The organism is Arthrobacter sp. P1_D12, from assembly GCF_056406175.1.
Genome location: NZ_JBFUAR010000027.1, coordinates 1 through 107,609, shown reverse-complemented (window position 1 = coordinate 107,609; position 107,609 = coordinate 1). Strand labels below are relative to the sequence as shown.

The window sequence follows — 107,609 nt, the reverse complement described above, 5'->3', positions numbered from 1 at the left end:
GCCCAGGCCCCGGCAGCCCCCGCCGCCCAGGCCCCGGCCGCTCCGTCGACGGGCGTCAAGCCCGGCGCGCGTCCGGCCCCTAAGGCTGAAACCCCGGCTGCTCCGGCACGCCAGGGTGGTTCTGCACCGCGTCCGGGCGGTCCCCGTCCCGGCAACAACCCGTTCGCCACGTCCCAGGGCATGCCCCGCGGCCGCGGCGGCGACAACGAACGCCCCTCGCGTCCGGGCAACAACCCGTTCGCTCCTTCCCAGGGCATGCCCCGTCCGGGCGGAAGCCGCACCGAGGGTGAACGCCCCGGTGGTCCGCGCCCCGCAGCAGGCGCAGGCGGCCCCCGTCCGGGTGGTCCCCGTCCGGCAGCAGGCGCAGGCGGCCCCCGCCCCGGCGCCCCGCGTCCGGCCGGCGCTCCCGGCGCCGGTCGTCCGGCAGGAGCCGGCGGCAACCGCCCGACTCCCGGCATGATGCCTAACCGCACCGAACGTCCCGCACCCGCTGGTGCCGGCCGTCCCGGCGGCGGAGGCCGTGGTCCGGGCCGTCCGGGTGGCGCTCCGGGTACCGGTGCTCCCGGTGCCGGTGGCGGCGCTCCGGCCGGTGGTGGCTTTGGTAAGGGCGGTCGCGGTCGCGGCGGCACCCAGGGTGCCTTCGGTAAGGGCGGCGCAGGCCGTGGCAAGCAGCGCAAGTCGAAGCGTGCCAAGCGTCAGGAACTGGAGCAGATGAGTGCTCCGTCGCTGGGTGGCGTGAGCGTACCCCGCGGCGACGGCAACACCGTAGTCCGGCTTCGCCGTGGCTCGTCCATCACGGACTTTGCCGACAAGATCGAGGCAAACCCGGCAGCACTGGTGACGGTCCTCTTCCACCTCGGCGAAATGGCCACCGCCACGCAGTCGCTGGATGAAGAGACCTTCGCCCTGCTCGGCGAGGAGCTTGGCTACAAGCTCCAGGTTGTGTCCCCGGAGGACGAGGAGCGCGAGCTGCTCTCCACCTTCGACATCGACTTCGACGCCGAACTGGAAGCCGAAGGCGATGAAGACCTCGAGGCACGTCCTCCGGTTGTCACCGTCATGGGTCACGTTGACCACGGTAAGACCCGACTGCTCGATGCCATCCGCAAGTCCGACGTTATGGCGGGCGAGCACGGCGGTATCACGCAGCACATCGGTGCCTACCAGGTCACCCACGCCCACGAAGGCATCGATCGCAAGATCACCTTCATCGATACTCCGGGCCACGAGGCGTTCACCGCCATGCGTGCCCGTGGTGCGAAGGTTACCGACATCGCCATCCTGGTGGTCGCAGCGGACGACGGCGTCATGCCGCAGACCGTTGAAGCCCTCAACCACGCCCAGGCGGCCAACGTGCCGATCGTCGTGGCCGTGAACAAGATCGACAAGGAAGGCGCCAACCCGGACAAGGTCCGCGGCCAGCTGACCGAGTACGGCCTGGTTCCGGAAGAATACGGTGGCGACACCATGTTCGTGGAGGTCTCTGCCCGCCAGAACCTGAACATCGACGAGCTCCTCGGCGCCGTTCTGCTCACCGCAGACGCCGCTCTGGACATGCGCGCCAACCCGAACAAGGACGCCCGCGGTATCGCGATTGAAGCCAACCTGGACAAGGGCCGCGGTTCCGTGGCCACCGTCCTGGTTCAGTCCGGTACCCTGCACGTCGGCGACACCATCGTGGCAGGCACGGCCCACGGCCGCGTCCGTGCGATGTTCGACGACGACGGCAGCGCCCTGACCGAGGCCGGCCCGTCCCGCCCTGTGCAGGTGCTGGGTCTGTCCAACGTCCCGCGCGCCGGTGACACCTTCTTCGTGACCGCTGACGAGCGTACCGCCCGCCAGATCGCCGAGAAGCGTGAAGCTGCCGACCGCAACGCCGCCCTGGCCAAGCGCCGCAAGCGCATCAGCCTGGAAGACTTCGACCAGGCCGTCGCCGATGGCAAGATCGACACCCTCAACCTCATCCTCAAGGGTGACGTGTCCGGTGCCGTGGAAGCCCTCGAAGACGCGCTGCTCAAGATCGACGTCGGCGAGGGTGTCCAGCTCCGCGTCATCCACCGCGGTGTCGGTGCGATCACGCAGAACGACGTCAACCTGGCAACGGTCGACAGCGCCGTCATCATCGGCTTCAACGTCAAGCCCGCCGAGCGTGTTGCCGAACTGGCAGACCGCGAAGGCGTGGACATGCGCTTCTACTCCGTCATCTACGCAGCAATCGATGACATCGAGGCAGCCCTCAAGGGCATGCTCAAGCCGGAGTACGAAGAGGTCCAGCTTGGCACCGCCGAGGTCCGCGAAGTGTTCCGTTCCTCCAAGTTCGGCAACATTGCAGGCTCGATCGTCCGCTCCGGTGTTATCCGGCGCAACGCCAAGGCCCGCATCAGCCGCGACGGCAAGATCATCGGTGACAACCTCACCGTTGAGACGCTCAAGCGCTTCAAGGACGACGCAACCGAGGTCCGCACGGACTTCGAGTGTGGTATCGGTCTTGGCTCGTTCAACGACATCACCGAAGGTGACATCATCGAGACCTTCGAGATGCGCGAGAAGCCGCGCGTCTAGGTTGGTTTAGCAGTACAGGTGCGGGGCCGTTGGATTTTCCGGCGGCCCTGCACTTTTCCGCCGTAGAGGGGGCCCCGCCCCTACGCTGGGTGGCCGACGTCTTACGACGTCAGCCCCCCAGCTCCGGCAGGCCCGATGCCACTCCCGGGCCCCCTCCACGGCTCCAAAGGGCCGCCGGAAGAATCCAACGGGAGTCCGTCGTAGACTCGCCTTAGGCGCGTGGCATGAAAACCCAACTGGTGTACGGCAGCCATTACAGCGCCGTCGTACATCCAAATTTTTAGGAGTGGAAATGGCTGATCCCGCACGGGCTGCCAAGTTGGCGCAGCGGATTAAGGTTGTCGTTGCTGAGGCGCTGGGCCGGAGGGTGAAGGATCCCCGCCTGGAAGGCGTCACCGTGACCGACTCTCGGGTGACCAACGACCTGCAGCACGCAACTGTTTACTACACCGTGTTCGGTGACGAGGTGGCCCAGGCCGATGCCGCCAAGGGGCTTGAGAAGGCCAAGGGCGTGCTGCGGCAGGAAGTCGGGCGGAACATCACCGTGCGGCTGACTCCGACGCTCGAGTTCGTGGCTGACCAGATCCCTGTCAACGCCTCGAACCTTGAGGAGCTGCTCCGGGCGGCGAAGAAGCGGGACGCCGAGGTGGCCGCGCTTGCCGAAAGTGCAAAGCACGCCGGCGACGCCGATCCTTACAAGAGTGACACTCCGCAGGACGTGGAGCTCGACGAGGACGACTTTGACGAAGAGGACTTGGACCTCATTGACAACGACGCAATCGATGAGGACCGCAACAAGTAGAAATGCCTTCCACAGCAGGGGCCGGAACCGGTAACGGATCCGGCCCCTGCTGTTCCGGGTCTTGGTGCTGCTAGGTGCCAGAGGCGCTATTTTGCGATGCGTGCTTGAGGCTCAGGACCGCGACTTGGCCGTTGGGGGGTGTTGTCGAGGGGCCCTCAGTCGGAAGGGCGTTGACGGTGGCGTACAGCGTGGAACCTTGAAGGGCGACGTCGGCCGTGAGCCCAGCGCTCAACAGCGTGCTCTGCCGGCCGGAGTCCCCGTCGATCTTGAGGACTCCCATACCAAACAGGGACGCGACGAACACGTCGCCGTCGTTATCCACCGCCAAGCCGGTGGGGGACAGGATCTTGTCCGCGAACACCTTCACGTGACCGTTGTCCGGATCCACCTTGAAGACGGCGCCCCTGGCCCCAAAGGACGGGTCCTCGGGTCCTCCCGGCAACGACGTGACGTAGAGCCAGCCGTCCGGCCCAACCCCAACATCGGTGGGTACCGGCTCGAAGTCGTAGCTCCGCCCGACCACGCAGGCCGGCAGGTGGTTGGCGGCTGCGGCTTCGGCCGTAATCGTGAACGGCCGAGGCGGCAGTACAGCGACGGTCCGTGTCTTCCCGCTCTCTATATCAACGGACACCACGCTGTTTGCGCCCGCATCCGCCACATAGAGGGTGTGGCCGGAGACGGTAATCCCGTATGGATGGGAATCCACTTCACCGTTGTAGGCCGCCGGCATCTCGGGCGGCAGCAGCGCTGCGCACCCGTTCGGCAGGTTGCGGAAGCCGTAGTGGACTTCTCCGTCGGCGTTATGCCCAGCTTCCAGTGCGGCGAAGTCGCCGTAGGTGCGTTGCCGACCGTCGCCATCGATGGTGTGAACATGACCGGCGAGCGGACGTTGGTCCTCGGGCCCAGCGCCCTGGCTCTCGAGGAAGTAGGTTGTCGATCCGCGCTGGGCATTTCCGGCGACGTCCCAAGCAGGATTCGAGTAGAGGACGCTCTTGGTACCGTGAGCGTCGATCCGGGTCAGCCGGCCCGCGAATTCTTCGCTGACCGTGACGGTTTTGTCATGGCCGGCGCTGACATGAAGCGGGGCCACCAGTCCGCCCGCCAAAGTGGCCGGTGGCTGTCCGTTCGGGGTGGCGGCCGCAGCCGTGAGGGTGGAAAGGAACACCGCGGCGATAGCAGCCGCGGATGGAAATGTCATTAGTTTTCTCATGGTGTGCTCCCGTGGCCGTGATGAAGTATCCACAGTTCGAGACCGATGAGACCGTTTGAAGATCGGGGAAGCACAGCCGGAAACCCACGCCTGCTTCCCAAGCGGATTGTATTCCGGTGGGCCGGCGAAGTCGACAGTTCCCGCGGACGCTCATTTCTCCTGGCTTGTCTCCTGTCCGCGGCGTCGGTGACCTTCGACTCTATGCCCGTCCAAGTGCAGGCGAGTCCCATGGACCCATGAGTGCGTGTATGCGGGAAGGCACCGGCGTGCCGTGGAATCCAGCCTGACTAAGTGCCCGCACTGCGGGAAGACCAACCGGATTCCTGCGGCGGCTGCCGGGCACCCGCGCTGCGGCAATTGTGGCCAGGATCTTCCGTGGATAGTGGCGGCGGGTGACGCAGATTTTCCGGTTGTGGCGGAGCAGTCTTCGGTTCCGGTTCTCGTCGATTTCTGGGCGGCCTGGTGCGGGCCGTGCCGGATGGTCAGCCCGGTGCTGGACAAGCTGGCGGTGGAGCGGGCCGGTAAGGTCAAGCTCGTGAAGGTCGACGTCGACACCTCCCCGGGGCTGTCCCGCCGGTTCGATATCCAGGCCATTCCCACGTTGCTTGTCATCAAGAACGGCACTGTGGCGGCCCGCCAGGCTGGAGCGCCGCCGGCCGCGGCCCTCCGCAGTTGGCTCGACGCCGCACTGTCCGCCTAGCGGCGTCTTGAGCGTCCTCGGGCTCCCAGCCCGCCGCCCAGCACGGGAGATCCCATGCCCAGGAGATAGCCGAAGTCGTACCAGTTTCCCGCACGGGCGGAGTTGTAGAACGGGAATTCACTCCAGAAGCCGAAGACATGGGCGATCAGGACGATCCATGCCGTCAGCCCATTCCAGAAACCCCACAACAGGTCTTGCCACCACACGATGTACTCCCTCGGCCGGAAATCGGCGGCGCCCTGCCGGGCCAGCCCGCCGCCAGTACACCGGGCAGGCCTGGAATCGCCGTGAGTTCAGGCTAGGGCGCCAGCTTCGCCGGCGATAGGGCCGGTTGACCCGTCGGTGCCCGCCGGCTCGCGCGCAGGGATGCGGCCGAGGCCCTCCACAAGATCGGCCTGGCTGCCGCAGAGCGCGATCCGGATCCAGCCCTCGCCGATCGAGCCGAACGCCGTGCCGGGGGCGAAGGCCACCCCGGAGTCCGCCAGGAAGCGGCGCGTCCATGACCGGACATCCCCGCCACTGGCATGCGAGACGTCCGCCCACAAATAGAACGCGCCTTGGGCCGCGAGGTAGGGGATGCCGTGGGTGCGCAGCACCGCCGAGGCCGCGTCGCGGTTGGCCCGGTAGTGGGCATGGGCGTGGCTGACGTAGTCCTGCGGACCGGTCAGCGCTGCCAGCGCGGCGTACTGCGACGGCGAGGCCACGCACGACACGATCGACTCCATGACGTTGTTCATCTTCTGTTCCAGCCCCGGCGGGCAGATCAGCGCACCGATCCGCAGTCCCGTCAGCCCGTAGGTTTTGGAGAGCGTGAGCGAGGTGAAAACGCGTGCTTCGCCTGGGGCGTCGCTGTCGAAGCGGGCCGGGCTGACGTGCGGGACATCGTAGGTGAACGCCTCGTAGCATTCGTCCGAGATGACCCACAGATCGTGCCGCCTCGCCAGCTCCACGAGCCGGCGGGTCAGATCCTCGCCCAGGACAGCACCGAGCGGGTTGGACGGGGAATTCAGTATCAGCACCTTGGTGCGGGGCGTGATGAGCGCCTCGATGTCCTCGATCCGCGGCTGGAAATCGTGCTCCGGGTACAGCGGGTAGCGGACCGGAACGGCGTGCAGCAGGCTGGACGTCATCGCGAAGGTGGGGTAGCCGGGATTGGGGATGAGGATCTCATCCCCGGGGGAGAGCAACAGGCTCATGGCGAAATGCAGGCCCTGCTGGGCGCCGTCGACCACGTAGACGCGCTCCGCGCCGACCGGCGTCGCATTGTGTTCACGGAAGCGGGCGGCGAAGGCCTCCCGCAACGCGGGGATCCCGGCGTTCGGTGTGTAGTTGGTCTCGTCCCGGTCCAGGCACGCCATGCCGGCTTCGAGGACATGGCGGGGGACTGCGAAGCCCGGCTCCCCGATACTCAGCACGATCGCACCGGGCGTTCCCCAGGCGGCTTCGGTGATCTCGCGGATCTGGTTGATCGGGACGTCGCGGACATGTGCGGCAAGCTCGGGCATGTCTGCCATCCTAACGCCCGGCGTCCGCGGTGGCGGCGGGACGGTGGGCGTCGGGGCAGGGCTGGCCCGCATATACTGGGAGGCGTGCTTTCTGGACTGGTGATAGTAGACAAGCCGCAAGGTTGGACCAGCCACGATGTGGTTGGACGGATGCGGCGGATTGCCGGTACCCGAAAGGTTGGCCACGCCGGGACACTGGATCCGATGGCCACCGGCGTTCTGGTGGTGGGCATCAACAAGGCCACCCGGCTGCTGACTTACATCGTGGGCACGTCCAAGACCTACACGGCCACCATCAGGCTCGGTGAATCCACCGTGACGGACGACGCGGAAGGCGAGGTCACCGCCACCCGCAGCGCCGCCGGGGTCACCGAAGACGCCGTCCGCGCCGGCGTCGCGGCACTGACCGGGGAAATCGAGCAGGTTCCCAGCAGCGTCAGTGCCATCAAGGTCAACGGCGAACGCGCCTACGCCCGGGTCCGGTCCGGTGAAGAGGTCAAGCTCGCAGCCCGGCCTGTAACGATCCACCGCTTTGAGATCCACGAGACCCGTCCCGTCCACGACGGCGAGGCCCTCGACGTCGACGTCACCGTGGAGTGCTCCTCCGGTACCTACATCCGTGCCCTGGCCCGCGACCTCGGCGATGCTCTCGGCGTCGGCGGCCACCTGACTGCACTGCGGAGGACTCAAGTGGGTCCATACACCCTTGATCAGGCGCACACCCTCGAACAATTGGCCGAGACGCTGGATGTCCTGGAAATCTCGGACGCCGCACGGGCACTCATGCCGAACCGCGAACTCAGCGAGGCGGAAACCACCGAGATTTCCTTCGGCCGCAGAATCGGAGCCGGAGCAACCGCAGGCACGCCCGAGGCAGCGACCGCGGACAAACCGGCAGCGGCGTTCGCGCCGGATGGTTCCCTCGTGGCCCTCCTGGCCGATGCGGGAAGCTACGCCAAACCTGTGCTCGTCTTCGCGCCGGATAATGAAAAGCCCGGCAACGGCAAGCCGGCCACAGACAAGCAGCCAACAGATAAGCAGCCCACAGAAAAGCTGGCCGGCCAGTAGTGGACGCGTATTTCTACATCATTCTGGTGGTTGGCCTGCTCTCCAGCATCATCTGCGTCGTCGCGGGCCTCCTGAAGAAGGCGCCCAACGACACGACGATACTGTCGGTGGCCGCCGTCGAACTTGCCCTCCTGGTCTATCTGGGGGGTTCGATTGTCCGGGTGGCCAGCGGCGAGCGGATCGCGGGGGAGTCTTGGGAGTTCTGGGGCTATCTGGCGACGGCGCTGATCCTCCCGATCGGGGCCGTTTACTGGTCCATCCTGGAGCGGACCCGCTGGAGCAACTTTGTCCTGGCCGCCGTCGGCGTCACCGCCCTGGTGATGGCGGCGCGCATGAACCAGATCTGGTATTGAGATGGAAGAGGCAGAAAACGTGAGCGCAAACTCCCCGCACGACGGCACCGGAAACCCGGCGGCGCCGGCGTCCCGGACCCCTGGGCCGGCGGACGCTGGATCCGCCGACACTGCGCCGGCGACGACCGATACCCGCAACACCGGGCCGGGACGGCTGTTGATTGCTGTCTATGCCATCTTCGCGATTTCGGCGACGGCCCGGGCCGGCTACCAGATTCTCACGAAGTTTTCCGAGGCGCCGCTGGCCTACCTGCTGTCCGCGTTCGCCGCTGCCGTCTACGTCGTGGCCACGGTGTCGCTGGCGAAGCCGGGGCGCACCGCGTTCAAGGTCTCGGTGGCGGCAGTCATGGTGGAGCTTGTGGGCGTCCTGGTGGTGGGAGCACTCAGCGTGTTCGACTCGGTGAACTTCCCGCATGAGACAGTGTGGTCCCTGTTTGGCCGCGGCTACGGATTCATCCCGCTCCTGCTGCCGATCCTGGGACTCATCTGGCTGTACCGCCGACGGCCCGCGCCGCGGGACCACTAACTCCGGCTGACTACAAGCGGCCGGCGATGCGCCGGGCCTCCGTGAGCCTGCTGCGCAGCCCCGGCCAGGCCGCGGCGAAGCCCGGGTGCAGTTCCTTGCCGCCGACGCCGTCGATCCCCACCCACTGCAGTTCGATACTTTCCGCATCACTGATCGCGGCCTCGAACGGCTGCAGTGCAAGGGCCACCACGGTGGTGTAAGACCAGTAGCCGACGTCGAACACTGACGTAAACAGGACCTGGAGATTCCCCGGAGGCACGGCCGCTTCCTCGTGTGCTTCCCGCAACGCGCCGTGGATGGCTTCTTCCCCTTGGTGCAGGGCGCCGCCGGGGAGCCCCCAGGTGCCGCCCTGATGGCTCCACAAGGCGCGGTGCTGGAGGAGGACCCCCTTGGCGGGGTCGTGAACCAGGAGCCCGGCGGAACCGAACCGACCCCAGAACCGCCCCCGGTCGCCATCGACCCAGGCATCGCCAGGATCGCGTGGGCCCAACGGGCGGCGCGGATCGCCCGGCAGCAGTGGTGCGAACGGTGATTCCCCGACTTGGGGAGCGGCTGTGCTGTCCATCCCTACAGCTTGCCACGCACGGGTCCGTAGGAGGGCGGGGGTCGTACGCAGTGTTACGTGCCCAGACGTGCCCTATGGGCTCCAGGTGCTCTGAGGTGTGCTGCCGGGAGTCACCCACTATGAGTCGCGCGCCGGCAGAATGGCTTCCGTTATTTCTGTCGTACCCCTCTGGCAGGGTTTAGTTATGGAAGCCATTGGAGAGTTCATCCCGGACCGGGCCCCGTGGGCCGGCCCGGCTGTGTCCTCCCGGCATCCCCGCCTGGCCGCCGCGGGTGCGGCGGTGGACGCGGCGCTGGCGGCGCTGCGGGCTTCGAGCCCGACTGCGGATGTCGACGCCGCCTGGTTTGGCTTGCGGGAGGCCGCGGACTTTGCCGGCCACGTCGAGGACCTGTCCCGCACGGTCGAATACTTCCAGCTCGTTGCCGTGGCCGCGGTAGAGCGGACGCGCCAACAAGCCGCGTTCACCGCGCCGGCCGCACACGGCTGGGGTGAGGAAGCGTCCCAGGCGGGCTGGCTCACGGGCTGGAAACAGGAATCCGACGGCGGGACGGATGCAGGGGCCGGCGGGGGAGCTGATGCCGTTTCCGACGCCGGGGCTCACGGCGTACCTGTCGGCGGGACGCAGGCCGGGGCCGGAACTGGCCCCCGCGGTGACTTTGCCGGGCAAATGGGGATGTCCGCTGCAGCGGATGACGGCTACCGGAACGCCACAGATTTTTTGCGGGCGCGGCTGCGGATCAGCGCCGCCGAGGCAAAGCGCCGGCTGACGCTGGCCGCCGAGCTGCTGCCCCGCGCCGGCAGCGGCGGCCATACCGGGCCACCGGTCCGGGAGGAGCTCGCCGCCGCCGTCGCGTCCGGCGAGGTCGCGTCCCGGGCCGCAACCCTCGTCACGCTCGCCCTGGACCGGGTCCGGCACAGCTGCCTCCCCGAGGCCGCCGCCACCATGGAACATGCCCTGACAGTGACGGCCATCGAAAACGACGCCGACTTCCTGGCTCGGATCGCCCGCCGGTGGACCGAGGCGCTGGACCAGGACGGCGCCGAGCCCTCCGAGGAACTGCTCCGCCGGATCCAGGGCGCCTTTCTCCGCAAACCCCGGCACGGCCTGCAGCACCTGGAAATCTTCGCGACCGCGGACCAGTTCGAGCACCTGATCACCGTGATGAACACCGCCACCAACCCTCGCACCGGCGAGGGCACCGCCACCGGCAACACGGCGCAAGCCGGACCGGGCGACGGGTCAGCGGCGTCGGATGCGCCCGGCCCGTCTGACGAGCCCGCCACGGCCGAAAAGGACGCCGCACTGCTGTCCCTGGACCTCCGCTCCCGGCCGCAACGGCTGCTCGACGGCCTGGTCGGCGCGTGCAAAGCAGCCCTCGCCACCGGAGGGCTGCCCGCCGCAGGCGGACTTCGGCCCCAGATCATGGCCACCATCGACTACCGCGACCTGCTCACCCGGCTCGGGACGACCGGCTCCGAAAACGGGGCCACGGGATCTCTGGCGTTCACCGGTCCCGTCACCGCGTTCACGGTGCGCAAAATGGCCTGCGACGCGGACATCATCCCGGTCGTCCTCGGCGGCGAGGGCCAGATCCTGGACATCGGCCGCGCCTCCCGCGTCTTCCCGCCCCACATCCGCAAGGCCATCACGGCCCGGGACCGGGGCTGCGCCTTCCCGCAATGCACGATCCCGGCCCCCTGGTGCGAGGCCCACCACATCACCTACTGGTCCCGCGGCGGAACCACCGGAACCGGCAACGGCACCATGCTCTGCTCCCATCACCACCACGTGATCCACAAGGAACACTGGAGCATCCAGATACGGACCGGGATCCCCTGGTTCATCCCGCCACCCCACCTCGACCCCGCCCGGACGCCCCGCCGGAACACCTACTTCCGCCTGGAGTGACCCCTCGCCTGGACTGAAGCTCGCCTCGACTGACCCGGTGGGACCCCCGAAACCGGCGCCCCTCCGTCGCCGGGCTCCCTGCACCGGGCCGAAAGTCCCAAGCATGCGCGCCCGGGCGGGCCTAGGGTGGAGGCATGGACCAGCGCAGTCTGATGCTGCGGGCAGTGAAGACGCTCCACACCCTTGCCTGGCTCGTGATCGAGGCCTGTATGGCCTACGTCCTGTACGCCGGCATCACGGGCCGCAATGACCGGAAAACGAGGGCCGCCGCCGTCGTGGTTGCCAGCGAATCGCTGATTTTTGCGGGCACCGGCTTCCAGTGCCCGCTGACCGTCGTCGCGAAAAATCTTGGCGACGGCTCGGGCTCCGTCACGGACATCTACCTCCCGCGGTGGTTAGCGAATATCCTGCCCGGGCTGCACGTCCCCCTCATCCTCGTCGCCGTGCTGCTGCATTGGCGGAATTGGCGGAAACAGACGGTGCGCGACAGCGAGCGGCGGCTTTTGCTCGGACGCTAGCGCGCACCCGCCTCACACCTTCGCCCTGCCGCCGATTAACCGTGGTCCCTCCGGCGGGGCCTTTACGGGGCTGCCCCGGGAGCCCGGCGGACCGTCCGGAAGTTGCCCGGATTGCGGGTAATCTTAGAGAGTTCCGGAGCCGGCACGGTCGCTCCGGAGCAGTTCATGGCAGGCAGCAAAAGGCGAGGTTGATGGTCCACATCTGGAACGATCTGTCCGAGGTCCCGGCGGACTTTGGTCCTTCGGTTGTCACGTTCGGCAATTTCGACGGCGTGCACCGCGGCCACCAGCAGGTGCTGTCGCAGCTCATCCGTACCGCCCGGTTGAATCACGCACGCGCCGTCGCCATCACCTTCGACCCGCACCCCGCGCAGGTACACCGTCCGGAATCGGCTCCCGAACTGATCATGGGGCTGGAGGACAAGCTCGTGGCCCTCGGAGAGCTCGGCCTCGACGCCGTGCTGGTGATGAAGTACTCGATGGAGCTCGCCAGCCTCACTCCCGAGGAATTCGTCGCGACAGTGCTGGTCGACAGCCTCAAGGCCAGCCACGTGGTGATCGGCCACGACGCCCGGTTTGGCCGCGGCAATTCCGGCGACCTCGCCACCATGCAGGAACTGGGCAAGAAGCTCGGGTTCGAGGTGCTGGTCATCAGCGAATTCGGCTCAGAGGGCTTTCCCATCCACGACGACGACGGCACGGACCGCCGCTGTTCGTCCACGTGGGTGCGCGAGGCCCTGCGCGCGGGCGACGTCGCCACCGCCGCTGCCGTGCTCGGCAGGCCGCACCGGATGCGCGGCGAGGTAGTACACGGTGCCGCACGTGGCCGCGACCTCGGGTTCCCCACCGCGAACCTCTCCTCGACGGTCACCGGGTACATCCCCGCGGACGGCATCTACGCCGGCTGGCTCGTGGACCAGGCAGGCACGCGCTGGCCCGCCGCCATCTCCGTGGGCTCGAACCCGACATTCGACGGCGTGAGCCGTCAGGTCGAGGCCCACGTGATCGACCGCCCGGAAGAGTCTCCCGACGACTTCGATCTGTACGACCAGACAGTTGTGGTGGAATTTGTCGCCAGGCTCCGCGGCATGGTGGCGTACCGTGGGGCTGGAGCTTTGGTGGAGCAGATGCGCCTGGACGTCGTCCAGGCCCACGACCTCCTGTTCGCCCACTAAAAACCCGGCCGGATCGGCGTCGGCCCCCGCGCTGACAATGTTCTGATTCACTGGAGCCGCGCTGATTCACAGCCACTTGGCAAGGAAGGCAAGACACGTGACCATCGAGAAAAACACGAGGGAACTGGACCAGGACATTGTCCGGGACTTCAGCGCGCGGATGAGCTACGCGTCCTACCTGCAGTTGCCCACCTTGCTCAGCGCCCAGCAGCCGGTCAGCACCCCGGAACACCACGACGAGATGCTGTTCATCATCCAGCACCAGACCACGGAGCTGTGGCTGAAGCTGGTATTGCACGAGCTTCGCAGCGCCGCCGCGTGGCTGCGGTCGGACGACCTCGGGTCCGCCCTGAAAGCGATTGCCCGCGTCAAGCACATTCAGAAGACGCTCACCGAGCAATGGTCCGTCCTGGCCACCCTGACGCCCACCGAGTACTCCCAGTTCCGCGGCTTCCTCGGCAACTCGTCCGGATTCCAGTCCAGCCAGTACCGTGCGGTGGAGTTCCTCCTCGGCAACAAGAACGCCAAGATGCTTCCGGTGTTCGAATCGGACCCCGAGGCCCACGAGATGCTGCGCGAACTGCTCGAAGCCCCCAGCATCTATGACGATTTCCTCGCCTATCTCAAGCGCCAGGGCTTTGACGTCCCTGCCTCCCTGCTGGAGCGCGACGTCACCAAGGCCCACGAGTTCTGCCCCGAACTGGTCCCGGTGTTCAAGTACATCTACGAGAACGCCGCCGACAACTGGGGCGCATACGAGGCCTGCGAGGAACTTGTGGACCTTGAGGACAACTTCCAGCTGTGGCGCTTCCGCCACCTGCGCACCGTCCAACGGACCATCGGCATGAAGGCCGGCACCGGCGGATCCAGCGGCGCCGCGTTCCTGCAGAAGGCCCTCGAACTGACCTTCTTCCCCGAGCTCTTCGCCGTGCGGACGGAGATCGGCCAGTGAGCATCTCCGCCAACACCGAAGCGACGGACAGCCTGTGGAGGCGCGCCCTCGAGCTCGACGCCGCGGATCCGCTGGCCGGCTACCGCGACCACTTCGTCGGCACGGACACGGACCTGTCCTACCTTGACGGCAACTCCCTGGGCCGTCCACTCAAGCGGACCGTCACCGACATCAGCAGCTTCATCCAGGACAGCTGGGGCGGCCGCCTGATCCGGGGGTGGGACGAGGAATGGCTCGAACTGCCCCAGAAGATCGGCGACCAGCTCGGCCGCGCCGTACTCGGCGCGGCGCCGGGGCAGACGATCATTGCCGATTCCACCACCGTGGTGCTGTACAAGCTCATCCGCGCCGCGCTGGCAGCCGTCACCGATCCGGCCCGGACCGAGATCGTCCTGGACACCGATAATTTCCCCACCGACCGCTACCTGGTGGAGGGAATCGCCCGTGAAGAAGGCCTGAGCCTGCGCTGGATCCACGCCGATCCCGCCTCCGGCGTCACCGTCGAGCAGGTGCGGGACGCCACCGGGCCGGCCACCGCCGTCGTGGTCCTGAGCCAGATCGCCTACCGCTCCGGCTTCCTCGCGGACCTGCCGGGCATCACCGCGGCAATCCACGACGCCGGCGCACTGGTGGTGTGGGACCTGTGCCACTCCGCCGGGTCTGTAGAGATCGCTTTGKACGACGCCGACGTCGACTTCGCGGCAGGCTGCACCTACAAATATCTGAACGGGGGACCGGGCTCGCCCGCGTTCGCCTACATCAACGCACGGCACCTGGCCGGGCTGCAGCAGCCCATCTGGGGCTGGATGGGGCGCAAGGACGCGTTCGAGATGGGTCCCGGCTACGAGGCCGCCCCCGGCATCCGCGGCTTCCTCAGCGGCACTCCGGCGATCTTCGGGATGCTCGCCATGCGCGGCACCCTGGACCTGATCGAGGAAGCGGGGATGGCTGCGCTCCGGGAGAAGTCGCGGCTGCTGACCGCTTATGCCCTCGAACTTTACGACGCGTGGCTGGCGCCGGCCGGCGTGCAGCTGTCCACCCCGCGGGCGGCGGAACTGCGCGGCAGCCACGTGACGATCGACCACCCGGCCTTCCGTGAAATGACCGCCACATTGTGGGACCAGGACGTGATTCCCGATTTCCGCGCCCCGCAGGGCCTCCGGATCGGGCTCTCGCCGCTCAGCACATCCTTCGCGGAGCTTTACCGGGGCGTCGCCGCCATTCGCGAACTGCTCTCAGCCCAGGAAAGTGGAAACCCGCAACCGCCGCAGGCAGCTGGCGCGCCGCCAGAGTCGGCGGCCGCGCCCGGCGGTTTCGACAAGACCGCGGACGTGCCACTAAACTGAACGTTGGATCCGGCTGCAGTCCGTGGCGGCTGGCTCCTGTTGTGTACGGAATACCCGGCTTCGGCGGGGGATTCCGGGACGGCACCCCCGGCAGTGAATTACTGATTCGGGCCTCACGGCACATCTCTAGGAGTTATTGTGGCACTTGAAGCCGCTGTAAAGCAGTCCATCATCAAGGATTTCGCAACGTCCGAGGGCGACACCGGTTCGCCGGAGGTCCAGGTTGCAGTCCTGACTCAGCGGATCAAGGATCTCACTGAGCACATGAAGGAGCACAAGCACGATTACCACACCCAGCGCGGTCTGCTGGCCATGGTTGGTCGTCGCAAGCGCATGCTCACCTACCTCAAGAATACTGACATCACCCGCTACCGTAAGCTCATCGAGCGCCTCGGCCTGCGTCGCTAGTCAGCTTTAAGGGGCGGCCCCTTCCGGACCGGAAAGGGCCGCCTTCTTCAGGAAAAAACTAAACAGGAGGATCAACCGCATCACGCATTCGCGGTCCTCGGTAGTGATCCCCGGGAACGGCCTCAAGGAATGAGGCCCGGCCCGTGGGTCTCGATCGATGACCGGGTGCAGTGCAGGCCAGTAGACAGATGCTGGACTGGGTTGATGCGGCTGGGCTCCGTGAACCAAGAAACGGAGGTGACTCTCTATGGAGGGTCCCGAAATCCAGTTCTCAGAAGCAATCATTGACAATGGCCGCTTCGGCAAGCGTGTAATCCGCTTTGAAACCGGCCGCCTTGCCAAGCAGGCAGCCGGCGCAGCGATGGTCTACATCGATGAAGAGACCGCGCTGCTGTCCGCAACCACCGCCGGCAAGCACCCGCGTGAAGGTTTCGACTTCTTCCCGCTGACCGTCGACGTCGAAGAGCGTATGTACGCCGCCGGCCGCATCCCGGGCTCGTTCTTCCGCCGCGAAGGCCGTCCCTCCACGGAAGCCATCCTGGCCTGCCGCCTCATGGACCGCCCGCTGCGCCCCGCGTTCGTCAAGGGCCTGCGCAACGAAGTCCAGATCGTCGTCACCGTGCTGTCCATCAACCCGGACGAGCTCTACGACGTCGTCGCGATCAACGCGTCCTCGATGTCCACCCAGCTTTCCGGCCTGCCCTTCTCCGGCCCGATCGGCGGCGTCCGCGTTGCCCTCGTTGCGGACGAGAACGGCTCGCAGTGGGTTGCGTTCCCGAAGCACTCCCAGCTCGAGAACGCCGTCTTCAACATGGTCGTCGCCGGCCGCATCGCCGGTGACGACGTCGCCATCATGATGGTTGAAGCCGAAGCCACCGACAACTCCTGGAACCTCATCAAGGAACAGGGCGCCACCGCCCCGACCGAAGAGGTTGTCTCCGAGGGCCTCGAGGCTGCCAAGCCGTTCATCAAGGCCCTTTGCGAAGCACAGTCCGACCTGGCAGCCCGCGCCGCCAAGCCGACCGTCGAGTTCCCGGTCTTCCTGGACTACCAGGACGACGTCTACGCCGCCGTGGAGTCCGCTGCCGCCGAGAAGCTGGCCGCTGTCTTCCAGATCGCCGACAAGCAGGAACGCGACACCGCGTCCGACGAGCTCAAGGACGAGGTCACCTCTTCCCTGGCCGGCCAGTTCGAAGGCCGCGAGAAGGAACTGTCCGCAGCCTTCCGCTCCGTCACCAAGCAGGTTGTGCGCCAGCGCATCCTCAAGGACCAGATCCGCATCGACGGCCGTGGCCTGACGGACATCCGCCAGCTCACCGCCGAGGTTGAGGTTCTGCCCCGCGTCCACGGCTCGGCCATCTTCGAACGCGGCGAGACCCAGATCATGGGTGTCACCACGCTGAACATGCTCAAGATGGAACAGCAGATCGACTCGCTGTCTCCCGTGACGCGCAAGCGCTACATGCACAACTACAACTTCCCGCCGTACTCCACCGGAGAGACCGGCCGCGTCGGTTCCCCGAAGCGCCGCGAAATCGGCCACGGTGCCCTCGCAGAGCGCGCCATCATGCCGGTGCTGCCGTCCCGCGAGGAATTCCCCTACGCCATCCGCCAGGTGTCTGAGGCTCTCAGCTCCAACGGTTCGACGTCGATGGGTTCCGTCTGCGCCTCCACGCTGTCCCTGCTGAACGCAGGCGTGCCGCTGAAGGCTGCTGTTGCCGGTATCGCCATGGGCCTGGTCTCCGACCAGGTCGACGGCCAGACCCGTTACGCCGCCCTGACCGACATCCTCGGCGCCGAAGATGCCTTCGGTGACATGGACTTCAAGGTTGCCGGTACCTCCGAGTTCGTCACGGCCATCCAGCTGGACACGAAGCTCGACGGCATCCCGGCCTCGGTCCTGGCCGCCGCCCTGAAGCAGGCCCGCGAAGCCCGCCTGCACATCCTGGACGTCCTGAACTCCGCGATCGACACCCCGGACGAGCTCTCCGAGTTCGCGCCGCGCGTCATCGCGGTCAAGATCCCGGTTGACAAGATCGGCGAGGTCATCGGCCCGAAGGGCAAGATGATCAACCAGATCCAGGAAGACACCGGAGCCGACATCTCGATCGAGGACGACGGAACTGTCTACATCGGCGCCACCAACGGCCCGTCTGCCGACGCAGCACGGTCCGCGATCAACGCCATCGCCAACCCGCAGATCCCGGAAATCGGTGAGCGCTACCTGGGCACGGTCGTCAAGACCACCACCTTCGGCGCCTTCGTTTCCCTGACCCCGGGCAAGGACGGCCTCCTGCACATCTCCGAGCTGCGCAAGATCGCCGGCGGCAAGCGCGTGGACAACGTCGACGACGTCGTCTCCGTGGGCCAGAAGATCCAGGTGGAAATCACCAAGATCGACGATCGCGGAAAGCTGTCCCTCTCGCGGTGGATCAACCACCGGCCCCGCTGCTGTTAAAGGTAGGATGGCAGGCAGATTTGGCATGTGTTCAATGAAAGGCCTTGATGACTGTCGTCCCCCTGCCGCTAGAGCAGAACCAGCACGCTGACACCCTGATCCACGGCGCCGACGGCGGCTCCGAGGTGCGACGCTCGGTCCTGCCCGGCGGCGTCCGCGTCCTCACCGAAGCGATGCCCGGCCAGCGCTCTGCCACGATCGGTTTCTGGGTCGGCGTCGGCTCCCGCGACGAGGCTCCCGGCCAGCACGGCTCCACGCACTTCCTGGAGCACCTGCTCTTCAAGGGCACCAAGCGCCGCACCGCGCTGGAGATCGCCTCGGCCTTCGACGAGGTCGGCGGGGAATCCAATGCGGCCACCGCGAAGGAGAGCACCTGCTACTTCGCCCGCGTGCTGGACACGGACCTTCCCATGGCGATCGACGTCATCGCGGACATGATCACCGGTGCGGTCCTGGACCCGCAGGAGATGGAGCAGGAGCGGGACGTCATCCTCGAGGAAATCGCCATGGACAGCGACGATCCCACCGACGTCGCGCACGAGAACTTCGTGGCCGCCGTGCTGGGAACGCACCCGCTGGGCCGCCCCATCGGCGGCACGCCGGCAGCCATCCGGGCCGTGGCGCGCGACTCGGTGTGGGACCACTACCGCCGCTACTACCGTCCCGACGAGCTCGTGGTCACCGCGGCCGGCGGCCTGGACCACGACGTCGTCTGCGGGCTCGTGGTGGATGCCCTGCACTCCGCCGGCTGGAACCTTGAGGCCGCGGCCGCCCCCGTGCAGCGCCGCTCCACCGAACGTGCATCGATCACCGGCACGGCCGGCCTGCATGTGGTCAAGAGGCAGGTGGAGCAGGCCAACATCATTATGGGTTGCCCGTCGCTGGTCGCCACCGACGGCCGCCGCTTTGTGATGAGTGTGCTCAACGCCGTCCTCGGCGGCGGCATGTCCTCCCGCCTCTTCCAGGAGGTCCGGGAAAAGCGCGGACTTGTCTACTCGACCTACTCTTTCGCCTCCTCCTACGCCGATGCCGGCTATTTCGGCATGTACGCCGGATGCACCCCGTCGAAGGTCCGGCAGGTCATTGATCTGCTGGGCGCCGAACTGGACAAGCTGGCTGCCGACGGCATCTCAGACGAGGAGCTCCGCAAGGCGGAGGGACAGCTGTGCGGCGGAATCGTGCTGGCGCTGGAGGACACCGGTTCCCGGATGTCCCGGCTGGGCCGCGCGGAACTGGTGTCCGGCGAGTACCAGGACATCGATGAGACCCTCCGCCAGATCAAGGCCGTCACAGCAGCGGAGGTCCAGGAGCTCGCCCGTGAGCTCGCGGCAGCCCCGCGGACCGTCACGGTGGTTGGCCCGTTCGAGGAAAGCGAGACGTTCGGGCTCCTGGCCTAGACATTCCAACTGGCGCGGCGCCATGATGGTGGCGGGGTCACTCGGGAGGAACTCCGTATGGGAGAAACTGTGGACCGGCCGCTGCCAGGCAATGCATGCGAGGCGCTTGAGGCTTTCCTGGGCCATTGGACGGGGACCACGCACTGGGAGGCAACCGCGTGGGGTCCGGCGCGCACCGCGGACACCGAGATTATCTTTTCCCGGGCAGCCGCCGGGCTTGCGGTCACCCAGAGCTACCGGCACACGGATGCGGACGGGACCCGGTCCGAGGGCCACGGTGTCTTCACGACGGACCCGGACCATCCCGAGGCCTTCTGGTACCACGTCAACAGCTTGGGGTTGCCGCCCGAGGGACCCGCGCGCGCCAGCATGGAAGGCGGCACCTTGACCGTGGAACGCCGGAGTGACCGCGGCACCGCACGGCACACCTTCCGGGTGGACGACGGTGAACTGACTCACGCCGCCGGTCTCCGCCTGGGCAAGGCGAGCGATTTCACGCCCTTCATGACCACCGTGTGCCGTCGCGTCGCTGAGGGCGCCTCCGTCCCGGTGTGAGGTCTTAGGAGGCGGCTTCGAGGATCCGGGTCTTTGGAGCCCCTTGTAGGGCCGGGGCGGCGTCGGCGGAGTTCCAGACCTTCGCCTGAAGATTGGCCAACAAGGCTTCCGCCTGCTCGCGTTGGTCGAAGTCCAACTCGACCACCACATAGTGCGGGTCGTCCACCGGGCGGCTGATCCGGTACGCAGTGACACCAGACGCCGCCCGGTTCACCGGATCACGGTCGAAGGCGGTCTTCCACATGCCAAAATCCTTGATCCTGTGCTCAATCTGCAGTGTGAACATGGCGCTCTCCTGATTGTTTTGTCGCCTGCCGCGGGTAGTCCACACTCTAGGACCGGTCCGGTCCACGCGGTAGCCCAGGAATCCGGGCCCAGCTGTGCTGTGCCTAGCCGCCGGCGAACGGCGGCAGCACGTCGACGACGTCGGCCGGCTGGAGCGCCGCGGCATGGTCCCGCACGGCAACTTCGTTGAGCAGGAAGCTGGAGCGGGACAGGATGCGGGCCAGCGGCGGCGTACCGGCCGGCGGTTCGGGGCGCTCGACGGCGAGGATCGCCTCGAGCAGCGAGGCGAGGGTGTCGCCGTCGGCGAGGTCGTAGCGTTCTTCATCCACGCCGGCGGCAGCGCGTGCGGCAGCGAAGTAGCGTACATTCACGAAAAAAATCAGCCTCCGATGGCGCTCATGCTGCGGTCCGGCTGGACGAAGTCGGGCGCGTCGAGGCCCACATGGTCCATGCCGTGGGCCTTGGGCTTGATCCACATGGCATCCTGCCAGCGTTCGGCGAGCTGTTCGTCGCTGGCGCCCTCGCGCAGCAGCCCCAGCAGGTCCACTTCCTCGCGCGAGAACAGGCAGCTCATGATCTTGCCCTCGGCGGTGATGCGCGTCCGGCGGCAGTCCGAGCAAAACGGCTCCGTGACGGAGGCGATGATGCCCACAGTGCCGAGCAGAGGGCCGGTGGCGCGGTCGGTGCCGGGAACCCGGGCCCGGACTTCGAACCGTTCCGCCGGGGCGCCGTCGCGGTCCCGCGGGTCGGAACTGAGCACGTAGTCGACCGAGAGCAGTTCGCGGATCTCCGCGGCGGTGATCATGTTCCGCCGGGTCCAGCCGTGGTCCGCGTCGAGCGGCATCTGTTCGATGAAGCGCAGTTCATAGCCGCGGTCCAGTGCCCAGGCCAGGAGGGCCGGCGACTCGGCGTCGTTGATCCCGCGCATGAGTACAGCATTGAGCTTTACCGGGCCCAGGCCTGCGGCCCAGGCGGCGTCGACGCCGGCGAGGACCCTGTCCAGGAAGGGCCGGCGGGTCAGCTTGGTAAAGGTTTCTTCATGCAGGGAGTCGAGCGAGACGTTGATTCTGGTCAGTCCCGCGGCTTTGAGTCCGGCGGCCTTCTTGTCCAGGCCGACGGCGTTGGTGGTCATCGAGATTGGCAGGTCGGGGTGGGCCTGGCGGAGCGCGGCGATGATCTGCAGCAGGTCCGCCCGCACCAGGGGCTCGCCGCCGGTCAGCCGCAATTCGCGCACGCCGAGCATATCGACGCCGATTCGCACGATCCGGACGATTTCCTCCGCGGACATCACCGCCTGTTTGGACAGCCATTCCAAGCCCTCGGCCGGCATGCAATAGGTGCAACGCAGATTGCACTTGTCCGTCAGTGAGAGGCGCATGTCGGTGGCACGGCGGCCGTAGCGATCCACGAGCCCGGCAGGCAGGCCCTCCGGACGCCCGGACAGCGCGGCTGCAGCAGGCATTCCCGCTCCGGGACTGCCTGCCGCGCGGGGCTGGGGCATACCCAGTTGAACTGTCATAGAGTCAGGCTACGCCACCTCGCTGCCCACGTCACAGCCGCATGACGGCACGGATATTACAGATTCGGGAACGATGTCCCGCGGGGGTCCGGAGCTCTGCCCGGACCGTGGCGGCGAACCTATGCTGGAAGCGTGAACAAGACCCAGCCGGCCCCGGACGCAACGGAGTACCGGCGCATCCTTCTCGTCGAGGACGAACCGACCATCGCCGGAGTGGTCCGGGACTACCTCGTTCAGGCGGGATACCAGGTGGTCCTCGCCGCCGACGGGTTCACAGCCCTGCGCCTTGCGGCCGAACGCCGCCCGGACCTCGTCCTGCTGGACCGGATGCTGCCGGGCCTGGACGGTGTGGAAGTCTGCCGCCGGCTCCGTGCCGCACACAGTGTCCCGGTCATCATGCTCACCGCCCTCGGAACGGAAGACGACCGGATCCTCGGCCTGGAAGCCGGCGCGGACGACTACGTCACCAAGCCATTCTCGCCCCGCGAGCTGGTACTGCGGGTCCGGTCGGTCCTGCGCAGGAGCATTCCCGAGTTCAGCCCGGAGCCCTCCGTCGAAGTAGGCGGTTTCGACCTCAACCCGGCCGCCCGCACCGTCTCACGCCACGGCACGCCCCTGGCGCTGACGGCCCGGGAGTTCGACCTGCTGGCCTTCATGCTCCGCCGTCCCCGGCAGGTCTTCAGCCGCGAGGAACTCATGAAGGCGGTCTGGGGCTGGGACTACGGGGACCTGTCCACTGTCACGGTGCACGTGCGGAGGCTGCGGGAGAAGATCGAGGACGACCCCACCCGCCCCTCCGTCCTGAAAACGGTCTGGGGCGTGGGGTACCGGCTGGACCCCAGCGACGAGGAGGAGTCCGCCGATGCAGACCTCTGAACTCCTGACCATCATCGGCTGGGCCGTTGCTTGGGGAGCCTTGATCGGGGCCGCGTCGCTGCTCATCCTGAAATCCCTGCGCCGGGCCTCGTTCGCAGTCCAGATCTGTGTGGTGGTGCTCGCTGCCGTGGCGGTCCTGACGGCCGGAATGGTCAGCGCCTTCAACGCCATGTTCATCTCGGCCCGGGACCTCGAAGTGATGTGGTACGTCCTGGCCGTGGCTTCCGCCGTGGCTGTTTCGATCGCGCTCGTGCTCGGATCGAGGGTTTCGCGGAACGCCAAGGCGCTGGTCGAGGCTGCCCGGAGCATCGGCCGCGGCGAGAGCCCCGGGATCCAGTCCCCGGTGATGAGCCACGAACTTGCCGCCCTCGCCGCCGAGCTCGAATCCAGCAGCCGGATGCTGGAGGCCTCCCGGCAACGGGAGGCCGCCGTCGAAAACGCCCGCCGCGAACTGGTCAGCTGGATCTCCCACGACCTGCGGACGCCGCTGGCGAGCATGCGCGCCATGACCGAGGCCCTGGAAGACGGAATGGCCGCGGATGTTCCCGGCTATTACCGCAAACTCATCGCGCAGACCGACCTCATGGCCGGCATGGTCAACGACCTCCTGGAATTGTCGAAGATCCATGCCGGAACGATGCGGCTCAAGGCCGAGCCGTTGGACCTGTACGACCTCGCCAGCGACGCCATTGCCGACCTCGCCGCGCTGGCGGAGCAGCACGGCATTACGCTCGACGGCGGCGGCCAACGGGAAAGCCTGGCCCTCGCCGACGGCCCCTCGATGGGACGTGCCATCCGGAACGTCGTGCTCAACGCGATCGTCCACAGCAGACCCGGCTCCAGGGTCACCGTGGAAGTCGGCCGGAACGGTGACCGGGCCGTCGTCGCGGTCACCGACGGCTGCGGCGGAATCCCGGAAGCGGACCTCCCGCATGTGTTCGAAACCGGCTGGCAGAAGGACCCGGCGCGGCGGCAGGCCGGCCGTTGGGCCGCCCCGGACGACGGACTGGACGGTATGGCCCCTGATGGCGCGGCCCGGGGCGACGGCTTCCGGGTGCCCGGGCCGGATGAGCCGGCGGGCGTCATGCGCTACAGCGGCGCCGGCCTTGGCCTGAGCATCGTCGCCGGAATCGTCAGCGCCCATCAAGGCACCGTCACCGTGGAGAACGTCGACGGCGGATGCCGGTTCTCGCTGCTGCTCCCCGGCCAGGGAGCAGCCGGCCAGGAGCCGGGTGGCAGCCACGGCACTTCTGCCGGGGAGCCTGCTGCCGGGGGAGCATCAGCCCCGGCAGCAGCAGCCCAGGGCACACGCAACAGGATTCCGCGCGACGCGGTAGAGGAAAAACTCCGGACGGGACGGGCACAGTGAGCAGCGGCGTCGGATTTGACGGGCAGGGGAAGGAAACCGGCGGCACACTCGCCGGCAGGGAACAGCAGCATACGGAACCGGGAGTCCGGCAGCGGCAGTCCCGGGACCTGTGGGCCGCCGGGGCCGGACTGGTGGCCGTGGGGACGGCGGTGGTCCTCGGTGAACTCACGGCCAGCCTGGTGAGCCCCACGGTGTCTCCGGTGACGGCCGTCGGCCGGGCCGTGATCGACACCGTCCCGCCTGGCGTCAAGGAGTGGGCCATTTCCTTGTTCGGCACGGCGGATAAGGTGGCGCTGCTGGGCGGCATGGCACTGGTCATCGCCGCGCTCGCGGCGCTCTCCGGAGTCCTCGAAGTGCGGCGCCGTTTCGCCGGGGTGATTCTCATCGCGGTGTTCGGCGCGGTAGGGCTCGTGGCCGTGCTGAGCCGGGCGGACCTGACCGCCAACGCCATCCCCGTCCCGGTGCTGGTGGCACTGGTGGGGATCGCGCTGTTGCGGTGGCTCATCCGGAAACTGTTGGAGTGGCAACCCGATGCCGGCCGGCGGCCGGCGGTGGCGTCCGGCCCGGCGGAAACACCACCGGTTGAGCCGGCCCCGCAGGAAGCCCCCGCCGTGGCGCCTGCAGATGCTACAGCCAACGACGCCGGGCCCGCCCGGCGCCGGTTCCTGCTGGCGCTGGGCGGGACAGCCGCGGTTGCCGCCGTCGCCGGTGTGCTCGCCTCCACCCTCAGGGGAGCTGCCGCCGTCGTCAGCGACGTGCGCAGCAAGCTGGTCCTCCCGGTGCCCGCCGCTCCCGCGCCGCCCATCCCGGCCGGCGCCGAGATCCGGCTGGACGGGCTGGGCCCGCTCGTGACGCCGAACAGAGATTTCTACCGGATCGACACCGCCCTGCGCGTCCCGCTGGTGGACCCTGCGGAATGGACGCTGAAAGTCACGGGCCTGGTGGAACGGGAGATCGAGCTCGACTACGCCACCCTCCTGGCCAAACCCCTGACGGAACGGCACGTGACCATCGCCTGCGTCTCCAACGAGGTCGGCGGGGACCTGATCGGCAACGCCCGCTGGCTCGGCTGGCCGGTGCGCGAACTGCTCGCCATGGCCGGCCCCAAGCCCGGGGCGGACATGGTGCTCTCCCGCAGCACGGACGGCTGGACGGCAGGGACCCCGCTGGAGGCCCTCACGGACAACCGCGACGCGCTGCTGGCCGTCGCCATGAACGGGGAACCGCTCCCGCTCGAACATGGATTCCCCGTCCGGATGATCGTGCCCGGGCTGTACGGCTACGTCTCCGCCACGAAGTGGGTCACCGAACTCAAAGTGACCCGGTACGCGGACGACGTCGCCTACTGGACGCCCCGCGGCTGGAGCGAGCGCGGGCCCATCAAGACATCGTCCCGCATTGACGTGCCTCGCGACGGGGCCAACGTGAAGGGCGGGACGGTTGTCTTCGGCGGCGTCGCGTGGGCCCAGCACACGGGCATCGGCAAGGTGGAGCTGCGGGTCAACCGCGGCGACTGGCATCAGGCCGAGCTGGCCCCCGGCATCTCCAAGGACACCTGGTACCAGTGGAAGCTGGCCCTGCCGCTGGAGCCGGGACAGTATGAGGTCCAGGTCCGGGCCACAGCCCTCGACGGCGTGCCGCAGGCCGAGGAATCCGCCCCGGTCGCGCCGAACGGAGCCACGGGTTACCACACGGTTAGAGTTGACGTGAAGTCCTAGCGAGCCGAGCAGAGGTCAGGAAACGCATGCACCGCACCGAGACAAGGCATGTCAGCGTTCAAGCGCACCGGGACAAGGTGCGGGCCCTGCTGGCCCCCCTGCGCGCCGAGGGGCGGGTGGAACGGCTCCCGCTGCTCGAAGCCCTGGGCCGGGGGATCGCCGCCGACATCCTGGCGCCGCTGGACCTTCCCCCCTTCGCCAACTCGCAGATGGACGGCTTCGCGGTCCGCAGCGCCGACGTGCCCGACGGCGGCAGGGAACTGCGCGTCGTCGCGCCCGTCCCGGCCGGTGCCGCACCGGCGGAACTGGCCGCCGGCACGGCCGCCCCGATCATGACCGGCGCGATGATGCCGGCCGGGGCCGACGCCGTCGTTCCCATCGAGCAGGCCGTGCCCGATTCCTTCCCGGTGCCGGGGGAGCCCGCCACGGTCCACCTGCCGGCCGCCGCCGCCGGAACGTTCGTGCGCGACGCCGGCAGCGACATCCGCTCCGGCGAGCTCGCCCTCGGCGCGGGGACCTTCCTCGGCCCCGGTCAGCTGGGACTGCTGGCGGCGATGGGCTACACGGAGGTGCCCGTCCATCCCTCCCTCCGGGTCCTCTTGGTCACCACCGGCGACGAGGTGGTGGAACCGGGCAGCCCGCTGGGACCGGGCAAGATCTTCGACTCCAACGGCACGCTGCTCGAGTCCTCCATGCGCCAGGCCGGGCTCCAGGTCACACGGACCGGCGTCTCCACGGACCAGCCGGATGAGCTCGCCGCGTTGCTGCGCCGGCATGCCCCCGCCGTGGACCTGATCGTCACCACCGGCGGCGTCAGCAAAGGTGCCTACGAGGTGGTCCGGCAGGCAATGGCCGGACACGACGTCGAATTCGGCGCCGTGGCGATGCAGCCCGGCGGCCCGCAGGGGATCGGCAGCTTCGACGGCGTCCCTGTGCTGGGGTTCCCGGGTAATCCGGTGAGCTGCCTCGTGTCCTTTGAAATGTTCCTGCGCCCGGTCCTCACAGAACTGTTCGGCGCCCCGGCCCCCCGGCCCGCCGTCCGCGCGCGCCTCGCCGAACCGCTGACATCCCCGGCGGGCAAGCACCAGGTGCGCCGCGGCACACTGGCTCCGGACGGCACGGTCAGGCTGGAGGGCGGCGCGGGATCCCACCTGGTCCATGCCCTGGCCCGTTCCAACGCCCTGGTCCACGTGCCGGAGGGAACAGCGGCGCTCGCAGCGGGCGACGAAGTGGAAGTATGGATCCTGTGAACGATGTAGAAAACCCCGAAGCGGATGCCACACCAGCAGACAACGGCGGAGCGGACAACGGCGAAGTGGACAACGGAGCAGTGGGCAACACCCGCCTGACCCATCTCCGCCACGACGGCACGGCCCAGATGGTGGATGTGTCCAACAAGGCGCAGTCCACCCGGGAAGCCACGGCCACCGCGACCGTCCGCAGCACGGCCGAGGTCCTGTCCCTCCTCGGCGGCGGTGAGCTCCCGAAGGGCGACGCCCTGGCCGTGGCCCGCATCGCCGGGATCATGGCGGCCAAGAAGACGCCGGACCTGATCCCGCTGTGCCACCCGCTGCCGATCGCCAAGGTCACCATCGATTTTGAGCTCGACACCGACGCCGTGACAATCTTCGCCACGGTCAAGACCCGCGGCGTCACCGGGGTCGAGATGGAAGCCCTGACTGCGGCGACGGTCGCGGCACTGAGCGTGTACGACATGATCAAGGCCGTGGACAAGCACGCGGTCCTGACCGATATCAAGGTGCTCGCCAAAAGCGGCGGCAAGAGCGGGGACTGGACCCTATGAACATGCCCGAACCCCACCGCCACGGCGAAGCCACGGGCCGCAAGGCCGGTGTCGTGATCGCCTCCACACGGGCGGCCTCCGGTGTCTATGAGGACCTCACGGGTCCTGTGATCATCGATTGGCTCACCGAGCACGGCTTCGAGCCGTTCCCCGCCATGGTGGTGCCGGACGGGGCGCCGGTCGGGGCCGCGCTGAGGGCCCTGCTGAGCCAGCAGCCGGCCGTCATCATCACCAGCGGCGGCACCGGGCTGAGCCCCACGGACGCAACGCCAGAACAGACGCTGCCCCTGCTGGATCGGGAAATCCCGGGCATCATGGAGGGCATCCGGACCGCCGGAACGGCCAAGACTCCGATGGCCATGCTCAGCCGGGGACACGCGGGCGCAGCTGGACAGACGTTCATCGTGAACCTGCCCGGATCCCCGAAAGGCGTGATGGACGGCCTGGCCGTGCTGGATCCCATTCTTGGACACCTTTGCGACCAACTGGAAGGCAGCCATGGGCACTGATACCGGATTTGAAATCGTGCATGCCGTGCTGAGCGCCGAACCCATCTCGGTGGAGCAGGCCATCGCGGCGGTGGAGTCGGACACGGCAGGAGCGGTGGTCAGCTTCAGCGGCGTCGTCCGCAACCACGACGGCGGCAAGCAGGTCTCCCGGCTCAGCTACAGCGCCCACCCGACGGCGCACCAGGTGATGGCCGACGTCGTCGCCGGGCTTGTGACGGAGCACTCGGTCCCGGCCGGGGATGCCGTGCCCGGCGGATCTCCGGAGGATGCCGCCGGTGGCGCCGGCGCCACCCGGGACCGGCGGCAGCCGGTGCGGATCTGGGCGGCCCACAGGATCGGCATGCTGGAGATCGGCGATCCGGCCCTGGTGTGCGCCGTCTCGGCGGCCCACCGCGGCCAGGCCTTCGCCGTATGTGCAGAACTCGTCGACCGGATCAAGGCCCAGGTGCCGATCTGGAAGGAACAGTTTTTCGCCGACGGCACTGTGGAGTGGGTCGGCGCCGGAGAGTAGAGGCAGTGGTGACCGGAAGCCGGCTCCGGATCAGGAGGAAAGAACCCTGCGCCGGACCACCGCCCGGTCGACCCCCAGTTCCTTGAGCAGCACGGCTGCCGGATCGTGTTCCTCGCGGTCCAGCAGCGACAGCAGCAGATTCGCGGTGGTGATCTGTCGTGACTTCTGGTCCGTGGCGTACCGAAGCATGCCTTCCATTACCGACCGGGCGCCCGAACTGAAGGGCGGCTTCTTCCCCCGGCCGGGCATGGGGACGCGCTCAAAGCCGTGGGCAGCTATACCGATTGACGCGAGTGCCGTGCGGTCAAGCCTCGCCGCCGCGGCCCGAGCCTGATCGAGCGTGACACCCAGAAGGCCGGCGGGACCAGGATCGTGGAGCGCCCCCAGCAGCAGATGATCCGTGCCCAGCCGCTTGTCGCCGCTGCAGCGGGCCTCGTCCATGGCGAAGCCAATGATTTTTCGGGTGTCGTCGGCAAATCGTTCAAACATGGCTTGATCTCACTCTCGGTATTTTGCGTGGACGGACTGCCGCGAGACGCCCAGGGCGTCACCGATCTGCTCCCAGGTCCATCCCTGCTGTCGGGCAGCTCTGACCTGCGCTGCCTCGACCTGTTCTGCCAGGCGATGGAGGGCGCCGACCGCCCGCAGACCGACGGCGGGGTCGAGTGAATGAATATGCGCGGACAGGTCGTCAGTCTCCATGCCTGTCAGTTTAGATTGACAGGCGCCGGGCGTCAATCCAGCCTGACAGGCCTGGGTCGGCGTGTGACCCATCGAGCCGGCGGGCCCGGGCCCCCGCGGACCGTTGCTCACGCCGCGTGGCGGGCAGGCTGTCGCCCCCGACGGCGGCCCTGTAACCAAGCGCCGCCGGTTCCGGAACGCAGCGGCCCCGGCGGTAGGGTTGATGGCATGACCGAACAACTCTCCGTCGCCGTGCTGGGCGCCAGCGGGCGCATGGGCGCAGAGGCCGTGAAGGCCATCGACGCCGCCGCGGACCTGACGCTCGTCGCGGCCCTTGGCCGCAACGACCCCCTCGACTCCCTTGTCAGCTCCGGCGCGCAGATCGTGGTGGACCTGACCGTCCCCGAAAGCACCGAGGCGAACGTTCGCTTCGCCGTCGAGCACGGCATGCACGCCGTGGTCGGCACCACCGGCTGGGATGCCGGCCGGCTCGCGGGCCTGGAAGAACTCCTCGCCAACCGGCCCGGCGTCGGCGTCCTGATCGCCCCGAACTTCGCCCTCGGCTCCGTCCTGGCCTCCGCCTTCGCCGCCAAGGCGTCCAAGTACTTCGAATCCGTTGAAATTATTGAGCTGCACCACCCGGACAAGGTCGATGCGCCCTCCGGCACGGCCGTGCGCACGGCACAGCTGATCTCGGCCGAGCGCTCCGAGGCTGGCGTGCCGTCCAGCCCGGACGCCACCACTTCGGAACTCGCCGGTGCCCGCGGCACCGACGTCGACGGCATCCGGGTCCACAGTGTCCGGCTGGCCGGTCTTGTCGCGCACCAGGAAGTCCTGCTGGGCGGGCCGGGGGAGCAGCTGACCATCCGCCACGACTCCTTTGACCGTGCGTCCTTCATGCCCGGGGTGCTGCTGGGGATCCGCAGCGTCGCCGCTCACCCCGGTCTCACCGTGGGACTCGACGGCTACCTGGACCTGGGACTCTGAGCCCGATGTCCGCTGCCTTGACTGCCCTGAAAGCGAACCGCACCAAGATCTGGGTGGGGGCCGTCACCCTGCTGCTCGTGTTTTACCTGGTGGTGTCCCTTCAACGTTCCGTGCTCCTGATGTCCGATCCCAGCCTCGTGGCGAAGGCGATCGGCGTCGCCTACCTGGTGCTGCCGGTCATCGGGGCCTGGGCCCTGATCCGGGAACTGCTGTTTGGTGCCCGCACTGAGCGGTTGGCAAAGATCCTCGAAGCCGAGGGAGGCCTGCCGGAGGACACGCTGCCGCGCACGCCCGCCGGCCGGATCATCCGCGAAGCCGCAGACGCCGAATTTGAGAAGTACCGCGCCGAGGCCGAAGCCGCCCCCGAGGACTGGCGTTCCTGGTTCCGGCTCAGCTGTGCGTACGATGCTGCCGGAGACCGCAAGCGCGCCCGCGCTTCAATGCGCGACGCCGTGCGGATGTTCCGCGCCGGGGCGCAGAAGAACTAGCCGGACGCTGTGCGGAAGGCCTGTGGGCCGTGCCGGACCTGGCGGCAGGCCGGTGGGCCCGTGCTCGGCGGACGGCCTGTGGACCGCGCCGGGCCCGGCGGCGGAACTTAGCGCCGGACCTTAGCGCACGCGTCGAGGCCGGCGGACTTGAGCCGGCCGGTGGCGGCCGGCCTGGCTGGCCGCATGGGTCGCCCATTCCAGCGGCCCGCGCCACGCCATGGCCGCGAAGACTCCGCCGGCCACCAGCACCCCGACAGCCTGCGCGAAGTACACACCCTCCACGGTCCAGCCCGGCATCAAGGGCTGGTCGTGCAGGGCGGCCATGATGCACAGGTGAGCCGTGTAGAGGCTCAACGTCATGGCCCCGGCTCCGCGCAGCGGCAGCAGCAGATCCAGTTCCAGCCAGTCGCCCAGCCGGCCCAGCAGCAGGCACAGGCCGATCACGGCGGCAGCGGCCCCCGAGGTGTGCAACAGATCCAGCGTGGCGCCGGAGTGCGGTGCACTCGTGGCCAGCCACCACACTGAGCCTGACTGGTCGATGCCGGCCAGGTTGACCTGCAGCAGGCTCTCCAGCGGGTAGGCGGGATCGCCGATGTGCGCCTGAAGGGCCTGCCTGCCACCCCAGTCTTCCAACATGAGCGTCCCCAGCCATTTGGACATGACGGCCACCACCGTGCCGGCAGCAACGAGCAGGAACGGCACGGCCGCTTTCCACAGCGCCATCCGGCCGATCACCAGCCCTACGAGGAGATAAGCGATCCACTGCAGGACAGGGTAGTAGCCCGTGAGGAAGAGGTCGCCCAGTAGCCTTGCCGGCGTGGCCAGATCCTCCCAGCTTGGGTTGTGCCCCAGCCGCAGGGGCGGATCGGCGGACAGCAGCCACGGCCGCAGGAGGTAGGCCAGGGCGGGGGCAGCCAGTATCCCGAGGGCCGCGAGTGCGGCCAGGCGTTTCAGCCCAAGCCCGATAAAGGGCAGCACGCACAGGAACAGCAGGGCGTAGTGGACCAGAATTATCGCGATGTTGACTTCCAGCCCGCCCAGGGAGAGCCCGACGGCACCGATCACGAGCGCCCGCAAGGCGATGCCTCTGCGGGCCGCCCGCAGTTCGGCGCCCTCGAGCGGCTGCTGTTTCCCCGTGGACAAGGCGAGTCCGACTCCGGCCAGCACGGCGAACAGCGCGGCTGCCCGTCCGGAAAACGCCAGGCCGATCCAGGTGGGCGTCAGCTGCTGGTCCGGCTCAAAGGTCGCCAGCACGTGGGTGGCCATCATGGCCAGCAGGGCGAGGCCGCGCGCGGCGTCGATACCGGCCAGCCGGACGCCGGGGGGAGTGCCCCGGACGGTCCGGGAAGCCGTAGTCATTCCGCGCGCCGTCATCATCTGATCGTCTCACGATCGGTCCGGTGACCGTCTCATCTTCGGCCTGCCCGCAGCCCCGATCCTTCTCCGGGCAGCCCTTGAATTCGAATATATGTTCGAATACGATGGGCGCATGAACGACGCCCCAGAGCCAGCCTTCCTGAAGCCCGAATTCACCGGCCGGGATTCCACAAGCCGACATTTTCCGGGCCCGGATCCGTCGGGCCCGCAATGGACCAGCGCGACGCCTGGTGGAAGAACAAAGCGTGGCGAGCCGGCGGCCGGCGTCCTCAAAGCCATGAGCCCGGGCGTGGTGGACTTCCTCTTCCGGCGCTTGGTCGCCGGGGAGCCGGCCGAGGACGTCCAGTGGGGGAAGGAGGGGGCGGCGCTGGCCGCGGTACCGCCGGGAGCTGAGCTGGCGCGGCGGCTGGCCGAGACGGACCTCGATGCCCTCACTCCAACCGAATTGTTCGACTACGTGCGGGCGGCCCAACGTCTGGCCGCCTGGGCGGAGGCCCTTCGCGAAACCGCCGTCGGGCGCTACTGCTCGGCACCTTCGGCTCCCTCCGGAGAAAGAGGGAGTGCATAGGATGGCAGGGTGACCACTGGCTCAATCACCGCGCTGACGCTGTCCGCCGTCCAATACCAGGCCCTGGATGGTGGCGTTGCCGCCAACGTGCCCGAGCACATCCGGCTGATCGAAGACGCCGAGTCGCATGGAGCCCGGCTTGTCATCTTTCCCGAACTCTCGCTGACGGGGTACCGGCTGGACCTGCTGGACGGACCCGGGGAGTGGCTGAGCGCGGCTGACCGGCGGCTGGACGGCATCCGGGAAATCTGCCGGCGCACCGGAATGACCGCCGTGGTCGGTGCAGCGTTCAAAGACGCGGACGGGACGCCGCGGCTGGCCGCCCTCGCGGTCCATCCAACAGGCTCCATCGAGGCCAGCTTCAAAACGCACCTGCACGGACCGGAGCGGGATCTCTTCGTGGCCGGCAGGAATCCCGCGGTCCTGGAGATCGACGGCTGGAAGGTCGCCCTGGCGATCTGCTTCGACGCAGCCCGCCCGGGCCATGCGGAATGGGCCGCGGACGCCGGGGCGGACATCTATGCCGTCTCGGCCCTCTACACGGCCGGCGAAGACCACCGGCTGGCACTGCATCTCGGCGCCCGGGCCATGGACAACCGGATGTTCTCCGTCCTGGCGAACCTGGCGGGCGCCACGCCGCTCGGCCCTTCGTGTGGCCTGAGCGGGTTCTGGGGTCCTGACGGGCTCCCGCTCCGGCAGGCGGCCGGCACCGGCACCGAGGTGCTGACCGCGAGTCTCCAATACAGTGTGCTGGCGCGGTTTCGGCGGCCCTGAGTCCGGCCGGGCCGCCGAAACGTGACGCACGGCCGCCGAGTTTGACGTTCGTCACACCGCCGCCATTGTCCTAACATGCCGCAGACAAGGTAACGTTTTTCATATGGCTGACTCTGATATTCGCTCTTACACGTTCGGGACCCTCGTGACTGCCATGGTCACGCCTTTCACATCGGACGGTGAGGTCGACTACCTGCAGTCGGCGGAACTGGCGAGCAAGCTCGTCGACGACGGCAATGACGCCCTCGTGATCTCCGGCACCACGGGGGAGACCTCCACGCTCGAGGACGACGAAAAAGAGAAGCTCTTCCGCGTCATCGTCGAGGCCGTGGGCGACCGCGCCAAGGTCATCGCCGGGACCGGGACCAACCACACCTCGCACTCAATCGAGATGGCCAAGCGCGCCGCCAAGGCCGGAGCGCACGGCCAGCTGATCGTCACGCCGTATTACAACAAGCCCAGCCAGGCCGGTATCCAGGCGCACGTCGAGGCCGTGGCCGACGCCGCCGACCTCCCCGTCATGGTCTACGACATCCCCGGCCGCGCTGGCGTGCCCATCCTGCCCGAGACCATGATCCGGCTCGCCGACCACCCCAGGATCGTCGCCCTCAAGGATGCCAAGGCCGACTTCAACGCCGTCACGCGCGTCCTGGCGAACACCGATCTTGATGTCTACTCCGGCGACGACGGCCTCACGCTGCCGTGGATGGCCGCCGGCGCCGTCGGGCTGGTCAGCGTCTCCGCGCACGTCGCGACGCGGCAATTCCGTGCGCTGATCGATGCCGCACTTGCAGGCGATTTTGCTACCGCCCGCACCCTACATTTCGAACTGGACCCCGTGGTCCGCGCAGTGATGACCCACATTCAGGGTGCTGTCGCTGCCAAGCAGGTTCTTAAGTGGCAGGGAGTCCTGCCCAACTCGGTTGTCCGTTTGCCCCTCGTGGAGCCGGGCGAGGCCGAGATCGCAACCATCCGCGAGGATTTGGCGGAAGCGGGGATGGTCTTTTCCTGATCGGGAGCCAATCCTGACGGTTAAGAACCAGCCCGGCTTCAGCCTGGAAAGTAGTGCACTATGACCCAAACCGCCCTTCCCGGCCTTGTCACGCCGCCCCGCCTCCCGAAGAACACCCTGCGGATCGTACCGCTCGGCGGAATCGGGGAAATCGGTCGAAACATGACCGTTTTCGAGATCGATGGCAAGCTCCTCATCGTTGACTGCGGCGTCCTCTTCCCCGAAGAGACCCAGCCCGGCGTCGACCTCATCCTGCCGGACTTCTCCTACATCGAGAACCGTCTCCAGGACATCGTCGCGGTAGTCCTGACCCACGGTCACGAAGACCACATCGGCGCCGTCCCCTACCTCCTGCGCCTGCGCGCCGACATCCCCATCGTCGGTTCACAGCTGACACTGGCCCTCATCGAGGCCAAGCTGCAGGAACACCGGATCAAGCCGAACACGAAGATCGTCGTCGAGGGCCAGGTCGAGAAGTACGGGCCCTTCGAATGCGAGTTCATCGCCGTCAACCACTCCATCCCGGACGCCCTGGCCGTGTTCCTCCGCACCTCGGGCGGCACCGTCCTGCACACCGGTGACTTCAAGATGGACCAGCTGCCGCTGGATGGCCGCATCACCGACCTCCGGCACTTCGCCAAGCTGGGCGAAGAAGGCGTGGACCTGTTCATGTCGGATTCGACCAACGCCGACGTCCCGGGGTTCACCACCGCCGAGAAGGAAATCGGACCCACCCTGGACCGGCTGTTCGGGCAGGCCTCCAAGCGCATCATCGTCGCCTCCTTCTCCTCGCACGTGCACCGCGTCCAGCAGGTTCTCGATGCCGCCGCCAACCACAACCGCAAGGTTGCCTTCGTGGGCCGCTCCATGGTCCGGAACATGGCCATCGCCGCGAAACTGGGCTACCTGGAGGTCCCGGCCGGGATCCTGGTCGACATCAAGAACATCGACAACCTGCCGGACAACCGGGTTGTGCTGATGTCCACCGGCTCCCAGGGCGAGCCCATGGCCGCCCTGTCCCGCATGGCCAACGGCGACCACCGCGTCGTCGTCGGCGAGGGCGACACCGTCATCCTTGCGTCCAGCCTGATCCCGGGCAACGAAAATGCCGTCTTCCGCATCATCAACGGACTGCTGAAGCTCGGCGCCGACGTCATCCACAAGGGCAACGCCAAGGTGCACGTCTCCGGCCACGCTGCCGCCGGCGAACTGCTGTACTGCTACAACATCCTTGAGCCGCTCAACGCCATGCCGGTGCACGGCGAAACCCGCCACCTCATCGCCAACGGCAAGATCGCCCTCGAATCCGGCGTGCCGGAGGAAAGCATCCTGCTCGCGGACAACGGCAGCGTGATCGACCTGCGCGACCACCAGGCCGACATCGTCGGCCAGGTCGAGGTCGGCTTCGTCTACGTCGACGGCTCCAGCGTCGGCGAGGTCACCGAAGCAGACCTCAAGGACCGCCAGACCCTCGGCGATGAGGGCTTCATCTCCATCATCACGGTCATCCACCGTGCCACCGGCAAGGTGGTGTCCGGGCCGGAAATCCACGCCCGCGGCGTGGCGGAGGATGATTCCGTCTTCGACGAGATCATCCCCAAGATCAATGAGGCCCTCGAAGAAGCCGTGCTGAACCGCACGGACCACACGACGCACCAGCTGCAGCAGGTCGTCCGCCGGGTCGTCGGCACGTGGGTCAACCGCAAGCTCCGCCGCAAGCCCATGATCATCCCGGTGGTCCTTGAGGCGTAAGCCTCAGGTGGTTCACCGGGCGTAAGCCTCAGGTGGTTCACCGGGCGTGAGCCCTTCACACCGCCCGGCGCATGCCTGGTCAACGGCCTTCCCCGCCAACCCGCMGCCTCAGMGCCGCGGGAGGCGGGGGAGGCCGTTCCCGTTGGTGGTGGCGGCAACATGATCCCGGGCGCCCGGAAATTCGGGGTTTTCGGCCCGGCATCCGGTACCGTGGCGGGTATGGCGACTCGTACTTCTTCCGCGCCTAGAGGAAACTCAAGCGGCAAATCAGGCAGTTCTCCCGGCCGGGGGTCCCGTCCCGCCGCATCCAAATCCGCCCGGCCGCGGGGAGCCGCAGGTGGCACCGCAGGTAGAACCACAGCCACCGCGCGGACCCGGCAGTTGGCCGTTGTTGAGCCGCACCAGCCCTGGGTGGTGAGGCTGCTGGCCGGTGCCTGGCTGGGCATCGCCCACGTGATCGGCGCCGGCATCCGGCGGGTCGGCCACGACGTCAGCGACCTCGCCCCCGAGGACCGCCGCGACGGCGCCGCCCTGTTCAACCTGGCCCTGGGAGTCTTCGTTGCCACCTTCGCGTGGTGGGGGTTCCAGGGCTGGCTCCCTGACCTCGTGTTTGCGATCGTCAACGGCACGTTCGGCTGGATGGCCCTGCTGCTTCCGCTCATGCTGTTCGTGTGCGCCTTCCGGCTGTTCCGCCAGCCCGACGACGGCCGCGGCAACAACCGGGTCGGCATCGGCTTCCTGATCATGACGTTCGCCGGTTCCGGGCTGGCGCACATCATTGGCGGCCAGCCGACCGTCGCCGACGGTTTCGATGGCCTGCGCCGGGCCGGCGGCATGCTCGGCTACCTCGCCGCCGCCCCGCTGGCCGCCGTGCACACCGCCGTCCCCGTCGCGGTCTACGGCCTGCTGGCCTTCACCTCCCTGCTGATCGTCACCGCCACGCCCTTCGGCGCGATCCCTGGCCGCCTGCGCGACGCCTACGAGCACCTGATGGGCATCGACTTGCAAGACGACGACGGCGGCGACCGCCACGACCGCAGCTACCTGTACGAGAACGACGCACCGGCCCCGCCCAGGAAGAAGCGCAAGCGCCTCTTCGGCAAGGACCACGACGACGAGTCCGGCCTGGAAGGCTACGTCGGCGACGAGGCCTTCGAACGCGCCCTCATCGCAGATGAGGAAGCAGCGGACGCACCTCCGGCCAAGGGCACGAGGGGCAAGGCGCGCTCTGGCGTCGCGGCCGACGCCGCGCCCGACGTCGCGCCCGGCGTCCGCCGTCCCACCCAGGCCGAGATCGCCGTCGAAAAGATCAAAGCCGCCCAGGGGCTCGGCACGGCAGGATCCGCCGGCGCTGCGGCGGAGTCCGGCGGCGACGCCACCGAGGCCATCCCGCTGGTCACTCCGGGGATGGTGGCCGCGGGATCGCTCAATGCCGCCGCTGCGGCCGCAAAGGTCCCCTCCAACCCGGTCGCGCCCGCACCGCTGCCCACCCCGATTCCGCAGCGCACCGAGCAGCTTTCCCTGGCCGGCGACGTCACCTACACCCTGCCGGCGTCGGACGTGCTGACACCCGGTTCCATCCCCAAGGAACGCACCGAGGCCAACGACGCGATTGTCGCCTCGCTCACCGAGACCCTCAACCAGTTCAACGTGGAGGCGCAGGTCACCGGCTTCAGCCGCGGCCCCACAGTGACCCGCTACGAAATCGAACTGTCCCCGGGCACCAAGGTGGAACGGGTCACCGCCCTGTCCAAGAACATCTCCTATGCCGTGGCCAGCTCGGATGTGCGCATCCTGAGCCCCATCCCGGGCAAGTCGGCCATCGGCATCGAAATCCCCAACACGGACCGCGAAACCGTGTCCCTGGGCGACGTGCTCCGCAGCCAGAACGCCCGCCGCACCGACCATCCCATGGTCATGGGGGTCGGCAAGGACGTCGAGGGCGGCTACGTCGTGGCCAACCTGGCCAAGATGCCGCACCTGCTCGTGGCCGGCGCCACCGGTGCCGGCAAGTCCTCGTTCGTGAACTCGATGATCACCTCGATCCTGATGCGGGCAACCCCGGACGAGGTCCGGATGGTCATGGTGGACCCCAAGCGCGTGGAACTCACGGCCTACGAGGGGGTCCCGCACCTCATCACCCCGATCATCACCAACCCGAAGAAGGCGGCCGAGGCCCTGCAGTGGGTGGTCCGGGAAATGGATGCCCGCTATGACGACCTCGCCAATTACGGCTTCAAGCACATCGATGACTTCAACAAGGCTGTCCGGGCCGGCAAGGTCCACCCGCCGGTGGATTCCAAGCGCGTCATCAAGCCGTACCCGTACCTGCTGGTCATCGTGGACGAACTCGCCGACCTCATGATGGTGGCCCCGCGCGACGTCGAAGACTCGATTGTCCGCATCACGCAGCTGGCCCGTGCGGCCGGCATCCACCTGGTCCTGGCCACCCAGCGCCCGTCGGTCGACGTCGTGACCGGCCTGATCAAGGCCAACGTGCCCTCCCGCATGGCCTTCGCCACCTCCTCTGTCACCGACTCCCGGGTGGTCCTGGACCAGCCGGGCGCCGAGAAACTCATCGGCCAGGGCGATGCCTTGTTCCTGCCAATGGGGGCCTCCAAGGCCATGCGTGTCCAGGGTGCCTGGGTCACCGAGTCCGAGATCCACAAGGTCGTCGAGCACGTCAAGGGCCAACTCAAGGCCGTTTACCGCGATGACGTCGCGCCCGAGGCGCAGAAGAAGCAGATCGATGACGACATCGGGGACGATCTCGAGGTCCTGCTCCAGGCAACCGAGCTCGTGGTCACCACACAGTTCGGCTCCACCTCGATGCTCCAGCGCAAGCTCCGCGTCGGCTTCGCGAAGGCCGGCCGTCTCATGGACCTGCTTGAGTCCAGGGGAGTGGTGGGGCCCTCCGAAGGTTCCAAGGCGCGCGACGTGCTGGTCAAGCCCGATGACCTCGCCGCCGTGCTGGCCGCGATGAAGGGGCAGGACGGTCCGGTGTCCGCCGACTCGCAGACCGCGGCGCTGAGCGATAACGCCAACGCGAACATCGCCCAGGGCGGTTACGCCGAGGACCTCGTGGCGGCGGATCTGGAGAACCGCACCCAGGCGATCGACTACCATGACGGCGCCGACGGCGGTTCCGGCGACGAGGACGGCTCAGAGGACGCCTGGTCGCTCACCGGCCGGTAGCGCAGAAGGTAGCCTAGGAAGGTGAATAGCGCCGAAGCCAACGCCGGATCCGCCTCGCGGATCTGGAACCTGCCGAATGTCCTCACGATGCTGCGGATAGTGCTGGTGCCGTTCTTCGTCTGGTTCCTGCTCCTCGACGCGCCGGGGCTGCAGGCCCAGAACGGCGTCTGGCGCTGGGCGGCCGCCTTCGTTTTCGCGGTCGCCATCTACACGGACAAGCTCGACGGCGACATCGCCCGGTCCCGCGGCCTCGTCACCGATTTTGGCAAGATTGCGGACCCGATCGCCGACAAGCTCCTGATCGGTTCCGCGCTGGTCATGCTCTCGTTGCTCCAGGAACTGCCCTGGTGGGTCACCATCCTGATCCTGGTCCGGGAGTGGGGCATCACCGCGCTGCGCTTCTTCGTCATCCGCTACGGCGTTATCCCGGCCTCGCGCGGCGGAAAGCTCAAGACGGTGGTGCAGACCGCGGCCATCTTCCTCTACGTCCTTCCGCTGGCGTCCCTTGCCCCGTGGCTGGGCGTCGTGGCGTTCATCGTGATGATGGCCGCCCTGGCCATCACCCTATGGACGGGCGGCGAATACGTCATTGAGGCGCTCAAGCTGCGGTCCGCCGGCATCAAGGCAGAGAAACAACGTTCAAGGGAGAACAAGCCATGAACCAGCCGGACCCCGTTCTTCACCCCAACCTGCACCCCAATCTGCACCGCCTGGCGGAGCAGGCCGTCACCGGCGCCCTCGGCCGCGGCCTGACCGCCGCCACTGCCGAATCGCTCACCGCCGGCATGGTCACCGCCGTGCTGGCCGACACGCCCGGCGCCTCCGGGATGCTGCAGGGCGGCGTGGTGTCCTACGCCAACAGGGTCAAGTCCGACGTCCTTGGCGTCCCCGCTGAGCTGCTCGACGCCGTCGGCTCCGTGGACGGCCAGGTAGCCGCAGCCATGGCCGACGGGGCGCGCCGCATCTGCGGCGCCGATATCGGCGTTTCCACCACCGGCGTTGCCGGTCCCGAACCGCACGACGGCAAAGCGGTGGGCACGGTCTTTGTCGGCATCGCCACGGCGGAAGGATCGACGTCGTACCCCTATTCCTTTGACGGCAGCCGTGCCGAGATCCGCGCACTTGCGTGCGGCGCCGCGTTGGAGCGTCTGCTGGAGGCCCTATCTTCCGAAGGCTACCGGGCGTAAAGTTGCCGGGAACAAAAGTTGATTCCGAATAGTTGTTACATTGTGTCGCTTCCAAATGAGGGAGGCGCCTAGGATGAAAACATCAGCAGAGTCCGCCCCCACCGGCGGACTCGACAGTACGAGGAGCAAGGCGATACAGATGGTAAAGCAGCCCGTATCCGTAAACGGCGTTGTCCGCTGGAAGGATGTGGGCCTCGCCGATCAGGCCAAGAGCGAACAGAAGGAGCGCAAGATGGTTGTACTACGTCACGAAATCGGTGATGTCCTGCGCGATGTCCGCCAGCGCCAGGGCCGTACGCTCCGCGAAGTCTCGCACAGTGCCCGCGTTTCCCTGGGCTACCTGAGCGAAGTGGAACGCGGCCAGAAGGAAGCCTCCTCGGAGTTGCTCTCCTCGATCTGCTCGGCCCTCGATGTTCCGCTTTCGAGCATGCTCCGCGAAGTCAGCGACCGCGTCGCGGTCGCCGAGGGCGTCGCGGTTCCGGACACCGTTCCCCAGGAGTTCGCGCAGCGCTATGGCCGCGACCTCGACCGGGAACTGAACTCCGATCTCTCCGACGAGCTGGCCAAGGGCCTCCTTTCCGGAGCGCGCTAGCTCGCCCACTCACCTAAGACCTAAGACACAAAAGAGGACCTCCGGCCCAGGCCGGAGGTCCTTTGACGTGTTTCGGTGACCAGGGTTCCCGGTGGGGGAGTCAGGCGTGCTCGTCCCGGGGGAAACCGTCGCGCTCGTAGGTGGCATTGAGCTTGGCCATGTACATGGCCAAAGCCTGCAGATCCTCGGCCGGCCATTCCGCCAGGCGTTCCCGGAACACCTCACGCCGTGCGTCCTGGACCTGGTGCATCCTTTCCTCGCCTTCGGACGTCAAACGGATGGCCTGCGCCCGGCCGTCCAGCGGGTCCGCCTCCTTCGACACCAGCCCGAGGCCCTCGAGGAAGGCGATCTGCCGGCTCACCGAAGGCTTGCCGACGCCGATGCAGGATGCGAGGTCGGTCAGCCTGATGGGACCCTGCTTGCGGATCACGCTGAGCAGCCCGTAAGCGGCGGGTTCCATGTCCGGGTGGACCTGGCGCGAGAGCTGGTGGGAAATCGACCGGCCCCGGCGCCAGAGCAGACTCAGCTGGTTCTCGACGGCGTCCAGGGCGGCGTCCGCGCCGGCGGTATCGGGAGCGGGATCTCCCGCGGACTCAGTTGGGTTGCTCATGGCAACCATTCTAGAGTCCCCGGCCGTGAGAGACTTTACTCGTGCGAATCAGTGACTTTTGGCGGCTTATGGACGACGAGTTCGGCGCGGGATACTCCCGCGTCCTGAGCAATTCGCTGGTCTTGGCTGGGGTCGGAGGCCGCACCGCGGACCAGGCCCTCAGCGCCGGCATTCCGCCGCGCCAGGTGTGGCTTGCCCTGTGCGACGTCCAGGACGTTCCGCCGGAACGCCGCCTGGGCCGCGACGTCAAACCCCGTGACACCACCGGGCCCCGCTGACGCCTGCTGACGCCCGCGCCGTCGCGCTGACGCCGGCTGAGCACCGCTGACGCCTGACACGCCGCCCGCTTGTTCGAATATCTGTTCGGATAGCGATATGCTTTTTTTCAGACCGTTTTCCACATAAGTGGTTCTCCCGACAACTTTGTCGGAGGGTGCCAGTAGCGTCAGTGATGACAGACAAAGGCCTCCACGGCCACTCCACAGCGAGAAAGTATTAGAGGTGTGAATCATGGCCGCAGCCCCGGATCGCCAGAAGGCGCTCGACGCAGCGCTTGCCCAGATTGACAAGCAGTTCGGCAAAGGCTCGGTCATGCGCCTCGGCGATGAAGTCCGTGCACCCATCGAAGTCATCCCGACCGGGTCCATCGCACTGGACGTCGCCCTGGGAATTGGCGGCCTGCCCCGCGGCCGCGTCGTGGAAATCTACGGTCCGGAATCATCCGGTAAGACCACGGTCGCGCTGCACGCGGTTGCCAATGCCCAGCGCCAGGGCGGCATTGCCGCCTTCATCGACGCCGAGCACGCCCTCGATCCGGAATATGCCGCCAAGCTGGGCGTCGACACCGACGCGCTCCTGGTCTCCCAGCCGGACACCGGCGAGCAGGCGCTGGAAATCATGGACATGCTTATCGGGTCCGGCTCCCTTGACGTCATAGTCATCGACTCCGTGGCCGCCCTCGTTCCCCGCGCGGAAATCGAAGGCGACATGGGCGACAGCCACGTGGGCCTGCAGGCCCGCCTGATGAGCCAGGCCCTACGTAAAATCACCGGCCGCCTGAGCCAGACGAAGACCACGGCCATCTTCATCAACCAGCTGCGTGAAAAGATCGGTGTCTTCTTCGGCTCCCCGGAAACCACCACCGGTGGTAAGGCGCTGAAGTTCTACGCCTCCATCCGCATCGACGTCCGCCGCATCCAGACCCTGAAAGAGGGCGCCGATTCCGTCGGCAACCGCACCAAGGCCAAAATCGTCAAGAACAAGATGGCCCCGCCCTTCAAGATCGCCGAGTTCGACATCATCTACGGCCAGGGCATTTCCCGTGAGGGCGGCATCATCGACATGGGTGTCGAGCACGGCCTGATCAAAAAGTCGGGCTCCTGGTTCACCTACGATGGCGACCAGCTGGGCCAGGGCATGGAGAACTCCCGCCGCTTCCTGCGCGACAACCCGGAGCTGGCGGCCGAACTGGAGCGCCTGATCAAGGAAAAGCTCGGCGTTGGCGTCAAGGCCCCGGCTGAGACCGAGGAATCTCCGAAGCTGAAGGCCGTTGACGGCTTCTAACAGCCGGCGGCGCAAAGGGGCAGGATTTCCATCACGGAATCCTGCCCCCGGCTTTGCCGGCCCGGATCAGCCGGCGGACCGCACCGATGGCGCGGATTCGCCGGCCGGGCAGGACCGGGACGCGGACCCCGCGGCGGTGGCGCGTGCCATCGTGCTGCGGCAGCTGACGAATTCGCCCAAGAGCCGGCTGCAGCTCTCGCGCAAGCTGGCCGAGCGCAACGTCCCTGAGGACGTCGCGGAGGCCGTGCTGGACCGCTTCGAGGAAGTGCGGCTGGTTGACGACGCCGAGTTCGCCGACATGTGGGTCCGCAGCAGGTCCCAGACGCGCAAGCTCGCCAAAGGGGCCTTGCGGCGCGAACTTGCGGACAAGGGCATCGACCCGGAGATCGCTGCCGGTGCACTGGACCAGCTCAGCGACGCCGACGAGGAAACGGCCGCCCGGGAGCTCGTGGAGCGCAAGCTGCGGGGATTCACCGGCGGCGAAGACCGGGCCGAACGCGACAAAGTTACGCGCCGCCTCGCGTCAATGCTGGCCCGCAAGGGATACCAGCCGTCGCTCGCCTTCCGGGTGGTGGGTGAGGTGCTCGATGCCGCCGCCGGCCCAGCGGGGGACGGGGATTAGGACCGCCGGGCCGGGGTCTGCGCCGGCCCAGCCGCTGCCCACCACCCTTACCCGTTACCCTTAACAGGTGAGTTTTACCATTCCCTCCCCAACGGCCGGCACGACTTCTCCGACAGCGCCACCGGCGGTGCAGCCAGCAGGGCCCCAGACATTCGCTGCGGACCCCGTTTCCGCACCGGAAAGTCCCGCCCCGGCCCAGCCCCGCACCTACCAGGTGCGCACTTTCGGCTGCCAGATGAACGTGCACGATTCCGAGCGGATGGCCGGCATGCTGGAAGCCGCAGGCTACGTCCCCTCCGCCGGCGAGCTGGCCGACGTCGTGGTCTTCAACACCTGCGCGGTCCGGGAAAACGCCGACAACAAGCTGTACGGCAACCTCGGCATCCTCGCCCCGGTCAAGGCAGCCAACCCGGGCATGCAGATCGCCGTCGGCGGCTGTCTCGCGCAAAAAGACCGCGAGACCATCCTCAAGAAAGCCCCGTGGGTGGATGCCGTGTTCGGCACCCACAATGTCGGTGCCCTGCCGGCGCTGCTGGACCGGGCCCGCCACAACAATGAGGCCCAGCTGGAGATCCTCGAATCGCTGGACGTCTTTCCCTCCACCCTCCCCACCAAGCGGGACTCCGTCTACTCGGGCTGGGTATCGATCTCGGTGGGCTGCAACAACACCTGCACCTTCTGCATCGTCCCGGCCCTGCGGGGCAAGGAAAAGGACCGCCGCCCCGGCGAGATCCTGGCCGAAATCCAGGCGCTCGTGGACGACGGTGCCATCGAGGTAACCCTGCTGGGCCAGAACGTGAACTCCTACGGCGTCGAATTCGGCGACCGGCAGGCGTTCTCCAAGCTCCTGCGTGCCTGCGGAGACATTCCGGGCCTGGAGCGGGTCCGGTTCACCAGCCCGCACCCGGCCGCCTTCACCGACGACGTCATCGACGCCATGGCCGAGACCCCCAACGTCATGCCGCAGCTGCACATGCCCCTGCAGTCCGGCTCGGACAAGGTCCTCAAGGACATGAAGCGGTCCTACCGCTCGACCAAGTTCCTCGGCATCCTGGACAAGGTCCGCGAGAAAATCCCGCACGCCGCCATCTCCACGGACATCATCGTCGGGTTCCCCGGCGAGACCGAGGAGGACTTCCAGGCCACCCTCGACGTCGTGGAGAAATCCCGGTTCGCCACCGCCTTCACCTTCCAGTACTCCAAGCGGCCCGGCACGCCCGCCGCGGACCTGCCGGACCAGCTGCCCAAGGCCGTGGTCCAGGAGCGCTTCGAACGCCTCACTGCCCTGCAGGACCGGATTGCCGCCGAGGAAAACGCCCGGCAGCTTGGCCGCCGCGTCGAGGTCATGGTGACGGCCCAGTCGGGCCGTAAGGCTGGGGAAACCCACCGCCTCTCCGGCCGGTCCCAAGACCAGCGGCTGGTGCACTTCTCCGTGCCCGCCGGAGCCGAAGTGCCCCGGCCCGGCGATCTGGTGACTGTCACCATCACGGAGGCGGCGGCGTTCCACCTCGTCTCCGACCCCGCCTCGGCCGAGGACTACAGCCTGCGCCGGTCCCGTGCCGGCGATGCCTGGGACCGGTCGCAGGCAGATTCGTGCGGCGCAGGCCCAGCAGGCAAAACCAGCCCGGCGGGGAAGACCAGCGCGTCGGGCACCTCCGGCGTGTCGCTGGGCATGCCCAGCCTCCCGGCCCGCGGCCGTTAGCGCCGTGCGCGGCCCGCAGGGCGCTCCCGGCAACGCAGCAGTCCAGAACCCAGCAGCCCGGGCCACAGCGGTCGAGGACACAGCCCAGGCCACGGCGGTCGAGGCCACAGCCCAGGCCGCTGCCCAGCAGGACGCTGCCCAAAATTCGGCGGCGCAGGGGGCACAGCCGGCTGCTCCGCCGGTGATCGCCGTCGTCGGGCCGACGGGATCCGGCAAATCAGACCTGGCCGTCTCCCTCGCCCTCGAACTCGAGGGGGAAGTCGTCAACGCCGACTCGATGCAGTTCTACCGCGGCATGGATATCGGCACCGCCAAGATCACCGAGGCGGAGCGCCGCGGTGTGCCGCATCACCTGCTGGACATTCTGGACGTGACCGAGGAAGCGAGCGTCTCGGACTTCCAGCAGCAGGCCCGGGCGTTAATCGCCGACATCCACGGCCGGGGTAAGCGGGCCATTCTGGCCGGCGGCTCCGGACTCTACGTCCGCGCCGCCCTCGACGTCCTGGAATTCCCCGGCACGGATCCGAACATCCGCGGCCGGCTCGAGGCGGAACTGGCTACCGCGGGAGCCGCGCCCCTTCGGCAACGGCTCGAGGCAGTGGACCCCGTCTCCGCGGGCAGGCTCGGCGATGAGCGCAGGATCATCCGCGCCCTGGAAGTCTTCGAGCTCACCGGGCGGCCATTCAGCTCCTTCATGCCGGCCCGCCAATACTTCCAGCCTGCCATCCAGATCGGACTCGAGGTGGACCGGGAACTGCTCCGGCAGCGCCTGGCCGACCGGGTCCATGCCATGGTGGACCGGGGGCTCCTGGACGAGGTCCGCCGGCTGGACGCAGCAGGGCTCCGCAGCGGCCGGACCGCGCCGCGGGCCCTCGGCTACGCCCAGTTCCTCCGGGTGCTCGACGGTGCCTCCAGCGTGGAGCAGGCCGCGGACGAAACCATCGTCGCCACCCGGCAGTTCGCGCGCCGCCAGCTGACCTGGTTCCGTGCGGATCCCCGGGTCACCTGGCTGGGCTGGCACGATCCTGACCTCGTGGCCAAGGCCGCCGGCCTCTGCCGGGCGACGCCGGTTCTGCCTCCGGCGTAGCGCTTGGGTCACGGTGCCGGAGCGGTCGGGGCGGAACGGTAACCTTGGAGCATGGACGAATCCCAAGCCGTAGCCGCTGACCGTACTGCCGGCGATACCGCCCCGCTGAGCGGTCTGAAGTTTTCCAAAGGCCACGGAACGGGCAACGACTTTGTCCTGATCGCAGACCTCAACGGCGCGCTCGAGTTGAGCCCGGAGCACGTCGCGGCGCTCTGTGACCGGCACCGTGGCATCGGCGGCGACGGCCTGATCCGGGCCGTGCCCTCCCGGCTCCTGCCCGAGGGGCAGCAATTGCTGACCGCGCACCCCGATGCCGAGTGGTTCATGGACTACCGCAACGGCGACGGCTCGCTCTCTGAGATGTGCGGGAACGGAGTCCGCGTCTTTGTGCACTTCCTCATCGCCGAAGGCCTCGTGGACCTGCCGGCCGGCGAATCGCTCGTCATTGGAACCCGGGGCGGTGCCAAGACGATCGTCCGGACGGCTGCGGGCTACGCCGTGGACATGGGCCCCTGGGAGTTCATTTTCCCGGGCGAGGCGACCGCGCGGGCCATGGACTCGCTGGTCAGCGCCGACGGGCTCGAAGTCGCGCGGCCCGCCCTCTCCGTCAGCATGGGCAACCCGCACACCGTCGTGGCCCTGGCCGAAACAGCCGAACTGGAGGCCACGCAGCTGTTCACTGCCCCCCGGGTGGACCCGACGCCGCCGCACGGCACCAACGTCGAATTCGTTGTGCCCTCCGAACCACTGGTGCACGACGGTACCGGCACCATCACCATGCGGGTCCACGAGCGCGGAGTGGGGGAGACCCAGTCATGCGGCACGGGCGCCTGCGCCGCCGCCGTCGCGATTCGCCATTGGGCCGGGCAGGGCGCGCCGGACGCGTGGAACGTCCACGTCCCCGGCGGCGTCGTCGGCGTGAAATTCTTCCTGGGCCCGGAGGGGCACGAACACGTCGAACTCAGCGGCCCGGCCGTGATCGTGGCTAGCGGGACGCTTTCCTGATTCGAAGGATCCGGAACGACTTCGACGTGCTCTCCCGGGTCACGCTGAAGCTGGCGTCGAGCTCCGCCGAGAGCCAGCGCTGCAGCGAGTCGGAGCCGAGGTTCTTCTGGACCACGAGCCAGGCCGATCCGCCCGGCGCCAGCCTGGGAATCCACAGGCGCAGGAGGGCATGAAGTTCATCCTTGCCGATCCTGATCGGGGGGTTGGACCAGATGGTGTCAAAGCGCAGGTCGGGGTCCACGGCGCCCGGCGTGCTGGCGGATACGTTGTGCAGCCCCAGCAGCCCGGCGTTTTCATTGGTCAGGGTCACGCAGCGTTCGTTCACGTCCACCGCGTAGACCTGGGCGTGCGGTGCCCGCAGGGCCATGGTCAGGGCGATCGGTCCCCAGCCGCAACCGATATCCAGAAGGTTGCCCTGCGGCGACGGCGCCGGGACGTCGGCCAGCAGTACGGCCGTTCCCTTGTCGATCCCGTCCGGGCTGAAGATCCCCGAGGACGTCTGCAGCCGGCGCGTCTCACCGGCAAGATCCACGGTGAGCGGCTTGCGGGTAAATGGCCCGGCCGGCTGGGCGCTGAAATAGTGTGCAGACTCCATAATGGGCCAGATTAGTTCGCGGCCAGCCCGTATGGGAAACCGGGTGGCAGCGCCGGCGTCTGCTACGCTACAAAACATGATCCTGATCTCCAAGTAGCCGGCACGGGTCCCGTCCCGTCCTTGTCAGGGACGCCGGGGACCCCGAAGCGACGCAGGTAAACGCCTTCCGCTGAGTGCGCCATCGCAGGGGTGAGTTTTCTCACCCGCGGGCGCCCGCACCACTTGGAATCCAGCCATTTCCCAGGCACGGAGTTTTGCTAGCACTGTGCTGGCGCTGTACTCCCGGGCCCGGCGTGGCGGAGGCACCCACCTCACCGTGTTTTGCACCGGCACGGCACCGCCCAGACAGCCAGTGTCCCCGTAGCCAGGCGCCTTAGCCGCCTCTACCGTCACCCAGCCACCGCTCTGCACAGAGCCAGCCCCGCCCCGGCGCCGTTGCCGCGGGCATTCCAGGAGGCCCCCATGACCACCCGCCGTCAGCCCAGCGCGAATACCGCCCCACAGAGCAACAATCGGCACTATTCTGAAAGAGCCGAACCTTTAAAGGAGACCATGACCAGCCACCCCAACACCGGACCCGATTCAGCAGCCCAGGACATGAGCCCTGAAGAGATTCAAGCTGTAATCGACCGGATCCTTTCCAAGGACACCCCCGCCCCAGGCCGCGGCGGCGGCGCCGGCACCAGCCATGGCACCGCCGCCGGTGCTGGTACCAGCAGCCCGACGTCGGTGCTCGGCAAGGCGCAGGCCATCTCCCGCCTGGACGAGGTGTACACCAACTTCGACGGCGACCAGCAGGACCTTGAGGAACGGCACGCACTGCGCCGCAAGGCCGGCCTGTCCACCGAGCTCGAAGACGTCACCGAGGTCGAATACCGGCAGTTGCGCCTTGAGCGCGTCGTCCTGGCCGGCCTCTGGACCGAGGGCACCCTCGCGGACGCCGAGAACTCCCTGCGCGAACTTGCCGCCCTCGCTGAGACGGCCGGCTCCGAGGTCCTCGACGGGCTCGTCCAGCGGCGCGCCAAGCCCGATCCCGGGACTTTCCTCGGCTCCGGCAAGGCACAGGAGCTGAAAGCCATCGTGATGTCCACCGGCGCCGACACCGTCGTCGTCGACGCCGAACTGGCCCCCTCCCAGCGGCGCGGGCTCGAGGACATCGTCAAGGTCAAGGTCATTGACCGTACAGCGCTGATCCTGGACATCTTCGCCCAGCACGCCAAGAGCCGTGAAGGCAAGGCCCAGGTGGAGCTCGCCCAGCTCGAATACCTGCTCCCGCGCCTGCGCGGCTGGGGCGAATCGATGTCCCGCCAGGCCGGTGGCCAGGTGGGCGGCGCCGGTGCCGGCATGGGCTCGCGTGGTCCCGGTGAAACCAAGATCGAACTGGACCGCCGTCGGATCCGCACCCGGATGGCCAAGCTGCGGCGCGAAATCGCCGCCATGAAGCCTGCCCGGGAAACGAAGCGCGCCAACCGCCGTCGTAATGCCGTGCCCTCTGTCGCGATCGCCGGCTACACCAACGCCGGGAAGTCCTCGCTGCTGAACCGGCTGACCGACGCGGGGGTGCTGGTGGAAAACGCCCTGTTCGCCACCCTGGACCCCACCGTCCGCAAGGCCGAAACCGCTGACGGGCTGGGATACACCCTGGCCGACACCGTGGGCTTTGTCCGTTCCCTGCCCACCCAGCTCGTGGAGGCATTCCGCTCCACGCTGGAAGAGGTCGCCGACTCTGACCTGATCCTGCATGTCGTGGACGTCTCGCACCCGGATCCGGAGGGCCAGATCGCCGCTGTCCGGACGGTCTTCAGCGAAGTCGACGCGCGCAAGGTTCCGGAAATCATTGTCCTGAACAAGGCCGACGCCGCTGACCCGTTCGTGGTCGAACGGCTCAAGCAGCGCGAGCCACGCCACGTGGTGGTCTCGGCCCGCACCGGCGAAGGCATTCCGGAACTGCTCAAGGCCATCAGCGACGGCATTCCGCGGCCCAGCGTGAAGCTTGAACTGCTCATCCCGTACAACCGCGGGGATCTGATCAGCAAGCTCCACGAGAGCGACGCCGAGATCCTCAGCCTCGACCACGAGGAAACCGGGACCCGTGCCGTGGTGATGGTGCGTGAAGGACTCGCCGCCGAACTGGATCCCTTCATTAGCAATGACTGAGGCTGCGGTGACCAGGACCGACGCCGATCCAGCCGACGCCGAACCAGCCGACGCCGAACCAGCTGATGCTGGGCCGGCCGAAACTGACACCGGCGCCGGCGCCGGTTCAGGTGCCGGCGCGGCCGGCGAGGAGTTTGTTGTTAAGCTGCTCGACCGTGCCGTGTCCGGCATGGGCGGGCAGAGCCGCGATGGCCAGCACGAAATGGCCCGGCAGGTGGCGCGCGCGATAGACAGCGGCGATCACCTGCTGGTCCAGGCCGGCACCGGCACCGGCAAGTCGCTGGCCTACCTGATTCCGCTGATCGCGCATTCGCTGACCAGCAACAAACCCACCCTGGTCTCCACCGCCACCCTGGCGCTGCAGACGCAGATTGTGGGCCGGGACCTGCCCAGGCTGCTCAAGACCATCACGCCCGCCCTGGAGCGGCCCGTCAAGGTCGCCCTGGTCAAGGGCCGTTCCAACTACGTCTGCCGGCACAAACTCGAGGGCGGCTTCCCGTCCGAAGAACCTTCCGAGGGACAGCTGTTTTCCCTGGGCGAGGACACCAGCGTGCCGCATTTCGCCGCCGCACTTGGCGGGCCGTCCTCCCAGCTGGGCAAGGAAGTCGTCCGCCTGCGCGAATGGGCCGAGGAGACCACCACGGGGGACCGCGACGAGCTCATGCCAGGCGTCACGGACCGGGCCTGGCGCCAGGTCTCGGTCACCTCCATGGAGTGCCTCGGCGCGCAGAAATGCCCGCTCGCGGCCGAATGCTTCAGCGAACTGGCACGGCAGAACGCCGCCGATGCCGACGTCGTGGTCACCAACCACGCCATGCTCGCCGTCAGTGCCTTCGAAGGCCTGGCGGTGCTGCCCGAGTACGACGTCGTCGTGGTGGATGAAGCACACGAACTTCAGGACCGCGTCACGGGCGCGGTCTCGGGCCAGCTCTCCGTGGCGATGGTGCACGCCGCCGCGTCCGGGGCCCGGAAGCACACGGGCATCACCGTGGATGCACTGAACAATGCCGCTGCCCACCTGGAGCTCGCCATCGACGGCGTCCCCAGCGGGCTGATGCCCAACGGCCTGAACAGCGGGCAGCTGGACTGCATCGACCAGCTGCGCGACGCATGCCGCGCCGCCCTGTCCGATTCCAAGGGGGACAGCTCCGTGTCGGCGGACGGCGGACGGCAGCTGGCCCGCTCGCGCCTCATGGTCATCCTGGAGCTCTGTGAACGCCTCCTGGCCGCGCGCGAAAACCGCGAAGTCGTGTGGTTCTCCCGCAACAGCAGCTTCGATCCGGCGCAGGGCTACTCGCAGCCGGACGAGAGCGCGCCGGCGTTGATCAATGTTGCCCCGCTGAGCGTCGCAGGGCGGTTGCGCGAGGGCCTGTTCGCAGACCACACCGTCATCCTGACCTCGGCCACACTGGCCATCGGCGCCGCCTTCGAACCCGCCGCCGGCGGCCTGGGCCTGGTTGGCAACGGCGCACCGAGCTGGACCGGCGTCGACGTCGGCTCCCCGTTCGACTACCCGAAGCAGGGCATTCTCTACGTCGCCCGGCACCTGCCCAAACCCGGCCGCGGAACGTCCCCCGAGGCCCTGGACGAACTCGAGAAGCTGATCCGCGCCTCCGGCGGAGGCGCCCTGTGCCTGTTCTCCTCGCGGCGCGCCGCAGAGGAAGCAGCCGAGTCCATGCGGCCCCGGCTGGGCCTCAGCATCCTGTGCCAGGGGGAGTCGACCATGACGGCGCTCGTGCGGCAGTTTGCCGACGAACCTGACACGTGTTTGTTCGGCACCATGTCCCTCTGGCAGGGCGTCGACGTCCCTGGCGTGTCCTGCCGGCTGGTGGTCATCGACCGGATTCCCTTCCCGCGGCCGGACGACCCGCTGATGACGGCACGTTCGCGGGCCGTGGCCCAGGCCGGCGGCAATGGCTTCATGGCCGTCTCGGCCACGCACGCCGCCATCCGCCTCGCGCAGGGCGCCGGACGGCTGATCCGCTCGACCTCGGATAAGGGCGTGGTGGCAGTGCTGGATTCGCGGCTCTCTACGGAGCGTTACGGCGGCTTCCTGCGCGCCGCGCTGCCGCCGTTCTGGCCCACCACCGATTCATCGATAGCCATGGCAGCCCTGAAGCGCCTGGCGAAAGACTCCGCAAAAGCCTAAGTCCCAAACCGGGGCCGCCACCCTGCGCCGGAAATCCGCCGCGGGGTGGCCGCTCCGAACTGGCGGCATGGCCCGGGACGGCTAAGGGGAGCGCAGTTTAGAGTGAGCGCAGTACCGAGACGACCTTGCCCATGATGACGGCGTGGTCGCCCAGGATGGGCTCGTACTGGGTGTTTTGCGGCAACAGCCACGTGTGGCCGTCCCGCTGGCGGAAGGTCTTGACCGTGGCTTCGTCGTCCAGCAGGGCGGCAACGATGTCGCCGTTCACGGCATCGCCCTGGCGGCGGACAACCACCCAATCGCCGTCGCAGATGGCGGCGTCGATCATCGAGTCGCCGGCCACTTTGAGCATGAAGAGTTCGCCATGGCCCACGAGCTGGCGGGGCAGCGGCATGACGTCCTCCACCACCTGGTCCGCGAGGATCGGCCCGCCGGCGGCGATGCGTCCGACGAACGGCACCATTGCCGTGTCGGTGGCGCTGGCCAGCTCAGTCACTGACAGGCCGCCGACGGCCCGCAGGCCGCTTGACTTCTCGACACCGGAAATCGGTGTGGTCCCCTCGTCCAGGGTCAGCGGCATGAGCACTTCCATGGCCCGCGGGCGCTTCGGATCACGCCGCAGGTAGCCGAGCTTTTCGAGCTGGGAGAGCTGGTGGGTCACGCTCGAGAGGCTGGCGAGACCGACGGTGTCGCCGATTTCGCGCATGGACGGCGGATAGCCCTTGTCCGTGACGGACCGCTGGATGGTCTCCAGGATTTTCTTTTGCCGGACGGTGAGGCTCTTGGGGGCCCGGGCGGGCTGCGGGCTCCGTGGGGTGGCCCTGCCGCCGGTGGCTTGTGCTGCCATGTTCGCCAACGCCTTTCCGTTCCGCCCGGCTGCCGTGGCTGCTGTCACCGGGAACTTCCGGCCTGAAATGTCAGACCCTGCTGATCAACTACGAATGAATTCCCACGGGTAGTTCGAAAGTGGGAGTTCGAAAGTGGTTGTCCTGTCCCTCAAAAATAGGCCAGCCGCAGACCTTTTTCAAACATTTGTTCTAGCGAGTCTCGACATCGTTCGTTAGTAAGTGCTAAAACAGAACTAGCAAGATTCGAATATGTGTTCGATTCCGACGAACTGGGTTCGCAAGCGATGTTCGGTTCTATGTTCGAAGGTTCGGCCGGTTGGCGGCGAGTACGTGAGTACGCCGGGCGGCAACTTATGGTCCAGGAGGGCTCAGTTCATGTCAGTTTCAAGCGCGTTTGACGGCACTAACATTCAGGACGTCACGACCCGCCACCGCGGTGTTGGTCCAGGTGGCGCAGCGGCTCGCCGCAACATCGGACACGGCAGCCTCGGACACGGCAGTCGCGACCAAGGCGGCATGGGCCAGGGTGGTTCCCTTCACGGCAACGTGTACCCGCTCAACGCCAGGCGCCGCAAGGAGCCGCCGCGGTTTCCGGCGGCCGGACCAAGCAGCCGCCGCTGCGGCTCACCCGGCGCGGACGCTTCGTCTTCTTCGGTGTCCCGCTGATCCTGCTGGCGGCGTTCATCCTGTCGTTCAGCGGATTCCTCAACGCTCCCGCGAAAGCGGCAGATTCCGCAGACCAGCTCTCGGTGACGCCGACCGTATCCGTCACAGTCCAACCGGGGGAGTCCCTCTGGGCCATTGCCGGGTCGGTGGCTCCGGAGCGCGATCCCCGCGACGTCGTGGCCGACATCGTGGAGCTGAACAATCTGGACGCCGCGCGTGTGATGCCGGGCCAGCAACTGTTCGTCCCGTCCAAGTAACCACCCCCGGGTGCCGTCGCGGGCGTCACAGTTTCAGCGCCCGTCCCGCTACCACTTAAACTGGTCACGTGACTGACCAGCTTGAGCGCCTCAACCGACTGCCCCTCCGAACCAATCTGCGTGGCCTGCGTCCGTATGGCGCGCCGCAGCTGGACGTCCCCATCCTGCTCAACGTCAACGAGAACACCCATGGGGTCCCGGCCGATGTCCGCGCAGCGATCACCGAGGCCGTGAGTGCCGCCGCTGCCGGGCTGAACCGCTATCCGGACCGTGAATTCACCGAATTGCGCGAAGCCCTCGCCGAATACCTTGGCCACGGGCTGGACGCGGAGAACATCTGGGCCGCGAATGGTTCCAACGAAGTCCTTCAGCAGATCCTCCAGGCCTTCGGCGGCCCCGGCCGGACGGCCCTCGGGTTCCCTCCCACGTATTCGATGTACCCGCTGCTGGCCTCCGGCACGGATACGGAATACGTCGTCGGGGCCCGCGCGTCAGACTATGGGCTCAGCGCGGACTCGGCGGCACAGCAAGTCCGCGAGCTTCAGCCCAACGTTGTCTTCCTCTGTTCCCCGAACAACCCGACCGGCACGGGGCTGGGCCTCGATGTGGTCGAGGCCGTCTATGACGCCGGCGAGGCCAGCCAGACCATCGTGATCGTCGACGAGGCCTACCACGAGTTCGCCCACGACGGCACGCCCAGTGCCCTCACCCTGCTCCCTGGCCGGGAGCGGCTCATCGTCTCGCGCACCATGAGCAAGGCCTTCGCCCTCGCGGGTGCGCGGCTCGGCTACATGGCCGCGGCACCGGAGGTCGCTGACGCCCTGCGCCTGGTCCGTCTCCCGTACCACCTTTCCGCCATCACCCAGGCTGCGGCCCTGGCTGCCCTGCACCACCGGGAGGCGCTCATGGCGGACGTCGAGGACATCAAGCGCCAGCGCGACCGGATCGTGTCGGAACTGACGCGGTTGGGCTTGACCCCGGCCGCGTCCGATTCCAACTACGTGTTCTTTGGCGGCCTCGAGAACCCCCATGAGGTTTGGCAGCAGATGCTGGACGCCGGTGTCCTCATCCGCGACGTCGGTATTCCGGGGCACCTGCGCGTCACCGCGGGCACTGAGACAGAAACCACAGCCTTCCTGGAGGCACTTGAACTTATCCTGGCCGGCTCCGCAAAGCCGCAGGCCTAGACTTGGTGGGGAGCCCGATCGTCCCCGCCAGATTGCCCAACACCCTGCCTTCTTCCAAAGGACACATCTACATGAGCACCACCGGATCCACCACCGCCGAGGGCCGGACCGCACGCATGGAACGGACCACCAGCGAGTCCTCGGTCCTGGTCGAGATCAACCTGGACGGCACCGGCGTTTCAGACATCAGCACGTCGGTCCCGTTCTACGACCACATGCTGACAGCCCTCAGCAAGCACTCCCTGATCGACAYGACGGTCAAGGCCACCGGCGACACCCACATCGATGTCCACCACACTGTCGAGGACGTGGCCATCACTTTCGGCGAGGTTCTGCGGACCGCGCTGGGCAACAAAGCCGGGATCCGCCGTTTTGGCGAGGCGACCGTTCCCCTCGACGAGGCCCTCGCGCAAGCTGTCGTGGACGTCTCCGGCCGCCCCTACCTGGTCCACGCCGGCGAGCCGGCAGGCCAGGAATACCACCTGATCGGCGGCCACTTTACGGGCTCCCTGACCCGTCACGTCTTCGAGGCGATCACCCTTCACGCCGGGATCTGCCTGCACATGAACGTCACCGCCGGGCGCGACCCCCATCACATCGTCGAGGCCCAGTTCAAGGCCTTTGCCCGCGCCCTGCGCGCCGCCGTCGAGCCGGATCCCCGCGTCGAGGGCATCCCGTCGACAAAGGGTGCTTTGTGACCGGCCCGCTGCTCCGCGACGGGGCCATCATCGACCCCGCTGCCGCGACCAAGCCGGTCTCCCCGGAGGGAAAGCCCACCGTTACGGTGCTGGACTACGGCTCCGGGAATGTCCGGTCCGCCGTCCGCGCGCTGGAGCGGGCCGGCGCCGAAGTCATCCTCAGCTCCAAGGCTGAGGATGTCCTCAATGCCGACGGCCTCGTCGTCCCCGGTGTCGGCGCCTTCGAAACCGTCATGCGCGAACTCAAGGCCGTTGACGCCATCCGGATGATCGGCCGCCGTGTCGCCGGAGGCCGTCCCGTGCTGGCCATCTGCGTCGGGCTCCAAGTGCTGTTCGAGGCCGGCGTCGAACACGGCACCGAAGCCGAGGGCATGGGGGAGTGGCCCGGCAAGGTGGAACTGTTGCCTGCCGACGTCGTGCCCCACATGGGCTGGAACACCGTCGCCGTCCCCGAAGGGTCCAGGCTCTTCGCCGGGGTTGAGGACGAGCGGTTCTACTTCGTGCACTCCTACGGTGTCCAGAAGTGGGACTTCGACGTCATCCAGCCGCGGATGGCCGCGCCGCTGGTGACCTGGTCCGACCACGGTGCCCCGTTCATCGCGGCCGTGGAAAACGGCCCGCTGTGTGCCACCCAGTTCCACCCGGAGAAGTCCGGCGACGCCGGCGCCCGGCTGCTGCGCAACTGGGTCCAGGGCCTGCGCCCCGCAGCCCCGGAAGGGACCTAGATGTGGTCTCTGGTGCTCATGGGCGTGGCCGGCCTGCTGGTTGGCGGCGGGATCTCCTTCCGCCAGCAGAAAAGTCCGCTCTGGGTGCAGATCGTTTTCTACATCCTCGCCGGCATGTCACTGCTGGCCGCCTACCTCCTGACCCTGCCGGCGTCCTGACCGCCCCCTCCCCACCACCATCCCCAAGCTGAGGACTCCACGATGACCACCGAAACCCCGCTGCCCGTACTCGAGCTCCTGCCCGCCGTCGACGTCGTCAACGGACAGGCCGTCCGGCTCGTACAGGGCGAAGCCGGCAGCGAGACGAGCTACGGCACCCCGCTGGAGGCCGCCCTCAACTGGCAGCAGCAGGGGGCTGAGTGGGTGCATCTGGTCGACCTGGACGCCGCGTTTGGTCGCGGTTCCAACGCCGAGCTCCTGCGCGAGGTCGTCGGCCGGCTCGATATCAAGGTGGAGCTCTCCGGCGGCCTGCGCGACGACGAATCCCTGGAGAAGGCCCTCGACCTCGGCGTCGCCCGCGTCAACCTGGGCACGGCGGCACTGGAGAACCCGGAATGGACGGCCCGGGTGATCGATCGCTTCGGCGACAAGATTGCCGTCGGCCTGGATGTCCGCGGCACCACCCTCGCCGGCCGGGGCTGGACCAAGGAAGGCGGGGACCTCTGGGACGTGCTCGGCCGCCTCGAGGACGCCGGCTGCGCCCGGTACGTCGTGACCGATGTGACCAAGGACGGCACGCTCCAGGGCCCCAACGTCGAACTCCTGCGCCAGATGGTCGAGAAAACGGGCAAGCCGGTGGTCGCCTCCGGCGGCATTTCCAGCCTCGAGGATCTGAAGGTCCTGCGCTCCCTGGTGCCGCTCGGAGTCGAAGGCGCCATCGTCGGCAAGGCCCTCTACAACGGCAACTTCACCCTGCCCGAGGCCCTCGACGTCGCCGGCCGCCGCTAGCGGCGAAGGTGCCCATGACGCACACCCACGACACCCACGACCCCAATAACCCCCACGAGACAGTGCAGCAAGGGACCGGGGCGGGTCCCGTCCGGCATCTGCCCGGGCACATCGCGGCGGCCCKCGCCGGCGCCGGCGGGGCCACCGACTCCGCCGGCCAACCCTGGGCAGGGCGCAGCCTGTCCGGCGATGACGCCAAGATCCACAATTTCGACAACGACGACGGCACCGCCGACGCCGGCTATCTGGCGGCTTTGTCCGACCTCGCAGCGGGCACTGGCGACGAAGCGGCCGTGGTGGCCGCGCTGGCCACCGCCCGGGTGTTCGTGCCAATCCTCGCCCAGCTCGCCGAAGAGGGCGAGGCCGCGCCCGGCCCCAACGGGGACCCGCTGCACGATGACAAACTGCTTGGGGACAAACAGGCCGACATGGCCCTGGTGACGCTCAAGGCGCCGGACGGGCGGACGGCCATGCCGGTGTTCACCTCGGCGGCGTCACTGACGGCGTGGCACCCGGAGGCCAGGCCGGTCGCCGTGTACGCGGCCCGGGCCGCCTTGTCAGCGGTCGCGGAAGGCGCGGAGCTGCTCGTGCTCGATCCCGGCTCGGAAGTGACGTTCGTGGTCCGCCGGCCGGCAGTCTGGGCCCTCGCCCAACAGCAGCCATGGACGCCGTCATACGCCGATCCCGATCTCGCGGGTGCACTCGGGGAAGGCGCGGTTGGCTTTCCGGCGGTCCGCCGTGTTGAAATTCATCCGGGGGGTGGAGTTGCCTCGGCCACGGCCGATGGCAGGCGGCTCCCCGGTGGGGGAGCCGGCCCGGAACTCCGTGTGGTCCTCTATCTTGAAGACGGTCTCGACGCCGCCGGCGTGCAGTCGATCGTCGCCGGCCTCAATAACGCCTGGGCCCGGAATGAAATCTTTGCCGAGCGGGTTGATTCGATCGAGGTCAAGCTGCAGCGCGCAGCACCATAGCTGACGGCCCAACGGGGGGACCTCCCGGTGCTGCCGTGGGCAGTACCAGAAGGATATAGTCCGTGAATTTCGCGCTTTACCGTCAGCTGCTGGCCATCCGGCCCATCAGGCGCCTCCTGTTGGTCGGCATGATCGCCCGCATACCGCACTCGGCGGCCGGCGTCCTGCTGACCCTGCACATCGTCCTGTCCCTCGGCCAGGGCTACGCCGCCGCCGGAGCGGCCGCCGCCGTGATGACGATCGGTATCGCCGTCGGCGCGCCCTGGCGCGGACGCCGGGTCGACACCGTGGGGCTGCGAAAGGCGCTGATTCCGTCTGTGGTCTCCGAGGCCGTGATCTGGTCGATCGTGCCGCACGTGTCCTACGAAGCCCTGTTGCCCCTGGTCTTCATCGGGGGCCTGCTGACCCTGCCTATCTTCAGCGTGGTGCGGCAGTCGCTGGGCGTGCTGGCCCCCGGGGAACAGCGGCGGACGGCCTTTGCGCTCGACGCCATCGCCACCGAGCTGGTCTTCATGATCGGCCCGGCCGTCGGAGCCGTCGTCGCCACCAGCGGCCAGTCCGTCCTGGGCCTGACAGTCGTGGGAGTGGCCACATCCGTCTCCGGGCTGTTCCTGATGTGGTTCAACCCGCCCACCCGGAGTGCTTCCCCGGACGCCGGGCTTGAGGCGCAGGAGCTGGAGTGCGCGGAAGCCGCAGTGGTCGCCGCCGCGCCGGCCCATCTGCAGGAGGCCGCAGCCGAACTGGCACCCCTGGCGGCCGCCGCCGAGGAGCGCCGCCGGCGGGGCTCCGGCCTGCGCCACCGGGTCATCCACAACTTCAGCTGGTTCACCGCCGCCGTAGCCGCCGTGTTTGCCGTCGGCGCCGGTGCCGGCATGGTCCTCAGCGGCACCGACGTCGGCATCGTCGCGGCGCTCCAGACCGGCGGCCACCAGGCCGAAATCGGCATCGTGTTCCTCTTCTGGTGCGCGGCCTCGGTGGTGGGCGGCGTCCTCTACGGCGCCATGCACCGGGCCGTTTCCCCGATCCTCCTGTTGCTGGGGATGTCAGCGCTGACGGTCCCGATGGCCTTCGCGACCGACGTCTGGACGCTCAGCCTGCTCGCGTTGCTGCCGGGTCTGCTGTGCGCGCCGGTGTTGTCCGCGGCCTCGGAAAAGGTGGCCGAACTGGTGGATGAAAGCCGGCGCGGCGAGGCGATGGGCTGGTACGGGTCATCGCTCACCGGCGGAGTGGCCCTGGGCGCGCCGCTTGCCGGGCTGTTCATTGACCTCATCGGCCCGTCGGCCGGCTTCGTCTCAGTGGGGTTGGCGGGCGTGACCCTCTGCCTGGTGGGGCTGGCCCTGCAACAGGTCCGGCGCAGCCGTCTGGCCCGCGTCTGAACGCTGGCGGCCCCCACTGCGCCGACCCGGGCACGCGCCCGGGCCGTGCGGACGGAAAATCGTGCGGACGGAAAATCGTGCGAACGGAAAATAACGACGCCGGCGGGCGGACCTGGGTGGTCCGCACGCCGGCGTTGTCCTGACTGACTAGTGCTTAGTTGACGGGGCCGGTGTACTTCTCGCCCGGGCCCTTGCCCGGAGCGTCCGGGATGATCGATTCTTCGCGGAAGGCCAGCTGGAGCGAGCGGAGTCCGTCGCGCAACGGTCCAGCGTGCTGTGAGCCGATTTCGGGCGCCGCCGCGGTCACCAGACCGGCGAGGGCGGTGATCAGCTTGCGGGCCTCGTCCAGGTCCTTGAGTTCCTGGGCATTTTCCTCGGCGGCGAGGCCGAGCTTTACCGCGGCGGCGCTCATCAGGTGCACGGCGGCCGTGGTGATGACCTCGATCGAGGGGACTTCCGAGATGTCGCGGATCTGCTGCGAGACGTCCGCCTGGGCGGCCGCGGGCTCGAAGACGTGGGAATTACTATCTGAAGTGCTCATGCTGGTAAGCTTGTCACAGACCGACTAAATGTCGTTATTCTCAAGCTTTTATAGAATGCAGTGTTCTGACTGGCAGTGCTTGTCACTGAAGTTGGCGCCCGGCGACGCATACGTGCGTTGAACGGGTGTCTTTCTGTAGAGTTGGCTTTAGTTTGCAAGCGGAGTTCTCTCCCACCCGCGTCAGCCGCGAAACTTCCTTCGGGAAGCCCCTCCTGTCCAGGAGTCAAGGTTGCCGGGTACCTGGTCGGGCACTACCTCGGACTCCGGTCTGCAGGAAGTGCATGTTGCCCCATTGAGGGCGGCAGTTCCGATCTCGAGGCCTTCGATTGCTCCGGCAATTGGGGGCCTTCTCTTTTTGCCGGTGGAATACCCCTCACGAACACAGGAGCTTTAACATTAGCGAGCCAAGAATCAATGAGCGTATCCGCGTCCCCGAGGTGCGGCTGGTCGGCCCTGCAGGCGAACAAGTAGGAATTGTCCGTATTGAGGATGCCCTGCGTTTGGCTGCCGAGTCCGATCTTGATCTCGTTGAAGTTGCACCGCAGGCGAAGCCTCCGGTGTGCAAGCTGATGGACTTCGGCAAGTACAAGTACGAAGCCGCTGTCAAGGCACGCGAGGCCCGGAAGAACCAGACCAACACGGTCCTGAAGGAAATCCGTTTCCGCCTGAAGATCGACACCCACGACTACGAAACGAAGCGCGGCCACGCGCTCCGCTTCCTCGGTGCCGGTGACAAGGTCAAGGCCATGATCCAGTTCCGCGGCCGCGAGCAGCAGCGCCCCGAGATGGGCATCCGCCTGCTCCAGCGCTTCGCCGACGACGTCGCCGAAGTTGGTGTGGTGGAGTCCAGCCCGCGCATCGATGGCCGCAACATGGTCATGGTGGTTGGCCCGCTGAAGAACAAGGCCGAAGCCAAGGCGGAGGCCCGCCGCGCAACGCAGCGCGCAGAAGCCAAGGCTGAGAACGAAGCCAAGGCTTCGGGACGCGTCGATGTCTCCGGTGGCAACGCCCCGTTGACCCAGACGCTGTCGGACCTCCTGCCGGAAGGCTACGTCGTATCGCCGGAGGCACCCGCAGCGGAGGCCCCCGTCGAAGAAGCCAAGGTTGAAGAGGCCAAGGTTGAAGAAGCCAAGGTTGAAGAAGCCAAGGTTGAAGAAGCCAAGGTTGAAGCGGCTCCGGTCGAAGAGACCAAGGCCGACGAGGCCCCCGCCCAGGACGCGCCGGCGGAAGCCGCTCCGAAGGCAGCCGAGGAGCCTGCAGCAGCGAAGGCTCCGGCGGCTCCGAAGGCGGCCGAGAAGCCGGCAGCAGCGAAGGCTCCCGCGGCTCCGAAGGCCGCTGAGAAGCCGGCAGCAGCCAAGGCTCCCGCGGCTCCGAAGGCCGCTCCGGCCCCGGCGGCAGCGAAGGCCCCCGAGGAAATGGCAGCCGCTCCGGCAGCAGCACCGAAGCCGGTTGCTGCTCCGAAGCCGGTACCCAGGCCCGCAGCGCCGAAGCCCGCCGCACGGCCGGCCGCCCCCCGGGCAGCCGCCAAGCCTGGCACCAAGAAGACCAACTAGTTCACGGCTGCCGGATAGCAATGTCCGGCAGCAGGCAACCAGCACGCCGCCCGCAGGGGTGGCTGCACGAAAGAGCTGCAGACTTTTCTGCGGATACGTAAGGAGATCGGTTCCCATGCCGAAGATGAAGACCCACAGCGGTGCTAAGAAGCGCTTCAAGCTGACCGGTACCGGCAAGCTGCGCCGCCAGCAGGCCAACCGCCGCCACTACCTCGAGCACAAGTCCTCCCGGCTGACCCGTCGCCTTGCCGGCGACAAGATCGTCTTCAAGGGCGACGCCAAGGTCATCCGGAAGATGCTCGGCATCTAAGTTCCAAGTTCTCTGACTGTTCGCCACCTGGCAGCAGTCAACTACCAAAAAGGCTTCTCAGGCCAGCCGGACCGTTCCGGCAGTAGACGCTTGGGATCAGAAATTTTCTAAGGAGTACGCACGTGGCACGTGTGAAGAGGGCGGTTAACGCCCACAAGAAGCGCCGGGTTATCCTCGAACGCGCAAAGGGTTACCGCGGACAGCGTTCACGCCTGTACCGCAAGGCAAAAGAGCAGCTGCTGCACTCGTTTGTGTACAGCTATGGTGACCGCAAGAAGAAGAAGGGCGACTTCCGCCGTCTTTGGATCCAGCGTATCAACGCTGCATCCCGCGCCAACGGCCTGACCTACAACCGCCTGATCCAGGGCCTGAAGGCCGCTGAGGTCGAGGTTGACCGCCGTATGCTGGCCGAGCTGGCCGTTTCCGACGCCAACGCCTTCGCCGCGCTGGTCAAGGTCGCCAAGGACTCGCTGCCTGCCGACACGTCCGCTCCGGCCGTTCAGGCTGAGGCTGCTCCGGCTCCCAAGGCTGCCAAGAAGGCTCCCGCGAAGAAGCCCGCTGCCAAGAAGGCCGCCGACGAGGCTGCAAAGTAGTTCCTCCCGCAGTTGAAAGACTGCCTCGTTCAAGAGCCGGCCGGAATAGCCACTAAGGTTCTTATATGAACGAAACCGGGCGCCCGCAAGACTTTCCACTCTCCAACCCCCGAGCTGATCGGATGAGGAAGGTGGCACAGCTTGCCGGGCGCCCGGCCCGTTTAAAGCGTCGCGAGTTCCTGGCCGAAGGCCCGCAGGCGGTCCGAGAGGCCTTGGTCCTGCACCGGAAGAAGATCGCCGCGGGGGAGCCCGGCATCGTCTATGAGGTGTACGCCACCGAGGCCTGCCTGGACCGCCACCCGGAGCTGGAGCAGCTGGCCGAGGGAACCCACGCGCACCTCGCAACCGACGAAGTGATCGCTGCGATGGCGGACACCGTCACCCCACAGGGCATCGTCGCCGTCTGCGGCTTCCTGGACGTCAGCCTTGAGCACGTGCTCGACGCCGGCCCGCGGCTGATTGCCGTGTTGTGCCAGGTCCGCGACCCCGGCAACGCCGGCACCGTGTTGCGGGCGGCCGACGCCGCCGGCGCCGACGCCGTCATCCTGACCGGCTCGAGCGTGGATATCTACAACCCCAAGGCCGTGCGGTCGACGGCGGGTTCCCTGTTCCATCTGCCCGTCGTCCTCGGCGCGGAGGTCGAGGAAGTCGTGGCCCGCTGCCGTGAGCGTGGCGTCGGCGTGCTGGCCGCGGACGGCAAGGGACAACTGGACCTGGACCGTCTCCAGGACGAGAACGCCGCCCGCCGCCTGGGGGCCTCCGGCGCCGAATCGGTGTACGCGTTGGAACAGCCGACCGCCTGGCTCTTCGGCAACGAGGCCCAAGGCCTGTCCGAGGACGAGATCGCGCTGGCCGACCACCGGGTGGCCGTGCCGGTGTACGGGGAAGCGGAAAGCCTGAATCTCGGCACCGCAGCCACCGTCTGCCTGCCGCCCAGCAGGAAACCAGCGGGTACGGCAGGAATTCCTGTCCGAAAAAAGCAGACCAAACGAACGGCGGGSCCCACCKAATGGTGAGCCCCGCCGTCGTACTGTCACTGCCGCCCCCACACAAAGTGTGCGGCCAGTGCCTTGAAGAATTAGGTGGTGGTCTTGTTGCGCCCCGTGATGGCGCCGTAGATGAGCGCGGCCGCGAGGCCACCGACGATGGCCAGGAGCCAGGAACCGAGATTCCAGAATTCCATCTTGCCGCCGCCGAACAGCAGGTCCCCGATCCAGCCGCCAACAATTGCGCCGACGACGCCGAGCACGAGGCTGGTAACCCAGCCGCCACCGACCCTGCCGGGCAAGAGTGCCTTGACGATTGCACCCACTATGAGTCCGAGAATGATCCAGCCAAGAAAGCCCATGTCTCCTCCTACATATTTTTCGGCATCCAAATTGTGAATACCGAATATGGCTTCAAGCTAACATAGGGCGGATTGCTTGTCAGCAGGAGACTACCCAATCGTTACGTGGCAGCGTTGGTCCCCGCCGCGGTTCGGCGCCGGCCCGGAAACCGGTACGGTATTCCTTGTGGGCGCTGGGTTCTTCCGGTGTTCGCATACACCCCGGAAGAACCCCATAAGGAGAAGCTCACGTGGCTGCAAATGGCGGTACCAAGGCGATTCTCGCGGCGCTGGCCGCAAACCTGACCATCGCCGTTTTGAAGTTCGTCGCCTACTTTCTGACGCTGTCCTCGTCCATGCTGGCCGAGGCGATTCACTCCCTCGCAGACTCCGGCAACCAGCTGCTGCTCCTGCTCGGCGGCAAACGCGCAAAGCGGGAAGCCAGCCCCGAGCACCCCTTCGGCTACGGCCGCGAGCGTTACATCTACGCCTTCATCGTTTCGATTGTGCTTTTCAGCGTCGGCGGCCTGTTCGCACTATACGAGGCCTGGGGAAAAATCCAGCACCCGCACGCCATCGAAGGGGACTTCTGGTGGGTGCCGCTGGCCGTCCTGATCGGCGCGATCATTGCCGAGTCCTTCTCGTTCCGGACAGCGATCATCGAATCCAACCCGCTCCGCGGGAAGCAAAGCTGGGTTAAATTCATCCGCAACGCCAAGCAGCCTGAACTCCCGGTCATCCTGCTCGAGGATTTCGGTGCCCTCGTGGGCCTGATGTTCGCGCTCTTCGGCGTGGGCCTGACGCTCCTGACCGGGAACGGCATCTGGGACGCCCTCGGCACCGCGATGATCGGTCTGCTGCTCGTGTCGATCGCCGTGGTCCTGGCCATGGAAACCAAGTCGCTGCTGCTGGGCGAGTCGGCCACCCGCGATGACGTCGCCAAGATCCGCAGCGCGATCGAGGCTGGCGGCACCAGCATCATTCACCTCAAGACCATGCACCTTGGCCCTGAGGAGCTCTTGGTGGCGGCCAAGATCAGCATAGGCCGCTCGGACTCGGGCCAGGACATAGCGAAGGCGATTGATGACGCGGAGGTCCGGGTCCGCGAAGCCGTCCCGATTGCCCGGGTCATCTACCTGGAACCGGACGTGCAGCGCGTCAGCGCCCCCTGAGCCGCCCGGCCCCTAGGGAGAACGGAAGCCACTAGGGATAACGGCAGCCGCCAGATGGAACGGCGGCCCCTCAACAAAACAGCAGTCCGGTCCAGTGCTTCACTGGACCGGACTGCTGTTCTTTTTGGAGCATTTGCGCGCTGGTACCTCGGTCTCGGCCTCTGCCTCTTCCTCTGCCGTTGCCGTGGCTGTTCTGCCGGGGTACCTCTGCCGCGGCTGTTGCGCCGCGGCGGCGGGGTGGCTAGGAGGCCAGCGGCCGCCGGCGTTCTACGGCGCCGCTGAAGGCGGCGACCCCGAGCCCCAGCACGGCCAGGACGGCGCCCACGAGCGCGGGGGCGACGTAGCCCCAGCCCCAGGCGATCACCAGGCCGCCCAGGAAGGCACCGAGGGCGTTGGCGACGTTGAGCGCAGCATGGTTCAGCGAGGAGGCCAGCGACGGTGCATCCGGGGACGCATCGAGCAGCCTCGTCTGCAGGGCGGGAACGAGCATGGACCCGGCGGCGCCAACGACGAACACCATGACGAGCGCGGACCAGGCCCAGTGGACGCCCACGGCATAAACCACGAGTGCCACCGCCGTTCCGGGCAGCACCCAGTAAATCGTGCCCATGACGGACTTGTCGGCGATCCGGCCGCCAACGATGTTGCCCACCACCATGCCCACGCCGTACAGCGCCACGACCAGCGGCAGCCAGGCCGCCGGGAGGCCGGCGACGGAGGTCATGGTGTGCGAAATGTAGGTGTAGGTCGCGAAGAACCCTCCGAAGCCGACGATGCCGACCAGGATGGCAAGCCACACCTGCAGCCGCTTGAGCGCGCCGAGCTCCCTGCGGAAACTGGCATCGGCGTGCGGTTTCTGGAACGGGACAAACTTCCACAGCATGAAGAGCGTAATGATGCCGATCAGGCCCACCAGCAGGAACAGCAGCCGCCACCCGTAGCTCTGGCCCAGCCAGGTGGCGAAGGGGACGCCAATGACGTTGGATACCGTCAGTCCGGCCATGACCATCGAAATGGCCCAACCCCGCTTGGTCGGCGCCACCAGGGAGGCGGCAATCACGGCCGCGACCCCGAAGAAGGCGCCGTGGGGGAGTCCCGCGGCGAACCGGGACACCAGCATGGAGCCGTAGTCCGGGGCGAGGAAGGAACTGAGGTTGGCGACGCTGAAGAAGAGCATGAGCCCGAGGGCCAGATACTTCCGCGGGAGTTTGGCCCCGACCGCGGCCAGCACCGGCGCGCCGATCACGACGCCGAGGGCGTAGGCCGAAATCAGGTGACCTGCCTCGGGCGTGCTGATGTTCAGGCCCTGTTCGATCTCCTTGAGCAGGCCCATCATGGTGAATTCCGTGGTGCCGATGCCAAAGCCGCCCATCGCGAGAGCAATGATTGCCAGGGCAACGTGACGGGTGCCGGTCTTGGTCGGCGCCGGGGCGTGTGTGGTGGTTGTCATTCGTCTTTTCGGAGAGATTTTCCGGGAGAGACCGGACGGATCGGACAGATAAATATGCTTTTAAGAACCGGGAGGGGGCGCCGAATATTCCGGAAGGTGTCGTGGCGGCCGCCTCCACCATTGTCCCCTACCTGAGCCGGCCCCCGGCCCTGTCCCCGGGCGCCGGACCCTGCGCCCGCCTTAGACTTGAGGGCGTGACTGGACTCATAGGCGTCGTTGGCGGCGCAGTAGTGGACTCCCTGGCCGACCCGGGCATGCTCCTTGTGGCCCGGCGCACGGCGCCGCCGCAGTTTGCCGGAATGTGGGAGTTCCCGGGCGGAAAAGTCGAAGCAGGCGAGGCCGCCGAGGACGCCCTGCACCGCGAGCTCCGGGAAGAACTGGGCGTGCTGGTGCGGCTCGGGGCGGAACTGCCCGCGGAAACCGCCGCGGGCTGGCCGCTCAACGCGAAGGCGGCGATGAGGGTCTGGTTCGCGGAGCTCGCGCAGGGACAACCCCGGCCGCTGGAGGACCATGACGAATTGCGCTGGCTCGACCTCCGCAATCCGGCAGGGGTCCTGGACCTGCCGTGGATCCCGGCGGACCTCCCCATCGTCGAGGCCCTCCTGGCGGCTGTGCAGGCCACCGGGCCGCGCGGAGTGGAAGCGGGCCTGGGCCGCTGACCGGACTCGCCGCCGCGCTTCGGGAACCCGCCTCTCGCCAAACCGTCAGGCATGTGCCTACTCTGATCCCAACCGAGAGGAGTGGCCCGTGCAGGTCGGTGTCGGACGAGAGCAGCGAGCCGGAGAACGTCGCGTCGCGGCCACACCGGAGACGGCCCGGCAGCTGACAGCGCTCGGGCTCCATCTCCTGGTCGAGAGCGGTGCCGGCACCGAAGCAGGCTTCGCCGACGCCGCCTTCAAGGAGGCCGGCGCGACGGTGATCTCCGAGCTCCCGTTCGAGGCCCTGGACGTCCTGCTGCATGTCCGCCCGCTCACCCCGGCGGCCGCGGCCCGGCTGCGGCCCGGCACCGTCACCATCGGGCTGGCATCGCCGTCCTCGGAACTGCCGACCGTCCGGACACTCGCCGCGGCCGGGATCACCTCGTTCGCCCTGGAATTGCTTCCGCGGATCTCCCGGGCGCAGTCCATGGATGCGCTCAGCTCCCAGTCCCTGGTCACGGGCTACCGCGCCGTGCTGGAAGCCGCCGTCCGCTACCCGCGGTTCTTCCCGCTCTACATGACCGCCGCCGGTACCATCCCGCCGGCGAGGGTGCTGGTCCTTGGCGCCGGCGTCGCCGGGCTGCAGGCGATCGGCACCGCGAAGCGGCTCGGCGCCCGGGTCTCGGCCAACGACATCCGGGCGGCCTCCGCCGAGGAAGTCGCCTCGATGGGTGGCACTTTCATCAACCTGGACATCGATGCGGCGGCAGACGGAGCCGGAGGCTACGCCCGTGCCCTCGGCGAGGACCGGGCGCAACGCCAGCGCAGCCTCCTGGCCCCGCATGTCGCGGCGGCGGACGTCCTGATCACGACGGCCGCCATCCCCGGCCGGGCCGCTCCCTTGCTGGTGACCACCGCCATGGTGGCCGGCATGCGGGCAGGGTCTGTCGTCGTCGACCTCGCCGCGGAGTCCGGAGGCAACGTCGAAGGCGTGATCGCCGGCCAGGACGTGCAGGTGCCGGTCGACGGCGGATCGGTCACGCTCGTGGGTTTGCAGGACGCGGCATCCGCCATGCCCTCGGACGCGTCCCGGCTTTTCGCCCGGAACGTCAGCAACTTCCTCGCGCTCATGACCGACTGCGGCTCGGTGGCCCCGGACTTCGACGACGACGTGGTCGCCGGAACGTGCCTGACCCACGGCGGCACGGTGCGGCACGCCCCCACCGCAGAAGCATTGGAAAGGGAGGCGTGATGGGCCCCGTCGTATTGCTGACCGTGGTGGTGCTCGCGGTGTTCGTTGGCTTCGAAGTCGTCTCCAAGGTCACCAGCAAACTGCACACGCCGCTCATGTCCGGCGCCAACGCCATCCACGGCATCATCCTGGTCGGCGCCATCATCGTGGCCGGACAGGCAAGTGACCCGTGGGTCCTCGGCATCGCGCTCCTGGCCGTCGTCCTGGCCACCGTCAACCTGGTGGGCGGCTTTGTGGTCACGGACCGGATGCTGGAGATGTTCAGCGCCCACAAGCGGACACGCATCCCCGCCTCAAGCGGCGCCGCCAAGGCTGGCGGAGCCGCGGGCGAAGGACACCCCGGCGAGGGGAGCTCCGCCGACGCGGCGGGGGAGTCCAAATGAGCCTCCTGAGCCCCGAATGGACAGCCCTGCTCTACCTTGTGGCCGCCGTCTGCTTCATCCTGGCGCTCAAGGGCCTCAGCTCGCCACGAACGGCCCGCCGCGGCAACACCATCGGCGCGGCCGGGGCACTCCTCGCCGTCGTCACCGTCTTCCTCTCCGCGCGGCTGGAGAATGTTCCGCTCATCCTCGCGGCCATCGCCGTGGGCTCCGCGATTGCCTTCCCCGTGGCACGGCGGGTGCAGATGACCCAGATGCCCCAACTCGTGGCGCTCTTCAACGGCGTCGGGGGCGGGGCCGCGGCGCTCGTCGCCGTGCTGGAACTTGGCCACCAGGAAGATCCCTGGGTCCGCCTGGCCGTGGTCTTCACCATGCTGGTGGGGGCGGTGTCCTTCGCCGGCTCCGCGGTGACCGTGGGCAAGCTGCAGGAGCTCATCAGCACCCGTCCGCTGCTGTTTCCCGGGATGCCCTGGGTGATGGGGGCCGTCCTGCTGGGGGCGGTCATCTCAGGAGCTCTGGTGGTCCTGACCGGGTCGCCGGGCTGGTCGCTCGCATTGCTGGGCCTGGGCCTCGCCGCCGGGCTGCTCCTGGTGCTGCCCGTGGGCGGGGCGGACGTGCCGATCGTGATCTCCCTGCTGAATGCGTTCACGGGGCTGGCGGTGGCAGCGTCCGGCGTGGTCCTGGGCAATGTCCTGCTGCTGGTCGCCGGGACGCTCGTGGGCGCGAGCGGCACCATCCTGACCAAGGCCATGGCCTCGGCCATGGGGCGCGGAGTCGGCGGAATCATGTTCGGGGCGTTCAAGGGCGGCTCGACGGCGGGTTCCACCGCCCTGAGCGACCGGCCAGTGCGTTCCTCGTCCCCGGAGGACATTGCCGTCCAGCTCGGCTACGCCCAGCGGGTGGTGATCGTTCCCGGTTATGGGCTCGCCGTGGCCCAGGGCCAGCACACTGTGGCGGAGCTTGCCACGGCCCTGGTCGCGCGCGGCGTGGACGTCGTGTTCGCCATCCATCCCGTGGCGGGACGCATGCCGGGCCACATGAACGTGCTGCTGGCCGAGGCCAACGTGCCGTACGAGTCACTGCGGGAGCTCGCGGAAGTCAACCCCGAATTCGCGACCACGGACATCGTTCTGGTAGTCGGGGCCAACGACGTCGTCAACCCGGCGGCCAAGTCCTCGCCGGGTTCGCCGATTTACGGGATGCCGATCCTGGAAGTGGTGCAGGCCCAGCAGGTCGTGTTCCTGAAGCGGTCCATGCGCCCGGGGTTTGCCGGCATCGAGAATGAGCTCCTGCACGATCCCAAGACCACCCTCCTGTTCGGCGACGCCAAGGATTCGCTGGCGAGGGTGCTCGGCGCGGTCAAGGCGCTCTAGGCATCCTGGCATCCTGCGCCCGGCGGATCAGGGCGCTTTCCGCTCTGGCGCCCCTGCTGCGCAGGGGACCCATGGCTCCGTGTGCTTGAGGTGGAGCGGACTTCAAAACAGTGTGGGCTGGGCGGCGTCGGAACGGACAGCGCCGGCGTGGCGTGGGCTTGCGTGCCCCGCGGTGTCCGGGATGCTCCCGGCCGGGTACTGGGCTTCTTCCTCCCGGGCGTTGTCATGGTCGCTGCCCCCGTCAAGGTCCCGGTGGCTGAAGCCCTGCGAGCCGGAGAAGCCGTGCAGGTCCTTGAAGTACCGGACCCGTCCTGCCAGCCACGCGCGGTATTCCTTCGATGCGTACGACCCGCTGCCGTACAGGCGGCGGTACTTGCCCGCCAGGTGCGGATGTTCCCGGGCGATCCACTGCATGAACCATTCACGGGTGCCCGGCTTCAGGTACAGCGCACCGGCCGTGACCCCTGTGGCGCCGGCCGCCGCGAGGGCCCCGAAGAGGGAATCGAGGGCCTCATCACTGTCGGAGAGCCACGGCAGGATGGGCATGGCCATGACGCCGCAGGGCAGGCCCGCTTCCCGCAGACGGGAGATGAGCTTCAGCCGGGCCCGCGGCCCAGGCGTGCCAGGCTCCACGGCCTCGGACAGCTGCTCGTTGGTCATGGCCAGCGAGATGCCCACCCCGACCGGCACTTGCGCCGCCGCATGCTTGAGGAGCGGGATGTCCCGGGCCAGGAGCGTGCCCTTGGTGAGGATGGACAGGGGAGTGCCGGAATCGGCCAGGGCACCAATGATGCCGGGCATGAGCTGGTAGCGGCCCTCGGCGCGCTGGTAGGGGTCGGTGTTTGTGCCAAGGGCCACGTGCTCGTGCCGCCAGGACGGCTTGGCCAGTTCCTTGCGCAGGACTTCGGCGGCGTTGATCTTGACCACCACTTGGCTGTCAAAGTCCAGGCCGGCGTCGAAGTCAAGGTAGGTGTGGCTCTTCCGGGCAAAGCAGTAGACGCACGCATGGCTGCAGCCGCGGTAGGGGTTGATGGTCCAGTCGAACGGCATCCGGGAACCGGCGACCACCTTGTTGAGCACCGATTTGGCGGTGACCTCATGGAAGGTGATCCCGGCAAATTCCGGGGTGGAGACCGTCCGCACGAGTCCGGCCAGCGGCAGCAGGGCAGCCGTGGGCGAAGCGGCGGAAACGGCGGCCGGGGAATCGCCGCGCTCAAGTGCTTGTGCGTCCCATCTCATGCCTACATTCGAATATATGTTCGACTGAATGTCAAGGATGCTGACGGGTGAGGCGGCGGCCGGCTGCAGCATGGGGCGGCCTGTGCAGCTGCGGGGATCGGGGCTTACGAAGCCAGCCGCTCACGGGCGTTGTGATCAGGGCCGGTCGGTTCAGTGGCGCGTTTGGTCTGGTTGACCTCGGCCCACACCGCATCGAGGGAGAGTCCGAGGACGCCGGCGATAGCGGCGATAGTCGGGAAGGCGGGGGTCGCTACGCGGCCCGTCTCGATCTTCCGGAGGGTCTCCGGTGAGACGCGTGCATCGAGTGCGATGTCGAGCATCGAGCGTTCCCCCCTGGCGCGGCGCAACAGGGCGCCGAGGCGCTGTCCGCGCTCGATCTCTGCGAATGTGAGGGGCAACCTGACCATGGCTTCGATTATACCGGGATAATATGACCGGTATAGTTATTGGACACGTGAGAAAGGCGCCGCATGATCGAAATCCTGAATCCCACCGAACTTGCCCGGGCCAAAGAAACAGGCGCCCTTGTAGCTGACATCCTGCAGACGCTGAAGAACCGCAGCACGGTCGGCGCGAACCTCCTGGACCTCGACCGATGGGCGCAGGCCATGATCGCCGAGGCTGGTGCGCAGTCCTGTTACGTCGACTACGAGCCGTCCTTCGGCCGCGGGCCGTTCGGACACTACATCTGCACGGCCGTCAACGACGCCGTGCTCCACGGACTCCCACGCGACTACACACTGGCCGACGGCGACCTGCTCACCCTCGACCTCGCCGTCTCCAAGCGAGGCGCCGCCGCAGACTCCGCCATCAGCTTCATCGTGGGCGACTCAAAGCCCCCGGAAAGCGTCGCGATGATTAACGCGACCGAGCGCGCGCTGGGCGCAGGGATAGCCGCTGCCCGGCCCGGAGCCAGGATCGGCGACATCTCCCATGCCATCGGCTCAGTCCTTGGCGAGGCGGGGTACCCGATCAACACCGAGTTCGGGGGCCATGGCATCGGATCGACCATGCACCAGGACCCGCACATTCCCAACACCGGACGGCCAGGCCGTGGCTACAAGCTGCGCCCCGGGCTGCTGCTCGCACTGGAGCCATGGGTCATGGCCAACACCGCTGAACTCATCACCGACGCCGACGGGTGGACGCTCCGAAGCGCGACCGGCTGCCGGACAGCACACAGTGAGCACACGATCGCCATCACCAACGACGGGGCCGAAATCCTCACCCTGCCGACGCGGACACACGCGTGAGGCCGGAGCGCCACCTGCCCTGGCGGCCAACGTGGACGGAGCCGGGTTGAGGGTGCCGCGGGGGTGCCGCCTTGCCGGGGCAGTGGAAGGGCGTTGCTAGGCTGGGGCGATGATTCTCCTGACCGGGTTCGAGCCATTTGGCGGCGATACGGCCAATCCGTCGTGGGCAGCGGCCCGTTCGGCGGCACGGCTGCTCCAATCCGAAGGGCTGGATGTCCAGGCGGTGGAATTGCCGTGCGTCTTCGGCGAGTCGGCCAAGGTGCTGGCGGAGGCCCTCGAGCGTTTCACGCCGGAGCTTGTGCTGTGCGCCGGCCAGGCCGGCGGGAGGGCGCGCATCTCGCTGGAACGGGTGGCCATCAATTGTGACGACGCCCGGATTCCGGACAATGCCGGCAATCAGCCCGTGGACGAACCCGTGGTCCCGGGCGGACCGGCAGCCTATTTCACGTCGCTGCCGGTCAAGGCGGCGCTCGCGGCGTTGAGCGCAGAGCAGATCCCGGCCGAAGTGTCCCAGAGTGCCGGGACCTATGTCTGCAACCATGTCTTCTACGCGCTCATGCACGCCCTGCGGCTACGTCCGGGCACCAGGGGAGGCTTTGTCCACGTCCCCTACGAGGACACGCAGCTTCCGGCCGGGAGCAGTGCCCCCTCGCTGCCGGCCGCCCACATGGCGGCGGCGCTCGCCGTCGTCGTGCGCACTGCGCTGGCGACGACGGCGGATCTAAAGCTCCCTGCCGGCGCAACCCACTAACCCCAGCCGGTCATCCGGCGCCCGAGCCGGTGGCGGCCGCCGTCGGCGACGCGAAACAACTGCTCCCGCAATTACTGGACAATCAGTCGAGCAGTTCCCAGACGACGCCGATGGTGGCGGTGACCCCCGACTCGCCGGCCTCGACGGTGAGTGAGGCCACCGCCACTTCCCGCTGCATCTTCGCCACGGGGATCGGCGCCTGGAAACCGGTGTGCTGGGTGAGGGACAGGACCCTGCCCAGCCCGGTTCCCGCGAGGGCGGCATAGTGCTCGGCGGTGGTGCGGGCGTCCTGCCAGGCGGCCTCCCGGGCCCGGGCTTCCACGGCCGAGGAGTCGGCGAAGCCGAGGGTCAGCCCGTTCAGCCGGACGGCGTCGCCGCCGGCAGCAACCGCCGCGGCAAGGACCTGCGAGGACGCGGACAGCTCGCGGATCCTGACGGTGAGCGTGCTGGAGGCCAGATAGCCGGTCACGGTCTGGCCCCGGCCATCCTGCCAGTTCAGCTCGGCCCGGACGTTCAGCCCGGAAGTGGACAAATCCGCGCTGTCCACGCCGCGCTGCCGGAGCTCCGACGTGATGGCGGCCGACCGTGTTCCGGCCTCGCTGTAGGCCTCGGCCACGCTCTCGCGGCGGCATTCAACGCCGATCGACACGGTCAGCAGGTCCGGCACCGCCTCGGCGCTGCCGGTTCCTGCAACGGAGATGCTTCGGGGGCTGTCTGTCATGTCAGGCCTCGTAACGTTCAGGGGCGGTCACGCCCAATCTGCGGTGCGTGCGTGGTCTGGTCCCGGGCAGGCCGGGCCGGGGGTAGCCGCCTGCTTCCAGGCCGGCATGGCGCTCGAAGATGTTGGCGCTGCCCGGGTTGCCCGTGCGCCAGAGGGACCAGCCGGCGGCTATGAAGTACAGCGGAAGGAAGGGCAGCCCGAGGCACCAGGCGTATTGGGTGCTGTGGCGCTCCTCGTGGCCCAGCAGCACCGGATTGGCGCGGGCGGATTCCGGTCCGGCGCGGAAGAGGATCACGTTGCCCACGGTGAAGGCCGCAGCAAACGGCAACCGCCAGCGGTAGCGGCCCGCGATCAGCAATCCGCGCGGACCGGAGCTGACGGTTGTCCGCGCACAGGCTGCCAGCAGCAGGCCCAGCAGGGTGGAGCCGTTGAGCAGGTTGGCGATCTGGCGGAGCCGTTGTCCGGGCGTCATGAGGCCATGGTAACCGGGGGTGTGCCCGGCAGTCAGGGGTCCGCCGGGATGTCCCGTGCCCTTGGAATCCCGGCGTGGGCGTGCCCAGGCGCAGCAGGCACCGCTGCGTCACGTGCGGGGCGGCCGTGCCATGCCGCCGACGGCCGTCTACTAGACTGGGGACAGTGACCACAAGCCTTGCCGAGAACCTGCGCCGCGCCCTGTGCCGGCGCACGCTGTTGGCATGATCCGACTCGTAGCTAAGAACAGTAGATGACTGAAACTTTGCCGGACGCAGCCGTCCCGAATCCTCTGGATGAAGCCGCCATTACCGCCGCCGTAGACCAGGCCGTTGCCGCCATCGCCGCCGCCGCGACCCTCGATGAACTCAAGGCCGTGCGCCTCGCCCACACGGGCGAGAAGTCCGCCCTGAGCCTCGCCAACCGTGAGATCGGCGCGCTGCCCAAGGACCAGAAGGCCGCCGCCGGCAAGCTCATGGGCGCCTCGAGGGGACGGGTCAACAAGGCGCTCGCGGACCGCACGGTCGCGCTCGAGGCCGAGAACGACGCGCGGATCCTCGTCGAAGAGACCGTGGATGTCACGGCAGCGCCGCGCCGGCGCACGGCCGGTGCACGCCACCCGCTGTCCACGCTGCAGGACCGCGTGGCGGACATCTTTGTCGGCATGGCTTGGGAAATTGCCGAAGGGCCCGAGGTCGAGTCCGAATGGTTTAACTTCGATGCCCTGAACTTCAAGCCGGACCACCCCGCCCGCGACATGCAGGACACGTTCTTCGTCGAGCCGCCCGAGGCCCACCTGCTCATGCGCACGCACACCTCGCCGGTGCAGGTCCGCTCCATGCTGGAACGGGAGCTGCCCATCTATGTGCTGTGCCCGGGCAAGGTGTTCCGCACGGACGAGCTCGACGCGACGCACACCCCCGTGTTCCACCAGTTCGAAGGCCTGGCCATCGACAAGAACCTGAGCATGGCGGACCTTCGCGGCACGCTGGAGCACTTCGCACGCCAGATGTTTGGTGCGGAAGCCCAGATCCGGCTGCGCCCGAACTATTTCCCGTTCACCGAGCCGTCCGCGGAGCTGGACATCTGGCACCCGGGCGCCAAGGGCGGCCCCAGCTGGATCGAGTGGGGCGGCTGCGGCATGGTCAACGCCAACGTCCTGCGCGCGGCCGGGATCGACCCGGACATCTATTCAGGCTTTGCCTTCGGCATGGGCATCGAACGCACCCTCATGTTCCGCAACGAGGTTGGCGACATGCGCGACATGATTGAAGGCGACGTACGTTTCAGCGAGCACTTCGGGATGGAGATCTAACAGTGCGTATCCCACTTTCCTGGCTGCGCGAATTCGCGCAGGTACCGGCCGAAGCATCGGCCGAAGACGTCATGGCCGAACTCGTCAAGGTCGGCTTTGAAGAAGAAGCCGTCCACCGACCCACGGACACCCTTCGTGGGCCGATCGTCGTGGGCCAGGTCCTGAGCATCGTCAAGGAGCCCCAGACCAACGGCAAGACCATCAACTGGTGCCAGGTCCGGGTTGTCCCCGAGGGCCGCGAGCAGACCCTCACGGGCGAGGGCATCGACCCCTCCGGCGTGCAGGGCATCATCTGCGGCGCCCACAACTTCGTCGAGGGTGACAAAGTGGTGGTCACCCTCCCGGGCGCAGTGCTGCCGGGCGACTTCCACATCTCCGCGCGCAAGACCTACGGGCACCTCTCCGCCGGCATGATCGCCTCCGTCCGTGAGCTTGGCATCGGCGAGGACCACGACGGCATCCTGGTGCTGTCCCGGATCGGCCTCGACCCGGAACTGGGCACCGACGCGATGGAACTGCTGGGCCTCTATGACCAGGCGGCCGAGATCAATGTGACGCCGGACCGCGGATACGCGTTTTCCATCCGCGGCGCAGCCCGTGAATACGCGCACGCCACCGGCACCGTGTTCACGGACCCGGTCTCCAAGGTCCAGGTTCCGCAGTCGCTCTCCGGCGGCTACGGCGTCAAGCTCAACGACGACGCCCCCATCTACGGCAAGCCCGGCTGCGACCGTTTCGTGGCCCGCACCGTGCGCGGTGTGGATGCCACCCGGCCCACCCCGCTGTGGATGACCTCCCGTCTCCGGCTCGCCGGCATCCGGTCCATCTCCCTGCCGGTGGACATCTCCAACTACGTCATGCTCGAGCTCGGGCAGCCGAACCACTGCTATGACCTGGACAAGCTGGCCGGCGACATCGTGGTCCGGCGGGCCACGGCGGGGGAGAAGATCACCACCCTGGACGACAAGGAGCGCACGCTCGACGTCGAGGATCTGCTGATCACGGACGAATCCGGGCCCATCGGAATCGCCGGTGTCATGGGAGGCGCCCACACCGAAGTCTCGGACACCACCACGAACGTCCTGGTCGAGGCCGCGCACTTCGACGAGGTCTCGATTGCCCGCGCGCGCCGCCGGCACAAGCTGCCGTCCGAGGCGTCCAAGCGCTTTGAACGCGGCGTGGACTGGCAGGTGGCCGACGTGGCCGCCCAGCGTGTGGTGGACCTGCTGGTCGAACTCGCCGGAGGAACGGCCGACGAGGCCGGGACCGACGTCGGGACCGCGCCGGACGCCGTAACCATCGAACTGCCGGCAGAGTACGCGGCAGCCCGGATCGGGATCGACTTCACCGAGGAACAGATCCTGACCTCGCTCGAGGACCTCGGCGCCGTCGTTGCCAGGACCGGTAACGGCTACACGGTGACCGCCCCGAGCTGGCGCCAGGACCTCGAGACGAAGGATGACCTCACCGAGGAAATCGCCCGGCTGGTCGGCTATGACAAGATCCCGGCGACCCTGCCGGTGGCGCCCCCGGGCCGTGGCCTGACCCGCGTCCAGCAGCAGCGCCGCCGCCTGATCCAGGCCCTCGCCGACGCCGGACTCACCGAGGTGCTGGCGTATCCGTTCGTCTCGAAGGCCGCCAATGACACCTTTGGCGTCCCCGCCGAGGGTGCGGCGCGCAAGGCCCTCAAGCTGGCCAACCCGATCAGCGAGGAGCACGGCTTCCTGCGGACCTCCGTCCTTCCGGGCCTGATCGAGGTGGCCAAGCGCAACCACTCCCGCGGTTTCCGCGACCTCGCCCTCTTCGAGGCCGGGCTCGTGTTCCTGCCGGGCGAGAAGCTTGGCACCTCCGCGATTCCGCCGCTTGGCGTCAAGCCCGGCGACGACGTGCTCGATGCCCTGTACGACGGCGTTCCGGACCAGCCGCTGCACCTGGGCGCCGTGCTCACGGGGCACGACTCTCCCGCTGCCCCGGGCCACGCCCCGCGGGCCTGGGACTGGGCGGACGCGGTGGACATCGCCCGGATCGCCGGCGACGTGCTCGGCGTCGAGCTCCTGGTCACGCAGGGCCGGCATCAGGCCTTCCACCCGGGCCGGGCGGCGCAGCTTGAACTGCGCACCGGCGAAGTGGTGGGCTACGCCGGCGAGCTGCACCCGAAGCTGCTGGTGGCGCACGACATGCCGGCCCGTTCCGTGGCGCTGGAACTGAACGCCGACGCCCTTTTCGAGGCCGCCGCCGACGTGATCGTGGCCCGGCACATCTCGACGTACCCGGTGGCCACGCAGGACGTGGCCCTGGTGGTGGCGCAGGATGTCCCGGCGGGGGAGGTGCTGGCTGCGCTGCGTGAAGGCGCCGGCGAACTGCTCGAGGACGTCGCGTTGTTCGACGTTTACGCGGGCAAGGGCATCGAGGAAGGCAAGAAGTCGTTGGCGTTCAGCCTGCGCTTCCGCGCCGACGACCGCACCCTGACGGCGGACGAGGCCTCGGCAGCCCGTGAAGGTGCCGTGGCCGCCGCCCACGAACGATTCGGAGCGGTGCAGCGCTGAGGACTGCGCTGCTCACAGCGCAGACGTTTCTGAAAGGGGCGGGTCATGGCATCACACCTTGTTGTGCGTGCCTGCCCGCCCTTTCGCGTTCCCGGCGACCCCGGTGTTCCCAGGGACCTGGGGGCGACCGAGGACGCGGCACCAGCCCTATATCCGGAACCGGAGCTGGAACGCGACTCCCGCTCCCTGCTGGACAGGGCCGAGCTCGTCCGGGCCCGGGCCATGACCCCGCGGACCCGGGAGGCCTTCCTGTACGGGCGGCTCGCGCAGCGCCGGTTCGCCGCCGGCCTGCTCGGCGTTCCGGCGTCGGACCTCACCGCCTGGTACAGCTGTCCTCGGTGCGGCACCGGCACGGACATCTCACACGGCCGGCCCGGCTACCTGCTCCGCGGCCAGGCTGCGCCGCTGCTGCTGAGCCTGTCCCGTACGGCCGGCTGGACGCTTCTGGCCGGGGTCGTGGACCCGGACCCGGGCGAGCAGCTGGGCATCGACGTCGAGGATCCGGCCCGGGCGGACTTCGACGGGTTCGACGACGTCGTGTTGACCCCGGCGGAACAACGGCACCTCGCCGGGCTGGCCGGCATCGCGCTGCTGCAGGGCAGGGCACGCCTGTGGGCGCGCAAGGAGGCCTGGCTCAAAATGCTGGGCACCGGGCTGCAGACGGCCCCGGACACCCTGGACGTGCTGGCGCCGGCAGTGAACGGCCGCGCAGGGCTCCGGGACCTGCCGCCGGCAGAGACAGGACTGCCCGCTGATCTCGTGGCCGCCGTCGCCCTGGCGGTCCTTCCCTAGCCGGAGCTCCGGCCCCTGATCAGATCTTGGGCGGCGTTGCCTGCGGGAGCGGCGGCAGGGCGTCGGCGAACAGCCAGGGGTGCAAAAGGGCCTCTGCGTCCAGGCCCGTCGTGTGGGCGGCCGCGACGATGAAGTCGGCGGTGGTCACGGTGCCGTGCCGGAAGCGGTCCGTCCAGTCGTGCAGCAGGGCGAAGAACGCCAGGTCGCCGCAGCGTACCCGCAGGGCGTGCAGGGCCAGGGCGCCGCGTTTGTAGACCCGGTCGTCAAACATCAGTTCGGGGCCGGGGTCGCCCACCATCAGGTCCTGCGGGGCAGCGGCGAGCTTGCGCCAGGCGGCCCGCGCGCGCCGCGCCCCGGCCCCCGCCCCCGACATGATGCCGGCCTCTTCAGACCAGATCCATTCCGCGTAGCAGGCAAAGCCCTCGTGCAGCCAGATGTCCTTCCAGGTCGCAGTGGTCAGGGAGTTCCCGAACCACTGGTGGGCGAGTTCGTGGGCGATCATCCGCTGTGATTCCCAGTCCTGCCGCAGATGGTTGGGCCCCAGGATGGACAGTGTCTGCGCTTCCAGCGGGATTTCCAGGACGTCGTCGGTGACCACCACCGTGTACTCCGGGAACGGGTACGGCCCAAAGCAGTTCGTGAAGGTCCGCATCATGTCGGGCTGGCGGGCCAGGGCGGCCCGGGCGCCCGCCTGCAGCGACGCCGGCACGGCCACATACTGCGGAACGTGCCCTGAGGGCCGGTCGGCATTGAGCGTCAGGAGCTCGTAGCGGCCGATCTGGACCGTGGCCAGGTACGTGGCCATGGGTTCGGCCTGCTCAAAGACCCACGTCACGCGGCTGGCCCTGCTGGTGCGGGAAAGCAGCACCCCGTTGCACACGGCCCGGTAGTTCGCGTCGGTGGTCACGGTGATGAGGTAAGTCGCTTTGTCCCGCGGGTGGTCATTGCACGGAAACCAGGAGGCTGCCCCGTTGGGCTGCCCGGCGACCAGCACCCCATCGGAGAGCTCTTCCCAGCCCACTTCGCCCCACACGCCGCGGCGCGGCGCGGGGTGCCCCTCATAGCGGATGTCCAGCGTGAAGGCCTCGGTGGCGAGCAGCGGGTGGTCGGGGTAGACAACGAGCTGCTCGGCCCGCTGCGTGAACCGGCGTACCCTGCGCCCGTTGAGCTGGATCTTCGTGGCCCGCAAGCCGGCCAGGTCCAGGACGATCGCCGACGTCGGGAGCTGCGTGATGGCGTGCAGGACGGCGTGCCCGGCAAGGCGGTTGCTGCTGACCCGGTAGTCCAGATCGAGTTCATACCGGGCGACGCGGTAGGCATTGGTCCCGTGGCCGGGCATATAGGGGTCCGGGGCGCCGGCTTCCGGGCTCGTGGCCCGGCTGATTTCGCGGCTGATTTCCCCGCTGATGTCCCCGCGGGCGGCGGCGCCGCTGCTGCTTGGTGCGCTGGTGCTCAATGGACGGACCTTCGGTTGTGGTGCTGGTGGACGTGCGCAGGCGCCGGGCCTAACGGGGCCCGGCGGGCGGTGCCGGCCCGTCCCAGGGGCTGACCGGATTGCCCATCCAGTACGTCCCGGCAGGGACGGTTTCGCCCCGCATGACGAGGGACGCCGGCCCCACCGTGCCGCCGCTGCCGATCCTGGCCTGCGGCAGGATGACGCCGTGCGGGCCCATGGTGGCTCCGTCATCGAGCGTAACAGTGTCGATGCTCATGACACGGTCATGGAACAGATGGGTCTGGACCACGCACCCGCGGTTGACGGTCGAATTCCTGCCGAGGGTGACGAGGTCCGCCTCCGGCAGCCAGTAGCTTTCGCACCAGGTCCCGGCACCGATTTTCGCGCCGAGTGCCCGCAGCCACCACACCAGCGCCGGTGTCCCCGTGGCGGCGCGCGCGAACCACGGGGCGCTGACCATCTCAATGAACGTGTCCACCACCTCGTTCCGCCAAATGAAGGAGCTCCACAGCGGGTGCTCGCCGGGGCGGATGCGGCCCACCAGCAGCCACTTGGCCACGACGGCACTGCCCGCGGCCGTGGCCCCGGCGAGCAGGATCACCACCCCGCTCAGGAGAGCGGCGATTCCGTAGTTGAACAGGGCCGCCATCGCGTCGAACGCGAGCATGACACCGACGGCGATGACGACCGTCAGCATGACCGGGACGAACCGGCACAGCTCCCACAGGGCGCGCGCGACCTTCAGCTTCCGGGGCGGCTGGTAGGTCCGCGTGTCGTCCGAGGCGATGGCGGTGCGCCGCAGCCGCACCGGCGGGCTGCCGAGCCACGAGGTGCCGGACTTCGCCTTGGCCGGCGTCGCGGACAACACCGCCACGAGGGAGTTCTTGGGCACGCTGCGCCCGGCCGCCGTCATGCCCGAGTTGCCCAGGAAAGACCGCTTGCCGATCTTGGCCGGGGCTATGTGCATCCAGCCGCCGTCGAGTTCGTAGGACGCCACCATCGTGTCGTCGGCCAGGAACGCGCCTTCGCCCACGGTGGTCATGCGCGGGATCAGCAGCACTGTCGAGGCCTCCACGTTGCGGCCGACCTTCGCACCGAGAAGCCGCAGCCAGACCGGCGTAAAGAGGCTGGCGTAGATCGGGAACAGCAGATCCCGGGCCAGATCCAGTACGCGCTCGGTCGCCCAGACCTGCCACCCGATCCGGCTCCGGACCCGGTAGTAGCCTTCGGCGAGGCCGACGCTGAGGAGCCTCGTCGTGGCCAGGATCAGCAGCAGGTTGGTCAGGAACCATGCCAGCGCCGCCAGCGGGATCGAGAGCGCTATGCCGGGCAGGGCCGCGGGCAGGGAGGAGCTGCCCTGGATGAACGCGAAGATCACCAAGCCCGCGACGGCGGCGGAGACGTAGGGGATGAGCGCCAGCATGGCGGAGGCGGCGGCGAAACCGGCGAACCACAACCGGCCCATCAGCCGGTGCTCGTCCGGGGAGTCCGGCCACGAGTGCCGGGCCTTGCCACGGCGCTCGGCCGGCGACCCGGCCACGAGCTGGCCCGCCTTGACCTTGCCGATCACAGCGGAACCCGGCTCCACCTGCGCCCCGGCACCCACCGTGGCTCCCGGCATCAGCGTGCTGCGGGCCCCCACGCTTGCGCCGGGGCCAATCCGGATGGCACCGATGTGGACACGGTCGCCGTCGATCCACCAGCCGGACAGATCGACTTCGGGCTCGATATTGGACCCTGTGCCGAGGGTCAGCAGCCCGGTGACGGGCGGCAGCGAGTGCAGCTGAACGTTCTCGCCGATCTTCGCCCCGAGCGCTTTCGCGTAGTAGGGCACCCAGGGCGCGCTGGCGAGGCTGATGGCGCCGGCGAGGTCCTGGATCTGTTCCGCGAGCCAGAGCCGGAGGTGCACCCGCCCGGACCGGGGATAGGTGCCAGGCACCACGTTGCGCAGCAGGATGCGGGCCGCGGCAACAGAGAGCAGCATCCGCCCGGCGGGACTGACGAAGATCAGCCAGGAAGCTCCCACCCACCACCATGAGATCGTTGGCGCGGCGCTGAATCCGGCGAAGGCGGCCAGCAGGTTGTTGGCTGCCATCAGGTAGGTCAGCCAGCGCATGCCGACCAGGATGTGCAAGGGAACGCCCAGGAGCGTCTGGAAGGCCTGCGACTTCCGCGCGGTGGGCCGGACGGTGCGCTCCTGGGCAGCGACGGCACCACCCTCCGGCAGCGACTGCCGGGCCTCGTCCACCAGGGCGCCCACCCTGGGTGTGGCGTAGATATCGGCCACCGTGATGGTGGGATAGCGGACGCGGAGGGCGGACACGAGCTGCGCCGCGGCCAGCGAGCCGCCGCCGTAGGCGAAGAAGTCGGCATCGAGGCTGGTGACCGGGCTTCCCAGCACGGCGCTCCACTGCTCCACGATCCACTGCGCGTCCTCCGGCAGGTTCAGCGGGGCACCTTCGGCCTCTGCCGCTCCGGTTCCACTGAGCGGCCAAGGCAGGGCGTGGCGGTCCACTTTGCCGCTGGTCTTGGTCGGCAGCGAATCGACGAGCGTCAGCAGCGGAATGAGGGGCGCGGGCAGGCGTTCGCCCAGCAGTTCGCGGGCGGCTGCGAGGTCGATGTCACGGCCCGCGACGGCGGCAAGGTAGCCGACCAGGATCTGGTTGCCGGCCGCGGTGGTCTGCACGGCGGCGGCGGCGCCGGCGATATCCGGCAGGGACTGCAGGGCGGCGTCGATTTCGCCGAGCTCGATCCGGCGGCCGCCGAGCTTGACCTGCTCATCGGCGCGACCCTGGAAAATGAGGCCTTCTGCTTCGTACCTGACGAGGTCGCCGGAGCGGTAGGCGCGCGGCCAGCCCAGGGACGGCATGGGGGCATATTTTTCCGCGTCCTTGACCGGGTCAAGGTACCGGGCCAGCCCGACGCCGCCGATGATCAGTTCGCCCACCGCGCCTTCGGCGACGGGCAGCGAATCGGCGTCGACGACGGCGAGGTCCCAGCCGTCCAGCGGCAGGCCGATCCGGATAGGGCCGGCCGCGCCGAGCTGCGCGGCGCACGCGACCACGGTGGCCTCGGTGGGCCCGTAGGTGTTCCATACTTCGCGTCCTTCGACGGCGAGCCGTTCGGCAAGGTCGGGCGGGCACGCCTCCCCGCCGAAGATCAGCAGCCGGACACTTTCCAGCGACTCCACGGGCCAGAGAGCGGCCAGCGTGGGGACGGTGGAGACCACGGTGATGCCGTGGCTGATGAGCCAGGGGCCGAGGTCCATCCCGGTCCGCACCAGCGCCCGGGGTGCCGGAACCAGGCAGGCGCCGTGGCGCCACGCGAGCCACATTTCCTCGCAGGAGGCATCGAAGGCAACGGACAGGCCGGCCAGCACCCGGTCCTGCGGACCCACCGGATCGGCCTGCAGGAAGATGCGGGCCTCGGCGTCCACGAACGCGGCGGCTGAGCGGTGCTGGACCGCGACGCCCTTGGGGGTACCGGTGGAGCCGGACGTGAAAATGACCCACGCGTCGTCGTCGGGGCCGGGCGGCCTCGCGTCGGGGAACGGGCGGGGGTGGTTGCTGTCCGTGACGATCTTCCCGCCGGCGCGGAGGATGCCGGCCACCCTCGCCTCCCCGAAGACCAGTTTGGCCCGCTCGTCGGGATCGTCGGCGTCTACGGGGACATACGCCGCACCGACCAGCAGCACCGCCAGGATCGAGACGTAGAGCTCGTTGGTGCCCGACGGGATCCGGACGCCGATCTTGTCGCCGGCACCCAGCCCGGCGAGGTGCAGTTTCCGGGCGGTGGCCCGGACCGCGTCCATGAGCTGGGCGTAACTGAGCGAACGGTGGCCGTCGTCGAGCGCCGAAGCGTCCGGGTACCGGGCGGCAGTATCCCGGACGATGTCTATGAGCGTGCGCTCCGGCGGGGCGGAGAGGGCGCCCGGCAGCTGGGGCTCGTGGACGGTGAGACGGGGAGCGGGAAGACTCTGCACCGCACCGGCGTCGGGGGCTTCACTGGGGGTCAGTCGTTGCTCGGTCACTGGCGCATTGTCCCTGCAGGAGATGAACGGATGGTGTTGCCGTACGGCTTGGGGGACCGTGCAGCTTAGGGGACGAGGATGACTTTGCCGGTGGTGCGGCGCTGTTCAAGGTCCTCGTGGGCACGGGCCGCCTCGCCGAGAGGATAGCGTGCGCCGATCCTGACCTTGAGGCTGCCGTCGGCAGCGGCGGCAAAGACTTCGTCGGAGCGCCAGCGGCGTTCCCGGGCGTCGCGCAGGTAGTGGCCCATGGTGGGCCGCGTGAGGTAAAGCGAGCCGCCGGCGTTGAGCCGCTGCGGGTCGAACGGCGGGACCGGGCCGGACGCTGCGCCGAAGAGGACCAGCATGCCCCGGATGCGCAGGGACGCCAGGGAGGCGTCGAAAGTGTCTTTTCCGACGCCGTCGTACACCACATCCGCGCCGGTGCCGTTGGTCAGATCCCGGACCCGGTCGGCGAAACCGTCGTAGCGCAGCACGTGGTCGGCGCCGGCTTCGCGGGCCAGCTGCTCTTTCGCGTCTGTCGAAACGGTGGTGATGACGTTGGCGCCCCTGGCCTTGAGCAACTGGATCATCAGGAGCCCCACACCGCCGGCGCCGGCGTGGAGCAGCACGGTGTGGCCGGACTCGACCTTGAAGGTGGAGTTGATCAAGTAGTGGGCCGTCACGCCCTGCAGCGGCAGCGCTGCGGCGGTGAAATCATCCAGGCCGTCGGGAACCGGGAGGGCCTTGTCCTCATCGACGAGTGCATAGCCGGCGTAGCAGTCAGCGCCCTCGGCCGTGGCCACCCGGTCACCGGGAGCAAACCCGGTGACGGCGTCGCCGACCTCCTCCACGGTGCCCGCGGCCTCGGAGCCGGGCGTGAAGGGGTAGCTGACCTTGTAGACGCCGCTGCGCTTGTAGGTGTCAATGAAGTTCACGCCCGCGGCCGCGACCTTGACCAGCAGCTGGCCGGGCCCGGGAACGGGTCGGGCTGTCTTGTCGAGTTCGAGGACCTCGGGGCCGCCGGCCTGGCGGGCGACGATTGCGTGCATCATGTGGCTCCTTTTCCGGGCTGGGAATTCTGTCCCGGTCCCTGGGTCCATCCTAGGGACACCGGGGGTAACCATGAAGGGGCCGTCCGTAACCAGCCGTCACGTGATGTTGGGGCCGACGTGGCCCGGAGGCGGCGGGTCCTGCGCGGCCGACGGCGGTCCGTCCTTTAGTAGCGGCGGGTTACCGTTGCCATCGGGCATTCGAAGTGGCGGCCCGCGGCGAGTCCGACGTCGTTGAGGTAGCGGACAATGATGGCGTAGGACTGCATCAGCGTGGTTTCCGTGTACGGGACCTGGTGCTTGGCGCAGTACTCGCGGACGATCTTGGCGGCCTGGTGCAGCTGCGGGCGGGCCATGTCCGGGAAGAGGTGGTGTTCGGCCTGGCGGTTGAGGCCGCCGAGCAGGATGTCCATGAAGCGGCCGCCCGAGATGTTCCGGGACGTCAGGACCTGGCGGCTGAAGAAGTCCACCCGGCTGTCCGCCGGCAGCACCGGCATGCCCTTGTGGTTCGGCGCGAAGGACGCGCCCATATAGAAGCCGAACACGGCCAGTTGGACGCCGATGAAGGCGAACGCCATGCCCAGCGGCAGGAAGGTGAACGCGAGGACCGGCAGGAGGCTGAGCCGGACCGCGAGGATCGGGATTTCGACCCAGCGGTGCGTGACCTTGGCCCGGCGGACGATGAATTTCACGGAATCGATCTGCAGTCCCAGGCCCACCAGGAACAGGAGCGGGAAGAAGAACCAGCCCTGCTTGCGAGTCAGGAACGCGAGGCGTCCCTGGCGGTCGGCTACGGCTTCGGGGTGGAAGGCGATGGGGCCGGGCGCGATGTCCGGGTCCTTGGAGATGACGTTCGGGTGGTTGTGGTGCGCGCCGTGCTTCTGCTCCCACCAGGAGTAGCTGATCCCGGCCACGGAGGTGGCGAGCAGGCGTGCTGCCCAGTCGTTGGCACGGCGGGACGCGAAGATCTGCCGGTGCCCGGCCTCGTGGGCGAGGAAACTCAACTGCGTGCAGATGATGCCGAGGGCGGCGGCGATCAGGAGCTGGAACCAGCTGTCACCGATCAGCGCGAACCCGAACCAGGTGGCGGCCATCAGGAGCACCAGGCTGGCGAACACTGTGATGTAGAACCCGACGCGCCGTTCGAGGAGGCCGGCCGTCTTCACGCTCTTGAGGAGTTCCGAATAGCTCAGGACGACGGCGTTGGGCTGCCGGACCCGCGATGGCGGCCGCGCCGGCGTTTCGGCGGGAAGGGTGGAAGTGGCGGTCATAGGGCGCTTGCCTCGTCACGGTTACGGGCAACGCTGCAGCTGACATTCGCAGCTGCACGGTCTGGATCACCCTTTACCAAGCATACGCCCCCGGGTTTCCGCGGCAGGCCGTTCGGGAGCTTTGGACACACGCCCATCGATGCATAAATATCGGCATCTATGCATACTCTTGCTGTATAGTCGTGCTTATGACTATTTCTGTTGCCGTTTCCGGGGCTAGCGGCTATGCCGGCGGCGAGGTCCTACGGCTCCTCGCCGGTCATCCCGACGTCACCATCGGCGCCATCACGGCCCACAGCAACGCCGGTTCCAGACTAGGGGAATTGCAGCCGCATCTCCATGGCCTCGCTGACCGGATTCTCGAAGACACCACCGTGGATAACCTGGCCGGGCACGACGTCGTGTTCCTGGCGCTTCCGCACGGGGCATCCGCGGAGATCGCGGCGCAGCTGCCCGCCGGGACCCTGGTCATCGACGCCGGCGCGGACCACCGACTCGAGGACCCGGAGGTCTGGGAGAAGTTCTACGGGTCGGCCCACGCCGGAACCTGGCCCTACGGACTCCCGGAACTGCCCGGTCAGCGCGATGCCCTCCGCGGCGCCACCCGGATCGCCGTCCCCGGCTGCTACCCGACCTCGGCCCTGCTGGCCCTCACTCCCGGCTTCAGCAACCAGCTGCTGGAGGGCGACGACGTCGTGATCGTCTCCGCCTCCGGCACCTCAGGGGCCGGCAAAGCTGCCAAGGTCAACCTGATCGGTGCCGAAGTCATGGGCTCCATGAGCCCCTACGGGGTCGGCGGGGGACACCGGCACACCCCCGAGATCGAACAGGGACTCTCCAAGGCGCTGGGGTCCCCGGTCACCGTCTCCTTCACGCCGACGCTGGCCCCGATGAGCCGCGGCATCCTCACTACGGCGACCGCCAGGGTCCGGCAGCAGCCAGGCCGCAGTGTCACTGCCGCAGACCTGCGTGCCGCCTGGGCCGAAGCCTACGACGACGAACCGTTCGTGCACCTGCTCCCCGAGGGGCAGTGGCCCTCCACGAAATCGGTCCAGGGATCGAACCACACGGTCATGCAGCTCGCCTTCGATGAGCACACCGGCCGCGTGATCGTGTGCTGCGCCATCGACAACCTCACCAAGGGGACCGCCGGCGGGGCCGTGCAGTCCATGAACCTAGCCCTCGGCCTGGCGGAAACCGCCGGCCTCAACCTCCAGGGAGTCGCGCCGTGAGCATCACCGCACCGCAGGGATTCCGCGCCGCCGGCGTGACGGCCGGGCTTAAGGCTTCCGGCAAGCCGGATGTGGCCCTCGTGGTCAACGACGGCCCGTCCAGGGCCGCCGCGGCGGTCTTCACGTCCAACCGCGTGGCCGCGGCCCCCGTGCACTGGTCCCGCGAAGTGGTCAAGGACGGGCGCGTGGATGCCGTGATCCTCAATTCCGGCGGCGCCAACGCCTGCACCGGGCCCCAGGGGTTCCAGAACACGCACACCACCGCGGAGAAGACCGCCGAGGCCCTCGGCGTCTCCGCCACCGACGTCGTGGTCTGCTCCACCGGACTGATTGGCGAGCAGCTCCCCATGGAGAAAATCCTGGCCGGGATCGGTTCCGTCACCGCAGCCCTGGCCGCGGACGGCGGGCCCGCGGCGGCCACCGCGATCATGACCACGGATTCGGTGTCCAAGCAGGCCGTCTTCACCGGCACGGCCGCGGACGGCACGCAGTTCACCATCGGCGGCATGGCCAAGGGCGCCGGCATGCTGGCCCCGGGCCTGGCCACCATGCTGGTGGTCCTCACCACGGACGCCGACGTTCCGCCGGACGTGCTCGACGCCGAACTCCGCAACGCCACGCGGCTCACCTTCGACCGGGCGGACTCGGACGGCTGCATGTCCACCAACGACACCGTGGTGCTGCTCGCCTCCGGCGCCTCCGGTGCCGCGCCGTCCGCCGCCGACTTCGGCGCCGGCCTGACCCAGGTCTGCGCCGAGCTGGCCCGGAAACTGATCGGCGACGCCGAGGGCGCCAGCCACGACATCGCGATCCGGACGTTCAACGCCGCGAGCGAGCGGGACGCAGAAGTCGTCAGCCGCGCCGTCGCCCGCTCCAACCTGTTCAAGACCGCGATTTTCGGCAAGGACCCCAACTGGGGCCGCGTGCTGTCCGCCGTCGGCACCACCGACGCGGCCTTCGAACCGGACCAGCTGAACGTGTCCATGAACGGTGTGCAGATCTGCCGCAACGGCAGCATCGGCGATGACCGGAACCTCGTGGACCTCGAACCGCGCGAGGTCCTGGTCGAAATCGACCTGCAGGCCGGTACAGCCGAGGCCACGATCCTCACCAACGACCTCACCCACGACTACGTCCACGAAAACAGCGCCTACTCCAGCTAATCCCCCCGGGGGAAGGCACAGTTGGGATGAACAGTAGGGACGAACAGAGGACGAACAGCATGAACACCCAGACCCGCGAGACCACCTCCCAGTCCGACGCCCGGGACAAAGCCGCCACGCTGATCGAGGCGCTGCCCTGGATCCAGCGCTTTGCCGGCAGCACGATGGTGATCAAGTACGGCGGCAATGCCATGGTCAATGACGAGCTCCGCCGCGCCTTCGCCGAGGACGTCGTGTTCCTGCACCACGTCGGCATCCACCCCGTGGTGGTGCATGGCGGCGGCCCGCAGATCAACGCCATGCTCAGCCGGCTCGGGATCGAATCCGAATTCAAGGGCGGGCTGCGCGTCACCACGCCCGAGGCCATGGACGTGGTCCGGATGGTCCTCACCGGCCAGGTGGGACGGGAGCTCGTGGGCCTGATCAACTCCCACGGCCCGTACGCCGTCGGCATGTCCGGCGAAGACGGCGGCCTGCTCCGCGCCGTCCGCGCCGGCACCGTGGTGGACGGCGAAGAGGTGGACCTGGGCCTGGTGGGCGAGGTGGTCGGGGTGAACCCGGAAGGGATTGTGGACATCCTCGCGGCCGGCCGGATTCCCGTGATCTCCACCGTTGCCCCCGAGATCCACGACGACGGATCCACCACCGGTCAGGTACTTAATGTGAACGCGGACACGGCGGCGGCCGCGGTCGCGTCGGCCCTGGGTGCCTCCAAGCTGGTCATCCTGACCGATGTCGAGGGCCTCTACGCCAACTGGCCGGACAGGTCATCGCTCATTTCGTCGCTGACGGCGTCGGAGCTGCGCGAGATGCTGCCGCGCCTCGAGTCCGGCATGATCCCGAAGATGGCGGCGTGCCTGAAGGCCATTGACGACGGCGTCGAGCGCGCCCACATCGTGGACGGCCGCCTGCCGCACTCGATGCTCCTGGAAACCTTTACGACCGCCGGCATCGGCACCCAGGTCGTCCCCGATGAGGAAAGCAAATGAACCAGATCGAAACCGCACCTTCCACGGATCTCGAACACTCTCCGGTAGCGGATCTAGTTCACTCGCGCGCCAGTGGCGCGCAGTGGCTGTCCCGCTACTCGTCTTCCCTGCTGGGCGTCTTCGGCACCCCGCAGCGGGTCCTGGTCCGCGGCGCCGGCTGCCTCGTGTGGGACGCCGACGGCAAGGAATACCTGGACCTGCTCGGCGGCATCGCGGTGAACGCCCTCGGCCACGCCCACCCGTTCGTGACCTCCGTGATCTCCAGCCAGCTGGCCACCCTGGGCCACGTCTCGAACTTCTTCACGAGCCCCACCCAGATCGCCCTGGCCGAGAAGTTGCTGGAACTGTCCAAGGCCCCGGCCGGCTCCAAGGTGTTCTTCGCCAACTCCGGCACCGAGGCCGTCGAGGCGGCCTTCAAACTGGCGCGCCGTAACAGTGGCGCCAGCCAGTCCGCGGCCGCGGAGAATACTGTCGCGGAAAAAGCAGCGAAGCCGCGCACCAAGATCATCGCGCTCGAAGGCGCCTTCCACGGGCGCACCATGGGCGCCCTCGCGCTGACCTCCAAGGAGGCCTACCGGGCGCCGTTCGCGCCGCTGCCCGGCGGCGTCGTGCATGTCCCGTTTGGTGACATCGAGGCCCTCCGCGCCGCCATTGATGAGACCACCGCTGCCGTCTTCCTCGAACCGATCCAGGGTGAGGCCGGCGTCCGGCCGCTGCCTGCCGGCTACCTCAAGGCGGCCCGCGAGGCCACGAGCGCGGCCGGCGCCCTGCTGATCCTCGACGAGGTCCAGACTGGCATCGGCCGCACCGGCAAGTGGCTGGCCAGCGAGGACGCCGGGATCATGCCCGACGCCGTTACCCTCGCCAAGGGCCTGGGCGGCGGCTTCCCGGTCGGCGCGCTCGTCACGTTCGGCCCGGAAACGTCTGCTCTGCTGACCGCCGGCCAGCACGGGACGACATTCGGCGGCAACCCGGTGGCCACCGCCGCCGCCCTCGCCACCCTGCACGTCCTGGAAAACCAGGACATCCTGGCCCACGTCCGGAACCTGGGGGAGCATCTGCGCGCCGGCCTCGCCGGAATCGCCGGCGTGACCGAGGTCCGCGGCGAGGGGCTGCTGATCGGCTTCGACCTCGACGCCGACGTCGCCCCGGGCGTCGTGGCCGCCGGTCTCGACGCCGGGTTCATCGTCAACAGCCCGGGCCCGCGCACCATCCGGCTGGCGCCCCCGCTGATCCTGACCACCGAGCAGGCAGACCTTTTCCTGGCCGCCCTGCCGGCACTGCTCGAGACCGCCAAGACCAACGCTGCAAAGGACGCCAAGTGACCGCCGCCGTGACCGCCTCAGTGCCCGCCCGCCACTTCCTCAAGGACACGGACCTCAGCCCGGCCGAACAGGCCGAGGTCCTCGAGCTCGCCGTCCGGATGAAGGCCGCGCCCTACAGCGTGCAGCCCTTCGCCGCGGACGGCAACGGCCGCCGGACGGTGGCCGTCATCTTCGACAAGACCTCCACCCGGACCAGGGTCTCCTTCGCCACCGGCATCGCGGACATGGGCGGCAACGCGCTCATCATCAACCCCGGCGAGGCGCAGATCGGGCACAAAGAATCGGTCGAGGACACCGCCAAGGTGCTCGAACGCATGGTCGCCACCATTGTGTGGCGCACCGGCGCACACGCCGGGCTCGTCGCCATGGCCGAGAACTCCCGCGTTCCGGTCATCAACGCCCTGTGCGATGACTACCACCCATGCCAGCTCCTGGCCGATCTGCTGACCGTCAAGGAGCACAAGGGCTCGCTCCAGGGCCTGACCATGGCCTACCTGGGCGACTCGGCCAACAACATGGCCAACTCCTACCTGCTGGCCGGCGTGACGGCGGGAATGAACGTCCGCATCGCCGGACCGGAAGGCTACCTGCCGTCGCCGGAGATCATCGCCGCCGCCGAGGACCGCGCCGCGGAGACCGGCGGCTCGGTGCTGGTGACGGTTGACGCCGCCGAAGCGCTCCTGGGCGCCGACGTCGTCGCGACCGACACGTGGGTGTCCATGGGCCAGGAGGCGGAGAAGGAAGCGCGGATGAAGCTGTTCCGCGCCTATTCCGTGGATGCCGACGCGATGAAGCTCGCGGCGCCGGACGCCGTCGTGCTGCACTGCCTCCCGGCCTACCGGGGCTACGAGATCGCCGCGGACGTCATTGACGGCCCGCAGTCGGTGGTCTGGGACGAGGCCGAAAACCGGCTGCACGCGCAGAAGGCACTCATGGCCTGGCTCATGCACCGCTCCGGTCTGGCAGTGGTTGACGGTCTGGCGCCAGTCGGTGGGCAGGCGCCACTCGATGGTCCGGCACCGGTGGGCGGACCGGCCTGATGTCCGTCCAGCCAGCCTCTCCTGGGGCCAGCCCGGCCACCAAGACAGCCCGGCAGGCGCGGATCACGGCGATTCTCACGGGCGAATCTGTCCGTTCCCAGGCCGAGCTCGCGGCGCTGCTCGCGGACGACGGGGTCCAGGTCACCCAGGCCACGCTGTCACGCGACCTCGTGGAACTCGGCGCCGTCCGGGTCCGCGGCAAGGACGGCGTGCTGGTCTACGCCGTCCCGGGGGAGGGCGGCGAACGGGCGGCCAAGAGCGGCGTCACACAGGAAATCCTCGACGCCCGGCTGACCCGGTTGTGCGGGGAACTGCTCGTCACCGCCGAGGCCTCCGCCAACCTCGTGGTGCTTCGGACCCCGCCGGGCGCAGCGAACTTCCTGGCCCTCGCCATCGACCACTCCGTGATGCCCTCGATCCTGGGCACCATCGCTGGGGACGACACCGTCCTGCTTGTCACCCGGGACCCCCTGGGCGGCGCGGACATCGCCGCACGCTTCCTGCAGTTCGCCGAGGAAGCCGGCCAATAGGCCACTCCATGAGCCCTCACAGGACCGGGCACCCGGGGTGTGTGACAGGCTTGCAACAGACAGATTTTTCCCAGACTTAAAGCATCACCAAACAACTAAGGAGCATTTCCGTGACTGAGCGTATTGTTCTGGCCTACTCCGGTGGCCTGGATACTTCCGTAGCCATCGGCTGGATCGGTGAAGCCACCGGCGCCGAGGTCATCGCCGTGGCGGTCGACGTCGGACAGGGCGGCGAATCGCTGGAGACCATCCGCCAGCGCGCGCTGGGCTGCGGCGCCGTCGAGGCCTACGTCGCCGATGCCAGCGAGGAGTTCGCCAACGAGTACTGCGTGCCCACGCTGAAGGCCAACGCCCTCTACCAGGGCCACTACCCGCTGGTCTCGGCCATCTCCCGCCCGGTGATCGTCAAGCACCTGGTCAAGGCCGCCCGCGAATTCGGCGCCACCACCGTCGCCCACGGCTGCACCGGCAAAGGCAACGACCAGGTCCGCTTCGAAGTCGGCATCCAGACCCTCGGCCCGGACCTGAAGTGCATCGCCCCGGTCCGTGACCTCGCCCTGACCCGCGACAAGGCCATCGCCTTCGCCGAGGAAAAGGGACTGCCGATCGAGACCACCAAGAAGAACCCGTACTCGATCGACCAGAACGTCTGGGGCCGCGCCGTCGAAACCGGCTACCTCGAGGACATCTGGAACGCCCCCACCAAGGACATCTACGACTACACCGCCACCCCGGAATTCCCGCCGGCACCGGATGAGGTCACCATCTCCTTCGAGGCCGGCGTCCCGGTCGCGATCGACGGCGTCAAGGTCACCCCGCTGCAGGCCATCAAGGAACTCAACCGCCGCGCCGGCGCCCAGGGCGTGGGCCGGATCGACGTCGTCGAGGACCGCCTCGTGGGCATCAAGTCCCGCGAGATCTACGAGGCACCGGGCGCCATGGCGCTCATCACCGCGCACAAGCACCTCGAAGACATCACGATCGAGCGCGAGCAGGCCCGCTTCAAGGCGACCGTCGGCCAGCGCTGGGCCGAGCTGGTCTACGACGGCCAGTGGTTCTCGCCGCTCAAGCGCTCCCTCGACGCCTTCATCGAGGACACCCAGAAGTACGTCTCCGGTGACATCCGCATGGTGCTGCACGGCGGCCAGGCAATCGTCAACGGACGCCGCTCCGAGACCTCGCTCTACGACTTCGACCTTGCCACGTACGACACCGGCGACACGTTCGACCAGTCGATGGCGCGCGGCTTCATCGAGCTGTGGGGCATGTCCGCCAAGGTTGCCTCCGGCCGCGACATCCGCGTCGCAGGACAGTGAGTCAGCCGCAGGGCCCACGGGCGCAGGGGTCCCCGGCCGAGCGAAGCGAGGCTGGGGGGCGCCCGGGGACGAAATCCGAAGCAACGAATACGGGAGCGCTGTGGGGCGGCCGGTTTGCCGGCGGCCCCGCGGACGCCCTCGCCGCGCTGAGCAAGTCCACGCACTTCGACTGGCGGCTGGCCCGCTACGACATCGCCGGGTCCAAGGCGCACGCCCGCGTGCTGCACAAGGCCGGGCTGCTGGACGACGCCGAACTCGACGGCATGCTGGCCGCCCTGACGCAGCTGGATGAGGACGTCGCCTCCGGCGCCTACCTGCCGGCCGAGTCCGATGAGGACGTGCACGGTTCGCTCGAGCGCGGCCTGATCGAACGCGCCGGTACCCAGCTCGGCGGCAAGCTCCGCGCCGGCCGGTCCCGCAACGACCAGGTGGCCACCCTGGGACGGATGTTCCTGCGCGATCACGCCCGGATCATCGCCCGCGGCGTGCTCGCCACGATTGACGCTCTCGTGGACCAGGCCAAGGCGCACCAGGGCGTGGCCATGCCTGGCCGCACCCACCTGCAACACGCCCAGCCGGTCCTGCTCAGCCACCACCTGCTGGCCCACGCATGGGCGCTGCTGCGCGACGTGCAGCGGCTGGCCGACTGGGACAAGCGCGCCGGGGTTTCGCCCTACGGCTCCGGTGCCCTGGCGGGCTCCTCGCTCGGCCTGGACCCCGAGGCCGTCGCCGCGGACCTGGGCTTCTTCTCGGCGACGCACAACTCCATCGACGGCACCGCCTCCCGCGACGTCTTCGCCGAGTTCGCCTGGATCACGGCCATGATCGGCGTGGACCTGTCCCGGGTCTCGGAAGAAGTGATCCTGTGGGCCACGAAGGAGTTCTCCTTCGTCACCCTGCACGACTCCTACTCCACCGGCTCCTCGATCATGCCGCAGAAGAAGAACCCGGACGTGGCCGAACTCGCTCGCGGCAAGGCCGGCCGGCTGATCGGCAACCTGACCGGGCTGCTGGCCACCCTGAAGGGCCTGCCGCTCGCGTACAACCGCGATCTGCAGGAGGACAAGGAACCGGTCTTCGACGCCGCCGACACCCTGGAGGTCCTGCTCCCGGCAGTTTCCGGGATGATCGCGACGCTGAAGTTCAACACCGAACGGATGGAAGCGCTGGCTCCCCAGGGTTTCGCGCTGGCGACGGACATCGCCGAATGGCTGGTCCGCCAGGGTGTGCCGTTCCGCGAGGCGCACGAGCTCTCCGGCGCCGCGGTCAAGCAGGCCGAAAGCCGCGGCGTCGAGCTCTGGGACCTCACGGACGAGGAATACGCCGCCATCTCGGGGCACCTGACGCCGGAGGTCCGTACGGTCCTGTCCACCGAGGGTTCGCTCAACAGTCGGAACTCGCAGGGCGGCACCGCACCGGCCGCCGTCGAACGCCAGCTGCTGGCCCTCGAGGGCGAGCTCGCCGGCGTGCGCGAGTACGCGGGCTAGCTAGCAGACGCGAGACGCTCCTGCATTGCCTGCAGGAGCGTCGGCGGATTTCCTGCCAAAAGTGAGGGAGCGTTTGGCGTTTGCCGCCGAAAACTCCCCGCTAGCATTGCGACATGAGCGAATCGTTCCGCCAACTGCTGCGTGCCCTGCCCGACTTCCCGGAAGTGCTCCCGGACTTCGACCCGGCGGCGGCGCCCGCTGACCCCGCGGAGCTGTTCCGGCTGTGGCTGGACGAGGCCCTGGCGGCCGGGGTGCCGCAGCCCAATGCGTGCAGCCTGGCCACCGCCGATGAGCACGGCCGGCCGTCGTCGCGGATGCTGATCCTGAAGGACATCGACGCCGACGGCTGGCACTTCGCCACGTCCCGGAAATCCCGCAAGGGCAAGGAGCTCACGGCCAACCCGCACGCGGCGCTGAACTTCTTCTGGCAACACCAGGGCCGCCAGGTGCGGGTGGCCGGGGACGTCGTGGAGCTGTCCGCGGAAGCCTCGGCCGCCGACTGGCGGGCCCGGCCCGGCGCCGACGACGGCGAAAATGCAGACAATGAAAACACAGACTGGCAGCTCTACGCCATCCGGCCCCGCGAAATCGAATTCTGGCAGGCCCGGCACGACCGCCGGCACATCCGGCACCGCTACGCGCCCCGCTGACCGGGCAACGCTCAGTTAATCCGACTTAATTGGGTGGCTCGGTTTAGGATGGGCGCCATGACCTCAATCACACCAGAGAACCTTCGGGCAGAACTGCACCGCGCCGCCGGAGTCGTGGCCGGAATCGCCGCGAAACTGACGGAACAGGACATCAAAGCGCCGTCGGAACTGCCCGGCTGGAGCCGCGGGCACGTGCTGGCCCACATCTGCGGGATTGCCAACGCGATGGGCCGGCAGCTCGAATTTGCCGCCCGCGGCGAGGGCGTCGAACTCTATGACGGCGGCTTCGAGGGGCGAAACCGCGCCATCGAGATGGCGGCCGGCCACAGCCTCGGGCAGCACCGGGCCGACCTCGACGCAGCGTTGGACCGGGCCCTGCGCGCCTTCGACTCCCTCGACGCGGCCGGCTGGCGTGAGCCCATCACCTACCGGGGAGGAGTCGTGTTCGACGGCGGCCTGGCACTGTGGCGCGAACTCGTCATCCATGCCGCCGACCTCGGCACCGGCCACGGACCGGAAACCTGGAGTCGCCCGTTCTGCGGGCACCTTTTCGATTTCCTCTCCGCGCGGGTACCCGAGGGCCAGCGCTTCGTGCTGCAGCCGCTCGGCCTGCCCGCGGTGGCCATCGGGAGCGGCGGAACATCGACCGTGATCAACGGCATGCTCACGGACATCGCCGCGTGGCTCGCCGGCCGCAACCCCACCCTCGGCAGCCTGCGCGCCACCGCCGCGGCCGACGGCGTCGACCTTCCGAAGCTGCTGCCCTGGCCTGCCGGCGTTCCGGTCAACAACTGAGTACGCCCGGGTCCGGCAGGCCGTCCCTCGCACACGGTGCACCCGTCAACAACTGAGCCCGCCCGGGCCGGGCGGGCTACGGAATAAGGCTCAGGGCCGTGCCGTCGCGAGGGCTGCTTCGCGTTCCCGGTCCAACAGGCTGCCCTTGACGGCCAGCCCCCAGCGGAAGCCGCCCAGCGTCCCGTCGGTGCGGATGACGCGGTGGCAGGGAACAAACAGGGCCGCCGCATTGAAGGCGCAGGCACTGGCCGCCGCCCGGACGGCCTTGGCGTTGCCGGACAGCTCCGCGTACTCCGTGTAGGTCACCGGGCGCCCCGGCGCGACCGTGCGCAGCACGTCCCAGGCATGGCTGCGGAACGGACCGGACTTCTGCAGCACCGGCACCCCCATGGCAGGCTCCGGATCGCCGGCATAGAACGCCTCCACGGCCTCGGAGATCTCGCCCAGCCCGGTGACGGTCTCGAATCCGGCCGGAAGCAGGGCAGCGTGGATCTGGCCGGTCAGCTCGCCGGGAACGGCGGTCCAGCCCGACGACAGGACAGCCCCGTCCCGGGCAATGATGGTGAACGGACCGTCCGGGGTGGACATGGTCAACAGCTGGGCTTTCATGGTTTCGCTTCCTTCGGAGTCTGCTTGTGGTTCTGCGTTGGAGCCTGCCTCGGCGGCAGGGACGGCTTGCGCGCCGCGGCCTGGGCAGCCGCTGCTGCGCGCCACAGGTGCATGGTGGCGTAAGAGCGCCAGGGGCTGACCTCACGGAAATCCGGGGCGAGGGTGGCGCCGTCGGGTGTCTCGGCGAGTGAACGGATGCCATTGCGGACCGCGGCGTCGTTGGCCAGGAACACATCCGGCGCGCCGATGACCCGCATCGCGACGTATCCCACGGTCCACGGCCCGACGCCGGCCAGGGGCAGGAGTCTGGCCTCCAGCCCCTGCACGTCATCGCCGTAGCCGAAATCGAGGTCCCCCGAGGCCATCGCCGCCGCGGCGCCCCGGACAGCATCGATCCGCCGCTGCGGGCCGCGGAGCAGTTCGAAGCCGGTCCCGGCGATCTGTGCGGCCGTCGGGAACAGCCGGTGGAGGCCGTCATCGGGCACCAGGCTCGTGCTCCCGGCCGCGGAAAGCTGGACCAGGGCGGTCCGCGCGGCGGCCACGGTGATCTGTTGGCCGATCATCGCCCGGATCAGCAGTTCCTGCGGATCAACGGCGCCGGGCATCCGGATGCCCGGCGTGAGCGCCACCGCGGCGGCCAGCCGGGAGTCGGCCTCGAGGGCGGCATCGATGGCGACCGGATCGGCGTCCAGGTCCAGCAGCCGGCGGACCCTGCTCAACAGGGCGGCCAGATCCCGGAGGTCGACGGCGCCGATGGTCAGCACGAGCGGACGCCCGGCCGTGCCGGCGTCGTAATCCACCCGGAAGCGGGCATCGCCGTGCATCAGCCGCAGGGTCCGGGCGTAGGAAGTGGAGGTACCTTCCTCGATCCCGGGGATGGCGCGGACGGCCAGGAAATCAAAGACGCCCGGGTCGAACGGTTCGCGGTACGGAAGGTTGAGCGTGAGCGCTGTGGTGGCCGCGGGGGAGCGGTGATGCCTGGCTGTGGCCCGGAGCGCGGAAGGCGTCATCGCAAAGACCTCGCCGATGGTCTCGTTGAACTGGCGCACGCTGCTGAATCCGGCGGCGAAGGCGATGTCCGAGACTTTCATGGCGGTGGAGACCAGCAGGGTGCGGGCGGTCTGGGCGCGGCTGGCCCGCGCCAGGGACAGCGGGCCGGCGCCGAGTTCGTGGCTGAGGATCCGGTTGAGCTGGCGCGAGGAGTATCCGAGCCGGGCCGCGAGCCCCTCGACGCCGTCGCGGTTGATCACGCCGTCATTGATGAGCCGCATGGCCCGGCCGGCGATATCGGAGCGCACGTTCCAGGCCGGCGTACCCGGCACGGCCTCGGGCAGGCAGCGTTTGCACGCACGGTAGCCGGCGTCGTGCGCCGCGGCGGACGTTTCATAGAACGTGACATTGTCCGCCTTGGGCGTCCGCGCGGGGCACGATGGCCGGCAATAGATGCCGGTGGTCCGGACAGCTGTGTAGAACTGCCCGTCGAATCGGGTGTCCCGGGCATCGATTGCCCGGTAGCGCTGCCAGAAGTCCATCACCCCATCCTGCCAGCTTCGCGGAGCAGCTGCTAGCGGAATTCGGACACGGCCGTCCTCACCTTTGGCGGTGTTTGTTAAAGTCTGAGCATGACTTCCAGCCCGCTTCCTGCCGAGTCCGGCATGGAGTCCGGCGCGGCCGTGTCCGTCCGCGCGCTGCTCTCGGCCGATGCCCGGCACGTGGCGCCGCTGATCCTCGGCGCGGTGCTGACGCACGACGGGCCCGGCGGATCCGTCTCGGTTCGGATTACCGAAGTGGAGGCATACCTGGGCCCGCATGATTCGCACCACCCTGACCCCGGGTCCCACACCTTCCGCGGCCAAACGGCCCGCAACGCCCCGATGTTCGGCCCGGCCGGCCACCTCTACGTGTATTTCACGTACGGGATGCACCATTGCGCCAATATCGTGTGCGGGCCCGAGGGCGTGGCGTCGGCGCTCCTGCTGCGGGCCGGCGAAGTGGTCGCGGGGCATGAACTGGCGAGGGCCAGACGGCCGACGTCGAAATCGGATGTCGACCTCGCGAGCGGGCCTGCCCGGCTGGCGACCGCGCTGGGACTGACGACGGCGGACAGCGGGCGGGATGCCCTCGCGCCGCCGTTCCGGCTGGAACCGGCCGCGCAGCCTCCGGAGGCGGTCGCCGCGGGCATCAGCTCCGGTCCGCGCGTCGGCGTCTCCGGCGACGGCGGCAGCCACGAGTACCCCTGGCGGTTCTGGCTCAGCGGCGACCCGACCGTCTCCCGCTACAAGGCGGCAAAGCCGGCAAAGGCGCCAAGCGCCCGCGGCGCGTGAGGCAGCGGGCACTGTGTGCGCCCCGTTCCCGCGCGCTGATGCCGGCACGTGCGGTGGGGGATGATGGAGCATTATGGGCGAGGGGAAGCGCGGAAAACCGGGCAGCGAGCTGGAGCGGCTCCAGATCTTCGCGGAGCTGGCCACCGAGTACTTCCGCATGGTGGAACTGTTCACCCCCGACGGCGTGCAGGTCGCGGCGGACTCCGTCGAGGCAGAGCGCCGGCACTGGATTGAGCTCTTCCGCGCGGCCCTGCTGCGCAAATTCATCGTTCCCGAAGAACACGTTTCGCTCAAACTCGTGGTGCGGGCGCTGCGCCTGTGCAACTACTCGGCGGACTCCCGGCTAGCCCAGGGCGCAGCAGAAGCGGCCGGGATGTTCACCAACGGGATGATCCGGGACCGCGAGGCGCTGATGGCCGAAATCGCTCTGGCCGACCATGACTTGTTCGAGGACGTCCTCTATGGACGGCTCCTTCACGGTGACGCCGACAGGTTCCGCCGGTCCGGATGGGCCGGGGACTACGCCCGGCTGAGCCGCGTGGCGGCCGGGCGGTTCGACGCCGAGCGCGCGCTACGAAAAGCGCTGGACATCGTCAACTACGGGCTTGCCAACGGACTCCTGCGCCCGCCGGAACCGGACTCCGTGCCTCCAGATGCCGTGCCCCCAGATGCCGGGCCTCCCGTTCATCCGGACGCCTTGCCGCCACCGGCAGGGGATTAGGGGTTCCAAGTTGCTGCGGGCTGCCCAGTGAATAGTCGGCGCCGACGGCGAAGGGGGCGAGCCGGCGCCGCAGGTCCTCGCGCACGTGCGGCCACTCCTGCGAGAGGATCGAGAAGACGGCGGTGTCCGCTCGTCCCCCGCCTGGCGCCGCGCGGTGGCCGCGGAGGACCCCCTCGAATTGTGCGCCGAGCCGTTCGATCGCCGTCGCACTCCTGGTGTTGCGGGCGTCGCAGCGGAAAGCCACCCGGTCCACTTCCAGTACCTCATAGGCGTAGGCGAGGAGCATGTGCTTGCTCGCCGGATTGACGTGGCTGCCCCAGAACTGCCGCCCGTAGAATGTTCCGCCGATTTCCAGGCGTTGCTGGTCCCGAACGTAGTCGCGGAGGGACGTCGTGCCCAGCAGGGCGCCGGTGCGCCCGTCCGTGACTGCGAACGGGATAGTGGCGGGATCCTCCAGCCGTGACCGGAACAGCGCCGCCAGCTCACTGGCAGTCCCAGGCATCGGTGCCGCCATGCCTGCCCACATGCCGGCGTCCACAAAATCGAAGAGACCCGCCGCATGGTGCGGGGCCAGCGGAACCAGCCGAACCCCATGGCCGGAGAGGACGATTTCGTGTCGCATTCGAGCATTCAATCACCGGCGGGATGGACAGGAGCGGCGAATCCGGCACCGACAGCGTGAACATTGGATGGCCGGTGGGTTGCCGCGGGCCGCCGGCACGGAAGGCCCGGGAAGCTTCCGGCTACCAGCCAGTAAGGTGGATGGGTGAATCAAAGCGACCCGAACCAGACGACGACTGCAATGCCGGTGGATGAACTGATCAAGAGCCTGTGCGCCACCATCCCGGACTATCCCAAACCCGGCGTCAGCTTCAAGGACCTGACCCCAGTCTTCGCCGACGGTGCCGCCTTCGGGGCCGTCGTCGATGCCCTGGTGGGACCTTTCCAGGGCCAGTTCGACGCCGTCGCCGGAGTGGAGGCCCGCGGCTTCCTGCTCGCGGCGGCCGCCGCCTACGCCACCGGGACCGGGGTCATCACGGTCCGCAAGGCCGGCAAGCTTCCGCGCGAGGTGTTCTCCGAGGACTACGCTCTGGAGTACGGCACCGCCACCCTTGAGCTGCACACCACGGACCTGGCGCCGGGGAGCCGGGTGCTGATCCTCGACGACGTGCTCGCCACGGGCGGCACGCTCGGCGCCGCGGCGCGGCTCTTCGAGCGGTGCGGGATCCACGTGGCAGGCATCGGTGTGGTCATGGAACTCGACGATCTTGGCGGCCGCACAGCCCTGACCGGCCACAACGTCCGGTCCCTGCTGCGGATTTAGCGGGCCTGCCGGGCTGGACCATCCGGGCCGTGTCGGTAGAATTCCCTGACGAAGACTGCCTTGGCATCGTTCGGCGACATGCAACAGCCGTGCCGACGAAATGGCTGTAGAATGGTGGGTCTGTCTTTTTCGATAGGGGAACGTTCGATGCACGACGCTGATTTGGTCCATGAACGCGACTATGTGGCCGGACTTTACGCCCGACTCGATGAGTTGCGGGCGGAGAAGCGCACCCAGCTGGCCCAGGTGCGCCGGGCCGGTGCCGTGGGCACCATGCAGAACGTTTCCGAACGTGATGCCTTCGCCGCCCTCTACGAGGACCGCCTCGCCCAGCTCGACGCCGTCGATGACCGGCTCGTGTTCGGCCGCCTGGACCTGGATTCCGGGGAGGCCCAGTACATCGGCCGCATCGGCCTGACCACCGAGGACCTGCAACGGCTCATGGTGGACTGGCGTGCGCCCGAGGCGGGTCATTTCTACCAGGCCACGGCATTCGACCGGCAGGGCGTCCGCCGCCGCCGCCACCTGATCCTGCAGGGCCGCGAGGTCAAGGCAATCGAGGATGACGTGCTCGACGCCGACATGCTCGCCGACAACGATTCGCTCCAGGGCGAGGGTGCCCTGCTGGCTGCCCTGAACTCCAAGCGGACGGGCCGGATGTCAGACATCGTCGGCACCATCCAGTCCGAGCAGGACCGGATCATCCGTTCCTCCATCTCCGGCGCCCTCGTCGTCCAGGGTGGCCCGGGCACGGGCAAGACCGCTGTCGCCCTGCACCGCGCCGCGTACCTGCTCTACACGCACCGGGACCGGCTCAAGAGCGCCGGCGTCCTGCTGGTGGGGCCGACGTCGTCCTTCATGAAGTACATCGAACGCGTGCTGCCCTCGCTCGGCGAGACCGGCGTCGTCATGGCGAGCCTGGGCCGGCTGATGCCCGGCATCACCGCCGTTGCCGAGCCGGACTCCGCCGTCGCCGCCATCAAGGGCCGGCTCGACATGGCCGAGGTGGTCGCCAACGCCGTGGCCAACCGGCAGCGCATTCCGGACGGAAACCGGACCCTTGAGGTGGACGGCCGCAAACTGGTCCTCACGCCCAGGCAGGTCCGCCGCGCCAAGGAGAGGGCGCGCGCCACGGGCAAACCGCACAACGAGGCCCGCGTCTCCTTCGTCAAGATCCTGCTCCGAGAATTGACCGAGCAGATGACGGAGCTGGTGGAGGCAGGCAACATCGGCAACAACGCCGACCGCTCCTACCTGGCGGAGGATGTCCGCTCGGCCCGGGATGTCCGGATCGCCCTGAACCTGTGCTGGATGCCGATGACCCCGGAGAAACTCGTGGGGGAGCTGCTCAGCAAGCCGGCCATCCTCGAGGCATGCACCCCGAACTTCAGCCCGGAAGAACGCGCACTGCTGCTCCGTCCGGCCGATTCGCCCTGGACCGAGTCCGACGTTCCGTTGCTGGACGAGGCTGCCGAATTGCTCGGCGAGCTTGATGCCGCCGCCGGGCGCGGCCTGGCGCAGCAGGAACAGGACCGGGCCCGCGACCTGGCCAACGCCAAGCAGACCCTGGTCAACATGGAAACCGCCGGTGTGGACGTCCTTGTCACGGCAGAAGACCTGGTGGACCAGAACCAGGAGCGTGAGACGCGGCTGACCGCTGCAGAGCGTGCCACCACGGACCGTTCCTGGGCCTTCGGGCACATTGTGGTGGATGAAGCGCAGGAGCTGTCACCCATGCAGTGGCGGCTGCTGGTCCGACGCTGCCCGCTGAAGTCCTTTACGATCGTGGGCGACATCGCGCAGACCAGTTCTGTTGCCGGCGCCAACTCCTGGCACAGCGCACTGGGCCCGATGTTCGGCGACCGCTGGCAGCTCGAGGAGCTGACCGTCAACTACCGCACCCCGTCCCAGATCGCCGAGGCCGCCGCCCGCATGGCGACCGCGGCCGGACTGGTGGTTTCGGCGCCCAAGGCCGTGCGGGAAGGGCGCTGGTCCCCGGTCATCGACAAAGTCGGCCAGGGCCAGATCGTCAACAAGCTCGTCGAGGTGCTTCCGGAGGAACTGGACGCCATCGAGGGCGGCCTGCTGGCGGTCATCGCCGACGGCGGCCTTCTCCCCGAGGCCAGCGCGGCACTGCGGGCCGTGTACGGCCACCGGGTCGGGACGGGCGCGGGGAGTTACGCGCAGGACATCGTGGTGATCAGTCCCCGCGAGGCGAAGGGCCTGGAATTCGACGGCGTCGTGGTCCTGGAACCGACGGACATGCTCAATCACGAGCACGGCCGGGTGGGTGACCTGTACGTGGCCATGACCCGGCCCACCCAGCGCCTGCGGCTCATCGCCGCCGCCGGAGTCCCGGCAGGCATCGAGGAGTAAGCCGGGCCGGCAGGCGTCACCTGCGCTGCCGCCCGGTTGATCCTGCTAACTTAGATTCCGTGTCCCAGCTAAATATTCTCGATGCCCAGCAGAACGATCCCAGCTTTGCCAATATCTGGCAGGAGCTGAAATGGCGCGGCCTTGTCCACGTCTCCACGGATGAGGCGGAGCTCGAAAAGCTCCTCGCCGGCGACCCCGTGACGTATTACTGCGGCTTCGATCCGACCGCGCCGAGCCTGCACCTGGGCAACCTGGTCCAGCTGCTGCTCATGCGCCGGATCCAGCTGGCCGGCCACAAGCCGCTCGGACTCGTGGGCGGCTCCACGGGCTTGATCGGTGATCCGCGTCCGACGGCGGAACGCACCCTGAACACCAAGGACACCGTGTCCGAGTGGGTAGGCTACCTTCAGGCCCAGGTCCGTAGGTTCCTGAGCTTCGAGGGCGACAACGCAGCCCGGATGGTCAACAACCTGGACTGGACGGCGCCCCTGAGCGCCATCGACTTCCTGCGCGAGATCGGCAAGCACTACCGTGTCGGCACCATGCTCCGGAAGGACGCCGTCGCCTCCCGCCTCAGTTCCGACGAAGGCATCAGCTACACGGAGTTCAGCTACCAGATCCTGCAGGGCATGGACTACCTGCAGTTGTTCCGCGACTACGGTTGCATGCTGCAGACCGGCGGCTCGGATCAGTGGGGCAACCTCACCAGTGGCACCGAGCTCATCCGCAAGGTTGAGGGCAAACACGTCCACGCCCTGGGAACGCCGCTCATCACCAACTCTGACGGCACCAAGTTCGGCAAGAGCGAGGGCAACGCGATCTGGCTGGATCCAACCATGTGCAGCCCGTACGCGTTCTACCAGTTCTGGCTCAACACGGCGGACGCCGACGTCGCGGACCGACTCAAAGTGTTCACCTTCCTGAGCCGCGCCGAGATTGAGGAACTGGAGCTCGCGATCGCCGAACGGCCCTTCGCCCGCGAGGGCCAGCGAAAGCTGGCCTACGAGGTGACTTCGCTCGTCCATGGCGTGGACGCCACCGAGAAGGTCATTGCGGCTTCCGCCGCGGTGTTCGGCAACGGCGACCTCTCCGTACTGGACGAAGCGACACTGAAGGCGGCGACCTCCGAGCTGCCCTCCGCCACGGTTGACGCCGGCGCCCTGGGCATCATCGAGCTGCTGGTCGCCTCCGGTCTGTCTGAGAGCAAGTCCGCCGCACGCCGCACCGTGGGGGAGGGCGGCGCCTACGTCAACAATGCGAAGGTGTCTGACCCCGACGCCGTTATTGCGGCCAGCGAGTTGCTGCACGGGCGCTACCTGCTTCTGCGCCGGGGCAAGAAGAACCTGGCAACGGTGGAAGTCGCCGCGTCCTGACCAGCACGGGATCCTGACCAGTACCGGATCCTGACCGGTACCGGATCCTGACCGGTACCGAAAACGCACCTGCACGCTCCTTCCCGGCCGATTTGCACGGCCGGGGAGGAGCGTGTATTGTTTTCTGAGTTGCCGCCGTTGAGTGGTGACAAACCCCCACAAATGAGAAGCAATTCTTCATGCGCCAGGCGCACATAATGAAAATTGCTTCAATTATGCTGGGCGGATTCGCTCCACAAAGCGAAATTCCGATGAAAATCGCGAATTTGCAAAGTGGAAATGAATGAAATAAGCTGTAAACATCGCAGCGAAGAAAAGCGAAATAAAAAATTCATGGAAATGAATTGTTTCGGCAAGTATTCGAATGTGTCTGTTGTTTGAGAACTCAATAGTGTGCCAAGTTTGTTGATACCAATTTATTGTATTGAATTGGTTGAATTTGCCGGGCCCGCCACCCCGTGGTGTGGTCTGGTGTTTTTAGCTGGTTTCAAATTTTGTGCAGCGTGTGCATCCC

102 protein-coding genes and 2 pseudogenes are annotated in these 107,609 nt (G+C 68.1%); 76 read left to right on the top strand and 28 right to left on the bottom strand.

Annotated elements, in window-relative coordinates; translation table 11 throughout:
• Both infB and rbfA read left to right on the top strand, forming a co-directional pair.
• A partial coding sequence (gene infB, locus AC1DZV_RS18975; protein ID WP_476954353.1) for a translation initiation factor IF-2 occupies positions 1-2,562 on the top strand: 2,562 nt, incomplete at its 5' end.
• Between the two features lie 292 nt (positions 2,563-2,854).
• Entirely contained in the window at positions 2,855-3,364 is a 510-nt protein-coding gene (gene rbfA / locus AC1DZV_RS18970) for a 30S ribosome-binding factor RbfA (protein WP_018774499.1), read from the top strand.
• Between the two features lie 70 nt (positions 3,365-3,434).
• Here the strand turns inward: rbfA and AC1DZV_RS18965 are convergent, their stop codons facing one another.
• Positions 3,435-4,562: a ScyD/ScyE family protein gene (locus AC1DZV_RS18965; RefSeq protein ID WP_476954352.1), complete on the bottom strand. Its 1,128-nt coding sequence runs from the start codon at positions 4,560-4,562 to the stop codon at positions 3,435-3,437.
• A gap of 283 nt (positions 4,563-4,845) precedes the next feature.
• Here AC1DZV_RS18965 and trxA point away from each other — a divergent pair, with 283 nt between their 5' ends.
• Positions 4,846-5,274: a thioredoxin gene (trxA, locus tag AC1DZV_RS18960; RefSeq protein WP_476954351.1), complete on the top strand. Its 429-nt coding sequence runs from the start codon at positions 4,846-4,848 to the stop codon at positions 5,272-5,274.
• Here the strand turns inward: trxA and AC1DZV_RS18955 are convergent.
• Together AC1DZV_RS18955 and AC1DZV_RS18950 are read right to left on the bottom strand one after the other, a co-directional pair.
• A complete protein-coding gene (locus tag AC1DZV_RS18955; protein ID WP_028278246.1) occupies positions 5,271-5,480 on the bottom strand; it encodes a hypothetical protein in 210 nt (69 codons plus the stop codon). The two genes, trxA and AC1DZV_RS18955, sit on opposite strands and share 4 nt — an antisense overlap.
• An 87-nt stretch (positions 5,481-5,567) precedes the next feature.
• The gene (locus AC1DZV_RS18950) at positions 5,568-6,779 is read right to left on the bottom strand and encodes a pyridoxal phosphate-dependent aminotransferase (protein ID WP_476950540.1); all 1,212 of its coding nucleotides are present in this window, start codon (positions 6,777-6,779) and stop codon (positions 5,568-5,570) included.
• Between the two features lie 84 nt (positions 6,780-6,863).
• Between AC1DZV_RS18950 and truB the strand changes: the two genes are divergently transcribed.
• The 3 genes from truB to AC1DZV_RS18935 are packed head-to-tail and all read left to right on the top strand — an operon-like array spanning position 6,864 to position 8,726.
• On the top strand, positions 6,864-7,847 hold the full coding sequence (gene truB, locus AC1DZV_RS18945) for a tRNA pseudouridine(55) synthase TruB (protein WP_476950539.1): 984 nt from the start codon (positions 6,864-6,866) through the stop codon (positions 7,845-7,847).
• On the top strand, positions 7,847-8,200 hold the full coding sequence (locus AC1DZV_RS18940; RefSeq protein ID WP_028278244.1) for a hypothetical protein: 354 nt from the start codon (positions 7,847-7,849) through the stop codon (positions 8,198-8,200). The genes truB and AC1DZV_RS18940 overlap by 1 nt, the downstream gene beginning before the upstream one ends.
• Position 8,201: 1 nt before the next feature.
• Positions 8,202-8,726: a hypothetical protein gene (locus tag AC1DZV_RS18935; RefSeq protein ID WP_476950538.1), complete on the top strand. Its 525-nt coding sequence runs from the start codon at positions 8,202-8,204 to the stop codon at positions 8,724-8,726.
• Between the two features lie 10 nt (positions 8,727-8,736).
• On the opposite strand, the gene AC1DZV_RS18930 is transcribed toward AC1DZV_RS18935, so the two are convergent.
• A complete protein-coding gene (locus AC1DZV_RS18930; protein WP_476950537.1) occupies positions 8,737-9,291 on the bottom strand; it encodes an NUDIX domain-containing protein in 555 nt (184 codons plus the stop codon).
• A gap of 184 nt (positions 9,292-9,475) precedes the next feature.
• Here AC1DZV_RS18930 and AC1DZV_RS18925 point away from each other — a divergent pair, with 184 nt between their 5' ends.
• The 9 genes from AC1DZV_RS18925 (at position 9,476) to AC1DZV_RS18885 (ending at position 20,009) form a co-directional block, all read left to right on the top strand.
• A complete protein-coding gene (locus AC1DZV_RS18925; RefSeq protein WP_476954350.1) occupies positions 9,476-11,200 on the top strand; it encodes an HNH endonuclease signature motif containing protein in 1,725 nt (574 codons plus the stop codon).
• A 134-nt stretch (positions 11,201-11,334) separates the two neighbouring features.
• Positions 11,335-11,718: a hypothetical protein gene (locus tag AC1DZV_RS18920; protein WP_028277198.1), complete on the top strand. Its 384-nt coding sequence runs from the start codon at positions 11,335-11,337 to the stop codon at positions 11,716-11,718.
• 191 nt (positions 11,719-11,909) lie between these two features.
• A complete protein-coding gene (locus AC1DZV_RS18915; RefSeq protein WP_476954349.1) occupies positions 11,910-12,893 on the top strand; it encodes a bifunctional riboflavin kinase/FAD synthetase in 984 nt (327 codons plus the stop codon).
• 97 nt (positions 12,894-12,990) lie between these two features.
• Entirely contained in the window at positions 12,991-13,845 is an 855-nt protein-coding gene (gene kynA / locus AC1DZV_RS18910) for a tryptophan 2,3-dioxygenase (protein ID WP_223914012.1), read from the top strand.
• A complete protein-coding gene (gene kynU, locus AC1DZV_RS18905) occupies positions 13,842-15,191 on the top strand; it encodes a kynureninase (protein ID WP_476954348.1) in 1,350 nt (449 codons plus the stop codon). Before kynA ends, kynU begins: the two co-directional genes overlap by 4 nt.
• 138 nt (positions 15,192-15,329) lie before the next feature.
• The gene (gene rpsO / locus AC1DZV_RS18900; protein ID WP_018774485.1) at positions 15,330-15,599 is read left to right on the top strand and encodes a 30S ribosomal protein S15; all 270 of its coding nucleotides are present in this window, start codon (positions 15,330-15,332) and stop codon (positions 15,597-15,599) included.
• Positions 15,600-15,846: 247 nt separating this feature from the next.
• Complete coding sequence (locus AC1DZV_RS18895) at positions 15,847-18,057, top strand: polyribonucleotide nucleotidyltransferase (protein ID WP_476954347.1); 2,211 nt, start codon at positions 15,847-15,849, stop codon at positions 18,055-18,057.
• A gap of 47 nt (positions 18,058-18,104) precedes the next feature.
• Positions 18,105-19,454, top strand: coding sequence for a M16 family metallopeptidase (locus AC1DZV_RS18890; RefSeq protein ID WP_243181750.1), 1,350 nt, complete (start codon positions 18,105-18,107; stop codon positions 19,452-19,454).
• Positions 19,455-19,511: 57 nt separating this feature from the next.
• The gene (locus tag AC1DZV_RS18885) at positions 19,512-20,009 is read left to right on the top strand and encodes a DUF1579 domain-containing protein (RefSeq protein ID WP_476954346.1); all 498 of its coding nucleotides are present in this window, start codon (positions 19,512-19,514) and stop codon (positions 20,007-20,009) included.
• A gap of 4 nt (positions 20,010-20,013) precedes the next feature.
• On the opposite strand, the gene AC1DZV_RS18880 is transcribed toward AC1DZV_RS18885, so the two are convergent.
• The 3 genes from AC1DZV_RS18880 to moaA form a co-directional block, all read right to left on the bottom strand.
• Positions 20,014-20,295, bottom strand: coding sequence for a hypothetical protein (locus tag AC1DZV_RS18880; protein ID WP_028277204.1), 282 nt, complete (start codon positions 20,293-20,295; stop codon positions 20,014-20,016).
• Between the two features lie 103 nt (positions 20,296-20,398).
• On the bottom strand, positions 20,399-20,665 hold the full coding sequence (locus AC1DZV_RS18875; RefSeq protein WP_079551345.1) for a MoaD/ThiS family protein: 267 nt from the start codon (positions 20,663-20,665) through the stop codon (positions 20,399-20,401).
• 8 nt (positions 20,666-20,673) lie between these two features.
• On the bottom strand, positions 20,674-21,813 hold the full coding sequence (gene moaA / locus AC1DZV_RS18870; protein WP_028277206.1) for a GTP 3',8-cyclase MoaA: 1,140 nt from the start codon (positions 21,811-21,813) through the stop codon (positions 20,674-20,676).
• 132 nt (positions 21,814-21,945) lie between these two features.
• Here moaA and AC1DZV_RS18865 point away from each other — a divergent pair, with 132 nt between their 5' ends.
• From AC1DZV_RS18865 to AC1DZV_RS18835, 7 genes are all read left to right on the top strand, one after another.
• Positions 21,946-22,689 carry a response regulator transcription factor gene (locus tag AC1DZV_RS18865; RefSeq protein WP_043436237.1) on the top strand — a complete coding sequence of 248 codons (744 nt, stop codon included), beginning with the start codon at positions 21,946-21,948 and terminating at the stop codon, positions 22,687-22,689.
• Positions 22,676-24,058 (top strand): sensor histidine kinase, encoded by a 1,383-nt coding sequence (locus AC1DZV_RS18860; protein ID WP_476950531.1) that lies wholly within the window; start codon positions 22,676-22,678, stop codon positions 24,056-24,058. Before AC1DZV_RS18865 ends, AC1DZV_RS18860 begins: the two co-directional genes overlap by 14 nt.
• 149 nt (positions 24,059-24,207) lie before the next feature.
• Positions 24,208-25,776 (top strand): molybdopterin-dependent oxidoreductase, encoded by a 1,569-nt coding sequence (locus AC1DZV_RS18855; protein WP_476954357.1) that lies wholly within the window; start codon positions 24,208-24,210, stop codon positions 25,774-25,776.
• A 26-nt stretch (positions 25,777-25,802) separates the two neighbouring features.
• Positions 25,803-27,026, top strand: coding sequence for a molybdopterin molybdotransferase MoeA (locus AC1DZV_RS18850; protein WP_476950530.1), 1,224 nt, complete (start codon positions 25,803-25,805; stop codon positions 27,024-27,026).
• Positions 27,014-27,580, top strand: coding sequence for a cyclic pyranopterin monophosphate synthase MoaC (gene moaC / locus AC1DZV_RS18845; RefSeq protein ID WP_476950529.1), 567 nt, complete (start codon positions 27,014-27,016; stop codon positions 27,578-27,580). Before AC1DZV_RS18850 ends, moaC begins: the two co-directional genes overlap by 13 nt.
• Entirely contained in the window at positions 27,577-28,089 is a 513-nt protein-coding gene (locus AC1DZV_RS18840) for a MogA/MoaB family molybdenum cofactor biosynthesis protein (RefSeq protein WP_028277212.1), read from the top strand. Before moaC ends, AC1DZV_RS18840 begins: the two co-directional genes overlap by 4 nt.
• Positions 28,079-28,600 (top strand): molybdenum cofactor biosynthesis protein MoaE, encoded by a 522-nt coding sequence (locus AC1DZV_RS18835; RefSeq protein WP_476954345.1) that lies wholly within the window; start codon positions 28,079-28,081, stop codon positions 28,598-28,600. The genes AC1DZV_RS18840 and AC1DZV_RS18835 overlap by 11 nt, the downstream gene beginning before the upstream one ends.
• Positions 28,601-28,630: 30 nt before the next feature.
• Here the strand turns inward: AC1DZV_RS18835 and AC1DZV_RS18830 are convergent, their stop codons facing one another.
• Positions 28,631-29,089, bottom strand: coding sequence for a Clp protease N-terminal domain-containing protein (locus tag AC1DZV_RS18830; RefSeq protein ID WP_476954344.1), 459 nt, complete (start codon positions 29,087-29,089; stop codon positions 28,631-28,633).
• Positions 29,090-29,098: 9 nt separating this feature from the next.
• Positions 29,099-29,302, bottom strand: a complete 204-nt coding sequence (locus AC1DZV_RS18825; RefSeq protein ID WP_026266610.1) for a helix-turn-helix domain-containing protein — start codon at positions 29,300-29,302, stop codon at positions 29,099-29,101.
• A 207-nt stretch (positions 29,303-29,509) separates the two neighbouring features.
• Between AC1DZV_RS18825 and dapB the strand changes: the two genes are divergently transcribed.
• Both dapB and AC1DZV_RS18815 read left to right on the top strand, forming a co-directional pair.
• Positions 29,510-30,268 (top strand): 4-hydroxy-tetrahydrodipicolinate reductase, encoded by a 759-nt coding sequence (dapB, locus tag AC1DZV_RS18820; RefSeq protein ID WP_476945687.1) that lies wholly within the window; start codon positions 29,510-29,512, stop codon positions 30,266-30,268.
• A gap of 5 nt (positions 30,269-30,273) precedes the next feature.
• Positions 30,274-30,756, top strand: coding sequence for a hypothetical protein (locus AC1DZV_RS18815; RefSeq protein WP_459384309.1), 483 nt, complete (start codon positions 30,274-30,276; stop codon positions 30,754-30,756).
• Positions 30,757-30,876: 120 nt separating this feature from the next.
• Here AC1DZV_RS18815 and AC1DZV_RS18810 read toward each other — a convergent pair whose 3' ends face one another.
• On the bottom strand, positions 30,877-32,130 hold the full coding sequence (locus AC1DZV_RS18810; protein WP_476954343.1) for a heparan-alpha-glucosaminide N-acetyltransferase domain-containing protein: 1,254 nt from the start codon (positions 32,128-32,130) through the stop codon (positions 30,877-30,879).
• 115 nt (positions 32,131-32,245) lie between these two features.
• Between AC1DZV_RS18810 and AC1DZV_RS18805 the strand changes: the two genes are divergently transcribed.
• From AC1DZV_RS18805 to AC1DZV_RS18770, 8 genes are all read left to right on the top strand, one after another.
• Positions 32,246-32,701, top strand: a complete 456-nt coding sequence (locus AC1DZV_RS18805; protein WP_476950525.1) for a hypothetical protein — start codon at positions 32,246-32,248, stop codon at positions 32,699-32,701.
• A 9-nt stretch (positions 32,702-32,710) separates the two neighbouring features.
• Entirely contained in the window at positions 32,711-33,475 is a 765-nt protein-coding gene (locus AC1DZV_RS18800) for a carbon-nitrogen hydrolase family protein (RefSeq protein WP_476954342.1), read from the top strand.
• Between the two features lie 103 nt (positions 33,476-33,578).
• Positions 33,579-34,487, top strand: coding sequence for a 4-hydroxy-tetrahydrodipicolinate synthase (gene dapA, locus AC1DZV_RS18795; protein ID WP_476950523.1), 909 nt, complete (start codon positions 33,579-33,581; stop codon positions 34,485-34,487).
• Positions 34,488-34,547: 60 nt separating this feature from the next.
• Complete coding sequence (locus AC1DZV_RS18790) at positions 34,548-36,239, top strand: ribonuclease J (RefSeq protein WP_028277222.1); 1,692 nt, start codon at positions 34,548-34,550, stop codon at positions 36,237-36,239.
• A 219-nt stretch (positions 36,240-36,458) separates the two neighbouring features.
• Positions 36,459-39,434, top strand: a complete 2,976-nt coding sequence (locus AC1DZV_RS18785) for an FtsK/SpoIIIE family DNA translocase (protein ID WP_476954341.1) — start codon at positions 36,459-36,461, stop codon at positions 39,432-39,434.
• 21 nt (positions 39,435-39,455) lie between these two features.
• Entirely contained in the window at positions 39,456-40,094 is a 639-nt protein-coding gene (pgsA, locus tag AC1DZV_RS18780; RefSeq protein WP_028277224.1) for a CDP-diacylglycerol--glycerol-3-phosphate 3-phosphatidyltransferase, read from the top strand.
• A complete protein-coding gene (locus AC1DZV_RS18775) occupies positions 40,091-40,621 on the top strand; it encodes a CinA family protein (protein ID WP_476950520.1) in 531 nt (176 codons plus the stop codon). Before pgsA ends, AC1DZV_RS18775 begins: the two co-directional genes overlap by 4 nt.
• A gap of 139 nt (positions 40,622-40,760) precedes the next feature.
• Complete coding sequence (locus tag AC1DZV_RS18770; RefSeq protein WP_018774460.1) at positions 40,761-41,213, top strand: helix-turn-helix domain-containing protein; 453 nt, start codon at positions 40,761-40,763, stop codon at positions 41,211-41,213.
• A gap of 100 nt (positions 41,214-41,313) precedes the next feature.
• On the opposite strand, the gene AC1DZV_RS18765 is transcribed toward AC1DZV_RS18770, so the two are convergent.
• On the bottom strand, positions 41,314-41,823 hold the full coding sequence (locus AC1DZV_RS18765; protein ID WP_028277226.1) for a MarR family winged helix-turn-helix transcriptional regulator: 510 nt from the start codon (positions 41,821-41,823) through the stop codon (positions 41,314-41,316).
• A 41-nt stretch (positions 41,824-41,864) separates the two neighbouring features.
• Between AC1DZV_RS18765 and AC1DZV_RS18760 the strand changes: the two genes are divergently transcribed.
• From AC1DZV_RS18760 to dapF, 6 genes are all read left to right on the top strand, one after another.
• Positions 41,865-42,101 carry a DUF3046 domain-containing protein gene (locus AC1DZV_RS18760; protein ID WP_028277227.1) on the top strand — a complete coding sequence of 79 codons (237 nt, stop codon included), beginning with the start codon at positions 41,865-41,867 and terminating at the stop codon, positions 42,099-42,101.
• A gap of 232 nt (positions 42,102-42,333) precedes the next feature.
• On the top strand, positions 42,334-43,386 hold the full coding sequence (recA, locus tag AC1DZV_RS18755; RefSeq protein ID WP_018774457.1) for a recombinase RecA: 1,053 nt from the start codon (positions 42,334-42,336) through the stop codon (positions 43,384-43,386).
• Entirely contained in the window at positions 43,373-44,008 is a 636-nt protein-coding gene (locus tag AC1DZV_RS18750; protein ID WP_476950519.1) for a regulatory protein RecX, read from the top strand. Before recA ends, AC1DZV_RS18750 begins: the two co-directional genes overlap by 14 nt.
• 214 nt (positions 44,009-44,222) lie before the next feature.
• Complete coding sequence (miaB, locus tag AC1DZV_RS18745; protein WP_476954356.1) at positions 44,223-45,710, top strand: tRNA (N6-isopentenyl adenosine(37)-C2)-methylthiotransferase MiaB; 1,488 nt, start codon at positions 44,223-44,225, stop codon at positions 45,708-45,710.
• Between the two features lie 181 nt (positions 45,711-45,891).
• Positions 45,892-46,797 carry a tRNA (adenosine(37)-N6)-dimethylallyltransferase MiaA gene (gene miaA / locus AC1DZV_RS18740; protein WP_476954355.1) on the top strand — a complete coding sequence of 302 codons (906 nt, stop codon included), beginning with the start codon at positions 45,892-45,894 and terminating at the stop codon, positions 46,795-46,797.
• Between the two features lie 51 nt (positions 46,798-46,848).
• Complete coding sequence (gene dapF / locus AC1DZV_RS18735) at positions 46,849-47,802, top strand: diaminopimelate epimerase (protein ID WP_476950518.1); 954 nt, start codon at positions 46,849-46,851, stop codon at positions 47,800-47,802.
• Here the strand turns inward: dapF and AC1DZV_RS18730 are convergent.
• Complete coding sequence (locus AC1DZV_RS18730; protein WP_476950517.1) at positions 47,783-48,397, bottom strand: class I SAM-dependent methyltransferase; 615 nt, start codon at positions 48,395-48,397, stop codon at positions 47,783-47,785. The genes dapF and AC1DZV_RS18730 overlap by 20 nt on opposite strands.
• 552 nt (positions 48,398-48,949) lie before the next feature.
• Here AC1DZV_RS18730 and hflX point away from each other — a divergent pair.
• Positions 48,950-50,554, top strand: a complete 1,605-nt coding sequence (gene hflX / locus AC1DZV_RS18725; RefSeq protein WP_476950516.1) for a GTPase HflX — start codon at positions 48,950-48,952, stop codon at positions 50,552-50,554.
• Positions 50,547-52,703: an ATP-dependent DNA helicase gene (locus AC1DZV_RS18720; RefSeq protein ID WP_476954340.1), complete on the top strand. Its 2,157-nt coding sequence runs from the start codon at positions 50,547-50,549 to the stop codon at positions 52,701-52,703. The genes hflX and AC1DZV_RS18720 overlap by 8 nt, the downstream gene beginning before the upstream one ends.
• A 97-nt stretch (positions 52,704-52,800) precedes the next feature.
• On the opposite strand, the gene lexA is transcribed toward AC1DZV_RS18720, so the two are convergent.
• A complete protein-coding gene (gene lexA / locus AC1DZV_RS18715; RefSeq protein ID WP_028277234.1) occupies positions 52,801-53,550 on the bottom strand; it encodes a transcriptional repressor LexA in 750 nt (249 codons plus the stop codon).
• 750 nt (positions 53,551-54,300) lie between these two features.
• On the opposite strand from lexA, the gene AC1DZV_RS18710 reads away from it, so the two are divergent.
• The 8 genes from AC1DZV_RS18710 (at position 54,301) to AC1DZV_RS18675 (ending at position 60,379) form a co-directional block, all read left to right on the top strand.
• Positions 54,301-54,474 (top strand): LysM peptidoglycan-binding domain-containing protein, encoded by a 174-nt coding sequence (locus AC1DZV_RS18710; RefSeq protein ID WP_476945699.1) that lies wholly within the window; start codon positions 54,301-54,303, stop codon positions 54,472-54,474.
• A gap of 68 nt (positions 54,475-54,542) precedes the next feature.
• A complete protein-coding gene (locus AC1DZV_RS18705; RefSeq protein WP_476954339.1) occupies positions 54,543-55,661 on the top strand; it encodes a histidinol-phosphate transaminase in 1,119 nt (372 codons plus the stop codon).
• 71 nt (positions 55,662-55,732) lie between these two features.
• Positions 55,733-56,359: an imidazoleglycerol-phosphate dehydratase HisB gene (gene hisB, locus AC1DZV_RS18700; RefSeq protein ID WP_476954338.1), complete on the top strand. Its 627-nt coding sequence runs from the start codon at positions 55,733-55,735 to the stop codon at positions 56,357-56,359.
• Complete coding sequence (gene hisH / locus AC1DZV_RS18695) at positions 56,356-57,084, top strand: imidazole glycerol phosphate synthase subunit HisH (protein ID WP_476954337.1); 729 nt, start codon at positions 56,356-56,358, stop codon at positions 57,082-57,084. Before hisB ends, hisH begins: the two co-directional genes overlap by 4 nt.
• Positions 57,085-57,243, top strand: coding sequence for a hypothetical protein (locus tag AC1DZV_RS18690; protein ID WP_164468561.1), 159 nt, complete (start codon positions 57,085-57,087; stop codon positions 57,241-57,243).
• Positions 57,244-57,285: 42 nt separating this feature from the next.
• Entirely contained in the window at positions 57,286-58,032 is a 747-nt protein-coding gene (gene priA, locus AC1DZV_RS18685; protein ID WP_243181770.1) for a bifunctional 1-(5-phosphoribosyl)-5-((5-phosphoribosylamino)methylideneamino)imidazole-4-carboxamide isomerase/phosphoribosylanthranilate isomerase PriA, read from the top strand.
• A 14-nt stretch (positions 58,033-58,046) separates the two neighbouring features.
• Complete coding sequence (locus AC1DZV_RS18680) at positions 58,047-59,003, top strand: SseB family protein (RefSeq protein WP_476954336.1); 957 nt, start codon at positions 58,047-58,049, stop codon at positions 59,001-59,003.
• Between the two features lie 62 nt (positions 59,004-59,065).
• Positions 59,066-60,379, top strand: a complete 1,314-nt coding sequence (locus AC1DZV_RS18675; RefSeq protein WP_476954335.1) for an MFS transporter — start codon at positions 59,066-59,068, stop codon at positions 60,377-60,379.
• Positions 60,380-60,533: 154 nt separating this feature from the next.
• On the opposite strand, the gene AC1DZV_RS18670 is transcribed toward AC1DZV_RS18675, so the two are convergent.
• A complete protein-coding gene (locus tag AC1DZV_RS18670; RefSeq protein ID WP_018774440.1) occupies positions 60,534-60,920 on the bottom strand; it encodes a DUF1844 domain-containing protein in 387 nt (128 codons plus the stop codon).
• A gap of 437 nt (positions 60,921-61,357) precedes the next feature.
• Between AC1DZV_RS18670 and infC the strand changes: the two are divergent.
• Positions 61,358-61,759: pseudogene (gene infC / locus AC1DZV_RS18665) on the top strand (translation initiation factor IF-3); the annotation flags it as partial.
• A gap of 294 nt (positions 61,760-62,053) precedes the next feature.
• On the opposite strand, the pseudogene AC1DZV_RS18660 reads toward infC, so the two are convergent.
• Positions 62,054-62,590, bottom strand: a pseudogene (locus AC1DZV_RS18660) (hypothetical protein); the annotation flags it as partial.
• On the opposite strand from AC1DZV_RS18660, the gene rpmI reads away from it, so the two are divergent.
• The 3 genes from rpmI to AC1DZV_RS18645 all read left to right on the top strand — a co-directional run bounded on the left by rpmI (position 62,589) and on the right by AC1DZV_RS18645 (position 64,392).
• Positions 62,589-62,783: a 50S ribosomal protein L35 gene (gene rpmI, locus AC1DZV_RS18655; protein WP_003798720.1), complete on the top strand. Its 195-nt coding sequence runs from the start codon at positions 62,589-62,591 to the stop codon at positions 62,781-62,783. The pseudogene AC1DZV_RS18660 and the gene rpmI sit on opposite strands and share 2 nt — an antisense overlap.
• Before the next feature lie 122 nt (positions 62,784-62,905).
• The gene (gene rplT / locus AC1DZV_RS18650) at positions 62,906-63,376 is read left to right on the top strand and encodes a 50S ribosomal protein L20 (protein ID WP_028277244.1); all 471 of its coding nucleotides are present in this window, start codon (positions 62,906-62,908) and stop codon (positions 63,374-63,376) included.
• 65 nt (positions 63,377-63,441) lie between these two features.
• A complete protein-coding gene (locus AC1DZV_RS18645; RefSeq protein ID WP_476954334.1) occupies positions 63,442-64,392 on the top strand; it encodes a TrmH family RNA methyltransferase in 951 nt (316 codons plus the stop codon).
• A 62-nt stretch (positions 64,393-64,454) separates the two neighbouring features.
• Here AC1DZV_RS18645 and AC1DZV_RS18640 read toward each other — a convergent pair whose 3' ends face one another.
• On the bottom strand, positions 64,455-64,724 hold the full coding sequence (locus AC1DZV_RS18640) for a GlsB/YeaQ/YmgE family stress response membrane protein (RefSeq protein ID WP_028277246.1): 270 nt from the start codon (positions 64,722-64,724) through the stop codon (positions 64,455-64,457).
• A 230-nt stretch (positions 64,725-64,954) separates the two neighbouring features.
• Here AC1DZV_RS18640 and AC1DZV_RS18635 point away from each other — a divergent pair, with 230 nt between their 5' ends.
• Positions 64,955-65,875 (top strand): cation diffusion facilitator family transporter, encoded by a 921-nt coding sequence (locus tag AC1DZV_RS18635; protein WP_476954333.1) that lies wholly within the window; start codon positions 64,955-64,957, stop codon positions 65,873-65,875.
• A 241-nt stretch (positions 65,876-66,116) separates the two neighbouring features.
• Here the strand turns inward: AC1DZV_RS18635 and AC1DZV_RS18630 are convergent, their stop codons facing one another.
• Positions 66,117-67,325 carry an MFS transporter gene (locus AC1DZV_RS18630; protein WP_476954332.1) on the bottom strand — a complete coding sequence of 403 codons (1,209 nt, stop codon included), beginning with the start codon at positions 67,323-67,325 and terminating at the stop codon, positions 66,117-66,119.
• Positions 67,326-67,519: 194 nt separating this feature from the next.
• On the opposite strand from AC1DZV_RS18630, the gene AC1DZV_RS18625 reads away from it, so the two are divergent.
• The 4 genes from AC1DZV_RS18625 to AC1DZV_RS18610 all read left to right on the top strand — a co-directional run bounded on the left by AC1DZV_RS18625 (position 67,520) and on the right by AC1DZV_RS18610 (position 70,968).
• Entirely contained in the window at positions 67,520-67,984 is a 465-nt protein-coding gene (locus AC1DZV_RS18625) for a (deoxy)nucleoside triphosphate pyrophosphohydrolase (RefSeq protein WP_476950506.1), read from the top strand.
• A gap of 88 nt (positions 67,985-68,072) precedes the next feature.
• A complete protein-coding gene (locus tag AC1DZV_RS18620; protein ID WP_476950505.1) occupies positions 68,073-69,215 on the top strand; it encodes a Re/Si-specific NAD(P)(+) transhydrogenase subunit alpha in 1,143 nt (380 codons plus the stop codon).
• Entirely contained in the window at positions 69,215-69,598 is a 384-nt protein-coding gene (locus AC1DZV_RS18615; protein ID WP_459384320.1) for an NAD(P) transhydrogenase subunit alpha part 2, read from the top strand. Before AC1DZV_RS18620 ends, AC1DZV_RS18615 begins: the two co-directional genes overlap by 1 nt.
• The gene (locus AC1DZV_RS18610) at positions 69,595-70,968 is read left to right on the top strand and encodes an NAD(P)(+) transhydrogenase (Re/Si-specific) subunit beta (protein WP_476950504.1); all 1,374 of its coding nucleotides are present in this window, start codon (positions 69,595-69,597) and stop codon (positions 70,966-70,968) included. The genes AC1DZV_RS18615 and AC1DZV_RS18610 overlap by 4 nt, the downstream gene beginning before the upstream one ends.
• A gap of 102 nt (positions 70,969-71,070) precedes the next feature.
• Here AC1DZV_RS18610 and AC1DZV_RS18605 read toward each other — a convergent pair whose 3' ends face one another.
• Entirely contained in the window at positions 71,071-72,207 is a 1,137-nt protein-coding gene (locus AC1DZV_RS18605; RefSeq protein WP_476954331.1) for an Rv2578c family radical SAM protein, read from the bottom strand.
• 104 nt (positions 72,208-72,311) lie between these two features.
• Complete coding sequence (locus AC1DZV_RS18600; RefSeq protein ID WP_028277253.1) at positions 72,312-72,614, bottom strand: helix-turn-helix domain-containing protein; 303 nt, start codon at positions 72,612-72,614, stop codon at positions 72,312-72,314.
• A 63-nt stretch (positions 72,615-72,677) separates the two neighbouring features.
• Between AC1DZV_RS18600 and map the strand changes: the two genes are divergently transcribed.
• Positions 72,678-73,460 carry a type I methionyl aminopeptidase gene (gene map / locus AC1DZV_RS18595; protein ID WP_476954330.1) on the top strand — a complete coding sequence of 261 codons (783 nt, stop codon included), beginning with the start codon at positions 72,678-72,680 and terminating at the stop codon, positions 73,458-73,460.
• A 109-nt stretch (positions 73,461-73,569) separates the two neighbouring features.
• Positions 73,570-74,211 (top strand): pyroglutamyl-peptidase I, encoded by a 642-nt coding sequence (pcp, locus tag AC1DZV_RS18590; RefSeq protein WP_476954329.1) that lies wholly within the window; start codon positions 73,570-73,572, stop codon positions 74,209-74,211.
• A gap of 82 nt (positions 74,212-74,293) precedes the next feature.
• On the opposite strand, the gene AC1DZV_RS18585 is transcribed toward pcp, so the two are convergent.
• Entirely contained in the window at positions 74,294-74,932 is a 639-nt protein-coding gene (locus tag AC1DZV_RS18585) for an SIMPL domain-containing protein (RefSeq protein WP_476954328.1), read from the bottom strand.
• A gap of 1 nt (position 74,933) precedes the next feature.
• Entirely contained in the window at positions 74,934-75,404 is a 471-nt protein-coding gene (locus AC1DZV_RS18580; RefSeq protein ID WP_476950499.1) for a hypothetical protein, read from the bottom strand.
• A 252-nt stretch (positions 75,405-75,656) separates the two neighbouring features.
• Here AC1DZV_RS18580 and pheS point away from each other — a divergent pair, with 252 nt between their 5' ends.
• The 3 genes from pheS to AC1DZV_RS18565 are packed head-to-tail and all read left to right on the top strand — an operon-like array spanning position 75,657 to position 80,056.
• Positions 75,657-76,718: a phenylalanine--tRNA ligase subunit alpha gene (gene pheS / locus AC1DZV_RS18575; protein WP_476954327.1), complete on the top strand. Its 1,062-nt coding sequence runs from the start codon at positions 75,657-75,659 to the stop codon at positions 76,716-76,718.
• Between the two features lie 2 nt (positions 76,719-76,720).
• On the top strand, positions 76,721-79,264 hold the full coding sequence (gene pheT / locus AC1DZV_RS18570; RefSeq protein ID WP_476950498.1) for a phenylalanine--tRNA ligase subunit beta: 2,544 nt from the start codon (positions 76,721-76,723) through the stop codon (positions 79,262-79,264).
• A 45-nt stretch (positions 79,265-79,309) separates the two neighbouring features.
• Positions 79,310-80,056: a 4'-phosphopantetheinyl transferase family protein gene (locus tag AC1DZV_RS18565; protein ID WP_476954326.1), complete on the top strand. Its 747-nt coding sequence runs from the start codon at positions 79,310-79,312 to the stop codon at positions 80,054-80,056.
• Positions 80,057-80,075: 19 nt separating this feature from the next.
• On the opposite strand, the gene AC1DZV_RS18560 is transcribed toward AC1DZV_RS18565, so the two are convergent.
• The 4 genes from AC1DZV_RS18560 to AC1DZV_RS18545 form a co-directional block, all read right to left on the bottom strand.
• Positions 80,076-81,512 (bottom strand): M1 family metallopeptidase, encoded by a 1,437-nt coding sequence (locus AC1DZV_RS18560; RefSeq protein ID WP_476954325.1) that lies wholly within the window; start codon positions 81,510-81,512, stop codon positions 80,076-80,078.
• A 49-nt stretch (positions 81,513-81,561) separates the two neighbouring features.
• Positions 81,562-85,494, bottom strand: coding sequence for a Pls/PosA family non-ribosomal peptide synthetase (locus tag AC1DZV_RS18555; RefSeq protein ID WP_476954354.1), 3,933 nt, complete (start codon positions 85,492-85,494; stop codon positions 81,562-81,564).
• A gap of 113 nt (positions 85,495-85,607) precedes the next feature.
• Complete coding sequence (locus AC1DZV_RS18550; RefSeq protein ID WP_028277261.1) at positions 85,608-86,573, bottom strand: quinone oxidoreductase family protein; 966 nt, start codon at positions 86,571-86,573, stop codon at positions 85,608-85,610.
• A 164-nt stretch (positions 86,574-86,737) separates the two neighbouring features.
• Positions 86,738-87,841: a fatty acid desaturase family protein gene (locus AC1DZV_RS18545; RefSeq protein ID WP_028277262.1), complete on the bottom strand. Its 1,104-nt coding sequence runs from the start codon at positions 87,839-87,841 to the stop codon at positions 86,738-86,740.
• Positions 87,842-88,029: 188 nt separating this feature from the next.
• Between AC1DZV_RS18545 and argC the strand changes: the two genes are divergently transcribed.
• From argC to AC1DZV_RS18495, 10 genes are all read left to right on the top strand, one after another.
• The gene (argC, locus tag AC1DZV_RS18540) at positions 88,030-89,073 is read left to right on the top strand and encodes an N-acetyl-gamma-glutamyl-phosphate reductase (protein WP_476954324.1); all 1,044 of its coding nucleotides are present in this window, start codon (positions 88,030-88,032) and stop codon (positions 89,071-89,073) included.
• Positions 89,070-90,236: a bifunctional glutamate N-acetyltransferase/amino-acid acetyltransferase ArgJ gene (argJ, locus tag AC1DZV_RS18535; protein ID WP_476950493.1), complete on the top strand. Its 1,167-nt coding sequence runs from the start codon at positions 89,070-89,072 to the stop codon at positions 90,234-90,236. Before argC ends, argJ begins: the two co-directional genes overlap by 4 nt.
• Positions 90,237-90,295: 59 nt before the next feature.
• Positions 90,296-91,225, top strand: coding sequence for an acetylglutamate kinase (gene argB / locus AC1DZV_RS18530; RefSeq protein WP_476950492.1), 930 nt, complete (start codon positions 90,296-90,298; stop codon positions 91,223-91,225).
• On the top strand, positions 91,222-92,550 hold the full coding sequence (locus AC1DZV_RS18525) for an acetylornithine transaminase (protein WP_476950491.1): 1,329 nt from the start codon (positions 91,222-91,224) through the stop codon (positions 92,548-92,550). The genes argB and AC1DZV_RS18525 overlap by 4 nt, the downstream gene beginning before the upstream one ends.
• The gene (gene argF, locus AC1DZV_RS18520; RefSeq protein WP_476950490.1) at positions 92,547-93,590 is read left to right on the top strand and encodes an ornithine carbamoyltransferase; all 1,044 of its coding nucleotides are present in this window, start codon (positions 92,547-92,549) and stop codon (positions 93,588-93,590) included. Before AC1DZV_RS18525 ends, argF begins: the two co-directional genes overlap by 4 nt.
• Positions 93,590-94,120, top strand: coding sequence for an arginine repressor (locus AC1DZV_RS18515; RefSeq protein ID WP_079551248.1), 531 nt, complete (start codon positions 93,590-93,592; stop codon positions 94,118-94,120). The genes argF and AC1DZV_RS18515 overlap by 1 nt, the downstream gene beginning before the upstream one ends.
• 110 nt (positions 94,121-94,230) lie before the next feature.
• Complete coding sequence (locus AC1DZV_RS18510) at positions 94,231-95,436, top strand: argininosuccinate synthase (protein ID WP_476954323.1); 1,206 nt, start codon at positions 94,231-94,233, stop codon at positions 95,434-95,436.
• Entirely contained in the window at positions 95,433-96,923 is a 1,491-nt protein-coding gene (argH, locus tag AC1DZV_RS18505) for an argininosuccinate lyase (protein ID WP_476954322.1), read from the top strand. Before AC1DZV_RS18510 ends, argH begins: the two co-directional genes overlap by 4 nt.
• Before the next feature lie 113 nt (positions 96,924-97,036).
• A complete protein-coding gene (locus AC1DZV_RS18500) occupies positions 97,037-97,573 on the top strand; it encodes a pyridoxine/pyridoxamine 5'-phosphate oxidase (RefSeq protein ID WP_243181789.1) in 537 nt (178 codons plus the stop codon).
• 57 nt (positions 97,574-97,630) lie between these two features.
• Positions 97,631-98,368, top strand: coding sequence for a maleylpyruvate isomerase family mycothiol-dependent enzyme (locus AC1DZV_RS18495; protein ID WP_476954321.1), 738 nt, complete (start codon positions 97,631-97,633; stop codon positions 98,366-98,368).
• Positions 98,369-98,458: 90 nt separating this feature from the next.
• On the opposite strand, the gene AC1DZV_RS18490 is transcribed toward AC1DZV_RS18495, so the two are convergent.
• Together AC1DZV_RS18490 and AC1DZV_RS18485 are read right to left on the bottom strand one after the other, a co-directional pair.
• Positions 98,459-98,977, bottom strand: coding sequence for a methylated-DNA--[protein]-cysteine S-methyltransferase (locus AC1DZV_RS18490; protein WP_476950488.1), 519 nt, complete (start codon positions 98,975-98,977; stop codon positions 98,459-98,461).
• Positions 98,974-100,509, bottom strand: coding sequence for an AlkA N-terminal domain-containing protein (locus AC1DZV_RS18485; RefSeq protein ID WP_476954320.1), 1,536 nt, complete (start codon positions 100,507-100,509; stop codon positions 98,974-98,976). The genes AC1DZV_RS18490 and AC1DZV_RS18485 overlap by 4 nt, the downstream gene beginning before the upstream one ends.
• Positions 100,510-100,599: 90 nt before the next feature.
• Between AC1DZV_RS18485 and AC1DZV_RS18480 the strand changes: the two genes are divergently transcribed.
• Positions 100,600-101,301 carry a DNA-3-methyladenine glycosylase gene (locus AC1DZV_RS18480; protein WP_476950486.1) on the top strand — a complete coding sequence of 234 codons (702 nt, stop codon included), beginning with the start codon at positions 100,600-100,602 and terminating at the stop codon, positions 101,299-101,301.
• A gap of 593 nt (positions 101,302-101,894) precedes the next feature.
• Here AC1DZV_RS18480 and AC1DZV_RS18475 read toward each other — a convergent pair.
• On the bottom strand, positions 101,895-102,644 hold the full coding sequence (locus AC1DZV_RS18475) for a GNAT family N-acetyltransferase (protein ID WP_476954319.1): 750 nt from the start codon (positions 102,642-102,644) through the stop codon (positions 101,895-101,897).
• A gap of 180 nt (positions 102,645-102,824) precedes the next feature.
• Between AC1DZV_RS18475 and AC1DZV_RS18470 the strand changes: the two genes are divergently transcribed.
• The 3 genes from AC1DZV_RS18470 to tyrS all read left to right on the top strand — a co-directional run bounded on the left by AC1DZV_RS18470 (position 102,825) and on the right by tyrS (position 107,095).
• A complete protein-coding gene (locus AC1DZV_RS18470) occupies positions 102,825-103,346 on the top strand; it encodes an adenine phosphoribosyltransferase (RefSeq protein WP_243181808.1) in 522 nt (173 codons plus the stop codon).
• A gap of 147 nt (positions 103,347-103,493) precedes the next feature.
• Positions 103,494-105,722 (top strand): HelD family protein, encoded by a 2,229-nt coding sequence (locus tag AC1DZV_RS18465; RefSeq protein WP_476954318.1) that lies wholly within the window; start codon positions 103,494-103,496, stop codon positions 105,720-105,722.
• A gap of 59 nt (positions 105,723-105,781) precedes the next feature.
• Positions 105,782-107,095 carry a tyrosine--tRNA ligase gene (gene tyrS / locus AC1DZV_RS18460; RefSeq protein WP_028277280.1) on the top strand — a complete coding sequence of 438 codons (1,314 nt, stop codon included), beginning with the start codon at positions 105,782-105,784 and terminating at the stop codon, positions 107,093-107,095.
• Positions 107,096-107,609 lie beyond the last annotated feature (514 nt).

Coding starts and splice junctions, on each gene's coding strand:
- rbfA (WP_018774499.1), top strand. CDS start 2,855: ATGGCTGATCCCGCACGGGCTGCCAAGTTGGCGCAGCGGATTAAGGTT.
- AC1DZV_RS18965 (WP_476954352.1), bottom strand. CDS start 4,562: ATGACATTTCCATCCGCGGCTGCTATCGCCGCGGTGTTCCTTTCCACC.
- AC1DZV_RS18950 (WP_476950540.1), bottom strand. CDS start 6,779: ATGCCCGAGCTTGCCGCACATGTCCGCGACGTCCCGATCAACCAGATC.
- AC1DZV_RS18935 (WP_476950538.1), top strand. CDS start 8,202: ATGGAAGAGGCAGAAAACGTGAGCGCAAACTCCCCGCACGACGGCACC.
- AC1DZV_RS18930 (WP_476950537.1), bottom strand. CDS start 9,291: ATGGACAGCACAGCCGCTCCCCAAGTCGGGGAATCACCGTTCGCACCA.
- AC1DZV_RS18925 (WP_476954350.1), top strand. CDS start 9,476: ATGGAAGCCATTGGAGAGTTCATCCCGGACCGGGCCCCGTGGGCCGGC.
- AC1DZV_RS18920 (WP_028277198.1), top strand. CDS start 11,335: ATGGACCAGCGCAGTCTGATGCTGCGGGCAGTGAAGACGCTCCACACC.
- AC1DZV_RS18915 (WP_476954349.1), top strand. CDS start 11,910: ATGGTCCACATCTGGAACGATCTGTCCGAGGTCCCGGCGGACTTTGGT.
- AC1DZV_RS18895 (WP_476954347.1), top strand. CDS start 15,847: ATGGAGGGTCCCGAAATCCAGTTCTCAGAAGCAATCATTGACAATGGC.
- AC1DZV_RS18890 (WP_243181750.1), top strand. CDS start 18,105: ATGACTGTCGTCCCCCTGCCGCTAGAGCAGAACCAGCACGCTGACACC.
- AC1DZV_RS18885 (WP_476954346.1), top strand. CDS start 19,512: ATGGGAGAAACTGTGGACCGGCCGCTGCCAGGCAATGCATGCGAGGCG.
- AC1DZV_RS18880 (WP_028277204.1), bottom strand. CDS start 20,295: ATGTTCACACTGCAGATTGAGCACAGGATCAAGGATTTTGGCATGTGG.
- moaA (WP_028277206.1), bottom strand. CDS start 21,813: ATGACAGTTCAACTGGGTATGCCCCAGCCCCGCGCGGCAGGCAGTCCC.
- AC1DZV_RS18860 (WP_476950531.1), top strand. CDS start 22,676: ATGCAGACCTCTGAACTCCTGACCATCATCGGCTGGGCCGTTGCTTGG.
- AC1DZV_RS18850 (WP_476950530.1), top strand. CDS start 25,803: ATGCACCGCACCGAGACAAGGCATGTCAGCGTTCAAGCGCACCGGGAC.
- moaC (WP_476950529.1), top strand. CDS start 27,014: ATGGATCCTGTGAACGATGTAGAAAACCCCGAAGCGGATGCCACACCA.
- AC1DZV_RS18840 (WP_028277212.1), top strand. CDS start 27,577: ATGAACATGCCCGAACCCCACCGCCACGGCGAAGCCACGGGCCGCAAG.
- AC1DZV_RS18835 (WP_476954345.1), top strand. CDS start 28,079: ATGGGCACTGATACCGGATTTGAAATCGTGCATGCCGTGCTGAGCGCC.
- AC1DZV_RS18830 (WP_476954344.1), bottom strand. CDS start 29,089: ATGTTTGAACGATTTGCCGACGACACCCGAAAAATCATTGGCTTCGCC.
- AC1DZV_RS18825 (WP_026266610.1), bottom strand. CDS start 29,302: ATGGAGACTGACGACCTGTCCGCGCATATTCATTCACTCGACCCCGCC.
- dapB (WP_476945687.1), top strand. CDS start 29,510: ATGACCGAACAACTCTCCGTCGCCGTGCTGGGCGCCAGCGGGCGCATG.
- AC1DZV_RS18815 (WP_459384309.1), top strand. CDS start 30,274: ATGTCCGCTGCCTTGACTGCCCTGAAAGCGAACCGCACCAAGATCTGG.
- AC1DZV_RS18810 (WP_476954343.1), bottom strand. CDS start 32,130: ATGACGGCGCGCGGAATGACTACGGCTTCCCGGACCGTCCGGGGCACT.
- AC1DZV_RS18805 (WP_476950525.1), top strand. CDS start 32,246: ATGAACGACGCCCCAGAGCCAGCCTTCCTGAAGCCCGAATTCACCGGC.
- dapA (WP_476950523.1), top strand. CDS start 33,579: ATGGCTGACTCTGATATTCGCTCTTACACGTTCGGGACCCTCGTGACT.
- AC1DZV_RS18790 (WP_028277222.1), top strand. CDS start 34,548: ATGACCCAAACCGCCCTTCCCGGCCTTGTCACGCCGCCCCGCCTCCCG.
- AC1DZV_RS18785 (WP_476954341.1), top strand. CDS start 36,459: ATGGCGACTCGTACTTCTTCCGCGCCTAGAGGAAACTCAAGCGGCAAA.
- AC1DZV_RS18775 (WP_476950520.1), top strand. CDS start 40,091: ATGAACCAGCCGGACCCCGTTCTTCACCCCAACCTGCACCCCAATCTG.
- AC1DZV_RS18770 (WP_018774460.1), top strand. CDS start 40,761: ATGGTAAAGCAGCCCGTATCCGTAAACGGCGTTGTCCGCTGGAAGGAT.
- AC1DZV_RS18765 (WP_028277226.1), bottom strand. CDS start 41,823: ATGAGCAACCCAACTGAGTCCGCGGGAGATCCCGCTCCCGATACCGCC.
- recA (WP_018774457.1), top strand. CDS start 42,334: ATGGCCGCAGCCCCGGATCGCCAGAAGGCGCTCGACGCAGCGCTTGCC.
- dapF (WP_476950518.1), top strand. CDS start 46,849: ATGGACGAATCCCAAGCCGTAGCCGCTGACCGTACTGCCGGCGATACC.
- AC1DZV_RS18730 (WP_476950517.1), bottom strand. CDS start 48,397: ATGGAGTCTGCACACTATTTCAGCGCCCAGCCGGCCGGGCCATTTACC.
- hflX (WP_476950516.1), top strand. CDS start 48,950: ATGACCAGCCACCCCAACACCGGACCCGATTCAGCAGCCCAGGACATG.
- AC1DZV_RS18720 (WP_476954340.1), top strand. CDS start 50,547: ATGACTGAGGCTGCGGTGACCAGGACCGACGCCGATCCAGCCGACGCC.
- lexA (WP_028277234.1), bottom strand. CDS start 53,550: ATGGCAGCACAAGCCACCGGCGGCAGGGCCACCCCACGGAGCCCGCAG.
- AC1DZV_RS18690 (WP_164468561.1), top strand. CDS start 57,085: ATGTGGTCTCTGGTGCTCATGGGCGTGGCCGGCCTGCTGGTTGGCGGC.
- priA (WP_243181770.1), top strand. CDS start 57,286: ATGACCACCGAAACCCCGCTGCCCGTACTCGAGCTCCTGCCCGCCGTC.
- AC1DZV_RS18670 (WP_018774440.1), bottom strand. CDS start 60,920: ATGAGCACTTCAGATAGTAATTCCCACGTCTTCGAGCCCGCGGCCGCC.
- rpmI (WP_003798720.1), top strand. CDS start 62,589: ATGCCGAAGATGAAGACCCACAGCGGTGCTAAGAAGCGCTTCAAGCTG.
- AC1DZV_RS18640 (WP_028277246.1), bottom strand. CDS start 64,724: ATGGGCTTTCTTGGCTGGATCATTCTCGGACTCATAGTGGGTGCAATC.
- AC1DZV_RS18630 (WP_476954332.1), bottom strand. CDS start 67,325: ATGACAACCACCACACACGCCCCGGCGCCGACCAAGACCGGCACCCGT.
- AC1DZV_RS18615 (WP_459384320.1), top strand. CDS start 69,215: ATGGGCCCCGTCGTATTGCTGACCGTGGTGGTGCTCGCGGTGTTCGTT.
- AC1DZV_RS18610 (WP_476950504.1), top strand. CDS start 69,595: ATGAGCCTCCTGAGCCCCGAATGGACAGCCCTGCTCTACCTTGTGGCC.
- AC1DZV_RS18605 (WP_476954331.1), bottom strand. CDS start 72,207: ATGAGATGGGACGCACAAGCACTTGAGCGCGGCGATTCCCCGGCCGCC.
- AC1DZV_RS18600 (WP_028277253.1), bottom strand. CDS start 72,614: ATGGTCAGGTTGCCCCTCACATTCGCAGAGATCGAGCGCGGACAGCGC.
- map (WP_476954330.1), top strand. CDS start 72,678: ATGATCGAAATCCTGAATCCCACCGAACTTGCCCGGGCCAAAGAAACA.
- pcp (WP_476954329.1), top strand. CDS start 73,570: ATGATTCTCCTGACCGGGTTCGAGCCATTTGGCGGCGATACGGCCAAT.
- AC1DZV_RS18585 (WP_476954328.1), bottom strand. CDS start 74,932: ATGACAGACAGCCCCCGAAGCATCTCCGTTGCAGGAACCGGCAGCGCC.
- AC1DZV_RS18580 (WP_476950499.1), bottom strand. CDS start 75,404: ATGACGCCCGGACAACGGCTCCGCCAGATCGCCAACCTGCTCAACGGC.
- pheS (WP_476954327.1), top strand. CDS start 75,657: ATGACTGAAACTTTGCCGGACGCAGCCGTCCCGAATCCTCTGGATGAA.
- AC1DZV_RS18565 (WP_476954326.1), top strand. CDS start 79,310: ATGGCATCACACCTTGTTGTGCGTGCCTGCCCGCCCTTTCGCGTTCCC.
- AC1DZV_RS18550 (WP_028277261.1), bottom strand. CDS start 86,573: ATGATGCACGCAATCGTCGCCCGCCAGGCCGGCGGCCCCGAGGTCCTC.
- AC1DZV_RS18545 (WP_028277262.1), bottom strand. CDS start 87,841: ATGACCGCCACTTCCACCCTTCCCGCCGAAACGCCGGCGCGGCCGCCA.
- argC (WP_476954324.1), top strand. CDS start 88,030: ATGACTATTTCTGTTGCCGTTTCCGGGGCTAGCGGCTATGCCGGCGGC.
- argB (WP_476950492.1), top strand. CDS start 90,296: ATGAACACCCAGACCCGCGAGACCACCTCCCAGTCCGACGCCCGGGAC.
- AC1DZV_RS18525 (WP_476950491.1), top strand. CDS start 91,222: ATGAACCAGATCGAAACCGCACCTTCCACGGATCTCGAACACTCTCCG.
- AC1DZV_RS18515 (WP_079551248.1), top strand. CDS start 93,590: ATGTCCGTCCAGCCAGCCTCTCCTGGGGCCAGCCCGGCCACCAAGACA.
- AC1DZV_RS18500 (WP_243181789.1), top strand. CDS start 97,037: ATGAGCGAATCGTTCCGCCAACTGCTGCGTGCCCTGCCCGACTTCCCG.
- AC1DZV_RS18495 (WP_476954321.1), top strand. CDS start 97,631: ATGACCTCAATCACACCAGAGAACCTTCGGGCAGAACTGCACCGCGCC.
- AC1DZV_RS18490 (WP_476950488.1), bottom strand. CDS start 98,977: ATGAAAGCCCAGCTGTTGACCATGTCCACCCCGGACGGTCCGTTCACC.
- AC1DZV_RS18485 (WP_476954320.1), bottom strand. CDS start 100,509: ATGGACTTCTGGCAGCGCTACCGGGCAATCGATGCCCGGGACACCCGA.
- AC1DZV_RS18480 (WP_476950486.1), top strand. CDS start 100,600: ATGACTTCCAGCCCGCTTCCTGCCGAGTCCGGCATGGAGTCCGGCGCG.
- AC1DZV_RS18475 (WP_476954319.1), bottom strand. CDS start 102,644: ATGCGACACGAAATCGTCCTCTCCGGCCATGGGGTTCGGCTGGTTCCG.
- AC1DZV_RS18470 (WP_243181808.1), top strand. CDS start 102,825: ATGCCGGTGGATGAACTGATCAAGAGCCTGTGCGCCACCATCCCGGAC.
- AC1DZV_RS18465 (WP_476954318.1), top strand. CDS start 103,494: ATGCACGACGCTGATTTGGTCCATGAACGCGACTATGTGGCCGGACTT.